101 protein-coding genes, 1 other RNA gene and 1 riboswitch (1 of these 103 running past the window's edge) are annotated in these 115,343 nt (G+C 67.4%); of the genes, 58 read left to right on the top strand and 44 right to left on the bottom strand.

Annotation, left to right across the window (positions count from 1 at the left end; all coding sequences use genetic code 11):
* The 3 genes from C1925_RS17135 to C1925_RS17125 all read left to right on the top strand — a co-directional run.
* Positions 1-652, top strand: partial view of a glycosyltransferase gene (locus C1925_RS17135; RefSeq protein WP_108769946.1) — the 3' portion only. It extends 464 nt beyond the left edge of the window; the window shows 652 of its 1,116 coding nt (coding positions 465-1,116); its start codon lies beyond the left edge, outside the window; its stop codon occupies positions 650-652.
* Entirely contained in the window at positions 633-1,964 is a 1,332-nt protein-coding gene (locus tag C1925_RS17130; RefSeq protein ID WP_108769945.1) for an O-antigen ligase family protein, read from the top strand. The genes C1925_RS17135 and C1925_RS17130 overlap by 20 nt, the downstream gene beginning before the upstream one ends.
* Before the next feature lie 166 nt (positions 1,965-2,130).
* Positions 2,131-2,580: a transposase gene (locus tag C1925_RS17125; protein WP_108769944.1), complete on the top strand. Its 450-nt coding sequence runs from the start codon at positions 2,131-2,133 to the stop codon at positions 2,578-2,580.
* A gap of 66 nt (positions 2,581-2,646) precedes the next feature.
* Here C1925_RS17125 and C1925_RS17120 read toward each other — a convergent pair whose 3' ends face one another.
* Positions 2,647-3,564 (bottom strand): LpxL/LpxP family Kdo(2)-lipid IV(A) lauroyl/palmitoleoyl acyltransferase, encoded by a 918-nt coding sequence (locus tag C1925_RS17120; RefSeq protein ID WP_108769943.1) that lies wholly within the window; start codon positions 3,562-3,564, stop codon positions 2,647-2,649.
* Positions 3,565-3,624: 60 nt separating this feature from the next.
* Here C1925_RS17120 and waaA point away from each other — a divergent pair, with 60 nt between their 5' ends.
* Positions 3,625-4,923, top strand: a complete 1,299-nt coding sequence (gene waaA, locus C1925_RS17115; protein WP_108769942.1) for a lipid IV(A) 3-deoxy-D-manno-octulosonic acid transferase — start codon at positions 3,625-3,627, stop codon at positions 4,921-4,923.
* A gap of 212 nt (positions 4,924-5,135) precedes the next feature.
* Positions 5,136-6,398, top strand: coding sequence for an amino acid transporter (locus C1925_RS17110; protein ID WP_108769941.1), 1,263 nt, complete (start codon positions 5,136-5,138; stop codon positions 6,396-6,398).
* 508 nt (positions 6,399-6,906) lie between these two features.
* On the opposite strand, the gene C1925_RS17105 is transcribed toward C1925_RS17110, so the two are convergent.
* The 3 genes from C1925_RS17105 to C1925_RS17095 all read right to left on the bottom strand — a co-directional run bounded on the left by C1925_RS17105 (position 6,907) and on the right by C1925_RS17095 (position 9,746).
* The gene (locus tag C1925_RS17105; RefSeq protein WP_108769940.1) at positions 6,907-8,265 is read right to left on the bottom strand and encodes a TolC family outer membrane protein; all 1,359 of its coding nucleotides are present in this window, start codon (positions 8,263-8,265) and stop codon (positions 6,907-6,909) included.
* Positions 8,266-8,281: 16 nt separating this feature from the next.
* The gene (locus tag C1925_RS17100; RefSeq protein ID WP_108769939.1) at positions 8,282-8,929 is read right to left on the bottom strand and encodes a protein-L-isoaspartate O-methyltransferase; all 648 of its coding nucleotides are present in this window, start codon (positions 8,927-8,929) and stop codon (positions 8,282-8,284) included.
* A 139-nt stretch (positions 8,930-9,068) separates the two neighbouring features.
* Entirely contained in the window at positions 9,069-9,746 is a 678-nt protein-coding gene (locus C1925_RS17095) for a TetR/AcrR family transcriptional regulator (protein WP_108769938.1), read from the bottom strand.
* Positions 9,747-9,867: 121 nt separating this feature from the next.
* Between C1925_RS17095 and C1925_RS17090 the strand changes: the two genes are divergently transcribed.
* Both C1925_RS17090 and C1925_RS17085 read left to right on the top strand, forming a co-directional pair.
* On the top strand, positions 9,868-10,998 hold the full coding sequence (locus C1925_RS17090; RefSeq protein ID WP_108769937.1) for an efflux RND transporter periplasmic adaptor subunit: 1,131 nt from the start codon (positions 9,868-9,870) through the stop codon (positions 10,996-10,998).
* 4 nt (positions 10,999-11,002) lie between these two features.
* Positions 11,003-14,155, top strand: coding sequence for an efflux RND transporter permease subunit (locus C1925_RS17085; RefSeq protein ID WP_108769936.1), 3,153 nt, complete (start codon positions 11,003-11,005; stop codon positions 14,153-14,155).
* Positions 14,156-14,273: 118 nt separating this feature from the next.
* Here C1925_RS17085 and C1925_RS17080 read toward each other — a convergent pair whose 3' ends face one another.
* From C1925_RS17080 to ilvC, 11 genes are all read right to left on the bottom strand, one after another.
* Positions 14,274-14,606 carry a hypothetical protein gene (locus C1925_RS17080; protein WP_159097552.1) on the bottom strand — a complete coding sequence of 111 codons (333 nt, stop codon included), beginning with the start codon at positions 14,604-14,606 and terminating at the stop codon, positions 14,274-14,276.
* Between the two features lie 213 nt (positions 14,607-14,819).
* On the bottom strand, positions 14,820-16,169 hold the full coding sequence (gene gdhA, locus C1925_RS17075; protein WP_108769934.1) for an NADP-specific glutamate dehydrogenase: 1,350 nt from the start codon (positions 16,167-16,169) through the stop codon (positions 14,820-14,822).
* A gap of 151 nt (positions 16,170-16,320) precedes the next feature.
* Entirely contained in the window at positions 16,321-17,382 is a 1,062-nt protein-coding gene (leuB, locus tag C1925_RS17070; RefSeq protein ID WP_108769933.1) for a 3-isopropylmalate dehydrogenase, read from the bottom strand.
* Positions 17,372-17,950, bottom strand: coding sequence for a 3-isopropylmalate dehydratase small subunit (gene leuD, locus C1925_RS17065; protein WP_108769932.1), 579 nt, complete (start codon positions 17,948-17,950; stop codon positions 17,372-17,374). Before leuD ends, leuB begins: the two co-directional genes overlap by 11 nt.
* Positions 17,950-19,368 carry a 3-isopropylmalate dehydratase large subunit gene (gene leuC, locus C1925_RS17060; protein WP_108769931.1) on the bottom strand — a complete coding sequence of 473 codons (1,419 nt, stop codon included), beginning with the start codon at positions 19,366-19,368 and terminating at the stop codon, positions 17,950-17,952. Before leuC ends, leuD begins: the two co-directional genes overlap by 1 nt.
* Positions 19,369-19,428: 60 nt before the next feature.
* Positions 19,429-20,202, bottom strand: coding sequence for a class I SAM-dependent methyltransferase (locus tag C1925_RS17055; RefSeq protein WP_108769930.1), 774 nt, complete (start codon positions 20,200-20,202; stop codon positions 19,429-19,431).
* A 10-nt stretch (positions 20,203-20,212) separates the two neighbouring features.
* Complete coding sequence (locus tag C1925_RS17050; protein ID WP_108769929.1) at positions 20,213-21,796, bottom strand: 2-isopropylmalate synthase; 1,584 nt, start codon at positions 21,794-21,796, stop codon at positions 20,213-20,215.
* A complete protein-coding gene (locus tag C1925_RS17045) occupies positions 21,793-22,896 on the bottom strand; it encodes a threonine dehydratase (RefSeq protein WP_108769928.1) in 1,104 nt (367 codons plus the stop codon). Before C1925_RS17045 ends, C1925_RS17050 begins: the two co-directional genes overlap by 4 nt.
* Before the next feature lie 99 nt (positions 22,897-22,995).
* The gene (locus C1925_RS17040; RefSeq protein ID WP_079223152.1) at positions 22,996-23,244 is read right to left on the bottom strand and encodes an ACT domain-containing protein; all 249 of its coding nucleotides are present in this window, start codon (positions 23,242-23,244) and stop codon (positions 22,996-22,998) included.
* Positions 23,228-24,964: an acetolactate synthase 2 catalytic subunit gene (gene ilvG, locus C1925_RS17035; RefSeq protein WP_108769927.1), complete on the bottom strand. Its 1,737-nt coding sequence runs from the start codon at positions 24,962-24,964 to the stop codon at positions 23,228-23,230. Before ilvG ends, C1925_RS17040 begins: the two co-directional genes overlap by 17 nt.
* A 38-nt stretch (positions 24,965-25,002) precedes the next feature.
* A complete protein-coding gene (gene ilvC, locus C1925_RS17030; RefSeq protein ID WP_108769926.1) occupies positions 25,003-25,977 on the bottom strand; it encodes a ketol-acid reductoisomerase in 975 nt (324 codons plus the stop codon).
* Positions 25,978-26,717: 740 nt separating this feature from the next.
* Here ilvC and ggt point away from each other — a divergent pair.
* The gene (ggt, locus tag C1925_RS17025) at positions 26,718-28,436 is read left to right on the top strand and encodes a gamma-glutamyltransferase (RefSeq protein WP_108769925.1); all 1,719 of its coding nucleotides are present in this window, start codon (positions 26,718-26,720) and stop codon (positions 28,434-28,436) included.
* Positions 28,437-28,997: 561 nt separating this feature from the next.
* Here ggt and C1925_RS17020 read toward each other — a convergent pair.
* A complete protein-coding gene (locus C1925_RS17020) occupies positions 28,998-30,575 on the bottom strand; it encodes a BCCT family transporter (protein WP_108769924.1) in 1,578 nt (525 codons plus the stop codon).
* Between the two features lie 182 nt (positions 30,576-30,757).
* A riboswitch (TPP riboswitch) is annotated at positions 30,758-30,859 on the top strand.
* 84 nt (positions 30,860-30,943) lie between these two features.
* On the opposite strand from C1925_RS17020, the gene thiC reads away from it, so the two are divergent.
* From thiC to C1925_RS16990, 6 genes are all read left to right on the top strand, one after another.
* Positions 30,944-32,740: a phosphomethylpyrimidine synthase ThiC gene (thiC, locus tag C1925_RS17015; protein ID WP_108769923.1), complete on the top strand. Its 1,797-nt coding sequence runs from the start codon at positions 30,944-30,946 to the stop codon at positions 32,738-32,740.
* Between the two features lie 70 nt (positions 32,741-32,810).
* Entirely contained in the window at positions 32,811-33,482 is a 672-nt protein-coding gene (locus tag C1925_RS17010; RefSeq protein WP_108769922.1) for an ion channel, read from the top strand.
* A 258-nt stretch (positions 33,483-33,740) separates the two neighbouring features.
* Positions 33,741-36,053 (top strand): winged helix-turn-helix domain-containing protein, encoded by a 2,313-nt coding sequence (locus tag C1925_RS17005; RefSeq protein ID WP_108769921.1) that lies wholly within the window; start codon positions 33,741-33,743, stop codon positions 36,051-36,053.
* A 115-nt stretch (positions 36,054-36,168) separates the two neighbouring features.
* On the top strand, positions 36,169-37,068 hold the full coding sequence (locus C1925_RS17000; RefSeq protein ID WP_108769920.1) for a helix-turn-helix transcriptional regulator: 900 nt from the start codon (positions 36,169-36,171) through the stop codon (positions 37,066-37,068).
* A gap of 49 nt (positions 37,069-37,117) precedes the next feature.
* Entirely contained in the window at positions 37,118-39,970 is a 2,853-nt protein-coding gene (locus C1925_RS16995; RefSeq protein ID WP_108769919.1) for a TonB-dependent receptor, read from the top strand.
* 209 nt (positions 39,971-40,179) lie between these two features.
* Positions 40,180-40,389, top strand: a complete 210-nt coding sequence (locus C1925_RS16990) for a hypothetical protein (protein WP_108770746.1) — start codon at positions 40,180-40,182, stop codon at positions 40,387-40,389.
* A 54-nt stretch (positions 40,390-40,443) separates the two neighbouring features.
* On the opposite strand, the gene C1925_RS16985 is transcribed toward C1925_RS16990, so the two are convergent.
* Positions 40,444-41,565 (bottom strand): HDOD domain-containing protein, encoded by a 1,122-nt coding sequence (locus tag C1925_RS16985; RefSeq protein ID WP_108769918.1) that lies wholly within the window; start codon positions 41,563-41,565, stop codon positions 40,444-40,446.
* A gap of 151 nt (positions 41,566-41,716) precedes the next feature.
* A complete protein-coding gene (ppa, locus tag C1925_RS16980; protein WP_005410935.1) occupies positions 41,717-42,253 on the bottom strand; it encodes an inorganic diphosphatase in 537 nt (178 codons plus the stop codon).
* Positions 42,254-42,439: 186 nt separating this feature from the next.
* On the opposite strand from ppa, the gene C1925_RS16975 reads away from it, so the two are divergent.
* From C1925_RS16975 to C1925_RS16955, 5 genes are all read left to right on the top strand, one after another.
* Entirely contained in the window at positions 42,440-42,937 is a 498-nt protein-coding gene (locus C1925_RS16975) for a hypothetical protein (protein ID WP_108769917.1), read from the top strand.
* A 20-nt stretch (positions 42,938-42,957) separates the two neighbouring features.
* A complete protein-coding gene (locus C1925_RS16970; RefSeq protein ID WP_254051341.1) occupies positions 42,958-43,413 on the top strand; it encodes a hypothetical protein in 456 nt (151 codons plus the stop codon).
* 82 nt (positions 43,414-43,495) lie between these two features.
* Positions 43,496-43,996, top strand: coding sequence for an RNA polymerase sigma factor (locus C1925_RS16965; protein ID WP_108769915.1), 501 nt, complete (start codon positions 43,496-43,498; stop codon positions 43,994-43,996).
* Between the two features lie 103 nt (positions 43,997-44,099).
* Complete coding sequence (locus C1925_RS16960) at positions 44,100-45,065, top strand: FecR domain-containing protein (protein WP_108769914.1); 966 nt, start codon at positions 44,100-44,102, stop codon at positions 45,063-45,065.
* A gap of 234 nt (positions 45,066-45,299) precedes the next feature.
* Positions 45,300-48,215, top strand: coding sequence for a TonB-dependent receptor (locus tag C1925_RS16955; RefSeq protein WP_108769913.1), 2,916 nt, complete (start codon positions 45,300-45,302; stop codon positions 48,213-48,215).
* A gap of 92 nt (positions 48,216-48,307) precedes the next feature.
* Here C1925_RS16955 and C1925_RS16950 read toward each other — a convergent pair whose 3' ends face one another.
* Positions 48,308-48,565, bottom strand: coding sequence for a DUF2789 domain-containing protein (locus C1925_RS16950; protein ID WP_108769912.1), 258 nt, complete (start codon positions 48,563-48,565; stop codon positions 48,308-48,310).
* Positions 48,566-48,675: 110 nt separating this feature from the next.
* On the opposite strand from C1925_RS16950, the gene C1925_RS16945 reads away from it, so the two are divergent.
* The 6 genes from C1925_RS16945 to C1925_RS16920 all read left to right on the top strand — a co-directional run bounded on the left by C1925_RS16945 (position 48,676) and on the right by C1925_RS16920 (position 52,018).
* Positions 48,676-49,266, top strand: coding sequence for a biliverdin-producing heme oxygenase (locus tag C1925_RS16945; RefSeq protein ID WP_108769911.1), 591 nt, complete (start codon positions 48,676-48,678; stop codon positions 49,264-49,266).
* Between the two features lie 13 nt (positions 49,267-49,279).
* On the top strand, positions 49,280-49,744 hold the full coding sequence (locus C1925_RS16940) for a YbaN family protein (RefSeq protein WP_108769910.1): 465 nt from the start codon (positions 49,280-49,282) through the stop codon (positions 49,742-49,744).
* Positions 49,731-50,459, top strand: a complete 729-nt coding sequence (gene exbB / locus C1925_RS16935) for a tonB-system energizer ExbB (protein ID WP_108769909.1) — start codon at positions 49,731-49,733, stop codon at positions 50,457-50,459. The genes C1925_RS16940 and exbB overlap by 14 nt, the downstream gene beginning before the upstream one ends.
* Positions 50,460-50,885, top strand: a complete 426-nt coding sequence (gene exbD, locus C1925_RS16930; protein ID WP_108769908.1) for a TonB system transport protein ExbD — start codon at positions 50,460-50,462, stop codon at positions 50,883-50,885.
* The gene (locus C1925_RS16925; protein ID WP_108769907.1) at positions 50,882-51,601 is read left to right on the top strand and encodes an energy transducer TonB; all 720 of its coding nucleotides are present in this window, start codon (positions 50,882-50,884) and stop codon (positions 51,599-51,601) included. The genes exbD and C1925_RS16925 overlap by 4 nt, the downstream gene beginning before the upstream one ends.
* 111 nt (positions 51,602-51,712) lie before the next feature.
* Positions 51,713-52,018, top strand: a complete 306-nt coding sequence (locus C1925_RS16920) for a hypothetical protein (RefSeq protein WP_108769906.1) — start codon at positions 51,713-51,715, stop codon at positions 52,016-52,018.
* A gap of 102 nt (positions 52,019-52,120) precedes the next feature.
* Here C1925_RS16920 and C1925_RS16915 read toward each other — a convergent pair whose 3' ends face one another.
* A complete protein-coding gene (locus C1925_RS16915; protein WP_108769905.1) occupies positions 52,121-54,148 on the bottom strand; it encodes a sodium-translocating pyrophosphatase in 2,028 nt (675 codons plus the stop codon).
* Between the two features lie 299 nt (positions 54,149-54,447).
* Between C1925_RS16915 and C1925_RS16910 the strand changes: the two genes are divergently transcribed.
* Positions 54,448-54,951 (top strand): hypothetical protein, encoded by a 504-nt coding sequence (locus C1925_RS16910; RefSeq protein ID WP_108769904.1) that lies wholly within the window; start codon positions 54,448-54,450, stop codon positions 54,949-54,951.
* Positions 54,952-55,113: 162 nt separating this feature from the next.
* Here C1925_RS16910 and C1925_RS16905 read toward each other — a convergent pair whose 3' ends face one another.
* Both C1925_RS16905 and C1925_RS16900 read right to left on the bottom strand, forming a co-directional pair.
* Positions 55,114-55,506 carry a DUF488 family protein gene (locus C1925_RS16905; protein WP_108769903.1) on the bottom strand — a complete coding sequence of 131 codons (393 nt, stop codon included), beginning with the start codon at positions 55,504-55,506 and terminating at the stop codon, positions 55,114-55,116.
* Between the two features lie 28 nt (positions 55,507-55,534).
* Positions 55,535-56,791 (bottom strand): 6-phosphofructokinase, encoded by a 1,257-nt coding sequence (locus C1925_RS16900; protein ID WP_108769902.1) that lies wholly within the window; start codon positions 56,789-56,791, stop codon positions 55,535-55,537.
* 136 nt (positions 56,792-56,927) lie between these two features.
* Between C1925_RS16900 and C1925_RS16895 the strand changes: the two genes are divergently transcribed.
* The 3 genes from C1925_RS16895 to C1925_RS16885 all read left to right on the top strand — a co-directional run bounded on the left by C1925_RS16895 (position 56,928) and on the right by C1925_RS16885 (position 59,761).
* Positions 56,928-57,491: an adenylate kinase gene (locus C1925_RS16895; protein WP_079223114.1), complete on the top strand. Its 564-nt coding sequence runs from the start codon at positions 56,928-56,930 to the stop codon at positions 57,489-57,491.
* A gap of 330 nt (positions 57,492-57,821) precedes the next feature.
* Positions 57,822-59,186: a UDP-N-acetylmuramate:L-alanyl-gamma-D-glutamyl-meso-diaminopimelate ligase gene (gene mpl, locus C1925_RS16890; protein WP_108769901.1), complete on the top strand. Its 1,365-nt coding sequence runs from the start codon at positions 57,822-57,824 to the stop codon at positions 59,184-59,186.
* Positions 59,183-59,761: an LON peptidase substrate-binding domain-containing protein gene (locus tag C1925_RS16885; RefSeq protein ID WP_108769900.1), complete on the top strand. Its 579-nt coding sequence runs from the start codon at positions 59,183-59,185 to the stop codon at positions 59,759-59,761. Before mpl ends, C1925_RS16885 begins: the two co-directional genes overlap by 4 nt.
* Before the next feature lie 96 nt (positions 59,762-59,857).
* Here the strand turns inward: C1925_RS16885 and C1925_RS16880 are convergent, their stop codons facing one another.
* The gene (locus C1925_RS16880; protein ID WP_108769899.1) at positions 59,858-61,852 is read right to left on the bottom strand and encodes a bifunctional DedA family/phosphatase PAP2 family protein; all 1,995 of its coding nucleotides are present in this window, start codon (positions 61,850-61,852) and stop codon (positions 59,858-59,860) included.
* 85 nt (positions 61,853-61,937) lie between these two features.
* Here C1925_RS16880 and C1925_RS16875 point away from each other — a divergent pair, with 85 nt between their 5' ends.
* Positions 61,938-62,600, top strand: a complete 663-nt coding sequence (locus tag C1925_RS16875) for a serine/threonine-protein kinase (protein WP_108769898.1) — start codon at positions 61,938-61,940, stop codon at positions 62,598-62,600.
* Entirely contained in the window at positions 62,597-63,103 is a 507-nt protein-coding gene (locus tag C1925_RS16870) for a DUF2867 domain-containing protein (protein ID WP_108769897.1), read from the top strand. Before C1925_RS16875 ends, C1925_RS16870 begins: the two co-directional genes overlap by 4 nt.
* Before the next feature lies 1 nt (position 63,104).
* On the opposite strand, the gene C1925_RS16865 is transcribed toward C1925_RS16870, so the two are convergent.
* The gene (locus C1925_RS16865) at positions 63,105-63,788 is read right to left on the bottom strand and encodes a hypothetical protein (protein WP_108769896.1); all 684 of its coding nucleotides are present in this window, start codon (positions 63,786-63,788) and stop codon (positions 63,105-63,107) included.
* A 108-nt stretch (positions 63,789-63,896) separates the two neighbouring features.
* Between C1925_RS16865 and C1925_RS16860 the strand changes: the two genes are divergently transcribed.
* From C1925_RS16860 to C1925_RS16850, 3 genes are all read left to right on the top strand, one after another.
* The gene (locus C1925_RS16860; protein WP_108769895.1) at positions 63,897-64,715 is read left to right on the top strand and encodes an NAD(P)-dependent oxidoreductase; all 819 of its coding nucleotides are present in this window, start codon (positions 63,897-63,899) and stop codon (positions 64,713-64,715) included.
* A 110-nt stretch (positions 64,716-64,825) separates the two neighbouring features.
* Positions 64,826-65,815: a YiiG family protein gene (locus C1925_RS16855; RefSeq protein ID WP_254051340.1), complete on the top strand. Its 990-nt coding sequence runs from the start codon at positions 64,826-64,828 to the stop codon at positions 65,813-65,815.
* A gap of 33 nt (positions 65,816-65,848) precedes the next feature.
* Complete coding sequence (locus tag C1925_RS16850) at positions 65,849-66,799, top strand: YiiG family protein (protein WP_108769893.1); 951 nt, start codon at positions 65,849-65,851, stop codon at positions 66,797-66,799.
* A 137-nt stretch (positions 66,800-66,936) separates the two neighbouring features.
* On the opposite strand, the gene C1925_RS16845 is transcribed toward C1925_RS16850, so the two are convergent.
* Positions 66,937-67,809: an ion transporter gene (locus tag C1925_RS16845; RefSeq protein WP_108769892.1), complete on the bottom strand. Its 873-nt coding sequence runs from the start codon at positions 67,807-67,809 to the stop codon at positions 66,937-66,939.
* A 63-nt stretch (positions 67,810-67,872) separates the two neighbouring features.
* Here C1925_RS16845 and C1925_RS16840 point away from each other — a divergent pair, with 63 nt between their 5' ends.
* Positions 67,873-69,099, top strand: coding sequence for an acetylornithine transaminase (locus C1925_RS16840; protein ID WP_108769891.1), 1,227 nt, complete (start codon positions 67,873-67,875; stop codon positions 69,097-69,099).
* A gap of 104 nt (positions 69,100-69,203) precedes the next feature.
* On the opposite strand, the gene C1925_RS16835 is transcribed toward C1925_RS16840, so the two are convergent.
* Positions 69,204-69,806, bottom strand: coding sequence for an HAD-IA family hydrolase (locus C1925_RS16835; protein ID WP_108769890.1), 603 nt, complete (start codon positions 69,804-69,806; stop codon positions 69,204-69,206).
* A 122-nt stretch (positions 69,807-69,928) separates the two neighbouring features.
* On the opposite strand from C1925_RS16835, the gene azu reads away from it, so the two are divergent.
* The gene (gene azu, locus C1925_RS16830) at positions 69,929-70,378 is read left to right on the top strand and encodes an azurin (RefSeq protein WP_108769889.1); all 450 of its coding nucleotides are present in this window, start codon (positions 69,929-69,931) and stop codon (positions 70,376-70,378) included.
* Between the two features lie 474 nt (positions 70,379-70,852).
* Here the strand turns inward: azu and hemL are convergent, their stop codons facing one another.
* Both hemL and thiE read right to left on the bottom strand, forming a co-directional pair.
* Entirely contained in the window at positions 70,853-72,142 is a 1,290-nt protein-coding gene (gene hemL, locus C1925_RS16825) for a glutamate-1-semialdehyde 2,1-aminomutase (protein WP_108769888.1), read from the bottom strand.
* A 16-nt stretch (positions 72,143-72,158) separates the two neighbouring features.
* Positions 72,159-72,785 (bottom strand): thiamine phosphate synthase, encoded by a 627-nt coding sequence (gene thiE / locus C1925_RS16820; protein WP_108769887.1) that lies wholly within the window; start codon positions 72,783-72,785, stop codon positions 72,159-72,161.
* Positions 72,786-72,819: 34 nt separating this feature from the next.
* Here thiE and C1925_RS16815 point away from each other — a divergent pair, with 34 nt between their 5' ends.
* Positions 72,820-73,044 (top strand): rubredoxin, encoded by a 225-nt coding sequence (locus tag C1925_RS16815; protein ID WP_108769886.1) that lies wholly within the window; start codon positions 72,820-72,822, stop codon positions 73,042-73,044.
* A 1-nt stretch (position 73,045) separates the two neighbouring features.
* Here C1925_RS16815 and C1925_RS16810 read toward each other — a convergent pair whose 3' ends face one another.
* The 8 genes from C1925_RS16810 to C1925_RS16775 form a co-directional block, all read right to left on the bottom strand.
* A complete protein-coding gene (locus C1925_RS16810; RefSeq protein ID WP_108769885.1) occupies positions 73,046-73,891 on the bottom strand; it encodes a SirB1 family protein in 846 nt (281 codons plus the stop codon).
* Between the two features lie 431 nt (positions 73,892-74,322).
* Positions 74,323-74,766, bottom strand: a complete 444-nt coding sequence (locus tag C1925_RS16805) for a DUF192 domain-containing protein (RefSeq protein WP_108769884.1) — start codon at positions 74,764-74,766, stop codon at positions 74,323-74,325.
* A 20-nt stretch (positions 74,767-74,786) separates the two neighbouring features.
* The gene (gene rpiA / locus C1925_RS16800) at positions 74,787-75,434 is read right to left on the bottom strand and encodes a ribose-5-phosphate isomerase RpiA (RefSeq protein ID WP_108769883.1); all 648 of its coding nucleotides are present in this window, start codon (positions 75,432-75,434) and stop codon (positions 74,787-74,789) included.
* Between the two features lie 22 nt (positions 75,435-75,456).
* Positions 75,457-75,936 (bottom strand): EVE domain-containing protein, encoded by a 480-nt coding sequence (locus C1925_RS16795; protein ID WP_108769882.1) that lies wholly within the window; start codon positions 75,934-75,936, stop codon positions 75,457-75,459.
* On the bottom strand, positions 75,933-76,526 hold the full coding sequence (locus C1925_RS16790; protein ID WP_108769881.1) for a 5-formyltetrahydrofolate cyclo-ligase: 594 nt from the start codon (positions 76,524-76,526) through the stop codon (positions 75,933-75,935). The genes C1925_RS16795 and C1925_RS16790 overlap by 4 nt, the downstream gene beginning before the upstream one ends.
* Before the next feature lie 84 nt (positions 76,527-76,610).
* Positions 76,611-76,796: non-coding RNA, 6S RNA (gene ssrS / locus C1925_RS16785), on the bottom strand.
* Between the two features lie 97 nt (positions 76,797-76,893).
* Positions 76,894-77,190, bottom strand: a complete 297-nt coding sequence (locus tag C1925_RS16780) for a cell division protein ZapA (RefSeq protein WP_108769880.1) — start codon at positions 77,188-77,190, stop codon at positions 76,894-76,896.
* Positions 77,187-77,408: a TIGR02449 family protein gene (locus C1925_RS16775; RefSeq protein ID WP_108769879.1), complete on the bottom strand. Its 222-nt coding sequence runs from the start codon at positions 77,406-77,408 to the stop codon at positions 77,187-77,189. Before C1925_RS16775 ends, C1925_RS16780 begins: the two co-directional genes overlap by 4 nt.
* A gap of 151 nt (positions 77,409-77,559) precedes the next feature.
* Between C1925_RS16775 and C1925_RS16770 the strand changes: the two genes are divergently transcribed.
* Positions 77,560-78,108, top strand: a complete 549-nt coding sequence (locus C1925_RS16770) for a UPF0149 family protein (protein ID WP_108769878.1) — start codon at positions 77,560-77,562, stop codon at positions 78,106-78,108.
* Positions 78,109-78,113: 5 nt separating this feature from the next.
* Positions 78,114-79,436 carry an aminopeptidase P N-terminal domain-containing protein gene (locus tag C1925_RS16765; RefSeq protein ID WP_108770745.1) on the top strand — a complete coding sequence of 441 codons (1,323 nt, stop codon included), beginning with the start codon at positions 78,114-78,116 and terminating at the stop codon, positions 79,434-79,436.
* Positions 79,437-80,343: 907 nt separating this feature from the next.
* On the opposite strand, the gene pepQ is transcribed toward C1925_RS16765, so the two are convergent.
* The 7 genes from pepQ to rph all read right to left on the bottom strand — a co-directional run bounded on the left by pepQ (position 80,344) and on the right by rph (position 87,554).
* Entirely contained in the window at positions 80,344-81,675 is a 1,332-nt protein-coding gene (gene pepQ / locus C1925_RS16760; protein ID WP_108769877.1) for a Xaa-Pro dipeptidase, read from the bottom strand.
* Between the two features lie 75 nt (positions 81,676-81,750).
* Positions 81,751-82,125, bottom strand: coding sequence for a PilZ domain-containing protein (locus C1925_RS16755; RefSeq protein WP_108769876.1), 375 nt, complete (start codon positions 82,123-82,125; stop codon positions 81,751-81,753).
* Positions 82,122-84,398 carry a DUF1631 family protein gene (locus tag C1925_RS16750; protein ID WP_108769875.1) on the bottom strand — a complete coding sequence of 759 codons (2,277 nt, stop codon included), beginning with the start codon at positions 84,396-84,398 and terminating at the stop codon, positions 82,122-82,124. Before C1925_RS16750 ends, C1925_RS16755 begins: the two co-directional genes overlap by 4 nt.
* 167 nt (positions 84,399-84,565) lie before the next feature.
* Positions 84,566-85,792, bottom strand: coding sequence for a radical SAM family heme chaperone HemW (gene hemW / locus C1925_RS16745; protein WP_108769874.1), 1,227 nt, complete (start codon positions 85,790-85,792; stop codon positions 84,566-84,568).
* A 57-nt stretch (positions 85,793-85,849) separates the two neighbouring features.
* Positions 85,850-86,446, bottom strand: coding sequence for an RdgB/HAM1 family non-canonical purine NTP pyrophosphatase (rdgB, locus tag C1925_RS16740; RefSeq protein ID WP_108769873.1), 597 nt, complete (start codon positions 86,444-86,446; stop codon positions 85,850-85,852).
* Positions 86,446-86,832 carry a VOC family protein gene (locus C1925_RS16735; protein WP_108769872.1) on the bottom strand — a complete coding sequence of 129 codons (387 nt, stop codon included), beginning with the start codon at positions 86,830-86,832 and terminating at the stop codon, positions 86,446-86,448. Before C1925_RS16735 ends, rdgB begins: the two co-directional genes overlap by 1 nt.
* Positions 86,829-87,554, bottom strand: coding sequence for a ribonuclease PH (gene rph / locus C1925_RS16730; RefSeq protein WP_005410889.1), 726 nt, complete (start codon positions 87,552-87,554; stop codon positions 86,829-86,831). Before rph ends, C1925_RS16735 begins: the two co-directional genes overlap by 4 nt.
* Positions 87,555-87,678: 124 nt before the next feature.
* On the opposite strand from rph, the gene C1925_RS16725 reads away from it, so the two are divergent.
* The 9 genes from C1925_RS16725 (at position 87,679) to recG (ending at position 96,946) form a co-directional block, all read left to right on the top strand.
* Positions 87,679-88,539 (top strand): YicC/YloC family endoribonuclease, encoded by an 861-nt coding sequence (locus C1925_RS16725; RefSeq protein WP_108769871.1) that lies wholly within the window; start codon positions 87,679-87,681, stop codon positions 88,537-88,539.
* 58 nt (positions 88,540-88,597) lie between these two features.
* Entirely contained in the window at positions 88,598-89,047 is a 450-nt protein-coding gene (locus C1925_RS16720; RefSeq protein ID WP_108769870.1) for a hypothetical protein, read from the top strand.
* Positions 89,048-89,139: 92 nt separating this feature from the next.
* Entirely contained in the window at positions 89,140-89,751 is a 612-nt protein-coding gene (locus C1925_RS16715) for an AbiEi antitoxin N-terminal domain-containing protein (protein ID WP_108769869.1), read from the top strand.
* Entirely contained in the window at positions 89,744-90,622 is an 879-nt protein-coding gene (locus C1925_RS16710) for a nucleotidyl transferase AbiEii/AbiGii toxin family protein (RefSeq protein WP_108769868.1), read from the top strand. Before C1925_RS16715 ends, C1925_RS16710 begins: the two co-directional genes overlap by 8 nt.
* Positions 90,623-90,836: 214 nt before the next feature.
* Positions 90,837-91,502, top strand: coding sequence for a guanylate kinase (gmk, locus tag C1925_RS16705; RefSeq protein ID WP_108769867.1), 666 nt, complete (start codon positions 90,837-90,839; stop codon positions 91,500-91,502).
* Between the two features lie 110 nt (positions 91,503-91,612).
* Positions 91,613-91,909: a DNA-directed RNA polymerase subunit omega gene (gene rpoZ / locus C1925_RS16700; protein ID WP_079223054.1), complete on the top strand. Its 297-nt coding sequence runs from the start codon at positions 91,613-91,615 to the stop codon at positions 91,907-91,909.
* Between the two features lie 105 nt (positions 91,910-92,014).
* Positions 92,015-94,177, top strand: coding sequence for a bifunctional (p)ppGpp synthetase/guanosine-3',5'-bis(diphosphate) 3'-pyrophosphohydrolase (locus C1925_RS16695; RefSeq protein WP_108769866.1), 2,163 nt, complete (start codon positions 92,015-92,017; stop codon positions 94,175-94,177).
* A 263-nt stretch (positions 94,178-94,440) separates the two neighbouring features.
* Positions 94,441-94,827, top strand: a complete 387-nt coding sequence (locus tag C1925_RS16690) for a RidA family protein (RefSeq protein WP_025874214.1) — start codon at positions 94,441-94,443, stop codon at positions 94,825-94,827.
* 7 nt (positions 94,828-94,834) lie between these two features.
* On the top strand, positions 94,835-96,946 hold the full coding sequence (gene recG / locus C1925_RS16685) for an ATP-dependent DNA helicase RecG (protein ID WP_108769865.1): 2,112 nt from the start codon (positions 94,835-94,837) through the stop codon (positions 96,944-96,946).
* 100 nt (positions 96,947-97,046) lie between these two features.
* Here recG and C1925_RS16680 read toward each other — a convergent pair whose 3' ends face one another.
* Positions 97,047-97,457, bottom strand: a complete 411-nt coding sequence (locus tag C1925_RS16680) for a hypothetical protein (protein WP_108769864.1) — start codon at positions 97,455-97,457, stop codon at positions 97,047-97,049.
* Positions 97,458-97,964: 507 nt separating this feature from the next.
* Between C1925_RS16680 and C1925_RS16675 the strand changes: the two genes are divergently transcribed.
* From C1925_RS16675 to C1925_RS16630, 10 genes are all read left to right on the top strand, one after another.
* The gene (locus C1925_RS16675) at positions 97,965-98,903 is read left to right on the top strand and encodes a nucleoside hydrolase (protein ID WP_108769863.1); all 939 of its coding nucleotides are present in this window, start codon (positions 97,965-97,967) and stop codon (positions 98,901-98,903) included.
* A gap of 88 nt (positions 98,904-98,991) precedes the next feature.
* The gene (locus tag C1925_RS16670) at positions 98,992-99,234 is read left to right on the top strand and encodes a type B 50S ribosomal protein L31 (RefSeq protein WP_079223041.1); all 243 of its coding nucleotides are present in this window, start codon (positions 98,992-98,994) and stop codon (positions 99,232-99,234) included.
* A gap of 296 nt (positions 99,235-99,530) precedes the next feature.
* Positions 99,531-100,808: a citrate synthase gene (locus C1925_RS16665; protein ID WP_108769862.1), complete on the top strand. Its 1,278-nt coding sequence runs from the start codon at positions 99,531-99,533 to the stop codon at positions 100,806-100,808.
* A 611-nt stretch (positions 100,809-101,419) separates the two neighbouring features.
* Positions 101,420-102,526, top strand: a complete 1,107-nt coding sequence (locus C1925_RS16660; protein ID WP_108769861.1) for a hypothetical protein — start codon at positions 101,420-101,422, stop codon at positions 102,524-102,526.
* Positions 102,527-103,047: 521 nt separating this feature from the next.
* Complete coding sequence (locus tag C1925_RS16655) at positions 103,048-103,551, top strand: CS1 type fimbrial major subunit (protein ID WP_108769860.1); 504 nt, start codon at positions 103,048-103,050, stop codon at positions 103,549-103,551.
* A 70-nt stretch (positions 103,552-103,621) separates the two neighbouring features.
* On the top strand, positions 103,622-106,342 hold the full coding sequence (locus tag C1925_RS16650; RefSeq protein WP_108769859.1) for a TcfC E-set like domain-containing protein: 2,721 nt from the start codon (positions 103,622-103,624) through the stop codon (positions 106,340-106,342).
* Positions 106,339-107,481 (top strand): CfaE/CblD family pilus tip adhesin, encoded by a 1,143-nt coding sequence (locus C1925_RS16645; protein WP_108769858.1) that lies wholly within the window; start codon positions 106,339-106,341, stop codon positions 107,479-107,481. Before C1925_RS16650 ends, C1925_RS16645 begins: the two co-directional genes overlap by 4 nt.
* Before the next feature lie 18 nt (positions 107,482-107,499).
* On the top strand, positions 107,500-108,195 hold the full coding sequence (locus C1925_RS16640; RefSeq protein ID WP_108769857.1) for a pilus assembly protein: 696 nt from the start codon (positions 107,500-107,502) through the stop codon (positions 108,193-108,195).
* A 70-nt stretch (positions 108,196-108,265) separates the two neighbouring features.
* Positions 108,266-114,085: an ESPR-type extended signal peptide-containing protein gene (locus tag C1925_RS16635; protein WP_159097551.1), complete on the top strand. Its 5,820-nt coding sequence runs from the start codon at positions 108,266-108,268 to the stop codon at positions 114,083-114,085.
* A 3-nt stretch (positions 114,086-114,088) separates the two neighbouring features.
* Positions 114,089-114,892, top strand: coding sequence for a hypothetical protein (locus C1925_RS16630; RefSeq protein WP_216821980.1), 804 nt, complete (start codon positions 114,089-114,091; stop codon positions 114,890-114,892).
* Positions 114,893-115,343 lie beyond the last annotated feature (451 nt).

The raw sequence follows: 115,343 nt of genomic DNA, 5'->3' as shown, positions 1-115,343 counted from the left end.
GGAACAGACCCTGCAGGTCATTCCGCGTGGCGTCGATGTCAGCCAGTTCCCCCGCGTGGCCCGTGCCGACCGCCGGCCGCGGCTGGCGCTGGCCGCCGATTACCCCTGGCTGGCCCAGGTCGACGGCCCGCTGCTGCTGCTGCCGGGCCGTGGCACCCGCCTGAAGGGTCATGCGCACGCACTGCAGCTGCTGGCCGACGTGCGCGCTGCCGGCGTGCCGGCACAGCTCTGGATGCTGGGCACCGACGAGCCCGGCCGCGAAAGCTACGTGGCCGAGCTGCGCCGCCAGGCGGCCGCGCTGGGCGTGGCCGAGGCGGTGCAGATCAGCACCCCGACCGCGCGTATCGCCCAGGCCTATGCGGCCAGCGACCTGGTCCTGCAGCTGTCGGACAAGCCCGAGGCGTTCGGCCGTACCGTGGTCGAGGCGCTGTCGGTCGGCCGCCCGGTGCTGGGCTGGGACCATGGTGGCGTGGGCGAACTGCTGCAGCAGCTGCAGCCGGCCGGCGCCGTGCCGCTGGGCGATGCACGGGCGCTGGGTGAACGTGCGCTGGCCCTGCTGGCGCAGCCGCCGTCCTTGCCGAGCCGTATCCCGTTTACCCTGCAGACCATGCAGCGCGACACCCTCCGCCTCTATGCCGACCTTGCAGGCTGACGCCGCACCCATCGCGGGTGACGAGCGCGCCGGGCGCTGGGCGCCATGGTGGGTGCTGGCCTACGTGGCCCTGTGGCCGTTGCCGGGTATCGCCGAAACCGTGCTCGGCCTCGGCGCGGTGTATGCCGCGGTGCGCATGATCATGCGCCGCCTGCAGCGCCGCCCACATCTGCTCACGCCCGCCGCGTGGGCGCTGACCTCGATCCTGTTCCTCGGTTACTGGTTGCCGCAGGCGTTCTCTGCCTTCGATGCGATCGACCCGGCGGCGTCGTGGACCAAGGCGGCCGCCGGCCTGCGCTACCTGCCCTTCATGTGGCTGGTGGCGATTGCCGTGGCCACCCCGCAGCGGCGCCGCCTGATCTACGGTGGCCTGGCGCTGATCACCGCCCTGTGGACGCTGGATGCGCTGGTGCAGGCGCTGGCGGGCACCAGCCCATGGTTCTGGTCGCTGCAGCAATTGAAACTCGCCGTCAGCGGCCATGCGCTGTGCCCGGCCGAGGAAATGGCCCTGGCCGACCGCCTCAGCGGTCCGCTGGGGCCGTGCAACCTCAAGTTCGGCCAGGTCCTGGCCAGCCTCTCGCCGTTCCTGCTGCTTCCTGCTGCACGCCGCTTCGGTACGCCGGGCTGGCTGCTCGCCGGTGCGGCGCTGGCCATCGTGCTGCTGCTGGCCGGTTCGCGCGCGTCGTGGATCACCTTCGCGGTGATCGTGGCCTACAGCGGCGTGCGCCAGCTTGGTTGGAAACGGCTGGGCCTGCTGGCGGTGGTCGGCCTGCTGGCCGCGGCGGCACTGACCGCCAGCGTGCCGCAGCTGCGCGAGCGCGTGGCGCGCACCGCGATGGCCTGGGACGGCGGCACCGAGGGCGTCGACCAGGCGCTGTCCGGACGCGGGCGCATCTGGAGTGCGGCCGGTTGCATGATTGCCGAACACCCGATCAACGGCGTGGGCGCACGCGGCTTCCGCGATGCGTACCCGCAGTGCGTCGGTGACGATGGGCCCGCGGTGTGGGGCGCCGAACCGGCGCTGCACGCCCACCAGATCGTGCTGGAAATCCTCGCCGAAACCGGCGTGCTGGGGCTGCTGCTGTGGCTGGCCGCCGTCGCCCAGGCGTGGCGCGCCTGGCGTTTCGCACCGGCTGCGGCCCGTGACCGCGCGCGCCCGGCGATGCTGGCGCTGGCCGCCACCGTGTTCCCGCTCAACACCCACCTGGCGTTCTATTCCGCGTTCTGGGGCGGGGTGACGGTGTTGTTGGCGGCGTTGTTCGTCGGCACGTTGCTGGCCCGCGAACCGGACGACGCACTGAAAACGGTGTGATCGCGCATCCACGCGTGGCGTGGATCTACGGGAATCATCCACGCGTGGCGTTGATCTGCCGTGGGCGTTGCAGTAGATCCACGCCAAGCGTGGATGGAGCTTTCCCGACACCAATACGGGCAACCGCCCAATACCGGCACTCGCGTACCTATCGCACGCTGGCGCCATGGCCAGCCCAAAACTCCGCTACGGTCGCCACTCCAGCACCGGCACCGTGTACTCCTTGACCACGACCACCATTGGCCGTGAAGCCTTCTTCGCCGATGCCGCCAACGTTGCGGTGCTGGTCGACGCCCTGCGCTTCGTCGAGCGTGCCGGCATCAGCCACAGCCTTGCCTGGGTGGTGATGCCCGATCACCTGCATTGGCTGATGGAACTGCGGAAGGGAACACTCGCCGAATGCATGTCCCCGCTCAAATCCCGCAGCAGCCGCCTGCTGAACCGGCAGCTGGGGCGATCCGGAGCACTCTGGCAGCACGGGTACCACGACCATGCGGTGCGCAGCGACGAGTCATTGCACGAGAAGGCGATGTACATCATGGCCAACCCGGTCCGCGCCGGGCTGGCCTGCGTGGTGGGGGAGTATCCCTATGCGTGGTGCCGGTGGCCGCTGTAGATCCACGCCATGCGTGGATGGCGTGGTAACGGGCGCGGCCGGCAATCATCCACGCATGGCGTGGATCTACTTGTAGAAATCGCTTCTGCCACCGGGCTGGCGCTTGAACCGCCGATGGATCCACAGGTACTGGTCCGGGGCCTCGCGCACCATCTGTTCGATGGCCTGGTTGACCCGCGCGGTATCGGCTTCCACGTCTTCGCTGGGGAAGTTCTCCAGCGGCGCGCCGATCTTCAGGAAGTACTTCCCGCCTTCGCGGCGGTGGAAATAGGGGATCACCGCGCAGCCGGTCATCCGCGCCAGCTGGTGGGTGGCGGTGATGGTGGCGGCGGTGTGGCCGAAGAACGGCACGAACACGGTGTCCTTGCCGCGCATGTCCTGGTCCGGCGCGTACCACAGGAAGCCGCCCTTCTTCAGGTGGCGCACGGTGGCACGGATGTCCTCGTTGGCGTACATCGCCTTGGCGTAGCGCAGCCGGCCGAACTTCACCGCCCACTCGTACACCGGGTTCTTGTGCCTGCGGTACATGCCCGACAGGTCGACGTGGTCGCACAGCAGGCGGCCGCACATCTCCAGGGTCATGAAGTGGCCCGACACCAGCAGCACGCCGCGGCCTTCGGCCTGCATCTGCTTGAGATGCTCCAGGCCCTCGATCTGCACCTGCGGGCGGATGCTGTCGATGCTGCCCCACCACGAACGCGCGCATTCAAAGATGCCCACGCCGAGGGCGTCGAAGCTGTCGCGCACCAGGCGGTTGCGCCAGGCCTCGTTCTTCTCGGGGAAGCACAGCTTCAGGTTCACCTCGGCGGCACGGCGGCGGCTGCCGAGCAGGCGCCAGGTGATCCAGCCGACGCCGCGGCCAAGCGCGCGCTGCAGCATCCACGGCAGGCGGGCGATGCCGAAGGCAGCGAACATGGCCGCGAACATCGGCCAGTTGCGGGGATCGGCCAGGGACGGGCGGACGGCGGTAGAGGCATCTGACATGCGGCCATTCTACCAACCCCGCCGCGTGTCTTTCCCGGGGGGCTCCCGTATCCTTGCCGCATGCGTAAAGACCCTGTCGAATGGATCCTGCGCGGCCTGTATTCGGTCGTGCTCTACATCCTGCTGCCAATCACCGTGTACCACCTGGTCTGGCGCGGTTTCCGGGTCCGTGAATACTTCCGGCGCTGGGATGAACGCTATGCGTCCTATCCGCAGCCGACCGGCCAGCCGCGGGTCTGGCTGCACGCCGTCTCGGTGGGCGAGGTCAACGCCGCCGCGCCACTGGTCAATGCCCTGCGCGAGCAGCGCCCGGACATCCGCTGGGTCATCACCACCATCACCCCGACCGGGTCGGAGCGGGTGCGCGCGCTGTGGGGCGATGCGCTGGACCACGTCTACCTGCCGTATGACGTGCCGGGCAGCGTCAACCGTTTCCTCGGCCATTTCCAGCCCAGCCTGGCGCTGATCCTGGAAACCGAGCTGTGGCCGAACATGCTGTTCGGCTGCCGCGACCGCCGCATCCCGGTCTACATCCTCAACGCCCGCCTGTCGGCCCGCTCGCTGCGCGGCTACCGGGTGCTGGCCGCGCTCATCCGCCGCGCGCTGCGCACCGTCACCTGCGTGGCCGCACAGTCGGAAGACGATGCGGCGCGCTTCGTGCAGCTCGGCGCGGCGCCGGAGCAGGTACAGGCGCTGGGCAACCTGAAGTTCGACATCACCACGCCGGACGTGCGGCCGTTCGTGGCCCAGTTCCATGCGCAGGTGCCGGCTTCGCGCCCGGTGTGGATCGCTGCCAGCACCCACGATGGCGAAGAGCAGGCGGTGATCGACCTGCACCGGCGCCTGCGCGAGCGCCATCCGGACCTGCTGCTGCTGTGGGCACCACGCCACCCCGAACGCTTCCCGAAGGTCGAAGCGCTGGCCCGCGAGCAGGGCTGGAGCGTGGCCACGCGCCGTGCGCAACAGTGGCCGGGTGCGGGCACCGAGGTGTTCGTCATCGATACGCTGGGTGAACTGATGCCGTTCTACGGCTGTGCGCAGGTCGCCTTCGTCGGCGGCAGCCTGCAGGCCATCGGCGGGCACAACCTGCTGGAACCGGCAGCGATGGGCACGGCTGCGGTGACCGGTCCGCACCTGCATAATTTCTCCGAGATCTCGCGGCGCATGCGCGAGGCCGGGGCGCTGCTGATCGGCGAGGACGTGCAGGCGGTGGGCGATCTGCTGCAGCACCTGCTGGACGACGCGCAGGCCCGCGAAGACATGGCGCGAGCCGGTTGTACGCTGGTGAGCAACGGCCGCGGGGCCCTGCAGCGCACGCTGGCGCTGGTCGCGCCGCACCTGCCGCCGCCGCGCGACTGAGGCCAGCGCACGCTGCCGTCCCGGCACTGTCGCGTTCGACAGATTCAAGCCCGCTTGACGCCCTCCGCGCTGTCGTAGTCGGACCGTTGGCCGTTGCCTGCTGTGTCTGCAATCACAGCGCGACACACATTCGGCCGATTCTGATTCCGTCCCTCGATCCAGGCTGCCAGCCTGATGTCCACCATGCTTGGACAGCATCAAGGGAGCTTGCGATGAAGGACGACAGCGATGCCGGTCTGCGCGGCGGGCGGGCGGCGTTCGACCGCTTGGGCAGGGACCACCTGCTGGTGCTCGCGCTGACCCTGCTGATCGGGGGCAGCGTGATCGCGCTGGTGGGGCAGAACACCGCGGCGCGCGCGGGGCCGGCCATCGTATTGAGCCTGTTGCTGGCGGCCGTGGGCACGGCGCCGCTGCTGTTCTGCCTGCGCGAGGTGATGCGCCGCACGCCGGATGCGGCAGGATTGCCTGTGTTGTTGCAGGGTGTGTGCGGGCGGCGGCTGGCGGCCATCCTGCTGGGCCTGCTGCTGCTCGATCTGCTGGCCACCCTGGCCGGTGCCGCGCAGTCGGGCGCCCGCCACCTGTACGCGGCCGCCGGCGCGCTCGGCGCAGCACCGCAGCGCTGGCTGCCGATGTCCATGGCGGCGGCGCTGGGCCTGCTGCCGGTTGGCCTGGCGGCGATGCTGCGGCCACGTCGTGCGCTGCTGGTCGCCTGCGGGCTGCTGACCGTGAAAGTGGGCCTGGGCCTGCTGCTGGTGCTGCTGGCCGCGCGCTACGTGCATTACGGCAACTGGGTGCCGTGGATGCCGTCCTCCACCGGGCCGCATCGTTTCGGCCTGGGCGGCGTGGTGGCCGCGGCCGTGCCCCTGCTGGGGGTGTTTGCCAGCGCGGGCCTGCTGCTGGGCGTGGCACCGCGGGTGCAGCGGCCGCACCGGCAGCTGACCCAGGTGGCCGGTGGAGCGGTCCTGGCGGCCATGCTGCTGCTGATGGGGCTGGCGGCGCTGCAGTCGGGCCTGGTGCAGTTCGCGGCGCTGGACAGCACGCGGCCGCTGTCAGTGGCGGTGCAGGCGGTGCCGCAGCTGCAGTGGGTGCTGCCGCTGGTTCCGGTGGCGGGCTGGGCCGGGTTGCTGGCGCTGCAGGTGGTGGTGCTGCTGCTGGCGGTGGAACTGCTGCCGGCGTTGTGGCGGCGGCCGGGTGCCGATGCCGCTGATCACGACGATCGCGACCCGGGGCGGGCGATGCTGGCTCTGGGTGCGGCTGCGCTGGCGATGCTGCTGGTGCCTTGGCTGCCTGAGCGCGCGGTGCTGCCACCAGGCCTGGCCGTGCTGCCGTTGCTGGCGGTGCTGTGTCTGGGCCTGCTGCGTCCACAGGGCCCGCTGCCGCGCCAGCGCACGGCGTTGATCTACCTGTTGGCGCCGTTGGCGGCCGTGTTGTGCCTGGTGCCGCTGGCCCGGCAGATCCAGCTCTGGCAGGGGTGACGTGGCCCGTGACCGCGCACGGCAGCCACGCATGGCGTGGCTCTACTGCCTCTGGATCCATGCCATGCGCAAAAAACACGCACCCGTAGATCCACGCCACGCGTGGATGCACGCGCACCCGGTAGATCCACGCCACGCGTGGATGCACCCGCATCCGGTAGATCCACGCCACGCGTGGATGCACACGCACCCGGTAGATCCACGCCACGCGTGGATGCACACGCACCCGGTAGATCCACGCCACGCGTGGATGCACGCGCACCCGGTAGATCCACGCCACGCGTGGATGCACCCGCACCCGGTAGATCCACGCCACGCGTGGATGCACACGCACCCGGTAGATCCACGCCACGCGTGGATGCACGCGCACCCGGTAGATCCACGCCACGCGTGGATGCACACGCATCCGGTAGATCCACGCCATGCGTGGATGCTCCCCCTCGCGACCCGCACCCACAAAAAAGCCACCCTTGCGGGTGGCTTCTTCGTTCTACCGGCAGGCGACGACTCAGTTCGTGGTCGTGGCCGGGTTGCCGGCATCCTGGGTCAGCAGGCGGTTGATGTCCTGCAGTTCGGCCACGTCCAGCGCACCCAGCGACTGGCTCAGCAGCAGGCGGTTCTGCAGGAAGGTGTAGCGGGCGTTGGCGTAGTCCAGCTGCGCCGAGAACAGGATGCGCTGGTTCTGGATCACGTCCAGCACCGTGCGGGTACCCACTTCCAGGCCGACCTGCGACGCGTCATACGCGCTCTGCGCCGAGACCACCGCCAGGCGGCGGGCTTCCACTTCGCTGATGCCCTGCACCAGGGTCTGGTAGGCATTGCGGGTGTTGCGGTCCAGGGCACGCTTCTGCTGCTCGTAGCCGTCCTGGGCGATGTCACGCTGGGCCAGCGCCTGGCGCACGCCGGACTGGGTGGCACCGCCGGAGAAGATCGGCACGCTCAGGGTCAGGCCGATGCTGTTGGTGCGCGCATCGGGGGACAGCGAACCGGAACCGACGCTGTCGCCCCAGGTCGCGCTCTTGCCCCAGCTGCCGCCCAGCGACAGGGTCGGGTAGTGGCCGCCACGTGCAGCCTGCACACCGGCTTCCGCCGCGCTGACCTTCAGTTCCTGCGCCTTCAGCGCCGGGTTCTGGCTGGTCGCTTGCTGCACCAGTTCGCTGATGTTGCCGCGGTTGGCCGGCACTTCCGGACGGAAGTCGGCCGGCAGGCCCTTCAGGTTCATCACCGGCTGGCCGGTCAGTTCGGTCAGGGCCTGGTAGTTATCGGCCAGGGTGTTCTGCGCAACGATGGTGTTGGCGCGTGCCTGGTCGTACTGGGCACGCGCTTCGTGCACGTCGGTGATCGGCGCCAGGCCCACTTCCAGGCGCTTGTCGGCGAAGTCGAACTGCTTCTTCGCGGCCGCTTCATTGGTCTGTGCGGCGTTCAGCGATTCGATCGCCACCAGCACGTTGAAGTAGGCCGCCGAGCTGCGCACGATCAGGCTGTCGTTGGCCGAATCGAGGGTGAAATCCGCCGCCTTGCTCAGCTCACGCTGCGAGCGCAGGTTGTTGATCTGCGTCCAGTTGAACAGCGTCTGGCTGCCGTCGATCGTGTAGTTGCGGCGCTTGCTGGTGACGGTGCCGGAGTTGGCATCGGCATCGGCTTCGGTGCGCGTGCGGTTCAACGAGGCGGTGCCGTTGATCTGCGGCAGCAGCGCGGCACGCGCCTGCACGGCGCCTTCCTTGTCGTACAGCCGGGTCGATTCGGCGGCCGACAGTTGCGGATCGCCATTGCGTGCCATTTCGTAGACCTGCAGCAGGTCGGCGGCATGGGCGGACAACGGCAGCAGGGCAGTGGCCAGCGCAACAGCGAGGGATCGGCGGATCATTGCGGCTTCCTTGGACTCAGAGGTGGAACTGGGGTGCCGGGGCGGCACCGCGCAGGTAATCGATATCGGTTTCGAACAGCGATTCGGTGCTGCCGTCGGCCTTGACCAGAAGGGCTTCCATCGCCGGCGAGCGGCCGTGGATCACGAACAGGCGACCACCCGGACGCAGCCACGAGGCGAACTGTGACGGCACCACGTCGACCGCGCCAGTGACACAGATCACGTCAAAACGGCGCTCGGTCTGCCAGGTCAGGGCATCGGCCACTTCGACGCGGACGTTGGTGCCCAGGCCCGAAGCATCCAGGCGGGCGCGTGCAGCAGCGGCCAGCTCCGGGTCGATTTCCAGGCTCAGCACGTCGCGCGCCAGCGCGCCGATGCAGGCTGCCAGGAAGCCGCTGCCGGTGCCGATTTCCAGCACTTCGTCACCCGGCTGCAGATCCAGCGCCTGCAGGGTACGGCCCTCGATGACCGGCTTCATCATCTTCTGGCCGTTACCGATCGGCAGTTCGACGTCGGCATAGGCCAGCGCCCGGTGCGCGTCAGCGACAAAGGCCTCGCGCGGCAGGCGGGCGAGCACGTCGAGCACCTTGATGTCCAGCACGTCCCAGGGACGGATCTGCTGTTCCACCATCAGTTCGCGGGCGTGGGCGTAATCAATCGTCATGAGGTTCAAATCCAGCGCAGTGGGCCGGCCATTTTACCGGTGCCGGAGGCCGGCGGCGCGCCCAGAGCATCAGCTTTCGGGCGGCCGGGGTCGCAGTGCCGGAAGTCATCGCGACCTCCGGTTCGTTCAGTTTGGTGCTTCAGGCGGTTCCAGACCCTCGCGGCGCATAGGCGCGCAGGAAGAAATCGACGCTGTCGGGCACGTGGCTGGAAGCATCGCACTGTCCCGGTGACAGCGGCATGCCGCACATCCGGTTCATATGCACCTCGCCCTTGATGAGGGTCAGGAACTGCTGGCCGGCCAGGCGGAAATCGCTGATCTCCAGCTCGCCGCGCGCGGTGCGCGAGCGCAGGAAATCGGCCAGCGCCTCGCAGGTGCGCTCCGGGCCGGCCTGCCAGAACAGTTCGCGCAGGCGTTCATCGGTCTCCGGGGCCATCATCACCCGCTGCACCGAGATCGCCGCATCGGAGGTGATCATCTCGAAGAAGGCCTGGCCGATGCCCAGCAGCTGGTCGCGCAGCGGGCCTTCGGCATCGGCCACGAACAGCGCGTCCGGCAGCATCTCCATGCACTTGGACTGCACAGCTTCGGTGAAAAGCGTTTCTTTATCGCCGAAATGGCTGTAAACGGTCAGCTTCGATACGCCCGCCTGGGCGGCGATGCTGTCCATGCTCACGCCGGTATAGCCCTGTTCGACGAACAGGGTCTTGGCCGCTTCGAGGATCGCCGCGCGCTTGCCGAGGTCCTTCGGACGCCCGGGACCGGCGGCCTTGGCAGCAGGCTTGGCCGATGCTTTGCGGGAAGTGGGAGAACTCATTCCCGTAATACTAGACCAACCGGTTCGATATTTATACTATACCGGCCAGTTTACTAAATTGGGGTTGGCCCTCGTGCCGGCTCCCCCGCGTTTGAACCCTGTGTTTTCAGGACGTTGACCGATGAAGAGCGTGCGCTGGCTGGGCAGTTGGGTGTGGGTGGTGGCGCTGGCCGCCTGTTCGGGGCCGGAGCAGGCGCCGCAGGCCGCGGTGCCGGTGCTGGTGGTGCATCCGGGCGAGCAGGCCGGGCAGGGTGCGGCGTCGTTCCCGGGCACCATCCGGGCCCGCCAGGAAAGTCCGCTGTCGTTCCGCGTGGGCGGCAACCTGGTCAAGCGCCACGTCGATGCCGGCCAGCGGGTGAAGAAGGGCGACGTGCTGGCCGAGCTGGACGTGGCCGACTTCGCCCTGCAGGCGCGCGCTTCGCAGGCACAGCTGGCGGCGGCCGAAGCCGACCTGGCGCGTACCCGCGATGATCTCAAGCGCTACCAGGTGCTGGCCGACCAGCAGCTGGTCAGCCGTTCGCAGCTGGACCAGCAGAGTGCCGCCTTCAAGGCCGCACAGGGCCAGGCCAACGCGGCCCGCGCCAACCTCGACGTGCTGCGCAACCAGGCGGGCTATGCCCAGCTGCGCGCGCCGGCCGATGGCGTGATCGCCAGCCGCGAGGCCGAGGCCGGGCAGGTGGTGTCGGCCGGCCAGACCATCTTCAACCTGGCCGCCGATGGCGCCCGCGAAGTGCTGATCGACCTGCCCGAAGCGACCTTCCGCGACTACACGGTGGGCCAGCCGGTGCAGGTGGAACTGTGGAACCGACCGGGCCAGCGCCTGCCGGGCACGATCCGCGAGATCGCGGCTGCGGCCGATCCGCAGGCGCGCACCTATGCCACCCGCGTCAGCCTGGCTGCCGAAGCACTGGCCGATGTCGAGCTGGGCCAGAGCGCGCGGGTGTTCAGCAGCGCCGGTCGCACCGGCACCCTGCAGCTGCCGCTGGCTGCGCTGCAGCGCGGTGCCAACGGGGCATCCAGTGTCTGGGTGGTGGATCCGGCCAACAGCACGCTGAAGGACGTGGCCGTCACCACCGGTGCCTATGGCAGCGACAGCGTGCCGGTGCTGTCCGGCGTCGCTGCCGGTGATTGGGTGGTGGCCGCGGGTGGCCACCTGCTGCGCGCCGGCCAGCCGGTGACCGCCGTGGACCGGCAGAACCGCCCGGTGCTGAAGCCGGCCACGCCGGCCGCCGCGCCGAAGGCCAAGGAGTAAGCCGGTGCGCCGCTTCAATCTTTCCGAGTGGGCGCTGGCCAATCGTCCGCTGGTGCTGTTCGCCATGCTCGCCTTCGCAGTGATCGGCGCGTGGTCGTACAAGCACCTCGGCCAGTCCGAGGATCCACCGTTCACCTTCAAGGCGATGGTGATCCGTACGCAGTGGCCCGGCGCCACCGCCGAGCAGGTCTCGCGGCAGGTGACAGAGCCGATCGAGAAGGCGCTGATGAACACCGGCGAATACGAGTTCATCCGCTCGTACTCGCGCCCGGGCGAATCGCAGGTGATCTTCATGGCCCGCGACAGCCTGCGTTCCAAGCAGATTCCGGACCTGTGGTACCAGGTGCGCAAGCGCGTGGGCGACATCCGCGCCACGTTGCCGCGCGAGATCGTCGGCCCGTTCTACAACGATGAGTTCGGCGATACCTACGGCAACATCTACGCGCTCACCGGCAAGGGCTTCGACTATGCGGTGATGCGTGACTACGCCGACCGCATCCAGCTGGAACTGCAGCGCGTGCCTGACGTCGGCAAGATCGACCTGGTCGGCCTGCAGGACGAGAAGGTATGGATCGAGCTGTCCAACACCCGCCTGGCCACGTTGGGCCTGTCGATGCAGCAGGTGCAGCAGGCATTGGCCGACCAGAACGCGATTGCCGGTACCAGTTTCTTTGAAACGCCGACCGACCGCGTGCAGCTGCGCGTGACCGGCCAGTTCGACAGCATCGAGGCGATCCGTCAGTTCCCGGTGCGTGCCGGTGAGCGCACCGTGCACCTGGGCGACATCGCCGAGGTCAAGCGCGGCTTCGCCGATCCGGCCTCGCCGAAGATGCGCTTCATGGGCGAAGAGGCCATCGGCCTGGCCGTGGCCATGAAGGACGGCGGCGACATCCTCAAGCTGGGTGCGAACCTGGATGCGGAGTTCGAGCGCCTGCAGAAGACCCTGCCGACCGGCATGCAGCTGCGCAAGGTCTCCGACCAGCCGCAGGCGGTGGATGAATCCGTCGGCGAGTTCGTGCAGGTGCTGACCGAAGCGGTAGTGATCGTGCTGCTGGTCAGCTTCTTCTCGCTGGGCCTGCGTACCGGCCTGGTGGTGGGCGTGACCATTCCGCTGGTGCTGGCGATGACCTTCTTCGTCATGCACTACTTCGGCATCGGCCTGCACAAGATTTCGCTGGGCGCGCTGGTGCTGGCGCTGGGACTGCTGGTGGACGATGCGATCATCGCGGTGGAGATGATGGCCACCAAGATGGAGCAGGGCTACGACCGCCTGCGCGCGGCCAGCTTCGCCTGGGAATCGACCGCGTTCCCGATGCTGACCGGTACGCTGATCACCGCGGCCGGCTTCCTGCCGATCGCCACCGCTGCGTCGAGCACCGGTGAGTACACCCGTTCGCTGTTCCAGGTGGTGACCATCGCGCTGGTGGTGTCGTGGATCGCGGCGGTGCTGTTCATCCCGTACCTGGGCGACAAGATGCTGCCGGACCTGTTCAATCCGCAGCCGCCGAAGCCGGGCAGCCTGTCCGCGCGCTGGCTGGCCCGGCGCCGGCAGTGGGCCGACCGCTTCCCGGCGCTGGCCAACCTGATCGCCCCGGCGCAGCACGGCCATGACCACGATCCCTACCAGCGGCCGTTCTACCGCCGCTTCCGTGGTTTCCTCGACGCCTGCCTGCGCCGCCGCTGGTGGGTGATCGCCGCGACCATCGGTCTGTTCGTGTTCTCGCTGATGATGTTCCGCTTCGTGCCGCAGCAGTTCTTCCCCGATTCGACCCGGCCGGAACTGATGGTCGACATCGAACTGGCCGAAGGTGCATCGCTGCGCTCGACCCAGGCCCAGGCCGAGAAGCTGGAAAAGCTGCTGCACGGCCGCGAGGGCATCGCCAACTACGTGTCCTACGTGGGCACCGGTTCGCCGCGCTTCTACCTGCCGCTGGACCAGCAGCTGCCGGCGACCAACTTCGCCCAGTTCGTGGTGCTGGCCAAGGACACCCACGCCCGCGAAACCGTGCGCAACTGGCTGATGAAGGACGTGATCCCGCAGTTCCCGGACGTGCAGATGCGCGTGACCCGCCTGGAAAACGGCCCGCCGGTGGGCTACCCGGTGCAGATGCGCGTGTCCGGCGAGCACATCGAGCAGGTGCAGGCCATCGCGCGCCAGGTCGAGGCCAAGGTGCGCGAGAACCCGCACGTCATCAACGTCAACCTGGACTGGAGCGAGCCGAGCAAGGTGGTGCGCCTGGTGATCGACCAGGAACGTGCGCGCGCGCTGGGCGTCAGCAGTGCGCAGGTCAGCCAGTTCCTGGCCAGTTCGCTGGCCGGGCAGTCGGTGAGCGTGTACCGCGAAGGCAACCGCCAGATCGAGATGCTGCTGCGCGGCCCGGCCGACGAGCGTGACCAGCTGGAGCTGCTGTCCAGCCTGGCCATGCCCACCGCCAACGGTGGCAGCATCACGCTGTCGCAGGTGGCGACGATGGAGTATGGCTTCGAGGACGGCATCATCTGGCACCGCAACCGCCTGCCGACGGTGACCGTGCGCGCCGATATCGGCGATGGCATGCAGCCGCTGGACGTGGTGCAGCAGATCCTGCCGACGCTGGACGGCATCCGTGCGCAGCTGCCCAGCGGCTACCTGCTGGAAACCGGCGGCACGGTGGAGGATTCGGCGCGTGGCCAGGATTCGATCAAGGCCGGCATGCCGCTGTTCCTGATCGTGGTGGCGACCCTGCTGATGCTGCAGCTGCGCAGCTTCTCGCGGGCGGCGATGGTGCTGGTGACCGCACCGCTGGGCATCATCGGTGCCACCCTGTTCCTGCTGCTGTTCCGCGCGCCGTTCGGCTTCGTGGCGCTGCTGGGCACCATCGCGCTGGCCGGCATGATCATGCGCAACTCGGTGATCCTGATCGACCAGATCCAGCAGGACATCGATGCCGGGCATGATCGCTGGCATTCGATCATCGACGCCACGGTGCGCCGTTTCCGCCCGATCGTGCTGACCGCGCTCGCCGCCGTGCTGGCGATGATCCCGCTGTCGCGCAGCGCGTTCTACGGCTCAATGGCGATCTCGATCATGGGTGGCCTGATCGTCGGCACCGTGCTGACCCTGGTGTTCCTGCCGGCACTTTACGCGGCCTGGTTCCGGGTCAAGCCGGGCGAGTAGAGTCGAGCTTGCTCGACTGCCGTTGCCGGGGTCGGATCCCTTTCCCGCAGGGAAAGGGCTCTGACCCTATCCACGTATGGCGTGGTTCGTCAGTAGAGCCACCCCATGGGTGGATGATTCAAGGCGCGGGTGAGTTCCGGTACGCGATACCCCGCACCGCCAGCAGGAAGAACACGGCGGCAGCCAGGGTCAGCAGCACGGGAATGATCTGGTCGATGGCCAGCCTCAGCGCATTTGCCCACGCCTGGGGCAGTGGGTTGCCGGCGTAATAGACAACCACCGCAAAGGCCGGTGAGGCAATGAATGGCCACACACACATCGCCCTGCTCAGCCAGGCGAATGCTGCGCTGCTGCGCGTACGCACCCGGCGGTGCAGCATCCAGGCGGCAATGGCGCAGAGCAGCAGGCCGACGCTTCCTGCAATGCCGGTCAACAGATCGGGAGTGAGCACGGCCGGGTTCCTTGGCAGCAGAGGGTGGATCCAGTTCCGGCATCATGCACCATCCACGCGTGGCGTGGATCTACTGGGGCACGGCGATGGCTGGGTCGGATCCCTTTTCCGCAGGGAAAGGGCTCTGACCCCATCTGTCCCGTCTGCACTCACCGGGGTCAGAGCCTTTCCTGCGGAAAGGATCCGACCCCATCCACGCACGGCGTGGATCTACTAGTACAACCCCTGCGCCAACATCGCGTCGGCCACCTTCACGAAGCCGGCGATGTTGGCACCATCCACGTAATTGACGCTGCCGTCGGCGCGCTTGCCATGGCGCACGCAGCTGGCGTGGATGTCCTTCATGATCGCGTGCAGGCGTTCGTCCACGTCGGCGTGGTGCCAGGACAGCCGCTGCGCGTTCTGGCTCATCTCCAGACCGGACGTCGCCACGCCACCGGCATTGCTGGCCTTGCCCGGTGCGTACAGCGTGCCGGCCTGCAGGAACACACCCACCGCTTCCAGCGTGGAGGGCATGTTGGCGCCCTCGGCCACGCACTGCACGCCGTTGTGCACCAGCGTGCGGGCGTCATCTTCATCCAGCTCGTTCTGGGTGGCGCAGGGCAGGGCGATGTCCGCCGGCACATGCCAGGGACGCTTGCCGGCGAGGAACTCGAAGCGGGTATCGCTTGCCAGTTCCTGCAGGCGGCCACGGCGCTCGTTCTTCAGTGCCATCAGTTCCTGCAGGGCCTGCTCGTCGAAGCCATCGCGCGCGTACAGCGTGCCGCCCGAATCGGAGAAGGTCAGCACCTTCGCGCCCAGCTCGATGGCCTTCTGCGCGGCGTACTGGGCGACGTTGCCGGAGCCCGACACCAGCACGCGTGCCCCGTGGGTTTCGCGGCGCGCGTGGTGCAGCATCTGCTCGACGAAATAGACCGTGCCGTAGCCGGTCGCCTCCGGGCGCATCAGGCTGCCGCCATAGGACAGGCCCTTGCCGGTAAACACGCAGGCAGCATCGTTGCTGAGCTTCTTCATCATGCCGGCCATGTAGCCGACCTCACGCGCACCGACGCCGATGTCACCGGCGGGCACGTCGGTGTCCGGACCCAGGTGGCGGTGCAGTTCCAGCATCAGCGCCTGGCAGAAGCGCATGACTTCGGCATCGCTGCGGCCCTTGGGGTCGAAGTCCGAACCGCCCTTGCCGCCGCCCATCGGCAGCGTGGTCAGTGCGTTCTTGAAGGTCTGCTCAAAGGCGAGGAATTTCAGGATCGACAGGTTCACCGACGGGTGGAAACGCATGCCGCCCTTGAACGGGCCGATGGCCGAGCTGTGCTGCACACGCCAGGCGCGGTTCACCTGGGCCTGGCCGGCGTCATCGCTCCAGGCCACGCGGAACTGGATCAGCCGCTCCGGCTCGACCAGGCGCTCCAGCAGGCCCTGCTGCAGGTAGCGCGGGTTGTCCTGCAGGAACGGCCACAGGCTGTGGACCACTTCCTTTACCGCCTGCAGGAACTCGGGCTGGTGCGGGTCACGGCGGGCGACGTCGGCGAGGAACTCGTCGGGGGAACGATGCTTCAAAGGCATTCCTTGGATTGAGGCCTGTGCGGGGCGGCGGCTGCGCGGTCGGCATGAAGGTGGGGTCCTGTAGCGTCGAGCCATGCTCGACGACGGTTGCATCAGCCGAGCATGGCTCGGCTCTACAGTAGAGCCACCCCATGGGTGGCTTCTCCTGACATCACTTCAGCTTGGCGAGCACCGCGTCGGTGGCGGCGGCGGTGCTGACCGCCTGCCCCTTGGCCGCGAGATCGGCGGTGAACACGCCGTCATCCAGTACCGCATGCACGGCGGCTTCCACCGCGGCGGCTTCGGCGTCCAGGCCCAGCGAATGGCGCAGCAGCATGGCGGCGCTGAAGATCGTCGCGTAGGGATTGGCGATGCCCTTGCCGGCGATGTCCGGCGCCGAACCATGGATCGGCTCGTAGATGCCCACCGCGCCCGGTTCGCCCAGCGAAGCCGAAGGCAGCAGGCCCAGCGAACCCGCCAGCATCGAGGCTTCATCGGTGAGGATGTCGCCGAACATGTTCTCGGTGACGATCACGTCGTACTCGCGCGGCTTGGCCAGCAGGTGCATGGCCATCGAATCGACCAGCTGGTGTTCCAGCGCCACGTCCGGGAATTCCTCGCGGCCGATGCGCGCGGCCACGTCGCGCCACAGGCGCGAGGTTTCCAGCACGTTGGCCTTGTCCACCGAGGTGACCTTGCCACGGCGCTGCTGGGCCAGGCGGAACGCGCTGCGCAGCACGCGCTCGATCTCGGCCACGGTGTAGCGGCACAGGTCGCTGGCACTGTCAGCGTCGCGGGTCTTGTCGCCGAAGTAGATGCCGCCGGTCAGTTCGCGCACCACCACGAAGTCCACGCCCTGCAGCAGCTCGGCCTTGATCGGCGAGGCGTGCAGCGCGGCTTCATGGGTGCGCACCGGGCGCAGGTTGGCGTACAGGCCCAGCGCCTTGCGGATCGCCAGCAGGCCCTGTTCCGGGCGCACCTTGGCGTTCGGATCGGACCACTTCGGGCCACCCACGGCGCCCAGCAGCACCGCGTTGGCGGCCTGGCAGGCGGTGAGGGTGGCGGCCGGCAGCGGCTCGCCATGGCGATCGATGGCGATGCCACCGATGTCGTGCTCGCTGAAGGTGAAGCTGTGGTTGAAGCGTTCGGCGACAGCCTTCAGGACGGCCACTGCAGCAGCGGCAACTTCCGGGCCGATGCCATCACCGGGCAGGACAACAATTTCAGCGTGCATGCTCACTCTCGTAACGTTCGATTTCTGGGACACGGCCCAACAGATACCCCAACTGGTCGACACCTTCCAGCAGGCAGGTCTGCGAGAAGCCATCCAGCGGGAAGGAATAGACGCGGCCGTCGGGGGTGCGCAGCTCGCGCGCGGCCACGTCGATGGTCAGCTCGTCGTCCGGGCGCTGCATCAGCGCCTGCACGTCGGATTCGTCCAGCACGATCGGCAGCAGGCCGTTCTTCAGCGAGTTGCCGCGGAAGATGTCGGCGATCTCGCTGCTGACGATGGCGCGCAGGCCCAGGTCGGTCAGCGCCCACGGCGCATGTTCGCGCGAGGAACCGCAGCCGAAGTTGCGGCCGGCCAGCAGGATGCTGCGGCCGGTGTTGTGCGGCTGGTTGAAGGCGAAGTCGGCCACCGGCGAGCCGTCGGCCTGCCAGCGCCAGTCATTGAACGCGTTGCGGCCCAGGCCGGCGCGTTCGGTGGTGGACAGGAACCGCGCCGGAATGATCTGGTCGGTGTCGATGTTGGTCTGCGCCAGCACGACGCTGGACGAGGTCAGGGTACGGAAACCGGCCATCACGCCACCTCCTGTGCGAACAGTTCGCGGGTGTCGGCCACCTGGCCCTTCACCGCGGCCCAGGCCGCGCTCATCGGCGAGGCCAGCAGGGTGCGCGAACCGGGACCCTGGCGGCCCTCGAAATTGCGGTTGCTGGTGCTCACCGCCAGCTGGCCGGGGGCGACCAGGTCACCGTTCATGGCGATGCACATCGAGCAGCCCGGCTCGCGCCACTCGGCACCGGCCGCGCGCACGATCTCGTGGATGCCTTCGGCCTCGGCCTGGCGCTTGACGATTTCCGAACCCGGCACCACCAGCATGCGCACGCCGTCGGCTACCCGGCGGCCACGCAGCACCTGCGCCACTTCGCGCATGTCGCTCAGGCGGCCGTTGGTGCACGAGCCGACGAACACCACGTCCACCGGCGTGCCCGCCAGCGCCTTGCCGGCCTGGAAGTGCATGTAATCCAGGCCCTTCTGTGCAGCGGCATCGTTGGCGGCCGGAATCGGCGTGTCCACGGCGATGGCGGTGCCCGGGTGCGTGCCCCAGGTCAGGGTCGGGCGGATGTCGGCGGCGTCGATGCGCACTTCGCTGTCGAAGCGTGCGCCGTCATCGCTGCGCAGCTGCTGCCAGCGCGCCACGGCGGCGTCGAAGTCGGCGCCCTTGGGGCCGCGCGGAGTGTTGGCCACGAAGTCGAAGGTGACCTGGTCGGGGGCGACCATGCCGGCACGCGCACCTGCTTCGATCGACATGTTGCACAGGGTCATGCGCTGTTCCATGTCCATCGCTTCGATGGTGCTGCCACGGAACTCGATGACGTGGCCGGTGCCACCGTTGACCCCGATCACGCCGATGATGTGCAGGACCACGTCCTTGGCACCGACGCCCGGCGCCAGCGGGCCGTCGACGGTGATGGCGAAGGTCCTGGCCTTGCGCTGCAGCAGGCACTGGGTGGCCAGCACGTGGCCGACTTCGCTGGTGCCGATGCCGAAGGCCAGCGAACCGAACGCGCCGTGGGTGGAGGTGTGGCTGTCGCCGCAGACGATGGTCATGCCGGGCTGGGTGAAACCCTGCTCCGGGGCGATGACATGGACGATGCCGCGGTTGTCCGAGGCCATGTCGAACAGCTCGATGCCGTACTCGGCGCAGTTGCGCGCCAGGGTGGCGACCTGCGCTTCGGAGGCGGCGCTGGCGTAGGGCAGCTTGCCGTCGGCACCGGCCGGCAGGGTCGGGGTGGAGTGGTCCATCGTCGCCTTGGTGCGATCCGGGCGGCGCGGCGCCACGCCGCGCGAACGCAGCTCGGTGAACGCCTGCGGCGAGGTGACCTCGTGGATCAGGTGCAGGTCGATGTACAGCACGGCGGGGGCGCTGTCGGATTCGGGAACCACCACGTGGGCGTCCCACAGTTTGTCGTACAGGGTGCGGGGTGCGGAAGTCATGCGTATGCCTGGCAGAGGTACGAGAGAGCGAACATCAATAAAGAAAGCGGAACGGTCAAGTCAGCGACGGCGGGCGAGCACGCGCAGGCGCACGTAGTCGGCCAGCGGCTGGCCGGCTGCGTCACGCGGCAGGTCCTCCAGCAGGACCACCGCGGCCTCGCGCACGGTGGCGCGGGCGGCTGCCGGCAGATCGTCCAGCAGCGGCGCGGCGAACACCCGCAGCCAGCCGGCCACGCCGGTCGGCAGCGCGGTCGGGCGCGGTGTGGTCTCGATCAGCTGCACCTGGAAGCCGTGCTGGCGCAGGCGGTCGGCGTAGGCATCGGCGGTCGGGAAATACCACTGGAACGCGCTGGCGCCATGGCCATGGGCCACGCGTGCGGCCTGCACCGCGGCGATGATGGTAGCCACGTTGCCATGGCCGCCGAACTCGGCGACGAAACGGCCGCCGGGACGCAGGGCACGACGCACGCCCTCCAGCACGCGGTCCGGGTTGCCCATCCAGTGAAGCGCGGCATTGCTGAACACCGCATCGAACTCGGCGTTGAAGGTCAGCGCGTGGCCATCCATCACCTGCGCGTCGACGCCGCGCGCGCGGGCGGCATTGACCAGTTCCGGCGAGGCGTCCACGCCGTGGATGCGTGCGCCGCTGAGGGCCAGTTCGGTGCTGAGTACGCCATCGCCACAGCCCAGGTCGAGGATGCGTTCACCGGTGCGCGGGTCGAGCAGGCGCGACACCGCACCGCCGAGCAGCGGCACGAAACCGGCGTCGATCGCATAGTCCTGGGCGTTCCACTGCTGGCCGGCGGCCGTGGTGGCGGTGTCGAAGGCGCTCATGTCAGTTTCCTCAGGCAGTGGCGGCGGTCGGGGTTTCGGTGTTGCTGGCGGCGGCCTGGCGCTGGCGCAGCAGGCGGTTGGCCACGTCCAGCCAGGCCAGCGCGGAGGCTTCGATGATGTCCTTGCTGGTGCCGGTGCCGTCGTACTCCACGCCTTCGTGGCGCACGCTCAGGTTGGCTTCGCCACGCGCATCGGCACCGATGCCGACGCTGTGCACCTGGTAGCTGTCCAGCTGCAGCTGCACGCCGGTGGCCGAGGACAGTGCGCCGAACAGGGCATCGACCGGGCCATCGCCCTGTGCGGTCTCGGCCACGCGGTTGCCTTCCGGGTCGGACAGTTCGACCAGCGCATTGGCGCGGCTGCCGACATCGCTGATGGTCATCGAGGCCAGGCGGTAGCCCTGGTTGTTGGCGCCGCCCTGCATCAAGGTCTGCAGGTCGGCGTCGGTGACCACGCGCTGCTGCTCGCACATCGCCTTGAACTGCTCGAAGACCAGCTTCAGTTCGTCTTCTTCCAGCCAGAAGCCCAGCGCACGCAGGCGCGATTCGACGGCGGCACGGCCACTGTGGCGGCCCAGCACCATCTGCGAATCCTCCCAGCCCACGTCTTCCGGACGCATGATTTCGTAGGTGCCGCGGTGGCGCAGCATGCCGTGCTGGTGGATGCCCGATTCATGGGCGAAGGCATTGGCGCCGACGATGGCCTTGTTGCGCTGGACCGGCATGCCGACCAGGCGCTGCAGCAGCTGCGAGGTGCCGACGATACGCGGGGTGTTGATCGCGGTGTCCTGCTCGTAGAAGGCCTGGCGCACCTTCAGCACCATGGCGATTTCTTCCAGCGAGCAGTTGCCGGCGCGTTCGCCGATGCCGTTGATGGTGCACTCGACCTGGCGCGCGCCACCTTCGACGGCGGCCAGCGAGTTGGCCACGGCCAGGCCCAAGTCGTTGTGGCAGTGCGCGCTGAAGATCACGTTGGCCGCGTTCGGCACGTCGGACACGCCGGCGATGACCTGCTGGAACATCGCGCGGATTTCTTCCGGCGTGGTGAAGCCGACGGTGTCGGGCAGGTTGACGGTGGTCGCGCCGGCGGCGATCGCCACGCGGGCCACTTCGATCAGGTAGTCCAGCTCGGTGCGGGTGGCATCCTCGGCCGAGAACTCCACGTCGTCGACGTAGGTGCGGGCCAGGGTGACGTGCTTGCGTACCGACTCCAGTACCTGCTCGCGGGTCATGCGCAGCTTGTGCTCGCGGTGCAGCGGGCTGGTCGACAGGAACAGGTGCAGGCGCGGGTTGGCCGCTGCTTCCAGGGCGCGTGCCGAGGTTTCGATGTCGGCCTGCAGGCAGCGCGACAGCACCGCCAGGGTCAGGCTCGGGCGGCGCAGCTCACGGCCGATCAGGGCCATCGCTTCGCGGTCGGACTGCGAGCTGGCCGGGAAGCCGGTCTCGATGATGTCCACGCCCAGTTCGTCCAGCGCACGCGCCATCACCAGCTTCTGCGGCGGGCTCATGCTGCAGCCGGGGGACTGCTCGCCGTCACGCAGGGTGGTGTCGAAGATGCGGATGCGCGGGGTGGTAATTCGTTCGATGGTGGTCACAGGGAAATCTCCTCGACAGCGGGCGCGACGGCTTGCAGGTGGGAAGGGGAAGAAGTGGGGGAGGCGGGGGCGCTGGCCTTGCTGGGCGAGCGTGGTGGTGTGCGGTTGGTGTCACTGCGGCGCCGGCGCGGTTTGCGCGGCGGCCGGGGGCGGATGTCGGTCAGCAGGCCGGCCAGCACGCCGGCATCGATGTTGCCGCCGGACACCACCGCACACTTGCGGCGGCCAGCCACGCGGCGGCCGGCGGCCAGGGCCAGCGCACCGGCGCCCTCGGCGATGATGTGTTCTTCCAGCGCCAGGCGGACCAGGGTCTCGCGCAGCTCGGCTTCGCGCACGATCACCACGTCGTCCAGCAGCGAGGCACACAGGCGGCGGGTCAGGTAGCCGGGCACCTTCACCCGCACGCCGTCGGCCAGCGACGGCACCGGTGCGATCTCGTTGACATCACCGTGGATCGCGCGGGCCATCGAATCGACGCCCTCGACCTGCGCACCGATGATGCGCACGCCCTGCGATTTCAGTGCCAGCGCCACGCCGGAGGCCAGGCCGCCGCCACCGATCGGCACGATCACCACGTCCGGTGCATGCGGTGCCAGTTCGATGCCGACCGTGCCCTGGCCGGCGATCACGTCGGCATCGTCGAAGGCGGACAGGAAGCGGTAGCCATGGCGCTGCGCCAGTTCGACGGCGAAGGCGAAGGCCTCGTCGTAGCTGTTGCCGTGCTGGCGTACGGTGGCGCCCCAGTGGGCGACACCGGCGATCTTGGTGGCCGGCGCGCCATGCGGCATCACGGTGATGGCCGGTACGTCCAGGCGGTAGGCGGCCCAGGCCACGCCCTGGGCGTGGTTGCCGGCCGACGCGCAGATCACCGGCCGGGTATCGCCGCGTTCGCGGCCGGCCAGCAGCGCGTTCAATGCGCCGCGCACCTTGTAGGAACCGGTGCGCTGCAGGTTTTCCAGCTTCAGCCAGGTGCCGAAGCGCTCGGCATGGTGCAGCGGGGTAGGCGGCAGGAAGCGGCGCAGGCGGGCCTGCGCAGCCAGTACGTCGGCGACGCTTACGTCACCGACATCGCTTTCCTTGCTGGCATCAGCGGCCGGCATGGGCCACCAGCGGGTTGCCGGACTGCGCCGGGTGCGGGCACGGGCGACGAAGAAGACGCCTCCGTGCCGGCACCGTGGTCGCTACGGTACGGGTGTTCATCATGCAGCTCCTTCCACGGGCGTCAGCTGTACCGACACACAGTCGTAGATCTTTTCCATCTGCCGGCACAGGGTTTCCGGCGGCCGCTGGCCATCGACCACCAGCTGCAGGTGCCAGCGTCCGTCATCGGCGGCCACCGGCGCGCCGCTGATCGCGCGCGGGGCGAAGCCGCGGCGTTCGGCCATGCCGATCACGCGCAGCAGCGCGCCTTCGGCCGGGTGCAGCACCAGGTCAAGCCGGTATTGCATTTGGGGTCTCCTGGCGGGCGTGGGCGGGGTTGCTTTCCAGCATGGTGCTGTTGGCGGTGTTGGGCGGCACCAGCGGCCACACGTTGGCGCGTGCATCGATGGCCACGTGCAGCAGGGCGGGGCCCGGTTCGGCCAGCAGCGCGGCCAGGCCGCCTTCCACGTCGTCGCGGTTGTCGATGCGGGTGGCAGCGATGCCGAACACCTTGGCCAGGGCCACGAAGTCCGGGTTGTCGGACAGGTCGATCTCGCTGTAGCGCTCGGAGAAGAACAGCTCCTGCCACTGCCGCACCATGCCCAGCGAACTGTTGTCCAGCAGCACGATCTTCACCGGCAGGCGGCAACGCGCGATGGTGGTCAGCTCCTGCACGTTCATCATGAAGCTGCCATCGCCGGACACCAGCACCACGGTGCGGTCGGGGCAGGCGAACTGCGCGCCCATCGCCGCCGGCAGGCCGAAGCCCATGGTGCCCAGCGCGCCACTGGTCAGGTGGTTGCGCGGGTGGTTGAAGCGGCAGTGCTGGGCCACCCACATCTGGTGCTGGCCGACATCGCAGGCGATGACCGTGTCGGCCGGCGCCACTTCGCTCAGCCGCTTCAGCAGCGCCGGGGCGTAGATGTGCTGGCCCGGTGCGTCGTAGCGGGCGGCGAAGCGGTCGCGGTGCTGGGCACAGCGCTTGCGCCATGCGTCCTGGTGGGCCTGGGGGGAGGGGAAGGCCGCACGCAGGGCGCGGATGGCATGGCTGACATTGCCCGGCACCGCGACATCGGCGCTGCGCAGCTTGGAGATCTCGTAGGCGTCGGCGTCGATGTGGACCACGCGGGCGAACGGAGCGAACTCGGCCAGCTTGCCGGTGGCACGGTCATCGAAGCGCGCACCCAGCACCAGCAGCAGGTCGCTTTCCTGCACCGCCATGTTGGCCGCGCGGGTGCCGTGCATGCCCAGCATGCCCAGCGACTGCGGGTGCTGCGGGGGCAGCGCGCCCAGGCCACGCAGGGTCATCACGGTGGGGATGGCGCTGGCCTCGGCGAAGTCGCGCAGGTCCTGCACGGCCTCGCCCAGGGCAATGCCACCGCCGGCGTAGATCACCGGCTTCTCGGCCGCTGCCAGTGCAGCGATGGCGTCGGCGATGGCCGCATCGGCGGCCGCGGCCGGCGGTTCCACGCTGGACGGCACATGCGCCGGCAGGTGGCTGGCATCGGCCAGCTGCACGTCCTTGGGCAGGTCGATCAGCACCGGCCCGGGGCGGCCCTCGCGGGCAATGCGGAAGGCGTCGGCCACCACGCGCGGCAGGTCATCGACGCTGCGCACCAGCCAGCTGTGCTTGACGATGGGCAGGGTCAGGCCGAACACATCCAGTTCCTGGAAGGCGTCGGTACCCAGCAGCGGCGTGGCGACCTGGCCGGTGATGCAGACCATCGGCACCGAATCCAGCATCGCATCGGCGATGCCGGTGACCAGGTTCGACGCGCCGGGGCCGGAGGTGGCCACGCAGACGCCGACCTGGCCGCTGGCGCGGGCAAAGCCATTGGCCGCCAGCGCCGCACCCTGCTCGTGGCGCACCAGGATGTGCTTCAGCGACGAATCCACCAGCGCGTCGTAGAACGGCATGATGGTGCCGCCGGGATAGCCGAACAGCGTACGGACGCCCTCGGCCTCCAGCGCCTGGGTCAGCCAGCGCGCGCCGTTGGGCGGCGCGCTGCGGTGTGTGGGAGAGTTCATGGGGGAACCTTGCAAAGCGGGTGGGGGTGGCCGCGTGGTTACGCGGCCTGTCCTTGCAACCAGACCATCTTGGCGCGCAGTTCCTTGCCCACCTTCTCGATCGGATGCTCCAGGTCGGCCTGCTTGTACTTCTTGTAGTTCGGCAGGCCCGCTTCGTACTCGGCCACCCAGTTCTTGGTGAAGGTGCCGTCCTGGATGTCCTTCAGGACTTCCTTCATGCGCTCCTTGGTGCTGGCGTCGATCACACGCGGGCCGCTGACGTAGTCGCCGTACTGGGCGGTCTCGGAGACGAATTCCAGCATGCGCGAGATGCCGCCTTCGTAGAACAGGTCGACGATCAGCTTCAGTTCGTGCAGCACTTCGTAGTAGGCGATTTCCGGCTGGTAACCGGCTTCCACCAGCGTTTCGAAGCCGGCCTGCACCAGCGCCGAGGCGCCGCCGCACAGCACTGCCTGCTCACCGAACAGATCGGTTTCGGTCTCTTCCTTGAAGGTGGTCTGGATCAGGTTGGCGCGGGCGCCGCCGAGGCCGGCCGCATAGGCCTTGGCATGCTGTTCGGCGTTGCCGGTGACATCCTGGTGGATGGCCCAGATGCACGGCACGCCGCGGCCGATTTCGTATTCGCGACGGACCAGCGCGCCCGGGCCCTTCGGCGCGACCAGCACCACGTCCAGGTCGGCGCGCGGCTCGATCATGCCGTAATGCACGTTCAGGCCGTGGGCGAACAGCAGGCAGGCGCCCTGTTTCATGTTCGGCGCCAGCACCTCGTTGTACAGCTCCTTCTGCACCATGTCCGGGGTCAGCACGGCGACCAGGTCGGCGTCCTTCACGGCGTCAGCCGGGGCCACCACGTTGAAGCCGTCGGCCTGGGCCTTGGCTTCGGTCGGGCCGCCCGGGCGCAGGCCTACCACCACGTCGAAACCGGATTCGCGCAGGTTCAGTGCGTGGGCGCGGCCCTGGCTGCCGTAGCCGATGACGGCGATCTTGGTCTGGGGCAGATCGTTGGTGCTCATGGGGGAGGTTCCTTGCGGTGGGAAGAAAAAGACGGGAAGAAAAAAGACGGCCGGCAGTCGAAGCGACGTACCGGCCGGTCAGGGGAAAACGGCGGGGGAGGCGCCACGCATCGCACGGGCACAGCCACCACGAGGCGTCGTGGTGTGGCAGGTCCGGGTTTTGCAGTTGGCGGTCTTCATGGTGGTTGCGTCTGAAACCAGGTCTTGAAATGAAAAAACCCGCACCGGGGCGGGTGCGGGTTTTTGTCGAGTTCCGGTGTGTCTGTTGCTTACACGCTGGCTCGTCCCGCACCTGTTGGCTGGGTAATAAGTACGAGCACGAGAATCGAACGCAGCGAGGCGGCGCCGGTGTCGGCGGCTTCAACGTGGGTTCGCAGTGGCGTGGTGTGGTGCAACATGTGATCGAGAGAAACATGTGCGATTCGGCAGTGTCAACCCTGGCAACGGATATTTTTTTGGTTTCCGCTGCATCCGGCGCAATCGCTTGCGGCACAAGGATGGTTGCGACTGAAATTGTTTCGGTGAACCGGAATTCACTCTTTTCAGCGGGTTTTTTGCGCGGGAATGAGGGGCTTTTACCGCTGCGCTCGCCGGGCACGGCCCGGCGCTACCGGGTCCCGTGCAGGTAGCGCCGGGCCATGCCCGGCGGATTGCCAGCGCCTTCCATGACCTCTGCCCGATACCGCGTGAAGGCCGCAGCGGCGAAGATCGGGGCACCACCCTTTCCCCGGAACCCGACCGTGTCCCGACGCCTTGCCCGTTCCCTGCTGGCCGCCGCCGTACTGGCCGCGATGCCCGCGCTGTCCTTCGCCGCCGACCGCATCACCGGCCACACCTTCGCCACCCGCTCGGAGGTGATCGCCCCACATGCCATGGCCGCCACCTCGCAGCCGCTGGCCACCCAGGTCGCGCTGGACGTGATGAAGGCCGGCGGTTCGGCGGTTGACGCTGCCATCGCCGCCAACGCCACCCTCGGCCTGATGGAGCCGACCGGCAACGGCGTGGGCGGCGACCTGTTCGCCATCGTCTGGGACCCCAAGACCCAGAAGCTGTACGGCTACAACGGCTCGGGCCGCTCGCCGAAGTCGCTGACCCTGGCCGAGTTCCAGCGCCGCGGCCTGAAGGACATCCCGGCCACCGGCCCCCTGCCGGTCTCGGTGCCCGGCGCGGTCGACGGCTGGTTCGCCCTGCACGAGCGCTTCGGCCGCAAGCCGATGGCCGACAACCTGGCCCCGGCCATCCGTTATGCCCGCGAGGGGCATCCGGTGGCTGAGGTCATCGCGTACTACTGGGACCGCTCGGTACCGAAGCTGTCCAAGTACCCCGGATTCAGCGAGCAGTTCACGATCAACGGCCACGCCCCGCGCAAGGGCGAGATGTGGAAGAACCCGAACCTGGCCAGCACCCTGCAGCAGATCGCCGACGGCGGCCGCGATGCCTTCTACAAGGGCGCCATCGCCCACACCATCGGCGACTACTTCAAGGCCAACGGCGGCTACCTGAGCTACCAGGACATGGCCGACCACCACGGCGAGTGGGTCGAGCCGGTCAGCAGCAACTACCGTGGCTATGACGTGTGGGAACTGCCGCCGAACAGCCAGGGCATCGCCGCGCTGCAGATCCTCAACGTGCTGGAAGGCTACGACTTCTCGAAGATCCCGTTCGGCTCGCCCGAGCACGTGCACCTGTTCGTCGAAGCCAAGAAGCTCGCCTTCGCCGACCGCGCGCGCTTCTACGCCGACATGGCCTTCCAGCCGGCACCGGTGCAGAAGCTGATTTCCAAGGACTACGCAGCGCAGCGCCGCGCGCTGATCTCGATGGACAAGGCACTGAAGGAAGTGCAGCCAGGCACGCCCAAGCAGCTGGAGGAGGGCGACACGATCTACATGACCGTGGCCGACGCCGACGGCATGATGGTGTCGCTGATCCAGTCCAACTACCGCGGCATGGGCAGCGGCATGGCACCGCCGGGGCTGGGCTTCATCCTGCAGGACCGCGGCGAGATGTTCGTGCTGCAGAAGAACCATCCCAATGGCTACGCACCGGGCAAGCGCCCGTTCCAGACCATCATCCCGGGCTTCATCACCAAGGACGGCAAGCCTTACGCCAGCTTCGGCGTGATGGGCGGTGCGATGCAGCCGCAGGGCCACGCGCAGATCGTGATGAACCTGGTGGACTTCGGCATGAACCTGCAGGAAGCCGGCGATGCACCGCGCATCCAGCACGAGGGCTCGACCGAACCGACCGGCCAGGCGACGGCGATGAGCGATGGCGGTGAAGTGAATCTGGAAATCGGCTTCCCGTATGAGACGGTGCGCGCGCTGATGCGCAAGGGGCATCGCATCGTGTTCGCCGACGGCCCGTATGGCGGCTACCAGGCGATCATGCGTGATCCGGAGAGCGGGGTTTACTACGGTGCTTCCGAGAGCCGCAAGGATGGGCAGGCGGCGGGGTACTGAGTTTCCCGGCCAACGGGCTGAGCCCCCTCTGCGGTGGTGGTGGTTTCAGTAATGCTGGGTTTGGCCGGGCGGGTGGGTTGTCTGGGGGACGCTGCAAGTACGTCCATGTAAGCTCGGTCGCCGCATCCATGCGGCTCACGCCCCCAGCCAACCCACCCGCCCGGCCACGGACGGTTTCCGTGGCCATCACCGCAGGAAAAGAAAAAAGAAGAGCAAGAGCAAGAGCAAAGGCGACAGCCACAGCCGCTCGCTTTGAGTTAAGGTCGGATCCGTTTTCCGCAGGAAAACGGATCCGACCCCTTCTTGTTTTCCGATACACCCCATCCACGCATGGCGTGGATCTACTGCCGTCACCGGGAAATTGTCGGAGGCGGGGAGGGGACAGTTGGCGGGACCGTCCACGGCATGGATGCCGTGGCCGAGCCTACAGGGACGTACTTGCGGCGTGTCCCGCCAGCTGTCCCCTCCCCGCCCAACCAGCAGCAACCCAGAGCCGCTCTGGCTTCGGCCGTTGCAGTTGCATTGAGCAGGTGCAGGGCTGCAAGCCCTGCAAAAACACACTTAATCCTGATCGTGCGCCCGCGCCGCCTCCGCCTGCGTCTCCTCCTGCGCCGCCATCTCCCGCGCAATCCACGCATCGATCATGTGCCGCTGCCGCAGCGCCTGCCGGCGCTCCCGCGTGTACTCCTCATCCAGTACCCGGTACAGCGACACCATCACCAGCACCATCAACAGCGCGAACGGCAATGCCGCGATCGTGATCATCCCCTGCAGCGCATCCAGGCCGCCGGCCAGCAGCAGCGCACCGGCTATCAGCGCGATGCCCACGCCCCAGGCCAGCTTGCGCTTCAGCGGCGGATCGCCCGCCTCGTCGGTCGACATGCTCGCCAGCACCAGCACCGCCGAATCGGCCGAGGTCACGAAGAAGATCATCAGCAGCACCAGCGCGATGCACGACAGCAGCAACGGCATCGGCATGCTGTCAAACAGGGTGAACAGCACCGTCTCGTAGCCATTGCCCAGCGCCTGCACCAGATCGGCGTGGCCGAAGATCTGCGACCAGATGGCCGTGCCGCCGAATACCGAGAACCAGAAGAAGCCCAGCAGCGTCGGTGCCAGCACCACGCCCACCACGAACTCGCGCACGCTGCGACCGCGCGAGATGCGGGCGATGAACGAACCGACGAAGGGCGCCCAGGAGATCCACCACGCCCAGTAGAAGATCGTCCAGTCGGCCACCCACGTGCTCGACGAGAACGGCGACATGCGCAGGCTCATCGTCACCAGCTGGTTGAGGTAGGAGCCCAGCGTGGTGGTGAAGGTATTGAAGATCGCACCGGTGGGGCCGAGCACCAGCACCAGGGCCAGCAGCAGCGCCGCCAGCGCCAGGTTGAAGTTGGACAGCCATTTGATGCCCTTGTCCACGCCACTGAGCGTGGACGCCATGTACAGCACGAAGGCCACCGCGATGATGGTCAGCTGCAGTGGCACGCCCGCATGCAGCCCGAAGATGCGCTGCACGCCGGCAGCGATCTGGATGGTGCCGAAGCCCAGCGTGGTGGCGACGCCAATGGCGGTGGCGACGACGGCGGCGACGTTCACCACCTTGCCGATCCAGCCGCGATGGTGGCGGCCGATGATCGGCTGCAGCATGTCACTGACCAGGCCACGTCCGTTGCGGTTGAACTGGAACCAGGCCATCGCCAGGCCGATCAGTGCGTAGATCGCCCACGGGTGCAGGCCCCAGTGGAAGAACGCGTACCGCATCGAAGCGCGCGCGGCGTCCATGCTCTGTGGGGCGATGCCTTCCGGTGGCTTGCTGAAATGCGAGATGGGTTCGGCCGCGCCCCAGAACACCAGGCCGATGCCCATGCCGGCGGCGAACAGCATCGACATCCAGCTGGCACGCGAGAATTCGGGTTCGGCATCTTCGCCGCCGATGCGCAGGTTGCCGAAGCGACCGAACGCCAGGTACATCAGGAAGACCAAGGCGAGGAACACGACCAGCAGGTAGAGCCACCCGATGCCGCGGATGAGTTCGCCGAGGATGCTCTGCACGACGCTGTTGAAGGGGCCAGGTGCGACACCGGCGAGCAGCACCAGCAGCAGGACCAGTGCGATGGAAACGCGAAACACCATGAAGGAGCTTCTCCGATCAAGGGATTGAGGGGAGCGAGCCAGAGCTTGCAGCGAGGGCCACGCATGCGGCACCGCATCACGTTACTGAACGGGATGTCATCGTTCCGTTAACGGTGGGTCGGATCCCGTTGCCCAGCAACGGGCTCTGACCCCTGTCCCCACACCTTCGTGCTCTAATGCGCAGCAAGAAGCGGGGGTACCGCGGCCTGGTGGTCGCGGTTGAGATAGTCCCTTGGAACCTGATCCGGCTCATACCGGCGTAGGGAAGCTTTGCAGTGCTGCCGTGCCCGGAGTCCGCCCAAGGACCGTCCGGGCGCGGTGCGCAGTGCGCCGCCGCTTCGTCCCTGACCTTTCCTGGACGATGCCCGATGAACGCACAGCTCTCCGCCCTGCAGCAGCAGGCCCAGCAACTCTCCGAATCGGTGATCCAGCCGATTGCCGGTTCGCGCAAGATCCATGTGCCGGGCTCGCGCCCCGATGTGCGCGTGCCCATGCGCGAAATCGTGCTGTCCCGCACGCCCGCGTTGTTTGGCGGCGGCGAGAACGCGCCGGTCACGGTGTATGACACCTCCGGTCCCTACACCGACCCCCAGGTGCAGATCGATCTCTCCGCAGGCCTGCCGGCGCTGCGCCGCGGTTGGGTCGAGGAGCGGGGCGACACCGAACAGCTCGATGGCCTGAGCTCGGCGTTCGGTCGCGACCGCGAACACGATGCGAAGCTCGACCCCGTGCGTTTCCCCGCGCGCAGCCTGCCACGGCGCGCGCGTGCCGGTGCCAACGTCACCCAGATGCATTACGCACGGCGCGGCATCATCACGCCGGAAATGGAATTCGTCGCCATCCGCGAGAACCAGCGGCTCGAGGCGATCCGCGATGCGGCGCTGCTGCAGCAGCATCCGGGGCAGTCGTTCGGCGCCGCCATCCAGAGCATCATCACCCCCGAATTCGTGCGCGATGAAATCGCCCGCGGGCGCGCGGTGCTGCCCAACAACATCAACCACCCGGAAAGCGAGCCGATGATCATCGGCCGCAACTTCCTCACCAAGATCAACGCCAACATCGGCAACAGCGCGGTGTCCTCGGGCATCGCCGAGGAAGTGGAGAAGCTGGTGTGGGCCATCCGCTGGGGCGGCGACACGGTGATGGACCTGTCCACTGGCAAGCACATCCATGAAACGCGCGAGTGGATCATCCGCAACTCGCCGGTGGCGATCGGCACCGTGCCGATCTACCAGGCGCTGGAGAAGGTCGACGGCCGCGCCGAAGCGCTGACCTGGGAAATCTTCCGCGACACGCTGATCGAACAGGCCGAGCAGGGCGTGGACTACTTCACCATCCATGCCGGCGTGCTGCTGCGCTATGTGCCGCTTACCGCCAAACGTGTCACCGGCATCGTCAGTCGCGGCGGCTCGATCATGGCCAAGTGGTGCCTGGCACACCGCAAGGAGAACTTCCTCTACACGCATTTCGAAGACATCTGCGAAATCATGAAGGCCTACGACGTGACCTTCTCGCTGGGCGATGGCCTGCGCCCGGGCTGCATCGCCGATGCCAACGACGCGGCGCAGTTCGGTGAACTGGAAACGCTGGGCGAACTGACGAAGATTGCCTGGAAGCATGATGTGCAGACCATGATCGAAGGCCCCGGCCATGTGCCGATGCAGCTAATCAAGGAGAACATGGACAAGCAGCTGCACGAATGTGGTGAAGCGCCGTTCTACACGCTGGGGCCGCTGACCACCGATATCGCACCGGGTTACGACCACATCACCAGTGCCATCGGCGCGGCGATGATCGGTTGGTTCGGCACGGCCATGCTCTGCTACGTCACGCCGAAGGAACACCTGGGCCTGCCCAACCGACAGGACGTTCGCGAGGGCATCATGGCCTACCGCATCGCCGCGCATGCGGCGGACCTGGCCAAGGGCCATCCGGGTGCACAGGTGCGCGACAACGCGTTGAGCAAGGCGCGCTTCGAGTTCCGCTGGGAAGACCAGTTCCACCTCGGGCTGGATCCGGAAAAAGCCAAGGCGTTCCATGACGAGACGCTGCCGAAGGATGCGCACAAGCAGGCGCACTTCTGTTCGATGTGCGGTCCGAACTTCTGTTCGATGAAAATCACCCAGGATGTGCGTGACCATACCGAAGCGGGGTGGCAGCGGTAGCGCCCGGCGCTACCACCACGCATCCACGCTGCACCGGCTATCCTCGCGCCACCACACAGGGAAGCACGCCATGCCCGTTGCCATCACCACCCGTTGGCTGGCCATCGCCCGCCGTCATCCGTCGGCCTGGCTGCTGGGGGCGCAGCTGATCGCGGTGATGTTGTATCCGGCACTGGATGACACCGCAGGCGGGCGCGCCGCGTTGGGTGTGTTCGGCATGGCGGTACTGGGGCTTGCGCTGTGGGTGGTGCAGCGCAGCCCGCTGGGAACGTGGCTGGCCCTGCTGCTGGCCATCCCGTCGGTGGTGTTCTCCATTGCCGCGGCACTGCTGGACCGACCCGCGCTGGGAACCACGGCGCAGCTGCTGGAAAGCCTGCTGTATTTCTATACGGCAGGCGCGTTGATCGCTTACATGCTGCAGGACCATAAGGTCACCCGCGATGAGCTGTTTGCCGTTGGTGCTACGTTCACGTTGCTCGCGTGGGGATTCGCGTTCGCATTTGCGGTCTGCCAGCAGTGGTATCCGGGCAGTTTCCAGGGCAGTGGAGAGGGGCCGCAGCGCACCTGGATGGAACTGCTTTATCTGAGCTTCAGCTTGCTGTCCGGGGTGGGGCTCAGCGACGTCGTCCCGCTGCATCCACAGGCACGCGCATTGGTCATGCTGGAGCAGTTTTCCGGTGTTATGTACGTCGCTCTGGTGGTTTCGCGACTGGTCGGATTGACCATGATCCGGCGTCTCTGAAAATGAACCCCAGATAAAAATTTCGCGCCCAAAGGGGCGCGAATGATGTTGCTGCTTATGTGAATGCGTCGGCGAGAGAGAGCCTGATGTCCACCACGCATAGGCGAGGTAACCTGCATAGGCTAATATTCGCGCGCTTCGTTTTTTTTGCGGTATGCGCCGATGCTTTTTGCGGAATCTGGCTTCTCGCTGTGCCTCGGACGGAATCGTGTCGATTGGCAGTTGCCTCCGTGGCCCGTTTCAGACCTTTAGCAGCACATGACCAGCGAAACCCAGCCGCCTGAAGCCGACCGCATACGGATCGGCGATTGCACCGTGACGTTGTCCTCGCGCGAGGTTGACGTCGTGGGTGCGCGTCGCCCGCGCCGGCTCACGCCGAAAGCGCTGGGCGTGCTGCGCGTGCTGCTGCGGCAACCGGGTCGCGTGGTCACCCGCGAAGAACTGTTCGCGGAAGTGTGGCCGGATACGCTGCCGACCAATGATGTGCTGACCCAGGCCGTGACGCAGCTGCGCAAGGCGTTCAGCACCGACCAGGACAACGGCCAGACCTACATCGAAACCATCGCCAAGACCGGCTATCGATTGCTGGTGCCGGTGCAGCTGCTGGCCGATGCCGTGCCTGAAGGTGCGGAGGACGCGGCATCGCCCGAAGCGCTGGCCGTTGATGAACCCATGGCGGTGCTGCAGCCGGCAGCGGATGCGGCGGCGCGCCGTCGCTGGCGCTACTGGCGTCGTCGCCTGCTGCTGGCGCTGGGCGTGGCGATGCTGCTCGCGTTGCTGGTGCTGACGGTGTTGCTGGTGCGGCGTCCGTCGCCGGTGAGCTCGCCGGTGGATGCGGCGGTGGAAGATGGCACCCGCGTGATCGGCAGCCCCGAACGCCCGTATCGCCTGATCACCGCGACCGCCGGATTCGAGACCTATCCCACGTTGTCGCCGGATGGTTCGCAGGTTGCCTATGAAGGCGCGAACGAGGACGGCAAGGGCGGGAACGCGATCAAGGTGCAGACCTCGGGCAACGCGCCGGCACGCCAGCTGCTGTCGCCGCCGGAAGGCGCCAATGATCGTTTCCCGACCTGGTCACCGGATGGCCGCGAGATTGCCTTTGCACGCTTTGGTGCCAACGGCAGCTGCCAGGTGCTGGTGGCCAGTGCCACCGGCGGCGCGCTGCGCCAGGCCACGCGCTGCGATGGCACCGAACTGCTGAGCTTCGACTGGACGCCGGACGGCCGTGGCCTGGTGTTCGGCAGCATGGTCGGCCGCTACGCCCATCGCGGCATCCGTGTGCTGGATCTGCCCACCGGGCAGTGGCGGGCGATCGACTACGCGGTGGACGAGGACGATTTCGACTATGCGCCGCGCTATTCGCCCGATGGCCGCTGGCTGGTGTTCGTGCGCAACCCGCAGTTGGGCGATCTGTGGCGCGTGCCGGCTACGGGCGGCACGCCCGAACAGCTGACCAATGAATCGGCCGAGCTGCGTGGCTGGGCCTGGCTAGGCGATGGCCGCACCATCGTGTTCGGCCGCCGCGTCGACAGCGAAGCCCGTCTGTACTACCTGGACGTGGCACGCCGCACCCTGCGTGATGCCGGCCTGGATGATGCGCAGTGGCCGGCGGTGTCGCGCCGCGGCGACATGCTCGCCTTCGTGCACCGGCGCGCCCAGTTCGGCGTGTTCAGGATGTCGGCGACCGGTGGCAGCGAGCGCCTGTTTGCCTCCAGCGGTCGTGACGCCCAGCCGATGCTGGCCCCCGATGGCCACCAGCTGGTCTTCAGTTCCGACCGCTCCGGCAGCTTCGCGCTGTGGTGGGCCGACCTGCAGCGACCCGATTCGTTGCGGCCGATCGAGGGGCTGCGCCCGGAGGCCCGGCAGGCCCCGGACTGGTCGGAGGACAGCCGCCAGGTGCTGGTGGTGGGCCGCGATGATCACGGCAACGCGGTGGTCTATGAGATCGCGCCCCGCGACGAGCGATTGCAGCTGCTTCCGGTGCCGGTCGAGCAACCCCTGCAGGTGCTGTACGGGGCGAACCCGGACCAGCTGCTGGTGCTCGAGCGCGACGCGGACCAGCACACCCGCCTGAGCCTGTTCGACCGCAGCAGCCAGCCGTGGCGGCGCCTGGCCAGCGTGGAAGGCGTCTCCCAGGCGCGTTTCGACCGCAGCGGCGGGCGGGTGGTGTTCACCCGGTTGGCGGCCAGCGGGCTGTGGTCGATCGATCCGGCCCTGGACCAGGCCAGTGTCCAGCAGATCAGCCAGGACCGGCCCAGCCGCTGGCGCTACCGGACCTGGACCGTGGCCGGGCAGGGCGGCGTGGATTACCTCGGTACCAGCAATGCCTGCGCCACCACCCTGGTGCGCCTGCGCGGCAATCACGAGGAGCCGGAGCGCTGCCTGGATGCGCAGCGGCTCAGTGCCGGTAACGGCCTGAGCGCCAGCGCCGATGGAAACGACCTGTATCTGGCCCTGGCGGTCACCGACGGGGCGGACATCGGCGTCATGCACCTGCCCAAGGCGGCGCCGTCGCTGTTCCCTGCCTTCAGCAAGTTATTGATCTTCAACGACAATGGGCCTTCGTAATTTCTTCGTGACGCTCTCGTCGCGAATTCGTGGCGATCTCGTCAGACTTTCCTGACGCGGAAGCACCTGATTGGGCAAAACGGAGGCCTGTACTTGGCAAATCCGTGGTGCCCACATGCGTCAACTTTCCCTGGCCGATCGCGGCCAAACCGTGTCCCTCGACAAGGCCGTCGACGATGTAGCCCCGACCTGCCTGGGCGTTGCCCGCCTGGGCAGCCTGCAGACCGCCGGCGTCAACTTCACCGTCTGGATGCAGGTGCGTGGCACCTCCTGGGTGGAAGCGAAGGAAGGCCGGTTCCGGCTGCGCCAGGGTGAGTGGATCGCGTTCGAGAAGGAATCGCGCCCGCTGGTGCAGGCCGGCCGCAATGGCCTGTGCGTGGGCCTGAGCCTGAATCCGGAGGCGCTGCGGGTGCTGGCCGAGCTGGCCGACTGCGGTCTGTACGCCGGCCGTGGCCGGATGAGCCGCAGCGACGCCCGCGTCGGCCTGCGCCTGTGGCGTGAGGCACTGGCCAATGGCCTGCCGGCGCCGTCGCTGCGTCCGCTGCTGCTGCACCTGGCCGGCCTGCAGCGCAGCCTGGCGGACAACGTGCAGCGCTGCCCGGGCCGTTCGCGCAGCCGCAAGCGCCAGGTGTTCGGTCGCATGCAGCGCGCCCGCCTGTACCTGGAAGGCAACAGTCACCGCGTGGTGCGCATCGGCGAACTGGCCGAGCTGACCAACTTCTCCAGCTGGTATCTCTCCAAGACCTTCCAGAGCCTGTACGAGGAAAGCCCGCAGTCGCTGTCGGCACGCCTGCGGCTGGAGCGTGCGGCGGATCTGCTGCGCGACACCGACATGATGGTCGGCGAAGTGGCTGCGGCCAGTGGCTTCGACAACTGCTGCAGCTTCGCCCGTGCCTTCCGTGCGCGCTATGGCACCTCCGCTTCGCGTTTTCGTGAAAACGGCGCGAAGCTTCCGCCACAATCGGCAAAGTCTCCGGGTGTGTCGCGCAAATTCAGCGCTGCAACGCAATCGTAACGTGCTGGGGTGTTTTAACACGCTGCTAACACGTACCTTGGAGAGATTGATGAACTTCCGTAATCCCGCAGTGCGGCTCGGCCTCCTGCCGGCCGGCATTGCGCTGGCGCTGACGCCGGCGTTTGCTTCCGCTCAGGAAGCGGCTTCTGGCACCACCGACCTCGATCGTATTTCGGTCACCGGTTCGCGCATCCGCGGCGCCGCCATGGAGACCCAGCAGCCGATCCTGACGATGACCCGTGAAAGCCTGGAAAAGCAGGGCTTCTCGAGCGTCGCTGACGTGCTGAACAACATGACTTCGGCTGGTTCGCCGGCCATTTCGCGTTCGGAGTCCCTGGCTTCGGGCGAGAACGTCGGCGGCTACTACGTCGACATCCGCAACCTGGGCGCACAGCGCACCCTGGTGCTGATGAACGGCAAGCGCCTGGGCGCCACCACTGCCGGTTACCAGGATCTGAGCCAGATCCCGATGTCGGCCGTTGAGCGCATCGAGATCCTGAAGGACGGCGCGTCCTCGATCTACGGTTCGGATGCCATCGCCGGCGTCGTGAACGTGATCACCCGCAAGAACTTCGACGGTGGCGAAGCCAACGTCTACGTCGGCCAGTACGGCAAGGGCGACGGCGGCACCGAGCAGTACTCGATGACCCTGGGCGCCCGTGGTGAGCGCGGCAGCCTGACCCTGTCGGCCGAGTACTCCAACGAAGATCCGGTGTGGGCGAAGGACCGCTGGTTCAGCCGCGACGGTTCGCGTGGTCCGAACTCGACTTCGGCCCAGTGGAGCCCGATCAGCCAGAACAGCACCTGGTGCAACCCGGTTGTCTACGACTGCGAGAACAGCCCGGTCTGGCAGACGCTCAATGCCGGTGGCAACCCGAACAACCCGGCCGATTACCACACCCTGACCCAGGATGAGTACTCGAACGCCAACCAGCAGATGACCCTGCTGACCGGCGTCAAGCGCAAGTCGGTCTACATCAACGGCACCTACGACTTCACCGATTCGATCAGCCTGAACACCGACCTGCTCTACAACGAGCGTCAGACGTTCCAGCAGATCGCGGGCTACCCGTACCAGTCCGCTTCGTCGGACATCAACACCCCGCTGTCGGCCGACAGTGCCTTCAATCCGGTCGGCGAAAGCGTCGATTTCCGTCGCCGCCTGTGGGAAGTGCCGCGTACCACCGAAAGCCAGCTGAAGACCCTGCGCTTTGCGCCGACCGTCAGCGGCTTCTTCGACGTCGCTGGCAAGACCTTCGACTGGGACGTCGGCGCCCTGTGGAACCGCAACGAGTCGATCAAGTCCAACCGCGGTGACATGAGCCTGATCGCTGCCCGCCAGGCCCTCGGCGCGTCCTTCATCAACGCTGATGGCGTGGCGCAGTGCGGTACCGCGGCCGATCCGATCGCGCTGGGTAACTGCCGTCCGTGGAACCCGCTGCTGCCGTACGGCGTTGATGGCCAGGGTACGCTGGCGAACCAGGAGCTGCAGGACTTCCTGTTCCCGACCTTCACTACCCGTGGCGTCACCAAGACCACCAGCTTCACCGCCAACCTTGCCGGTTCCATCGTGACCCTGCCGGCCGGTGATCTGGGCTTCGCCATGGGCGTCGAGCACCGCAAGGAAGAAGGCAGCTACGTGCCGGACGCCTTCGCGCAGTCGGGCCAGTCCACCGGCCTGGGCCAGAAGCCGACCCGCGGCGAATACGATCTGAACGAGGTCTACCTCGAACTGAACGTTCCGCTGCTGGCTGACGCTCCGTTTGCCAAGGAACTGACCCTGAACGTTGCCAGCCGTTATTCGGATTACAGCAACTTCGGCGGCACCACCAACAGCAAGTTCGGTCTGACCTGGCGTCCGATCGAAGGCCTGCTGGTCCGCGCGACCCGCGCTGAAGGCTTCCGCGCACCGACCATCGACAATCTGTACGGTGGCTTGAGCTCGAGCTTCGAGTCGTACGTCGATCCGTGCGGCGTTGGCGCCCCGGGCAGCGTCGCAGGCAACGCAGCCTGCCTCGCCGCGGGTGCACCGGCCAATTACGTGCAGCTGGGCCAGGGCAACGTCCCGTGCTCGACCCTGCCGTGCCAGTCGCCGGACCAGTTCATCTCGGGTGCCAACCCGAACCTGAAGCCGGAAACCTCGAAGAGCACCACCGCCGGTATCGTGTGGAGCCCGCAGTGGGTGCAGGGCCTGGACATCTCGCTGGATTGGTACAAGTACCAGATCAGCGACATGATCATCGCCGACAGCGTCGACCGCATCCTGCGCGACTGCTACGTGCTGGGTAACTCCTCGCGCTGCGACAGCGTCGTCCGCGGCAACGATGGCCACATCACCGCCATCACCTACGGCACCGCCAACCTCGGCAAGATGGAAACCGAAGGTTACGACCTGGGTGTGAAGTACCGTCTGCCGGAACTGGCCATCGGTCAGTTCTCGATCGACTGGCAGACCAGCTACACCGCCAAGTACGACGAAGAAGGCCAGAACAGCGCTGGTGACACCATCACCATCGGTCGCGTCAGCGAGCCGGGCCTGTTCCGCGTCCGTTCGAACCTCGGTGTCAACTGGCAGTACGGTGATTTCGGTGTCAACTGGACCGCGCGTTACTACTCGGGCATGAAGGAAAACTGCATCAGCCTGGCTGATGGCTGGTGCGATGCCCCGAACCACTACTCCAACGGCGAAACCGATCCGCTGCGTCACACCGGTTCGAACACCTTCCACGACCTGCAGGTCAGCTACAAGGCTCCGTGGGATGCCACCATCGCCCTGGGCGCCAACAACGTGTTCGATCACAAGGGTCCGCTGATGTACTCGGCCCCGAACTCTGCGTTCGCCTACTACGGTGGCTTCGACGTGGGTCGCTTCCTGTACATGAAGTACACCCAGCGCTTCTGATCCATCGAAGCGTCGCGACACGCAACACAGGAGGGCGGACCGCAAGGTCCGCCCTCTTTGTTTGTGGCTGCTGCCGACCCATGCCGGCGGTTCTCCGGATTCTCTGTAGGGAAACTCTGACGCAGGTCAAAGGTTGAATTCGATCACGGACTACGATTGACGCATCCAGCACAGTCCCGTCGTCCAATGACGGACGCTTGGAGACGGATATGAAAGCCACGCTCTTGCGAAAGCTGTCTGCCGCGGTGCTGATCTACGCCACGCTGGCGGGGTCGACATCTGCCCAGAACCTCATCGTCTGTGCCGGTGGCCGCTATTGCGAGGAGGTTCGCCAGGAATGCCTTGCCGAAGGCGGGTCTGCGGTGAAGTGCCAGCTGCTATGGCGCAACTGCGTGCTGGACGCCTGCCCGCAGCGCTGATCCGCCGATGGCGCGCCCAACCGGGCGCGCCATCGATCTGCCGCGAGGGCAGAATCAGGCTTCGGTGGGTACCAGCCCCATCAGGCTGTTGGCATGCTCGCGCCACTGCGGCAGCTTGTTCAGCACGCCGGCACGCTGCAGGTAGTCCTCGTCCACCGGGTCGCCGTTGACCAGCGCCAGCGCCACGTGCACCGCACCGGTCACCCAGAAGCTGCGCGTGTTGGCGCGCTGCGGCTGCAGGTGGAAGGCCACCGCTTCGATGATCGGCATCGGCAGGCCCCACAGGCCCAGCAGGTAGGCACCGGCTTCGGCATGGCCCGGGCGCGGATCGTCGGCCAGCGCCGGTTCACTGCGCTCATTGCGCACGCCCGGCAGCAGCAGGCCGATATCGGCGAGCAGGGCGGCGGTCGCACCCAGCTCCGCGCTGGATTCGGGCAGCAGGCGCGCGGCCAGGCGCGAGGCCATCAGCGCACGCTGCTGCAGCGAATTGCGCTCTGCAGCCGACAGCGTCGGCGCGGAAAAGACTTCGCTGGCCAGCACCAGGTCGCGCAGCGTGGCCAGGCCCAGGCGGGTCACCGCGGTGCGCAGGTCGGCAATCGTGCGGCCCTGGCTGAAGAACGCCGAATTGGACAGTTGCAGCACCTTGGCCGCGATTGCCGGATCGGCGGCCACCAGCTTGGCCACGTCGGCGCTGTCGGTGTCGTCATCGTGTTCCAGCGCCTGGGTCAGGCTCAGGTACAGGTGCGGCGGCGAGGGCAGCTTCTCGATACGGCCGATGGCATCGCGCAGGCGCGGGCTGTCGAGCACCTCGCGCAGCTCTTCCAGGCTGGTCAGCGCTTCCAGCAGCACTTCCGGCGCCAGCGGCAGCGGCAGGAAGCGGTGGGCCACGCCGATCAGGCGCGCCGGCGGCGGCCGGTTGCCGTGCTGGGCATCGACCAGTGCGATACGGATGGTTTCAGGCCGCAGCGTGCGGATCTGACCGAGCAACGTGGTTGCATTGAGGTCGGGCAGCTGCGGGCAGACGATCACCGCATCCACGCCCTGCGCTGCCACCGCGGACATCGCAGTGTGGCCATCGAAGGCGGTCAGCGGCTGCCATTCTTCCCCAAGATCGGCAATGAACTCGCTCAGCTCAGCCGGCAGGCTGGCTGAATCCCCAACTAGCAGAATACGCACGACACATTCCCCTGGCTGTCTCGACGGCGCGCGTCGATGACGTGTGAAGTGACGCAATTTACCTAATACGGCGCCAACAGTGATGGGCCGCAGTGTTGAAACGTGACCAGCATCGCTCCGGCGCGTGGCACCGGAGCGATCCTGTTCAGACTCAGGCCTTGCTGTCGAGGTGGCGCTGGTGCGCCTCGATCAGGATCTGCTTGGCCTCGGCCGCGCCACCCCAACCGTCCAGCTTGACCCACTTGCCCTTTTCCAGGTCCTTGTAGTGCTCGAAGAAGTGGCCGATGCGCTCCAGCCAGTGGCTGGACACCTGGGCGATGTCTTCGACGTGGGCGTAGCCGCTGAAGATCTTCGAGACCGGCACGGCCAGGATCTTCTCGTCGCTGCCAGCCTCATCGCTCATCTTCAGCACGCCGACCGGACGGCAGCGCACGACCGAACCCGGGACCAGCGGCAGCGGCAGCACCACCAGCACGTCGGCCGGGTCGCCATCGCCACACAGGGTGCTCGGCACGTAGCCGTAGTTGCACGGGTAGCGCATCGGGGTCGACAGGATGCGGTCGACGAAGATCGCGCCGGTTTCCTTGTCCACTTCGTACTTCACCGGCTCCGAGTCCTTCGGGATCTCGATGATGACGTTGATTTCTTCCGGCGGGTTCTTGCCGGGCGAGACGAGTTCCAGACCCATGGTGTGCTCCAGGTGGGGGATGTGGACGGATAGCCCACCATTTTATGCCTTTGACGGGCGCTGTGCAGGGTAGGGCGGGGCCGACCTTCGTCGTGGCCCCCGGCGGAGGGGCTGCCGCGGGGTTTCCCGATGGGGGCGGAGCGTGGGGCGGCGCAGGCTGGAGCTTCATTCCCGAGGAGCACCGCCATGACCTGGATACGCTGCTGTGGCCTTGCCGTACTGCTGTCCGTCGCCCCGCCGGCGGTGGCCGGCAGCCATGTCGACCTGGTCGATTTCCCCACCAGCGAAGCCAACTGGGACCGTTTCTACAACCTGGAAGCGGCCCTGATGCGGGGCTTCGACCACATCTGCGCCGACACGATCTGCGCGGGCGACTACAGCAATTACCGGGTCATGCAGGTGCGCTGCGCCGTGCAGCTGGCGGCGGCGGTGGTCACCCGCTGCGCCTGGGTGGTGGCGGCCAGCGAGCTGCGCGTGCAGCCCGCCACCGGCGAGGTGCAGGTGGACAACGGCCGCTGGGTCTGCCCGGTCGACCTGCTTCCGGGCGTGCCGGTGGAGCAGTTCCACGCGGTCCTGTCGGGGCCGGACGGCGTCGAGGCCCCGTTCCCTGGCCTGGGCCGGGGCCTGTTTGATGGCCTGCTGGGCTGCCTGCAGGGGCCGGGCAATGCTGGGAGGCAGGGATGATGGGCGCGCCACGAATGTTGATGGGGCTGCTGCTGTGCCTGGCCAGCGTGCCCGCCCTCGCTGCCGATCGCTACGTCGATGCGCGCCTCTACCCGGACCCGGCCAGCGGCTGGGAGCGTTTCCGCAGCGTCGAGCGCGCGCTGGTGGCCGGCTTCGATGACGTCTGCGGGGACACTTTCTGCGAGGGCGAGTACTACAACCTGCAGGCCATGCGCCTGCGCTGCGCGGTGGAGCGGGCCAGTGGCCAGGTGGCCGGTTGCACCTGGACCTTTGCCGGCAGCAACAGCTCGGTGCTGGACGACGGCAGTATCGATGTCGACCTGCGCAGCTATGCCTGCGCATTGCCGCTGGCCGCGGGCACGCCGCTGGAGAGCCTGCTGCAGGCGCTGGAAGCGGTGCCTCCGCGCGATGCCATCGATGTGCCGTTGCCCGGCACCTCGATCAGCGTCTACGACGGGCTGACTGACTGCCTCTGAGGCGACCCACCATACGCAAACGTGACTGATTCGCATTTACGGAGTAGCATGCGCGCCGCCCCCGTCCGTCCCGTCCTCGCGCATGCCTTCCAATGCCGCCACCCTCACCGAACTGCTGATCCGCGAACGGCCGGCGCTGCTGCGCCGGGTGCAGCGCATCCTGGGCGGCGACAGTGGTGCCGAGGACGTGATCCAGGCGGTCTGGTTCAAGGCCCGTGGCGTCGACAACCAGCAGAGCATCGACAACCCGCGGGCCTACCTGTACCGCCTGGCGATCAACCTGGCCACCGATCATGGCCGCGAGTCGACGCGGCGCAACCGCCTGCTGGCCGAGCACTACCTGTGGGAAGAGGAGGACGAGGTGTCCACCGAGGAACAGGTGATGGCCCAGGACGAGCTGCAGCGGGTGCTGGACGCGGCCGGTCACCTGCCCGAGCCGACCCGCAGCATCTTCCGCCTCAACCGGCTGCAGGGCCTGACCCAGGCCGAGATCGCGCGCCGGCTGGGTGTCTCGGTGACCACGGTTGAGAACCACGTACGCAGCGCCCTGGCGCGGTTGGCCTGGGCCCGCGAGGGCCGATGATCGATCGCCCTTGGGGGCCGCTGCGCTTCACACGTCTTGATCCATGGGTCGCACTGCGGTCCCGTCCTTTCCACCGCGCACGCCCGCGACCGCCTGCCAGCCGATGAGCCCGCATTCCCCTTCCAGCGCCCGCGCAGACGACCCCGTGGCCGAACAGGCCCGGGACTGGATCGTGTTCCTGGCCTCCGGCGAGCACAGCGATGCGCGCATGCGGGACTTCGAGGCATGGCTGGCACAGCCGGGGCATCGCCGTGCCTTTGAGCACGAGCGGCGCCTGTGGCGCAGCCTCGCGCCGGCACCGGTGGCATCGGTCGCCGCCACGCCGCATTCCCCGCTCCGCGCGCGTGCGCGTCCCCGCCAGCGTCGCCTGCACTGGGCGGCCGCCGCCGCGGCGGCTGTGGCGCTGCTGGTGACCGCACCCGATGCATGGCTGCGGCTGCAGGCCGACCATCGCAGCAACCACCAGGTGCAGGCGGTGCAGTTGCCCGATGGCAGCCGCGCGGTGCTTGATGCCGACAGCGCCATCGCCGTGCACTTCGATGCACACGCGCGCCGCATCGAGCTGCTGCAGGGGCGTGCCTGGTTCGAGGTGACGGCCGATGCGCAGCGACGCTTCAGTGTGGCCGCCGGCAACGGCGTGGTCGAAGACATCTCCACCGCGTTCACCGTGGCCCGCCTCGACGACTCGGTGGAAACCGAAGTGGGGCAGGGCCGTGTGCGCGTGGCCAATCCGGTGGATGGCGGCTGGACCTACCTGCAGGTGGGGCAGCGCGCGAGCTACGGCGCGCACAGCGGCGTGACCCGCCTGGCCAACGTGGCGGCCGATCGCGTCGGCGCCTGGCGCCAGGGTGAGCTGCTGCTGGACGAAACCGCCGTGGCAGAGGCCGTGCAGGAAGTGGGGCGCTATCGCCGTGGCCCGACGTTCGTGCGCGGTGACCTGTCGCGCCTGCCGGCGGTCAGCGCGGCGCTGCGCATCGACCAGCCGGAACAGGCACTCGATGCGCTGGCCGCGACCGCCGGCCTGCAGGTCACCCGCCTGCCGTTGGGCGTGGCCATCGTCCACCGGTAGATCCACGCCATGCGTGGATGAATCTGCCGGCAACCCCGCAGCCACGCATGGCGTGGCTCTACTGAATCACGCACCGGTAGATCCACGCCATGCGTGGATGAATTCACCTTGGGGTTCCAACCACCCCATTCGTCTTACCCCACGAACGTACCCGCCGCCGCCACGTACGTCGTTGTGTCCGCGCCTGCGCGGATGACGCCGCGCCCGCGGCTCCGTTCCCCTCACAGGTTTCCCATGTCCGACTTCCGTCGTCCGGGCCGCGCACTGCGCCCGTCCCGTCTGTGCATCGCCCTGCTTGCCGCTGGCCTGGCCGGCACCGCGCCGACCGTGCTGGCCCAGTCCAGCACCACCGCAGCCGCGGCCCTGCTGCGCTTCGACATTCCTGCCCAGCCGCTGGATGCCGCGCTGCGCGCCTACATGCGCCAGTCCGGCGTGCAGGTGGCCTACCCGGCCACGCTCGGCAACGGTGTCACCTCGCAGGCGGTCAGTGGCACGCTGTCGCCCAGTGATGCGCTGTCGCGCCTGCTACAGGGCAGTGGCCTGGTCGCACGCCGCGTCGGCAGCGATGCGGTCACCCTGGAAGCAGCGCCGGCCCAGGCCGGCAGCGGCGTCATCGTCACCGATACGCTCAGCGTGTCCGGTGAGCACATCGAAGGCGGCGCGGTCAGCGACGAAGCACGCCTGCTCGACACCTATCGCAGCGTCGGTTCGAGCACCACGATCAACCGCACCCAGCTGGAGCGTTTCCGCGGCACCTCCAACGGCGACATCGTCAAGGGCGTGGCCGGCGTCACCGCTGGCGACCCGCGCGTCGGCAACGGCTTCGACGTCAACATTCGTGGCATCCAGGGGCAGAGCCGCGTGCCGGTCATCATTGACGGCGGCCAGTCCAGCATGGACACCTACCGTGGCTACGCCGGCCAGTCGCAGCGCACCTACCTGGACCCGGACCTGATCTCGCGGCTGACCATCACCAAGGGCCCGAGCCTGCAGGCCAATGCGTCCGGCGGCATCGGCGGCGTGGTGGAAATGGAAACACTGAACGTCGATGACGTCCTGCGCGAGGGCCGCGACGTCGGCGTGCGCGTGCGCGGCGGCCTCGCCAACGGCAGTGCCAACAACCTGCCCGGTTACGACGCCGCACCGCGCAGCGACCGCAGCGCCACCGGCAGCCAGTTCTTCAACGTCGCCGCTGCCAAACACTGGGACAAATTCGACCTGGTCGCGGCCTACGCGTACCGCGACAACGGCAACTACTTCGCCGGCAAGCACGGCTACGACGACTTTCCGCAGACCCGTCGCACGCTGGCACCGCTGAACCCGCCGCGCACCGAAGTCTTCAACACCTCCTCGCGCTCGAAGTCGGCGCTGCTCAAGGGCACCTGGCGCATCGACGATGCACAGACCCTGGAACTGGGCTACCGCCGCTATGAAGGCACCGCCGGCGAGATCATGGCCTCGCAGATCATCCGCGTGGACCGCGACCGCGTGCCGCAGTGGGACCCGGGCCACGTCGACATGGACAGCTACAGCGCGCGCTACCGCTTCAACCCGGACAGCGACAAGATCGATCTGCGCGTCAACGCCTGGTACACCGACACCGACAGCGTGATGTACAACAGCCTGACCGGGATCACCCCGTGGTACTACGACCGCCGCACCGAGTGGTACGACGCGCCGAGCTTCAGCGGCAACCCCGGCTACAAGGACGCCTACCGTAACCCGCTGCGGCAGAAGCGTTTCGGCCTGGATGCCAGCAACACCTCGATCTTCGACACCGATGCCGGCCGCTTCACCCTGGATTACGGCCTGTCCTACAGCGATGAGGACATCGCGCCGGGCAGTTCCGCGCCGATCATGCACGACGATCTGGTCAACAACCGTTTCCTGCGCAACGCCGAGCGCAAGGAATACAGCGCCGTGGCGTCGTTGAAGTGGGCGCTGGACGAGCATTGGGAAGTGCAGGCCGGTGGCCGCTGGAACCGCGTGGACGTGCACGACCGCAACCGCCTGGCCACCCCGGACAAGTACGAGGTGCAGGGCCAGTACCGCTACACCGAACTGCTCAACGGCGACCCGAACCTGCCGTCGTGGCGGGCCAAGCGCATCGCGCTGCTGAACTGGTACCCGGACGCCAACGGCGACTTCACCCAGGCCTCGCTGCTGGCCTCGCCCTACGAGCGTGGCACGGTGGCCGACATCGGCGGCTGGAACTTCTACGACGCCGATGCTGCCGAAGACCTGGAAGTGCCGGTCAGCTGGACCTGGTCCAAGCCGATCCGCCGCCGCGACAGCGCGTTCTCGCCGACCGCCAGCGTTGCCTTCCGCTTCAGCGAAGACAGCATGGTCTACCTGAAGTACGCCGAAGGCACCAAGCTGCCGAGCCTGTTCGAGACCACCCTGGGCCTGTTCACCGCGGCCAAGCCGGTGTCCGAACTGAAGCCCGAGCGTGCGCGCAGCTGGGAACTGGGCGCCAGCACGATCCGCCACGACCTGTTCACTGCCGGTGATCGCCTGGCGCTGAAGCTGGCCTACTTCGATACCCGTATCGACGACCTGATCACCCGCGACTACCGCACGCTGTCGGCCGGCCTGATCCGCAACGTCGACCAGTTCAAGGTGTCGGGCATGGAGTTCCAGTCCAGCTATGACAGCGGCAAGCTGTTCGCCGATCTATCGGCGCACTACTACTTCAAGGCCAAGACCTGCGCGCCGGACATCGCCGCCGAGCGTCGTGCCTACGGCGTGCAGCGCAAGATCGAGGAGCTGGCCAATACGCCTGACTGCGTCGATGGTGGCTTCGAGGGTTCGTACTCGAACACGCAGAACCCGCCGCGCTACATGGTCAACCTGACCGTCGGCTCGCGCCTGTTCGACGAGCGGCTGACCTTCGGTACCCGCGTGGTCCACAACGCCGGCCCGATCAGCAAGCTGGACAAGGAATGGAACGTCGGCCTGTCGGCGATCCAGCAGCTGTACCGGCCGACCACCCTGGTGGACGTGTTCGCCAGCTGGAGCTTCAACGACCAGCTGTCGGTGGAAGCCAACGTCGACAACCTGACTGATCGCTACTACCTGGACCCGCTGGCCCTGGGCGTGATGCCGGCCCCGGGCCGTACCGCGCGCCTGGCCATCACCTGGAAGTACTGACAGACCGGGGTCGGATCCCTTTCCAGCGGAAAGGGCTCTGACCCCGGCACGTCGGTAGCGCCGGGCCATGCCCGGCGTTTCTTCCCGAGCGCTTACAGCCCGCGCGCCGCCTTCACGGCATCTTCGTGCAGCGCTTCGTTCAGCTCGTCCACCACGGTGGTCCAGGCCGCATCGGCCTGCAGCGATTCGGCCAGGAACTGGCGCTGCGCATCGCTCCAGAACGGGGCGTCGGCCACTTCCACTTCCGTGGCCAGCTGGTGCTGGGCGATGAACCCGGCGATGGCCTCGGCGCTGGCGTCCAGGCCCAGCTGCAGGAACAGGTTGGTCATGCTCGGTTCGGTGGTGATCATCGGAAACTGCCTGGCAGGGGAAAGGTAAGCTGCATTATCGACGCATGCCGTCTTGGGGGAACCCCCTCGTGGCACGTCTCATGATCGACGCTTCCCCCTGGCACTCCCCGATGACCGCGACAATTTCCCCCGACGACAGCCGCAGCGTGCGCCTGAAGGCCGCCACCCGTGACAGCCATGGCGCCCTCGACAAGCGCATCATGGCCGGCGACATCTTCGCCGACCGCGGCAACTTCGCCCGCTTCCTGCGCGTGCAGTACCGCTTCCACCGCAGCATCGACGCGCTCTACGCCAGCCCTGCACTGGACGCACTGCTGCCGGCCCTGCATGAACGCCGCCGCCTGCAGCAGGTGCGCAGCGACCTGCAGGACCTGGAACAGAGCCTGCCCGGCCAGGACATGGCGCCGCTGGCCACCGACCTGCCGCTGCCGGCCGCGCTGGGCTGGCTGTACGTGGCCGAAGGCTCCAACCTGGGCGGCACCGTGCTGTACAAGATGGCCGCCGCGCTGGGCCTGGACCGTGACTTCGGCGCCCGCCACCTGGCCGCGCACCCCGATGGTGCCGCCCGCCACTGGCGCGAGTTCACCGCGGCGCTGGACGCGGTGCCGCTGTCGGCCGAAGAGGAACAGCAGGTGATCGATGCGGCCGACGCCGCCTTCCGCAGCGTGCATGGCCACGTTGAAGTGGAATTCGGCGCATGAGCGGCCACCGCTGATGCGCTGGCTCTGGTTCGCGCTGGGCTGGCTGATGGTCGGCCTGGGCGTGATCGGTGCACTGCTGCCGGTGATGCCCACCACCATCTTCCTGATCCTGGCGGTGGGCTGCTTCGCCCGCAGTTCGCCGAAGTTCGAGCAGCGCCTGCTTGCCCATCCGCGCTATGGCCCCTCGCTGCGCCTGTGGCGCGAGCAGGGCGCGGTGTCGCGCAAGGGCAAGGCCTTTGCCAGCGCCGGCATGGCCGTGGGTTTCGTCCTGTTCTGCTGGGGTGCGCACCCCTCCTGGCGCCTGCTGCTGGGCGTGGGCCTGTTCTTCGCGGCCAGCGCCGGCTATGTGCTGAGCCGGCCGGCACCACGGCTTGATCCCACACCGCTGGTGGACGTGGGCGATGCCGAAACGCGTGCGGCCCGCCGCCGCGCGTCTACCCCCGATTCTGATGGAACCCCCGACGATGCTGCCTGCTGACCTTGCGCCCCTGGCCGCTCCCGCCCTCACTCCGTGGGGCATGTACCTGGCCGCCGACGTGGTGGTCAAAGCCGTGATGATCGCGCTGGCCGTCGCCTCGCTGGCCACCTGGACCGTGCTGCTGGCCAAGGGCTGGGAGTTGTCACGGCAGGCGCGCGCGCTGCGCGTGGCACGTGCGCGGCTGCTGGAGACGCCGAGCCTGCCCGCTGACGATGCGGATGCCGCGCTCGCCGAAGGCACCGCTGCAGCGATGCTGCACGCGGCCCGCAGCGAACTGCGCCTGTCGCAGGATCTGGACAGCCGCGACGGCATAAAGGAGCGCGTCGCCTCGCGCCTGGACCGGCTGGAACTGGAGACCGCCCGCGTGCAGCGGCGTGGCATCGGCGTGCTCGCCAGCATCGGGGCGGTGGCGCCGTTCGTGGGCCTGTTCGGCACCGTGTGGGGCATCATGAACAGCTTCATCGGCATCGCCCACAGCAACACCACCAACCTGGCCGTGGTCGCACCCGGTATCGCCGAGGCGCTGCTGGCCACGGCGCTGGGCCTGGTCGCGGCGATTCCGGCGGTGCTGGTCTACAACCATTTCAGCCGCGTGCTGGCCGGCCTGCGTGGCCTGCTCGGCGATCTCTCGGCGGCCGTGCAGCAGCTGGTCTCGCGCGACCTGGACCGTGCCGCCACGCGCGCACCGGCCAGCGCCCCGCGCGCGGTGCATTGAATGGCGATCAGGACTGCGTCCGACCGCGACGACACGCCCGAAGAAGCGCACGAGATCAATGTCACGCCCTTCATCGACGTGATGCTGGTGCTGCTGATCATCTTCATGGTGGCCGCACCGCTGGCCACCGTCTCGGTACCGGTGCAGCTGCCGGCCAGCAGCGCACAGGCCACGCCCAGCGAGCAGGTGCCGGTGTACGTGACCGTGCAGGCCGACCTGTCGCTGCGCGTGGGCGAACAGCCGGTGCCGCGCGACACGCTGGGTGCCGCATTGCAGGCGGCGACGCACGGTGACGCCGAGCAGCGCATCTACCTGCGTGCCGACCAGCGCGTGCCCTATGGCGAACTGATGGCGACCCTGGATGCACTGCGCGCTGCGGGCTACCTGAAGGTGGCCCTCGTCGGCCTGGAGCAGGGCGCGCGATGAACACACTGCGGCGCTGGGCGACCAGCCTGGCGATCGTGCTGCTGGTGCACGCCGTGCTGATTGGCGGGGTGTGGTGGTGGCAGGCGCGCGCGGCACCGGTCACCCCGGTGGCGCCGCCGGCCGCGTTGATGCTGGAGCTTGCGCCGACCGTGCAGGCGCCGCCGGCACCGCCGCGCGCGCTGCCGACCGGGCCGTTGCAGCAGGAACGGCAGAAGCGCGAGACCGTGCGCGAACACGCGCCCGCGCCGAAGGTGCCGCCGCAGCCGAAGGGCGACGTGGTGCCCAAGCCGCAGGCACCGGCCAGCACCACGCAGGACAGTGCCGACGCCAATGTCGAGCGGACGACGGCACCGCCGGAGGTTCCTGCTGAAGCCGCCACGCGCTATGCGGCGCAGCAGACCACGGCCGGTGAGCGCAGCCGCGCCAATGCCACCTGGCAGGGACTGTTGCTGGGCCATCTGCAGCAGCACCGGCGTTATCCGCGCCAGTCCGAACGGCTGCGCCAGCAGGGCGTGGTCTACGTACGGTTCGCCGTGTACCGCGATGGGCGCGTATCCGGCGCGCGCATCGAACGCGGCAGTGGCTTCGCGTTGCTGGACCAGGAAACGCTGGAGACCGTGCAGCGCGCCAGCCCGGTACCGGCGCCGCCGGCCGAAGTGGCCGGCGACCCGGTGGAAGTGATGGTGCCGGTCGCGTTCTACCTGCGCGGTCGTTGACCGGCAGCGGGGTCGGCAACGGGGTCGGATCCCTTTCCGCAGGAAAGGGCTCTGACCCCAGCGGCAACCGCTATCATCGACACGACCGTCAATGGATGACCGGAGGCTGCAGTGACAACACGGACCCTGCGGGTGCTTGCCTGGTGCAGCGTGGTCTTCGCCGCCTGCGTGGCCTTTGTCTCGCTGGCACCGTTCACGGCCGCTGTCATCTTTACCTGGCCGCTGCTGGTGTTTGCTGCGTTCTGCATCTGGCGTGGCGCGCGCCTGCCCGGCGTGCTCTGCGCGTGGCTGGCGTCGCTGGCCTTCATCTCCAGCCCGCACAGCACCTATGACGGGTGGGATACGCCCATCTACGTGTGCTGGGGAATTGCAGTGGTGGTGATTGTCGCCCTGCGGTTGCGGGGTTCCAGGCCGTAGAGTCGAGCTTGCTCGACTGCTCTTGCGGTGCAGGCCAAAAGCAGTCGAGCAAGCTCGACTCTACGGGGCGTGGCGACAACCCCATCCACGCATGGCGTGGATCTACAGCAGCGGCACCAGCAGCAGCGCCACGATGTTGATGATCTTGATCAGCGGATTGATCGCCGGGCCGGCGGTGTCCTTGTACGGGTCGCCCACCGTGTCGCCGGTCACCGCGGCCTTGTGCGCCTCGCTGCCCTTGCCGCCAAAGTGGCCATCCTCGATGTACTTCTTGGCGTTGTCCCAGGCACCGCCGCCGGTGGTCATCGAAATGGCCACGAACAGGCCGGTGACGATGGTGCCGATCAGCAGGCCGCCCAGCGCGCGTGGCCCCAGCAGCAGGCCCACCACCACCGGCACGGCCACCGGCAGCAGCGAAGGCACGATCATTTCGCGGATGGCCGAGCGGGTCAGCATGTCCACGGCCTTGTCGTACTGCGGCTTGCCGGTGCCCTGCATGATGCCGGGGATCTCGCGGAACTGGCGCCGCACTTCCTCCACCACCGCACCGGCCGCGCGGCCGACCGCTTCCATTGCCATCGCGCCAAACAGGTAGGGAATCAGGCCGCCGATCAGCAGGCCGATGATCACCGTGTGGTCACTGAGGTCGAAGCGGAACTCCTGGCCGGGGTTGGCCGCCTGCAGGTTGTGCGTGTAATCAGCGAACAACACCAGCGCGGCCAGTGCTGCCGAGCCGATTGCATAGCCCTTGGTCACCGCCTTGGTCGTGTTGCCCACGGCGTCCAGCGGATCGGTGATGTCGCGGATGTCCGAGGGCAGCTCGGCCATCTCGGCGATGCCACCGGCGTTGTCGGTGATCGGCCCGTACGCATCCAGGGCCACGATCATGCCGGCCATCGACAGCATCGCCGTGGCGGCGATGGCGATGCCGTACAGGCCGGCCAGCGCATACGCACCCCAGATCGCCGCACACACCGCCACCACCGGCAGCGCGGTGGACTTCATCGAGATGCCCAGGCCGGCGATGATGTTGGTGCCGTGGCCGGTGGTCGAGGCCTGCGCCACGTGCTGCACCGGCTTGTACTGGGTGCCGGTGTAGTACTCGGTGATCCACACGATCAGGCCGGTCAGCACCAGGCCGATCAGCGCGCAGCCGTACAGCGCCAGCGGGCCATGCACGTTGGCGCTCATCAGCCCGGTGGTGATGGGATAGAACGCGATGGCCGCCAGCACGCCGGAGACGATCACGCCCTTGTACAGCGCGCCCATGATCGAGCCGCCGGGCTTCACCTTCACGAACAGTGCGCCGATGATCGAGGCGATGATCGACACCCCGCCCAGCACCAGCGGGTACAGCACCGCATTGGCACCGGCCTCGCTCAGCATCAGGCTGCCCAGCAGCATCGTGGCGATGACGGTGACCGCGTAGGTCTCGAACAGGTCGGCGGCCATGCCGGCGCAGTCGCCCACGTTGTCACCGACGTTGTCGGCGATCACCGCCGGATTGCGCGGGTCGTCCTCGGGAATGCCGGCTTCCACCTTGCCCACCAGGTCGGCGCCGACGTCGGCGCCCTTGGTGAAGATGCCGCCGCCGAGGCGGGCGAAGATCGAGATCAGCGAGGAGCCGAAGGCCAGGCCGACCAGCGCGTGCAGCGCCTGTTCCATCGGCAGCCCCATGCGCAGCAGCAGTGCGTAGTAACCGGCTACGCCCAGCAGGCCGAGGCCGACCACCAGCATGCCGGTGATGGCGCCGCCGCGGAACGCGACGTCCATCGCCGCGCTGATGCCGTTGCGCGCGGCCTCGGCGGTGCGCACGTTGGCGCGTACCGAGACGTTCATGCCGATGTAGCCGGCCGCGCCGGACAGCACCGCGCCGACCGCGAAACCAATGGCCGTGTACCAGCTGAGGAACACGCCGACCAGCACGAACAGCACCACGCCGGCCACGCCGATGGTCAGGTACTGGCGGTTGAGGTAGGCGCGCGCGCCTTCCTGGATCGCGGTGGCGATCGCGATCATGCGTTCATTGCCGGTGGGTTGGCGCAGGATCCAGCGCGCCGAGATGATCCCGTAGAGGATCGCGAGAATGGCGCAGCCCAGCGCCAGTGACAGCCCGTGACGTTCCAGCATCAGACCCCTCCGCAGAATGGATGGTGAGCATCCAGTGGCGATGAACGGCACCACGAGGGGGACGACGGGTTGCAGCCTGGAACCAACCCGTGCCGACCGAAACGGTCGTCCGACGTATGGCGGTGTTCAGCATTCCCTGGTGCCCGCAGTATGCGTCCCGGCCCCCGTAGAGTCGAGCTTGCTCGACTGGCATGCCCCGGTGAGCGCAGCGGCAACTCGACCGGCTCCTTCGCGGCACCCTTTGCACCCCGTTAAGCCACCTTCTGCAAGCCTGCGCACAGTCCTGACGGAGATTCCCCATGCGCCTGTCCCTGCTGATGTTTGCCGCCCTGGTTCCGGCCCTGCCGGCCCTGGCTGCGGAAACCCCCGAACTGCAGCGGGCGGTCGGCGCCCCCCAGGCCGCAGGTGCGGTGCATACGCTGCGGCAGATTCCCGAGGCCTGTGCACGCCTGGAAGGCGTGTTCACCGGCCAGGCCGCCGAGCCGTACCGCTTCTCCGCCGTGCGCACCAGCGAGCAGTGCCAGCCGCGCGCCCGCTTCGTCGATTACGCCAAGGCACAGCCCAGTGCCGACAAGGGCTGGAAGCTCAACGACGTGATCCGCGTGCCGAATGCCGCCTGCCCGGCACAGCAGGCGGTGGTGCGGGTGTGGCGCCTGCCGGTCAACAGCACCCAGGCGCTGGATGGCCAGGGCCAGTCGCGCATCTATCTGGAAGAAGCGAAGAAGCAGGCGGCCGCCGGCAAGATCCCGCAGGTGACGATGTTCGCCGCGCAGCTGCAGGTGGAAGGCAAGGCCTGTAATTGATACGGGTGGGTGCCGACCTTGGGTCGGCACCGATGACGGAACCTGCCCGGTGGGTGCCGACCGTTGGTCGGCACCGATGCCGGAACCTGCCCGGTGGGTGCCGACCGTTGGTCGGCACCGATGTCGCATCCACGCATGGCGTGGATCTACCGCAGCGCGCCATCACCCCTCGGCCAGCTTCGCTCCGCGTGCCACCAGCAGCTCGCGCAGCGCCTTGCGATGGCAATGCGCCTCCTCTTCGCAGTAGCAGCCCACGGCGATGTCGCTGTGCTGCGACAGTGCCGCCAGCAGATCCAGCGCATGGGCGGCCTCGGGCGCTTTCATCTCGGCCTTGAAGTGGCGGAAGAAGGCGTTCCAGTCCGCCGCAGTCTTCGCCTCGTGCGCCAGCTTCACCAGCGCCGGGCTGGGCGACAGCGTCGGGAACCACACGTCATACCAATCCTGGCGGGCGAACTCGCTGCGCGGCACGCCCCGTGGCGGCCGCCGCACCGTGCCGATGCGCAGGCCCTCGCCGGGCGCGCGCGGGCTGCCGAGTCGAACAACGCGCAGTGCCATCGCCTTCCTCCCTCGCCCCGACCGTGGCTCAGCCCTCGAACGCGGGCAGCTTCTGCTTCACCGCCACGTTCTTCAGTGTCACGTACTTCGGCAGACCGTCAGCGCCGTAGGGCAGGGGGGCTTCGCCCTTGATCAGCGGCGACAGGTAGGCGCGTGCCTTGGCGGTGATGCCGAAACCATCGCGGCGGATGAAGCCGGCCGGCATCTTTTTCTCATGGTTGGCGATCTTCGCCAGCGGCGCGGCCTCGATCTTCCAGCGGTAGGGCGCATCGCTGCTGCGCACGATCACCGGCATCACCCCGTTCTGGCCCTTCAGCGCCAGCTGCACGGCGGCCTTGCCCACCGCCTGCGCCTGTTCCCAGTCGGTCTTGCTGGCCAGGTGCCGGGCCGAGCGCTGCAGGTAGTCGGGCAGGGCCCAGTGCACCTTCAGGCCCAGCTGGTCCTTGACCCGGCCGGCCAGATGCGCGGCGACGCCGCCCAGCTGCGAATGGCCGAAGGAATCCTTGCCACCACCGGCATCGGCGACGAAGCGGCCATCGGCGGTAGCGATGCCCTCGGAGGCCACGACCACGCAGTAGCCGACGCGCTCGACCACGGCCTTGACCTTGGCCAGGAAGGTCGCCTCGTCATAGGCACGCTCGGGCAGCAGGATGATGTGCGGAGCCTCGTCCTCGCCATTGCCGGCCAGGCCCGCGGCGGCGGCCAGCCAGCCGGCGTGGCGGCCCATCGCCTCGTAGATGAAGACGCGGGTGGAGGTCTCGGCCATCGCTGCCACGTCCAGCGCGGCCTCGCGCACCGAGACCGCGGTGTACTTGGCTGCCGAGCCGAAACCCGGGCAGGTGTCGGTCACGGCCAAATCGTTGTCGATGGTCTTGGGCACGCCGATGCAGGTCAGGTCGTAGCCGGACGCCTTGGCCAGCAGCGACACCTTCAGCGCGGTATCGGCCGAATCGTTGCCGCCGTTGTAGAGGAACCAGCGCACGTCGTGGGCGCGCAGCACCTCCAGCAGGCGGTCGTAACGGGCACGGTCGGCCTCCAGCGATTTCAGCTTGACCCGGCACGAGCCGAAGGCGCCGCCCGGGGTGTGGGCGAGGGCGCGGATGGCGGCGGCACTCTCCTTGCTGGTGTCGATCAGCTCCTCGCGCAGGGCGCCGAGGATGCCGTTGCGGGCAGCCAGGACCTTGATGCCCTTGGCCCGGGCCTGCTCGATGACCGCCGCCGCGGTGGCGTTGATGACCGCCGTGACGCCGCCGGACTGGGCGTAGAGGAGGGTGCCGTTGCGCATGCTTCTACCTGCTCGGTGAGGGGGACATTGCAGAGACATTACCCGGATGCGCTAAAGTGGCGCTATTGCGGTGCAGCGATACCGGTCCGTCCGGGGCGCGAACCTTCTTTGTTTTCAACACGTTGGAGTCAGGTCAATGCGATTGGTTCTGTTGGGACCGCCCGGTTCGGGCAAGGGGACGCAGGCGACGCGCCTGAAAGAAAAGCTGGGCATTGCCCATATTTCGACCGGTGACATGCTGCGCGCGGAAATCGCCGCGGGCTCGGAGCTGGGCAAGCAGGCCAAGGCGGTGATGGATGCCGGCAACCTGGTGTCCGATGACATCCTGCTGGGCATGCTGGAGTCGCGCCTGACCCAGGCCGATGTCGCCAAGGGTTTCATCCTGGACGGCTACCCGCGCAATGTGGCCCAGGCCAATGCGATGGACGGCCTGCTGGCCAAGATCGGCCAGCCGCTGGACGCCGTGGTGCAGCTGGACGTGGCCACCGAGCTGCTGGTCGAGCGCATCGCCGGCCGCGCGCAGGAACAGGGCCGCGCCGACGACAACCCGGAAGCGGTGCGCCAGCGCCTGCAGGTCTACAACGACCAGACCGCCCCGGTGGTCGACTTCTACGCCGGCCGTGGCACCCTGGCCCGCGTCGATGGCGTCGGTGACCTGGACGAGATCGAAGCCCGCATCCTGGCAGCGATCAAGGGCTGATGGCGGTTGGCCGGCCCTGCGCCGGCCACCCTGCAGCGACAACGAAACAGGCCTGATCCTCGCGGACCAGGCCTGTTTCGTTTCATAGGTGCCAGCGATGAGCTTGCTCAGGGCTCCGCAGCATGAGCTCCCTTGGGGATGGCCTCTTGGGGAGTAGGACCGGTTCGGGTACTACGGCTGGCTTCCTGAATTGTGTACGGGTTCACATACCTGCGCTATCAGGAATTCCCTGACAGACGGTTGGACTTTTCTCACAAGCGCTGTAGGAGTTGTCTGACCCCGCTGCTGACAATGGCCCTATACAGCCGTGATCGGTCACAATCCCCGGTCATGAGCAGCGTACATATCCTTGCAATCGCCGGCACCTTCATGGGTGGCGTGGCCGCCCTGGCGCGGGAACTGGGCCATACGGTCAGTGGCAGCGACCAGGCCATCTATCCGCCGATGTCCACCCAGCTTGAGCAGCTGGGCATCGTCCTGGACCAGGGCTACCGCGCCGACAGCGTGCCGCCGGGCACCGCCGAGGTGGTGATCGGCAACGCCCTGTCACGCGGCAACCCGGCCGTGGAAGCCGTGCTCGACGCCGGCCAGCGCTACATCTCCGGTGCCCAGTGGCTGTCCGAGCAGGTGCTGCCGGGCCGCGACACCCTGGCCGTGGCCGGCACCCACGGCAAGACCACCACCACCACCATCCTGACCTGGCTGCTGGAAAGCGCCGGGCGTTCGCCGGGCTTCCTGATCGGTGGCGTGGCCGAGGATTTCGGCGTCTCCGCCCGCCTGGGCCAGGGCCGCGAGTTCGTGGTCGAGGCCGATGAGTACGACACCGCCTTCTTCGACAAGCGCAGCAAGTTCGTGCACTACCGGCCGCTGGTGGCCATCCTCAACAACCTCGAATACGACCACGCCGACATCTTCCCGGACGTGGAGGCCATCGAGCGCCAGTTCCACCACCTGGTGCGCACCGTGCCCGCGCGCGGCCGCCTGATCGTCAATGGGGAGGACGCGCACCTGGCCAAAGTGCTGCAGATGGGCTGCTGGACCCCGGTCGAGCGCTTCGGTTTCGACCCGTCGCTGGAATGGCATGCCGAGCTGCTGGCCGCCGATGGCAGCGCCTTCCGCGTGCATCACCGTGGGCAGGCGCTGGGTGATGTGCACTGGTCGCTGCTGGGCCGCCACAACGTACTCAACGGCTTGGCCGCCCTGGCCGCCGTGCATGCGGTGGGCGTGGCCCCGGCCGAGGTGATCCCGGCGCTGGCCCGCTTCCGCAGCGTCAAGCGCCGCATGGAAGTGATCGGCAGCCATGACGGCATCACCGTCTACGATGATTTCGCCCACCACCCCACGGCGATCGCGACCACGCTGGACGGCCTGCGCGCCAAGGTCGGCGACGCGCGTATCGTGGTGGCGATGGAACCGCGCAGCAACTCGATGCGGCTGGGCGCACACGCCCAGGCGCTGGCACCGTCGCTGGCGCTGGCCGACGAAGTGGTGTTCCTGCATCGGCCGGAACTGGCCTGGGATGCCGCTTCGGTGATCGCCGCCGTGCGTGGCCAGGCCCATGCCGTGCCCGATACCGATGCGCTGCTGGCACAGCTGCAGTCCAGCGTGCGCAGCGGTGACCACGTGGTGTTCATGTCCAACGGTGGCTTCGACGGCGCGCCGCGCCGCTTTCTCGCCGCCCTGCAGGCCCGATGAGCACCGACGTTCCGCTGCCGCTGTTTCCGCTGCACACCACGCTGGTGCCCGGCGCGGCGGTTGGCCTGCGCGTGTTCGAGCGCCGCTACCTGGACCTGGTGCGCGACACCGGCCGCAGCGGCGAGGGCTTTGGTGTCTGCCTGATCCTGGAAGGGCAGGAAGTGGGGGAGCCGGCTACCCCGGCGGCCTACGGCGTGCAGGTCCGCATCGAGGACTTCGATGTCGGCGCCGATGGCGTGCTGCAGCTGCGCCTGCGCGGTACCCGGCGTTTCCATGTCGAGCGTACCCGCGTGCGCGACAACGGCCTGGTCGTGGCCGATGTGCGCTGGTGCGAAGAAGACCCCGATGACGAACTGAAGCCGCAGCATGCGCTGCTGGCCACGGTGCTCGGGCACATCATCGAGCAGGCGGGCGAGGCCTATGCGCCGGCGAATCCAGCGTTGCTGGACCAGGCCAGCTGGGTCGGCTGGCGGCTGGCCGAACTGCTGCCGCTCGGCGAACAGCAGCGGTTGCAGCTGCTGCAGATGGACGACCCGCACCAGCGCTTGCAGCAGTTGTTGGGGTGGATGCCGTAAGCGGCCATCCACGCATGGCGTGGATCTACGCCGCCGGGCATGGCCCGGCGCTACCCATCCACGTTCCGGTAGCGCCGGGCCATGCCCGGCGATCGATCACGGCTGCGTCTTCAACCGCAGCACCGGCAACCCGGTTTCGGCGTGTACGTCCTCGTGCTGCGGCATGCCCTGCACGGCGTCCTTCAGCGCATTGAACGCGGGGTCGATGCCGCGCACCGGGTGCCACATGCCGATCCACTCGAAGTGGCGCTCGTAGCGCAGGGTCTGCGCACTGCCCAGCCACAGCGGCACGTCGCCCGGCTGCAGCTGGCCCGGTGCCGGCCACAGGCGCAGCACGTAGCGCTCATCCGGCTTGGCCCCCTGGCGCACCATCAGCAGGGCTTCCACGCGCGTTTCCAGCGTGGCCGGCAGCACCGGCAGTTCGTCGGCGCCAGTGTTCTTGTCCAGCATCAGCAGGGCTTCTTCCCAGCCGGCCTGCGCCTGCACGGTCCAGCCGCGCGCTTCCAGCTGCGCCTGCAGCGGTGCCAGCGGGCCGGCCACCTGCACGTCCAGCGGCCAGCGCTGGTCATCGTCGAACTCGTTGCGGCGCGCCGGCAGCTTGGCCCAGTCGTGCTGCCACCAGGCCTGCATGTCCATCGCCACCGGTGCCGGCAGGGTTGGTTCGAAGCGCTCCAGCTTCACCGGGATGTTGCGCGGCGCGTACCACATCGCCGCCACCGCGAAGACGCCGTAGAACAGCCACGCCACCGGCTTCACCCAGAACGAGCGGTTGAAGCGGCGGCGGTAGGCGATGCCCAGCACCAGCAGCCAGAACGTGCCGAACAACATGCCGCCGATGACGTCGCTCAGCCAGTGCGCGCCCAGGTACAGGCGCGAGAAGCCGATCAGGCTGACCACGATGCCCGACACCAGGTACGGCCAGACGCGGGTGCGGCCGGGCATTTCGCGCGCGATCAGCACCGCGAAGAAGCCGAAGGTGATGGTGGCCATGGTCACCGACACCGAAGGGAAGCCGAAGCCACTGCTGGCATCGACCGGGCGCACCACGTCCACGGTGGTGCCCAGCAGCTTGGTCAGGGCCAGGCCGAAGGCCAGTGCGGCCAGCCAGTGCGCGGCGGCCATCCAGCGCCGGCGCCACACCAGGTAGCCCATCGCCGCCGCAGTGGCCGGCATCAGCACCTGCCACGCGCCCAGCGAGGCCAGTGCGGCCATCGGGTAGTCGGCCAACGGGTTGCGCAGGGCCAGCATGGCCTGGTGCACCAGCAGATCGATGGCCAGCGGTTCGCCATGGGCGACCACCACGGTCAGCAGCGCGAACCAGCCCCAGCCCAGCAACAGCAGCATCAGTGCCAGCATCGCCAGCGGCACCGATTCACGGCGCTTCGGGTCGAGCACGCCGACCGTGTAGCGGCCCAGCGTGGGGTGGCGGTTGGACCAGTCCAGCAGGCGCGCCAGCCAGTGGTCCATGCGCGCGGCCGACCAGCGGTAGCCGTACAGCACGATGGCCCAGACCAGGCCGAGGATGACCACCAGCAGGCCGACCACCACCACCAGGCGTCCGGCAACCGCGGCGACGGCGTCATAGGCTTCGCCGAGGATCCAGCCTGGCGCCAGGAACAGCACCGCCCACGACAGGCTTGCGATGCCGCTGGCCTGCACGTAGCGGCTGGCCGGCATCTTCAGCATGCCGGCGATGGCGGGCACGAACGGCCGGATGGCGCCGACATAGCGCGCGATCAGGATGCTCTTGAAGGCATTGCGGCGGAACAGGTTCTCGCCGCGGTCCAGCAGCTGCGGGTAGCGGCTGAACGGCCAGACCCCGCGCAGGCGGTCGCCCCAGCGGCGGCCGATCCAGTAACTGATGCCATCACCGGCAAACGCACCCAGCGCCGCCGCGGCCACGGCATACGGCCCGGAGATCTGCCCCAGGCCGATGAACACGCCCACCGCGAACAGCAGGGGCAGCGCCGGCACGATGGCGCCGAGAATGATGACCGCATCGCAGAAGGCGATCAGAAAAATAACCGCGCCCGCGAGTACGGGATGGGCGGCAATCCACGCGAGGGTGGCGTCGATCCATGAAGAGTCCATTGCCCGATTATAGAGGCGTGAAGGTGACTGGTTCCCAGCGGCTTGGTGACCGTTTGCAACCAGCGCCATCGCCTAGAATGGGCGCATGCCGCACTCGACCGACGCTCCAACGCATGCCCTGAAGGCCGACAGCTTCGGCCGCATCATGCTTGTGCAGGGGCCGCAGGGCCCCTTCGTACGCCGCGACCTGGGCGCAACGCCGCTGTGGCTGCGCGTGCCGGCGTGGTGGCTGGCACGCCGCGAAGCACGCGCGCTGCGGCATATCGAGGGCATGGCCGACGTGCCGCAGCTGCTGGACTGGGATGGCCGCCATCTCGACCGCAGCTTCATGGCCGGCGATGCCATGTACCAGCGTCCGCCGCGTGGCGACCTGGCCTGGTTCCGTGCCGCGCGGCGCCTGCTGCAGCAGCTGCACCGGCGCGGCGTGGCCCATAACGACCTGGCCAAGGAGGCCAACTGGCTGGTGACCGAAGACGGCCGCCCGGCGCTGATCGACTTCCAGCTGGCGGTGATCGGCAACCCGCGCTCGCGCTGGATGCGCCTGCTGGCCCGCGAAGACCTGCGTCACCTGCTCAAGCACAAGCGCATGTACTGCCGCGAGTCGCTCACCCCGGTGGAGAAGCGCGTGCTCAAGCGCACCTCCTGGGTGCGCGAGCTGTGGTTCGCCACCGGCAAGCCGGTCTACCGCTTCGTCACCCGCCGCATCCTGCATTGGGAAGACAACGAAGGGCAGGGGCCGAAGCCGTGACCGCCGCGCAGGTGGTGACCGCGCCGCCGAGTGCGGCCAGCGTGCTGCGCGCGCAGCTGCCCGGCGCCAGCTTCGTGCACGCCTGCCAGGTCCATACCCGTCGCGATGGCCGCAGCGCGTTGCAGGCATACCGCGATATGGCCGCGACCATCCCCGGCTGGTTCGATGGCCTGATGGCGCTGCGCAACCGCGGCATGCGCCTGCTCGGCATGAAGGACCTGGGCTCGTTGCGCGCGGTGCAGGACACCACCGCGCCGCGACCGGGCCAGCGGCTGGGCATCTTCACCCTGCAGTCGCTGGATGAGGATGCCATCGTGCTGGAGGACAACGACCGCCACCTGCGTGTGCAGCTGGCGCTGCAGTGGCAGGGTGACGTGCTGGAAGTGGCCACCGTCGTGCATACCCACAACGCGTTTGGGCGGTTCTACATGCTGCCGGTGGCGCCGGTGCATCGATGGATCGTGCCGCACCTTCTGAAGAAGCAGGTGCAGGCGTACGGTTGATTCAATGCCGCGCCGCCGGCACCACCTGCTGGCCGATGAAGTTGCGCTTGCCATCGAAGTCATAACCGATCTGCAACTGGCCGACATCCGGGCAGGCATGGCAGTCGCGCAGCGGCGTGCGGTACAGCAGGCGGATGCCGCCGCCATCGAGCGGTGCCGTGCCTGCTGCCTGTGCGGGCGCGAACGGCGTGGCCTGCGGATGCGCGGCCAGCACCGCCTGTACCCCCGGGTCGGCGCGCAGGGTGTCGTCCAGCTGCACCGCGTCGACATCGATGCGCTTGCCGCCGGCATCCACCAGGCGCGTGCCCTCGTTGGTGTTGGCGCGGAACGGATACTCCACCGTGGCCACGCCCAGGCCATCGTGTTCATGCCAGGCCGTCACGTAGGCCAACTCGCCGCCGGTGGACAGCTGGTCTGCAGCGGCCACGGCATCGGCGCTGGCGCCGGCGGACTTCATCGTCTCGGCCAGGCACTCGCGCGTTGCGCTGTTCTCACCCTGGCGGCAGGCGTTGAGGTCGCCATCCCAGACCACCGACTCGCTCCAGCGCAGTGAGCCATCGGCGGCCTTGTTGGCGGCGGGCGCATCACCCGTGGCAGGTTCGGTGCCGGGTTCCGGCGCACGGCCCTGGCAGGCGGTGAGCAGGGCCAGGCCCAGGGCAGGCAGCAGCAGGCGGGAACGGCGCATGGCGTGTACCTCGTGCGTGTGACCGGGGCGCCAGTATCGTCAACGCGCGGTGAACTCCGCGTCGGCGCGGCATACTAGCGGCTCATTGCATACGCTGGAGTGTGGAACGTGGGCAGTCTGCAGGGTAAAACCCTTTTCATCACCGGTGCCTCGCGTGGTATCGGCCTGGCCATCGCACTGCGCGCGGCGCGCGACGGCGCCAACGTGGCCATCGCCGCGAAGTCGTCGGTGCCCAACCCGAAGCTGCCGGGCACCATCCACAGCGCCGCCGAAGCCGTGACCGCGGCCGGCGGCCAGGGCCTCGCCCTGAAGTGCGACATCCGCGAAGAGGACCAGGTGAAGGCGGCCGTGGCCGCGACGGTGGATACCTTCGGTGGCATCGACATCCTCATCAACAACGCCAGCGCGATCTGGCTGCGCGGCGTGCTGGATACGCCGATGAAGCGGTTCGACCTGATGCAGCAGGTCAATTCGCGCGGCAGTTTCCTGTGCGCGCAGGCCTGCCTGCCGTACCTGCTGCAGGCGCCCAATCCGCACATCCTCACCCTGGCCCCGCCGCCCAGCCTGGAACCGAAGTGGTGGGGCCCGCATACCGGCTACACGCTGGCCAAGATGGGCATGAGCTTCGTCACCCTGGGCCTGGCTGCGGAGTTCGGCCCGCAGGGCGTGGCGGTCAATGCGCTGTGGCCGCGCACCGTCATCGCCACCGATGCGATCAACATGATCCCCGGCGTCGATGCGGCGGGCTGCCGTACGCCGCAGATCATGGCCGATGCCGCGCATGCGGTGCTGGTGCGCGAGGCCGCCGGTTTCCACGGCCGCTTCCTGATTGATGACGAGGTGCTGGGCGAAGCCGGGCTGACCGATCTGTCCGGGTATGCCGTGGACGCGTCGCGTCCGCTGCTGCCGGACCTGTTCCTGGATTGATCGGCGGCGCGTGCTTCTGAGGCAGTGGTCAAGGATGGCCACTGCCCGGGTTGGGTAGAATGGGTGGCTGGAATCGTTTTCATCAACTCTCTCAACAAGGAAGTTTCCCTATGCGACCGATGCTTCGTGCGGCCACCCTGGCTGCTTCGCTGTCCCTTGTCCTGGCCGGCTGTGGTGGCAAGCCTGCGGCCCCGGCCGATGCCGCCGACACTGCAGGCAAGGGCGAGACCGCCGCCGTCGACACCGACAGCGACCAGGCCCTGATGGGCAAGCTCAACGGCTACATCGAGTGCTACAACGATGTGGACCGCAAGATCCACGCGGGCATCGGCCCGTACACGGTGTGGATGAAGGACCCCAAGGCCGGCCCGACCGGTCGCGAGGAACGCCCGATTGGTCCGCCGGACCTGACCGCCAGCGACCTCAAAGGCTGCGACAAGACGCTGCCGGAAGCCATCGCCGCGCAGCCGTCGCTGCCGGAGCTGGACAAGGCCGCGCAGGGCTATCTCGATGCACTGCATGCACTGCAGCCGATCACCCACGAAGCGGCCGACTACTACCAGCGTGATGACTACGAAGACGATGGCTTCGCGCGCGGCAAGGCGCTGCATGCGCCGTTGATGTCTGCATTCGGTACCTTCGTCGAAGCCAGCAGCGTGTTCAGCGACGCGCTGGATGCCGAGAACGATCGCCTGCAGGATTCGCAGCTGGCCAAGGTGGAAGCGCAGGAAGGCCGCACCCGCAATTTCTACCGCCTGGCGATCATGCGCGATGCCAAGGCGCTGATGGACCTGATGGCTGAAGACAGCTTCGACGTGGCCGAAGCGCGCCGGCGCCTGGATGCGTTCAACGCGATCTCCGACGAGGCCCATGCCAAGGTGGCCGAGCAGGAGCCGGGCAAGCTGGACTGGAACAGCTTCGAGCGCACCGCCGAGAATTTCCGCCGTGAGAGCAAGGAGCGCCTGAAGCGCGTTGCGGAGAAGACACCGTACAGCGATATCGAGCGGCGCATGCTGGACACCACCATGGCACCGCATGGCTCGCCGGGCAAGCTGATGCAGGAATACAACTCACTGGTATTCCAGAGCAACCGCCAATAAGGCGGTGCTCTTTTTTTTCTGCAAGGAACTGAATTGAACGCTTCTGTACGTGTACTGCCGGTGCTGCTGCTGGGTGCCGTGGCCGGCCTGGTCGGCTGCAACAAATCCACCGGCCTGTCGCTGGCCGATCCCAGCCTGGCCAAGGTCAACGCCTACATCGAGTGCTACAACGGCGTCGAGCAGCCCATCCACGAGGGCTTCGAGACGTACACCGGCTGGATCAAGGATGTCGAAGCCGGCCCGACCGGCAAGGAAGCGCAGCCGCGTTCGCCGGGCAAGGTGCTGTCGCACCGCGTGGAGTACTGCGGCCAGCCGCTGACCGACGCGCTGGCGATGACGCCGGCGATCCCGATGGATGCGCCGGTGCGTGATTACCAGCAGGCCTTCCAGGCCCTGTACGCGAAGATCGAGCAGGCCGATGGCTACTTCAGCCGCGAGGAGTTCCGTCGCGATGGCGGCGAAGGCATGCGCAGCCAGCACGCACCGCTGATGCAGGCCTATGCGGCCTTCTTCAAGGCCAGCGACGCACTGGACGTGGCGCTGGAAAAGAACGAGGAAGAGCGCCGTGCCGCGCAGCTGAAGCAGATCGAAGAGAGTGAGGGCCGTTCGCCGGCTTACTACCACCTGCGCCTGGTCGGCGACGGCAAGCAGCTTGCGGTGGCCTTCCAGGATGAAAAGCCTGACGTCGCCGCGCTGCGCACGCGCGTGGCGGATTACGAGGCACTGGTGAAGGAAATGCAGGCCGCCGGCATCGGCAAGGACGACCCGATTTGGGGCCATGTGCAGCGCTCGGCCGACATGCTGATCCGCAAGGCCGGCCGTGGCATCGAACGCATCGAGCAGGGCAAGCCGATCAGCGCCGAAGGTCTGGCCGCCGAGCGCAAGGCATCGGGCAGCTGGCTCACTTCGGCCCCGGAAGGCGCGCAGTCGGACATCCTGGACGCGTACAACGACCTGGTGACCACCAGCAATCGCATGCGTTGACGAGTACCGACTCTGGTGGGTGCTCATCCACGCATGGCATGGATCTACTGACTCTGGTGGGTGCGGACCGTTGGTCCGCACTGTACAGTTGCTCATCCACGCATGGCGTGGATCTACTGGGTCTGGACGGCGTGGATCTACCTGTTGAAGGTATCCGGCAGGGCACTGCCGCACCGGCGGCAATGGCGCGCGTCGGGCTCGTGGCCTTCCAGCCCGCACTGCGGGCAACCACGCGCATCCCGGCGCGCGGCCATGTCGGCCTCGCGCATGGTGCTGGCCAGCTCGGCGGTGTAGATGCCGGTGGGCACGGCGATGATGCTGTAACCGATCAGGATCAGCACCGAGGTGACGAAGCGGCCGAGCACGGTCTGCGGCACGATGTCGCCGAAGCCGACCGTGGCCATGGTCACCACTGCCCAGTACATGCTGGCCGGGATGTTGCTGAACCCATGCGCAGGGCCCTCGATGATGTACATCAGGGTGCCGGCGATGATCGTGATGGTGATGACCGTGAACAGGAACAGCAGGATCTTGCGCCGGCTGCGCCACAGCGACTGCAGCAGCACGCCGCTTTCCTCGATGTAGCGGGTCAGCTTGAGGATGCGGAACACCCGCAGCATGCGCAGCGCGCGCACCACCAGCAGGCTCTGCGCGCCGGGGATGAACAGTGACAGGTAGGCCGGCAGGATCGACAGCAGGTCGATGATGCCCCAGATGCTGACCGCGTAGCGCAACGGCCGCTTCACCACCGCCAGGCGCAGCAGGTACTCGATCGTGAACAGGGCGGTGAAGCCCCACTCGATGACGTACAGCCAGTCCGACCATGCCACGTGCAGGTGCTGCACGCTGTCGATCATCACCACCAGGATGCTGGCGATGATCGCCACCACCAGGATCAGGTCGAAATTGCGGGACGGCCGGGTGTCGTGGCGGTAGATGATGTCGAACCAGGTCCGGCGCCAGCCGGAAGCGGTGGCGGGGTTCAGCTGGGGGGCGGAAAACGGGCGCATCCGCACATTGTGCCGCAGGGGCTGGGGGGCGAGAATGGGGGTTCCTGAACCCAATCCACTGCCATGACCGCCGCTACCGATCCGTTGATCTCCCTGTCGCACTACTACCTGCCGGTGTACAAGCCCCGCCAGGTGGTGTTGGAGCGAGGCCAGGGCGCCCGCGTGTGGGACAGCCAGGGCCGCGAGTTCATCGACCTGGCCGCCGGCATCGCCGTGTGCGGGCTGGGCCATAACGACCCGGACCTGGTGGCTGCGCTGGTCGAGCAGGCCGGCAAGCTGTGGCACACCAGCAACGTCTTCTACAGCGCGCCGCCGCTGCACCTGGCCGAGGAACTGGTGCAGGCCAGCCGCTTCGCCGAGCGCGTGTTCCTGTGCAATTCCGGCGCCGAAGCCAACGAAGTGGCGATCAAGATGGTCCGCAAGTGGGCCTCCAGCAAGGGTCGCCCGGCCGACAAGCGCGTCATCATCACCTTCCGCGGCAGCTTCCACGGCCGCACCATGGGCGCGGTCACCGCCACCGCCCAGCCGAAGTACCAGGAAGGCTACGAGCCGCTGCCCGGTGGTTTCCGCTACATCGACTTCAACGATGAAGTGCAGCTGGAAACCGCGATGGCCGCCGGCGACGTCGCTGCGGTCATGCTCGAGCCGGTGCAGGGCGAGGGCGGCGTGATGCCGGCCAAGTCCGGCTTCCTCAAGCGCGTGCGTGAGCTGTGCGACCAGCACGATGCCCTGCTGGTGCTGGACGAGATCCAGGCCGGCATGGGCCGCACCGGCACCCTGTTCGCGCACTGGCAGGATGACGTGGTGCCGGACATGGTGACCCTGGCCAAGGCCCTCGGCGGCGGCTTCCCGATCGGCGCGATGCTGGCCGGCCCGAAGGTGGCCGAAACCATGCAGTTCGGCGCCCACGGCACCACCTTCGGTGGCAACCCGCTGGCCGCGGCCGTCGCCCGCGTGGCCCTGCGCAAGCTGGCCTCGCCGGAGATCGCCGCCAACGTCAGCCGCCAGTCGAAGGCGCTGCGCGATGGCTTTGACCGCATCAGCGAAGAGTTCAGCGTGTTCAGTGGCGTGCGTGGCCGCGGCCTGATGCTGGGCGCGGTGCTGAGCCCGGCCTTTGCCGGCCAGGCCGGTGCGATCCTCGACCATGCCGCCGACCAGGGCCTGCTGACCCTGCAGGCCGGCCCGGACGTGCTGCGCTTCGTGCCGTCGCTGAACATCACCGACGAAGAAGTGGCCGAAGGCCTCAAGCGCCTGCGCGCGGCCGTTGCCGCGTTCGTCGCCGCGCGCTGATGCTGACGCTGGGGTCAGAGCCCTCTCCGTGGGAGAGGGATCTGACCCCGATCATGACGCAGGGGTCGGATCCCTCTCCTGCGGAGAGGGCTCTGACCCCCGGATCATCGTACCGCGTAGCGCTTCAACACCTTCCCCAGCCCACGCCCGTCACGCACCGTTTCCGCGTGCAGGCCGGCCGCGCGTGCGCCGCGCACGTTGGCGAACAGGTCATCGACGAACAACGTGTGCGCAGGCGCAACCTGCAGCACGTCGAGCACGCGCTGGAACACCGCCGGCTGCGGTTTGCGCAGGCCGAAATCGGCACTGCAGAACACCCGCCCGTGCAACGCAGGAAACAGGCCCGGCAGCAGCTGGGGCAGTGCCTGCACCATCAGCGCGCCATTGTTGGTCAGTACCGCCAGCGGCGCCTGCAGGTGCTCCAGGCGCTGCAGCACCGCGTCCTGCGGATGGCTGGCGGCCTGGCGTGCGGCGATCCAGGTCTGCGCATCCACGCTGCGGCCCAGCAGTCGGCCAAGGCGTGCCAGATAGGTCGCGCCATCCAGCGCGCCGCTGTCGTGTGCCGCTTCCAGCCCACTGTCATACAGCGCCGCCTGCACGGCATCGGCGCTCACGTCCAGCGCCTGCGCCAGATGCAGCACGCGCTGCGCGCGCTGGTACTGCACCAGCACGCCATCCACATCGAGCAGCAACAGGTCGATCCGCATGGCCTGAGCATGCCATTGCCATAGAAGCGCGAACACCCCGGCGTGCGCATGCGACAGACGGTCGCAGCCGGTGGCGCATGGCCCTGCCTAGAATGGTCGGTGAACCCGCAGGAGACGCAACGATGAAGGCTTGGATGGTGGCAGTGGGACTGGGTGCGCTGATGCTGGCGCCGTCGGCGATGGCACGCGTGTGTGCGGTGAGCATCGACAGCACGGACCAGATGAGCTTCAGCACGCGCCAGATCAAGGTGGCTGCCGACTGCAGCGAAGTGGACCTGACCCTGCGCCACACCGGCAAGCTGGCGGCTACGGCGATGGGCCACAACTGGGTGCTGACCCGCACGGCCGACTACCAGCCGGTGGCGATGGCCGGCATGCGCATGACCCTGGCCGACAGTTACCTGCCCAAGGCCGACAAGCGCGTGCTGGCGCACACCAAGGTGATCGGCGGCGGCGAAACCGCGCGCGTGCGTTTCTCGACCAAGGGGCTGCAGAAGGGCGGCGATTACACCTTCTTCTGCTCGTTCCCCGGCCACTTCGCGATGATGAAGGGCAGCTTCGTTTTCGGTTGATTGCAGCCACGCATGGCGTGGCTCTACTGGTGGAACGGTGCGCGCAGCCTGGTAGATCCACGCCACGCGTGGATACGGTGCCCCGGCAATGCGTGGTAGATCCACGCCATGCGTGGATACGGTGCCCCGGCAATGCATGGTAGATCCACGCCATGCGTGGATACGGTGCCCCGGCAATGCGTGGTAGATCCACGCCATGCGTGGATGCCGTACCCCGGCAATGCATGGTAGATCCACGCCATGCGTGGATGCCGTACCCCGGCAATGCATGGTAGATCCACGCCATGCGTGGATGCCGTACCCCGGCAATGCATGGTAGATCCACGCCATGCGTGGATACGGTGCCCCGGCAATGCGTGGTAGATCCACGCCATGCGTGGATACGGTGCCCCGGCAATGCGTGGTAGATCCACGCCATGCGTGGATACGGTGCAAGGCGGTGCCAACCAGGGTTGGCACCAACCGGGCGTGGGCTCAGCCCTTGGCGGCCTTGAACGCGATGCGGGCAGCGGCCAGGGTGGCTTCGATCACGGCATCGTCGTGCGCGCTGGACATGAAGCCAGCCTCGTACGCCGACGGCGCCAGGAACACGCCCTGGTCCAGCATCGCGTGGAAGAAGCGGTTGAACGCCGGGATGTCACAGGCGGTGGCCTGCGCATAGGTCTCCACCTTTTCGCTGGTGAAGAACAGGCCGAACATCGCACCCACGCGGGTGGTGGTCACCGCCACGCCGGCTTCGGCGGCGGCCGCTTCCAGGCCCTCGCACAGGCGCGCGGTGCGTGCGGCCAGCTCGTCGTGGAAGCCCGGCTGCGAGACCAGTTCCAGCATCGCCAGGCCGGCGGCCATCGCCACCGGGTTGCCGCTCAGCGTGCCGGCCTGGTAGATCGGGCCGGCCGGGGCGATCTGCTGCATCAGCTCGCGGCGGCCGCCGTAGGCGCCCACCGGCATGCCGCCGCCGATGATCTTGCCGAAGGTGCTCAGGTCCGGGGTGATGCCGTAGTGCGCCTGCGCGCCGCCCAGGGCCACGCGGAAGCCGGTCATCACTTCATCGAAGATCAGCAGGGCGCCGTACTGCGTGCACAGCGCGCGCAGGTGCTGCAGGTAGCCGTCGCGCGGCGGGATGCAGTTGGCGTTGCCCACCACCGGTTCGATGATCAGGCCGGCGATCTCGCTGCCCTGTGCTTCGAACAGCGCGGTGGCGGCGTCGAAGTCGTTGTAGGGCAGGGTCAGGGTCAGCTCGCTCAGGCCGGCCGGCACGCCCGGCGAGGTCGGCACGCCCAGGGTCAACATGCCGCTGCCGGCCTTGACCAGGAACGAATCGCCGTGGCCGTGGTAGCAGCCTTCGAACTTGACGATGCGGTTGCGGCCGGTGGCGCCACGGGCCAGGCGGATGGCCGACAGCGTGGCCTCGGTGCCCGAGTTGACCATGCGCACCATCTCGCAGGACGGCACCAGGCGGGTGATGGTCTCGGCCATGGTCACTTCGGCCGCACACGGCGCGCCGAAGGACAGGCCGTTGTCGATGGCCTTCTTCACCGCCTGGCGCACGGCCGGGTGGTTGTGGCCGACGATCATCGGGCCCCAGGAACCGACGTAGTCGATGTAGCGGTTGCCGTCGACGTCGTACAGGTAGGCGCCATCGGCGCGCTCGACGAAGAACGGCTCGCCGCCGACGGACTTGAACGCGCGCACCGGCGAATTGACGCCACCCGGCAGCAGCTGCTGGGCGCGGGAGAACAGGGCGTGGGACTGGTCGTGGTTCATGGGGCTTTCCTGGGTGTTACGCGAACTGGGCGAGGAAGGCGCGCTGGGTCGCGACCGGGTCCTGCGCGGCATAGATGCCACTGACCACGGCCACCAGGTCGGCGCCGGCATCGATGATGGGACCGACATTGTCCGGCGTCAGGCCGCCGATCGCCACCCGCGGCACACCCAGTGCGGCGCTTTGCCGCAGCAGGTCGGTGTGGGCGCGGCTGCTGGTGACCTTGGTGGTGGTGGGGTAGAAGGCGCCGAAGGCCACGTAGCTGGCGCCAGCGGCCACGGCCTTTTCGGCGTTGGCCAGCTGGTCGTAGCAGGACGCGCCGATGATGGCGTCCGGGCCGAGCAGGGCGCGCGCGCTGGGGATGTCGCCGTCGGTGCCGCCCAGGTGCACGCCGGCCGCGCCCACGGCCTGGGCCAGTGCCGGGTCGTCGTTGATGATGAGCGGCACGCCGTGGACGGCGCACAGCGCCTGCAGGGCGACGGCCTGTTCCTGGCGCAGCGCGTCGCTGGCGGTCTTGTTGCGGTACTGCAGCCAGGTAGCACCGGCGGCCAGCAGCGGCGCCGTGCGCGCCAGCAGGCGTGCGGTATCGGGTTCATCCGGGGTGATCAGGTAGACGCCGCGGGGCGCCGGGGAAGCAGAAGTCATCGATGGCTACCGGTGAGTGGGCCGCGATGGGACAATGGCGGCCCGTGAATCCAGCCCTGATTATCCGATGAGCGACGCCACCCCCACCACCTTGCGTACCTGGATGTGCGTGGTCTGCGGCTTCATCTACCGCGAAGCGGACGGCCTGCCCGAAGAGGGCATCGCCCCGGGCACGCGCTGGGAGGACATTCCCGAGACCTGGACCTGCCCCGACTGCGGGGTGACCAAGGACGATTTCGAGATGGTCGAGATCGATTGACTCAATGCAGCCGGGGCATCGGCCCACCCAGGTCGATCAGCTTTTCGCGCAGCCACTGCGCATCGTTGGCCTCGGGGTTGCGGCGCAGGTACTGGCCCAGGTCGTGGCGGGCGCCGGCCACGTAATCCAGCTGCAGGTAGGCCAGGCCCCGGTCGCGCAGGGCATCGTCCTGTTCCGGGGCCAGCTTCAGCAGGCGGTCGGCACTGCGCGCGGCACGGTCCCACTCGCTGGCTTCGGCATACACGCCGTGCAGGTTGCGCAGCATGCGGATCAGGATCGCGCGGGTCGGCGCCGGGTCGAGGATCTGCGCCAGCACCTGGTCGTCCGGGGCCTGCCCGCCGAGGTGTGACTTGGCGCGCTCGCGCAGTTCGTCCACGTCCAGCGGGCGACCGCCGTTGAAAGGGTCCATCACCAGCACGCCGTCGTCCACCGGCAGGCGCACCAGGAAATGGCCGGGGAAGGACACGCCATCCAGCGGAATGCCCAGGCGCCGGGCGACTTCCATCTGCACCAGGGCCAGCGAGATGGGGTTGCCCAGCCGGCGCTCGAACACCTGGTTGAGGTAGCTGTTGCGCGGGTCGTAGTACTCCTGGTGGTCGCCGCTGTAGCCCAGTTCGTCGAACAGGTGGCGGTTGACCGCGGCCATCTTCAGCGGCCAGCGCTCGATGGTGTCCACTTCCGCGCGCAGGTGGTCGACATGGCTCTGCACCAGCGCGTCGTACACGCCGGGCTGCAGGTCGGGGTATTCATCGCGCGCGATCAGCAACGCGGTCGGCAACAGTGGCAGCGCCTCGTCATCGACGTCGGCCAGTGCATCCCAGTCGGGGAGTGTGATCCGGTCCTGCATGGCCACAGACTGGAGGCAATCGCAGGCGGTTTCAAGCGGTGTGGCGTGAAAAGAACCGCGCCATGAAGAAACGGGGTCAGAGCCCTTTCGCGCGCGAAAGGGATCTGACCCCGAGAGATTGCAGCCAACTGTCAGAGGCGGGGCGGTGTGGGCTTGCAGGACCGCAGGCGCCATGGATGGCGCCTACGAGCCCCCATGGGTGAGGGCGCTTTGCTTGCGAAGCACTGCTTCGCAAGCGCCCGAACGCCCAGCCGCCAGCGGCTGGGCCGGACCCCGGAGGGGGGTTTACGGCGTGTCCTGCAAGCCCACACCGTCACGCCATCCCACGGAATGCACGATTTTGCCGTTGCCGTTGCCGTTGCCGTTGCCGTTGCCGTTGCCGGCCAGCGGCCGGCACTACCCGCGGGTGCCGGGCGCAGCCCGGCCAACCCTTATTTCTCGATGCCCGGGCCGAAGGTCAGCGGCGTGCCGTCCTTCAGCTTCAGCTTCTCGGCCTGGCCGGCGTTGAGCTCCAGCACGTAACGCGCCGGGCCACCGCTCGGGTAGGGCGGGCACATGTCGCCGGCCGAGCACGGCGGCACGTCGCGCTGCTGGCTGACCAGCTTGCGCTCGCTGTCGAAGTACAGGATGTCCAGCGCGATCTTGGTGTTCTTCATCCAGTACGCCTGCATTTCCTCGCGGTCGTGGATGAAGAGCATGCCGTTGTCGGCCGGCATCTGGTCGCGGAACATCAGCCCGCGGGCGCGGGTTTCATCATTGGTGGCCAGCTCCACCTGGTAACGGGCGCCGTCCAGCTCCACCCAGTGGCGGGCGGCATCGGTGGCGCAGCCGGTCAGGGCCAGCAGGGGGAGGATCAGCAGCGAGCGCAGCGACATGTCAGCGTCCTTCGGGAAATTCAGAGCACGACCGGCGGTTCGCCGCCGACGATCACCACATCGGCGCGACGGCGCGCGAACAGGCCGACGCAGACCACGCCCGGCAGCTGGTTGAGCTCGCGCTCCAGCTTTTCCGGATCGGTGATCTCCAGGTTGTGGATGTCCAGGATCTGGTTGCCGTTGTCGGTCACCACGCCCTCGCGCCAGCTCGGCTGGCCGCCGGTCATGTCGCGGATCTGGCGGGCCACCAGGCTGCGCGCCATCGGGATCACTTCCACCGGCAGCGGGAACCTGCCCAGCACCGGCACCTGCTTGCTCGGGTCGACGATGCAGACGAAGCGCTCGCTGGCCTCGGCGATGATCTTCTCGCGGGTCAGCGCGGCGCCACCGCCCTTGATCAGGCACTTGTTGGCATCGCACTCATCGGCGCCGTCCACGTACAGCGACAGGCTGCCGGCGTGGTTCAGTTCGATCACCTCGATGCCGTGCTGCTTCAGGCGGGCGGTGCTCTGTTCGGAACTGGACACCGCGCCCTTGATGCGGTGCTGGATGCGGGCCAGGGCATCGATGAAGTAGGCAACGGTGGAACCGGTGCCGACGCCGACGATCATGCCGTCCTGGACGTATTCGATGGCTTTCTCGGCGGCAAGGCGCTTGGCTTCGGACATGGGAGGACTCTCAGGCAGGGAATCAGGATTTCTTTTCGAGCGACAGCAGCAGCTTCCACTGCGCGGCCGTCACCGGGAACACCGACAGGCGGTTGCCCCTGGCAACCAGCGGGAAGCCCTCGCCGAGTTCGTCGGCGTGCAGCTTGATCTCGTCCAGCGCGATCACCTGCTTCAGCTTGCGCTCGAAGCCCACGTCCACCAGCATCCAGCGCGGGTTTTCGCGCGTGCTCTTGGGGTCGTGGTAATCGGACGTCGGGTCGAACTGGGTGTCGTCCGGGTAGGCCGCGCTGGCCACCGTGGCCAGGCCGACGATGCCCGGCACCTTTGTATTGGAGTGGTAGAACAGGATGCCGTCGCCGACCTGCATGCCATCGCGCATGAAGTTGCGCGCCTGGTAGTTGCGCACCCCGTTCCAGGGCTCGACCTTCACCTTGGCCAGGTCATCGATGGAAAAAGCGTCCGGTTCGGACTTCATCAGCCAATAGCGCTTGCGGGCGGTCATGCGTTCACGGGGGCAGCGGAGGGGAACAGGGTGCCGTCTTCGGTGCAGATCGCATCCACCGGCACGTCCCACGACGCCACCGGCAAGGACTCGACCTGCTGCACCGCGAACGCAGCACCGACCAGCCAGGGCGGCGCCGGCCGGTCGTGGCGGAAGGCGAAGCTGCGATCATACCAGCCGCCCCCCATGCCCAGCCGTCGGCACTGGCTGTCGAAGCCGACCAGCGGGGTCACCACCAGCGCCATCTGCGCCGGTTCCAGGGTGTCTTCCAGGGCCACGTCCGGTTCGGGAATGCCGTAGCGGTTGCTGGTCAGCGGCTGGCCGGGCCGCCACGGCGCGAAGCTCAGCACCTCGCCGGCCAGCACCGGCAGGCAGTAGGTCAGGCCTTCGGGCAGCTGCAGCTGCCAGCGGTGCAGGGCGATCTCGCCATCCAAGGCCCAGTAGCCGGCCACCGGGCCGGTGCGCGGGGCGAAGGGCAGGGCAAGCAGGGCATCGGCCAGCGATTCGGCGGCGGCGATGCGCGCGGGCGCGGAAAGATCGCGGCGGCGTTGCCGCAGGTCGTGGCGCAGGGCCTGGCGCGGGTCGGTCATGGCAGCGTGCGGCGGGGGAACAGCCGTCATTGTGCCGGAAAGAACAAGGGCGACGCCCGAAGACGCCGCCCTTGCTGGAATATTGCATTCTCCGCAATGTCGATGCATGCGAAACGACCTTGAACCCGGGGGCTCAAGTGGGAACGCTGGAGAACCATCGGGCTTCCCGCTACAAGGCGGACTTGCACTCCCGGCGCTGTCGCGCTCCCGGTGTCGTTCTTAAGGGACAAGGCGAATGTTTGCACATGCCGTCGAGTACCGCAGAGAACGCGTCGCCATTATAGCCAGCGCGCAGGATCTGGATAGGCCGTTCGTCGGCAACAGTACGTGCCAATTCAGTTATGAAAAGACGCGATGCGCGCGCTCCTCACGTGCTGCTGTCGATCGCGCGGTCCAGCCGCCGGTTCAGATCGGCCAGCGTCTGCTGCAGGGCCACCGCCTGGCGGGCGTTCTCGTCGCGCAGCAGCTGCAGCTCGTGGGCCAGGTTGAGCGCGGCCAGCACGGCCACGCGGTCGACGGCGGCCATCCGGTTGCTGCCGCGGATCTCGCGCATGCGCGCATCGAGCAGGCGCGCGGCGGCCATCAGGCTGTCGCGTTCATCGCCACCGACGCCCACCGTGTATTCACGATCGAGGATGCGGACACTGACCGGTTCGGCGCTCATGTGTGCTGCTCCAGGGATTTGAGCCGGCTGATCATCGCTTCCACCCGCGAGCGGGCCTGCTCGTTCTTGGCCAGCAGCGTCGAACGCTCGGTCACGAGCTGTTCCTGCTGGTGGCGCAGGCTGCGGTTCTCCTCGGCCAGGCGCTGGTTGCGTTCAAGCAACGCTTCCACGCGGGCGGCAAAGGCCTGCAACTGGGCAAGGGGGTCGGCGGGTTCCATGCCGCACGATAGGCAAGCCGGGCAAGGGCGGTCAAGCGTTGCCGCAGCAGGGCCGGGCTGCCACGGGGAGGACCCGGTTGGGTTGCTACACTACCGGGCTCACGGGCGCGCGCGTGCGCACCCCGGGTTTCCCTTACGAACGAGCCGCACGATGACCGAACTTCCCTCCGTCGACGACGTTTCCCGCGCCAGCCAGGAACTGGGCCTGGGCGCCACCGCTGCCGAGCTGCACGGCGGCCTGTGCGGCTGGCTGGCCGCCGGCGGCGCCCCCGGCAATGACTGGCCGGCACGCGTGCTGGCCGACGACAACCTGGCCCCGGTGCCTGACGGCAGTGCGCTGGCGCAGCTGCTGGAAGCCACCATCAAGCAGCTGGAAGACCGCGACTTCGCCTTCGAACTGCTGCTGACCGACAACGACGACGTGGCCGCGCAGGCCGACGCGATGTTCGCCTGGACCCGCAGCTTCCTCGGTGGCTTCGGCCTGGGCAGCGGCGGCCGCCGCCCGACCCTGTCGGAAGAGGGCGAGGAAGCGCTGACCGACATGGCGAGCCTGGCCCGTGCCTCCAGCGAGGATTTCGAGGCCGGTGGCGAGGACGACGACGAAGCCCTGTCCGAGATCGAGGAGTTCATCCGCGTGGCGGTCCTGCTGCTGCACGGTGACGTTGTGCTGGCCGCGCGCCACCGCCAGCGCCTGAACTGATGGATATCAAGCAGCGCACCGGCATCGCGGCCGGCGAGTACAAGCGTCGCCGCCGCCAGCTGATGGACATGGCCGGCGACGACGCGATCCTGGTGCTGCCGGCCGCATCGGAGAAGGTGCGCAGCCTGGATACCCATTACCCGTACCGGCAGGACTCGGACTTCCAGTACCTGAGCGGCTTCCCGGAACCGGAAGCGGTGCTGGTGCTGATTCCCGGCCGCCGCCATGGCGAGGCCATCCTGTTCTGCCGCGAGCGCGATGCCGAGCGCGAAGCCTGGGACGGCGGTCGCGCCGGCCAGGACGGGGCGGTGGCGCAGTACGGCATGGATGATGCCTACCCGATCGATGACCTGGACGACATCCTGCCGGGCCTGCTGGAAGGGCGTTCGCGCGTCTATTACCACTTCGGCCGCGATGCGGACTTCGACCTGAAGCTGATCGGCTGGGTCAACCGCGTGCGTTCGCAGGTGCGCCACGGCGCGCAGCCGCCGCATGAGTTCCTGGAGCTGGGCCACCTGCTGCATGAGCAGCGCCTGTTCAAATCCGGTGCGGAAGTGGCGCTGATGCACCACGCCGCGCAGATCAGCGTGCGTGCGCACCTGGCCGCGATGCGTGCGGCGAAGGCGGGAATCCATGAGTACGAGCTGCAGGCCGAACTGGAGCGCGTGTTCCGCGCCAGCGATGCGGTGCCGGCCTACAGCAGCATCGTCGGTGCCGGCCGCAACGGCTGCATCCTGCATTACCGCGACAACAACGCGCGTTCGCGCGATGGCGAGCTGGTGCTGATCGATGCCGGTGCCGAGTACCGCGGCTACGCCAGCGACATCACCCGCACGTTCCCGGTGAATGGTCGCTTCAGTGCCGAGCAGCGCGCGCTGCACGACCTGGTGGGCGAGGCGCAGGCGGCAGCGCTTGCGCAGGCGAAGCCGGGCGTGGCCTACGAGACCGGTCACCTGGCGGCAGTGCAGACGCTTACCGAAGGCCTGCTGCGGCTGGGCCTGCTGAAGGGCACGCTGGAAAAGAACCTGGCCGAGGGCCTGTACCAGCGCTTCTACCGGCACAAGACCGGTCACTGGATCGGCCTGGACGTGCACGACGTGGGCGATTACCGCCTGGCCGGCGATTCGCGCCTGCTGGAGCCGGGGATGGCCTTCACCATCGAGCCGGGTCTGTACATCGGCGCGGATGACACGACGGTGGAACCGCGCTGGCGCGGGATCGGCATCCGTACCGAGGATGACGTGCTGATCACCGATGACGGCCATCGCGTGCTGACCGAAGGGCTGGCGCGGAGTGCGGACGAGATTGAAGCGGTGATGGCGGGTTGAGGGTTTCTGGGTAGCAGGGCTTGCAGCCCTGCACCTGCTGGTAGTGCCGGCCGCTGGCCGGCAACCTCAAGATCAAGAGCCGAAGCGGCATTCCGTGGGATGGCGGGGCACTGTGGGTTTGCGGGGACGCCGTAAACCCCCCTCCGGGGTCCGGCCCAGCCGCTGGCGGCTGTGCGTTCGGGCGCTTGCGAAGCAGTGCTTCGCAAGCAAAGCGCCCTCACCCATGGGGGCTTGGTCGCCGCTTGCTCGTGTGCGCTGTCCTGCGCACACGGCAAGACCGGGGTTGGGCGTCCTGCCCAACCCGCCCGAGGCATGCCTCGGGCCCATGCGGCTCACACCCCGCAAACCCACAGTGCCCCGCCTTCGACAGGTTCACGCGGCTGTGGGCAACTGCTGCTTTTGGTGGGTGCCGACCGTTGGTCGGCACATCTGTCGGACATCGAATGAATCATCCACGCGTGGCGTGGATCTACCGGCGCGCGCGGCTGTTGGTGGGTGCCGACCTTGGTCGACACGATTTTTCTGTCAGATATCGCATGAATCATCCACGCATGGCGTGGATCTACTGGTACGAGCGGTTGTTGGTGGGTGCCGACCGTTGGTCGGCACATCGGTGGGATATCGAATGAATCATCCACGCATGGCGTGGATCTACTGGTAGGTGTCGACCTTGGTCGACACAGAGCGAGCGCAGCGAGCGATCCGCTTTTGGTTTTCTTTTTCTTTTCCGTGGCTGGCCGCACACGGAAATTGTCCGTGGCCGGGCGGATGGGTTGCGCAGGGGCGTGAGCCGCATGGATGCGGCGACCGAGCTTACATGGACGTACTTGCAGCGTCCCCTGCGCAGCCCATCCGCCCGGCCAGGCGTCAGTAATCCCGCCGCACCCTGCGCCCAGCCACGAGGGGCTCAGCCGTTGGCTGCCGCAAACTCCGGACGCGTCAGGTTGTCCGCTTCGCCCTCGGTGCACAGCACTTCGTCTTCGATGCGGATGCCACCATACGGACGGAAGAAGTCCACGCGGTCCCAGTTGACCGCATCGCCATGGCCGGCAGCCTTCACTTCGTCCAGCAGCATGTCGATGAAGTACAGGCCCGGTTCGATGGTCACCACCATGCCCGGTTCCAGTACGCGGGTCAGGCGCAGGTAGAGATGGCCGGCCGGGCGCTCGATGCGGCCGCCTTCCTCGCTGGCCGCGAAACCGGCCACGTCGTGCACCTGCAGGCCGATCAGGTGGCCGATGCCGTGCGGGAAGAACGCGGCGCTGACGCCGGTTTCCAGCGCGGTCTGCGGCGAGACCTTGATGACGCCGAAGTCCTTCAGCACGCCCATCAGCGAAAGATGCGCATCCACGTGCAGCTGCTTGTAGTCGAAGCCGGCACGCACCGCCGCGCACATCTGCTGCTGGGCCGCGTCCACGGCCTCGATCATCGCGGCGAATTCGTCGTGGCCCTTGGCCGCGTAGGTACGGGTGATGTCGCTGGCGTAGCCGTGCGCGCTGGCGCCGGCATCGATCAGGAAGCTGCGCAGCGGCTGCGGTGCAGTGCGGCCCAGTTCGGTGTAATGCAGCACCGCGGCGTGTTCGTTCAGCGCAACGATGTTGCCGTACGGCAGCTCGTTGGCATCCTGGCCCACGGCCTGGCAGTAGGCCATGTGGATGTTGAACTCATCGGCGCCATTGCGGAACGCCGCCTCGGCAGCACGATGGCCGCGCACGCCCAGCACCTGCGCCTGACGCATCAGTGCGACCTCGTACGGCGTCTTGTAGGCGCGGTGCCATTCCAGATGGTTCACCACCGGCGCCGGGTTGTTCGGCACGTAGGCACCCAGCGCGCTCTGCGGCTCGCCGACGATCGCGCAGCGCGACGGATCAGCCGGCAGCAGCGCCAGCGCCTCTTCCGGCTTGCGGATGACGTGGATGTCGAAGTGCTCCACCCACCAGCCGCTGGGGGCGTCGGGCACCACGTGCCAGTAATCGAACGGCTGGTGGAAGATCACCGCCGGACGCTTGCCCGGGGTGAACACCACCCAGCTGTTGGGCACGCGGGTGAGCGGCAGCCACGCCTTGAACTGCGGGTTCACTGCGTACGGGTAATCGCGATCGTCGAACATCTGGTAGTGCAGGGTGCCGCTGGGCACCACCAGGTGGTCGAAGCCGCCGCGGGCCAGCGCCTGTTCGGCGCGTCGGCACAGCACGGCCAGGTGGTCGGAATACAGGGCGCCAGGGTCTTGCTGGATCATTGCGGTGGCTCGACACGGAAAACGGCCCTAGATTCTGCCGCATACCGCAAAAAACCGCTGTGCAGGAACCGGCACTCAGCCTGTCGAAACCGGCGCCTCGTCGCTGTCCTCGCCGATCCAGGCACGCAGCAGCTGCCGATGTTCGCGCGACAGGGTGAGGAAACGGAAGCCGGCCCAGCTCTGCCCCGGGGCATGCGCCGGCTCGCTCCACAGCAGGTGCACGCCCACATCGATGGCCGCGCTGCGGCCGTCGCCCAGCGGCAGCGGGAAGCGCAGCTGGTACAGCGCGTCATCGCGCAGCGGTTGGCTGGCCAGCATCAGCATGCCGGTTTCGGAAACATTGCCCAGCCGGCCCACCACGCTGTCGCGCATCTGGTCGGTGACCGGGACCAGGTCGGACACCTGGCGGCGGGGCGCGCGGCGGGTGTCCTGCGGCGGTAGCTGGCTCATGCGTCAGGCTCCTGGCGGCGACGACCGGCCAACGCGCGCAGGGCAGACAGGCTGGCCTGCCACGCACGGTCGACCAGGCGGCCTTTTTCTTCGGTGACCAGCTGCGCCCGGCCTGCGGCCATCTGCCGGGCCAGCGTATCCAGGTCGGTCTCGCTGCTCTTCTGCCCGCGCGGATTGACGAACAGCACGTGGCCGGTCAGCAGGCTGTACCAGGACAGGCGCTGGCGGCGCACGCTGCCGTCCTCGTCGGCGAGATCGAACCAGCTGCCGAAGGGCAGGTTGGTCAGCTGTTCATGGCAGGCCTGCTCGGCCGCGCTGCGCGGTGCGGCGTCGTGGGTGCTGGTGCTGCCCGCCGCATGCTCGCCCAGCCGCGCGCGCGCCTTCAGGCGTGCGCTGAGTTCGGTGCGCGAGGTGTGCTCGTCCTCGCCGCCGGGCGTGGCCAGGCGGCGGGCGACTGCCGAGGCTTCCTCGGGGTGGTAGCCGACCTGCAGCAGGGCCGCTTCCACTTCCGCGGCCAGCGGCGCGTCGGGCACGCTGTCGGCCCCGGCGGGCGCGGCGGTGACCGCGGCAATGCGTTCGGTCTGCTGCAGGCGTTCCTGCCACTGCGCCGAGTCATCGCCATGGCGCAGCCGGGTCAGGGTCAGGGCGTCGGCCCAGGCCTCGCGCAGCAGGGTCTGCACGAAGCGCGGCGGCTCCTGTGCCTGGCATTGCTGGTCGATCTGCGCGCTGGCTTCGCGGCGGGCCAGGGCCAACCGCTCCTTGCCGCGCGCTGCTTCCACATGGCGGCGTTCGGCCAGCTCGGCGCGATGCGCGGCGGCGCGCTGGTGCTGCTGGATTTCTTCATTGGCCGCAGCGAACGCTTCGGGCGTGCGCGCGTCCTGGCCCAGCAGTCCCTGCACGCTCTGCGCCAGGCGCTGCATCAGCTGCGGGTCCACGTCATCGTCGCCCAGCCAGTTGGCACCGGCTTCGGCGATGGTGTTGAGCAGTTCGCGCGCGGGGTGTTCGTCGCGCACGAAGAAGGCGGGGTCGGCCATCGCCGCGCGCGCCAGCGGCACCTGCAGGCGGGCCAGCAGGGCGGCCGGCACGGGGTCGGGGCGCTGCTGCTGCTGGACCTGCTGCAGCAGCAGGCGCAGCAGGTCGAGGTGGTCGCGATCGTGGCTGGCCAGCTGGGCCTGCGCGCCGTGCTCGCTGCGCAGCTGCGCGGTCACGGCAGTCTGCAGGTCGGTGATGCTGGTGGCGGCGCCGGCCTGGGCCTGCAGGCGCGCCAGCACCGCATCCACCAGGCCACTGGGCACCGAGGGCGGTTCGATGGCCATCGGCGCGGCGTGCCGGGCCTGCTGCAGCAGGTCGTGCAGCAGGTTGGCCGGGGGCGTGGTCAGTTCCGGGTTGGCTGCACCCGGCGGGACGGTGTCGGCGAAGGCGTTCTGCATCAGCGCCGACCACGAGCCCGCGCGGCCGGTGCTGCCCCAGCCGGTCAACGGCTCGGCCGAACGCGGTGCAGGCTGCGTCGCGCGGCCACCGCCGACGGACTGGGTGATGATGCGGCGGGTGCTGGACGAGCGCGCCAGGTACGGGGTGTAGACCAGGCCCGGCAGCACGCCGTGCTGGGCCAGCAGGTTGTTGGAGCGCTCCAGGACATCGCCGAGGCGTTCCAGCAGCTGGCGTTCGAAGCTGCGATAGAGCGCCAGCTGCAGTTCCGCGCTCAGCCCATCCTGTTCGGCCAGGCGCCGCACCAGGGTGCACAGCGCCTGCGGCGCCAGCGGCAGGGTGTCGTTGTCGAACGCCGGGGCGGCGGCCAGCACCGCAAGGCGCTGGCCGAGCAGGTTCAGGGAATTGCCCGAACGCTGGTTTTCCCGGCGCACCATTTCGGTCAGCACCAGGTTGCGGTCCACTTCGTGGTCATCCACCAGCGACAGGCCCAGCAGGCCCGGCGGGCGAGCGGGCGCGCTCGGCGGCGCGGTGTCCTGCGGCGCACGCAGCTGCACCAGGCTGTCGGCCAGCGCATCGAGCATGCGGTCGCAGAAGGTGCCGGCAAACGCGTGCAGCTGGCCACGCTGTGCCAGCAGCTCCGCCTGCATCTGCGGATTGCGTGCATGGTCGGCATCGTGCAGCAACGCCTGTTCGGCCGCTTCCACGGTAAGGATGAGCGGCGCGGTCAGCACATGGCGGCACAGCACCAGCAGTTCACCCAGCAGCTCGCGCACGCGGGGGGGCAGGTCTGCCGCGGCCAGGCGCGCGCTGTCAGGGGTGGCAAAGGGGAAAGCGGCAGACATCGGGTGCAGTTCCGGGATTCCCGCGAATCGACATGGGAATCTACCGTGTCGGCAGCCGCGGGCGCTACTTGAGGAATTTCTGCGGTGGGCACCCGTTCAAACGCAGCGAAGGGCGGCCAGCGGCCGCATCCGCCAGGCGCAACGCATCCGCCGGGCATGGCCCGGCGCTACAGGAACAGGCTCACCACATCGTTGGTGAAGCGGCGGCCCAGTTCGGTCGGCTGCACGTGGTCGCCGCTCACCTCCAGCCAGCCGCGCTGCACGGCTTCGGCCAGCGGTGCGTCCAGCACGCTGCGCGACAGGCCGGTGCGCGATTCGAAATCGCGCAGGCCGAAGCCCTCGTGCAGGCGCAGCAGGTTCAGCATGTACTCGAAGGGCAGGCGGTCGGCGGCGATCACTTCGTCGCCCCCGAACGAGGCCGGACTGCCGGCGCTGTCCATGTAGGCCTGCGGGTGCTTGAGCTTCCAGCGCCGCAGCACGTGTTCCGCGGCACCGGAGCTGATCTTGCCGTGCGCGCCGGCGCCGATGCCCAGGTAATCGCCGAAGCGCCAGTAGTTCAGGTTGTGTGCGCTCTGCCGGCCGGGGCGGGCATAGGCACTCACTTCGTACTGGCCGAAACCGGCCTGCGCCAGCAGCGCCTGGCAGTGCTCCTGCATGTCCCAGGCGTTGTCCTCGTCGGGGATGCCCTGCGGCGGCCGCGCGAAGAACACGGTGTTCGGTTCCAGGGTCAGCTGGTAGTGCGAGATGTGTGCCGGCTGCAGCGCGAAGGCGCGTTCCAGGTCGGCCTCGGCACCGGCCAGGGTCTGTTCCGGCAGCGCGTACATCAGGTCGATGTTGAAATTGTCGTAGCCCGCGTCCTGCGCCATCTTCACCGCGCGCTCGGCTTCGCCACTGTCGTGGATGCGGCCCAGGCGCTTCAGTGCGGCATCGTCGAAGCTCTGGATGCCGAAGCTGAGGCGGTTCACGCCGGCGGCGCGGTAGCGGTCGAAGCGACCGTGCTCGGCGGTGCCCGGGTTGGTTTCCAGGGTGATCTCGGCATTGGGCGCAAAGCGCAGGCGCGCGCTGGCCTGCTGCAGGAAGCGGTCGATCGCTTCCGGCGGGAACAGGCTGGGCGTACCACCACCGAAGAACACGCTGTGCACCACCCGGCCCCAGACCAGCGGCAGGTCCTGGTCGAGGTCGCGCAGCAGGGCGTCGATGTAGGCCTCGAACGGCAGCTCGCCCTTGGCCTGGTGCGAGTTGAAATCGCAGTACGGGCATTTGCGCACGCACCACGGCAGGTGCACGTACAGCGACAGCGGCGGCGGCACCAGGCGCGGCGCGGTGTCGTGTGCGTGGTCGGCGGAGCAGGCTTCGCCGGGCAGGTGGTTGCAGTGGTCGTGGTCGTGCGGCATGGGTTTCATCGGTAGTGCCGGCCGCTGGCCGGCTTCCCTGGGCTAATCAGAGGGGCGTCAGAGCCAGCGGGCCAGCTGCTGCTTGAGCTGCTGCAGGGCGGTGGCGCGGTGGCTGATGGCGTTCTTCAGCGCCGGCTCCATCTCCGCAGCGGTCAGACCGTGGGTGGTATCGAGGAACACCGGGTTGTAGCCGAAGCCGTTCGTGCCGCGCAGTTCGCGGATGATCTGGCCTTCCCAGCGACCTTCGCAGATCAGCGGCTGCGGGTCGGTGGCGTGGCGCAGCAGCACGATGACCGCATAGAAGCGGGCGGTGCGCTGGCCATCGGCAATGTCGGCCATCGCCTCCAGCAGCTTGGCGTTGTTGGCCGCGGCATTGGTCGGGTGGCCGGCGTAGCGCGCGCTGTACAGGCCGGGCGCGCCGCCGAGGGCATCGACGATCAGGCCCGAATCATCGGCCAGTGCCGGCAGGCCGGTCGCTTCGCAGGCCGCGCGTGCCTTCAGCAGCGCGTTCTCGACGAAGGTCAGGCCGGTCTCCTCCACGTCACCCAGGCCCAGTTCGGCGGCCGAGGTGATCTGCAGCGGCAGGTCGGCGAGGATCTCCTGCATTTCCACCAGTTTGCCGGCGTTGTGGCTGGCAAGCACGAGCGTCTTCATCAGCGGGGCTCCAACAGGTCCCAGGTGTTGCCGTACAGATCGCGGAACACCGCGACGGTGGCATAGGCTTCTTCGCGCGGCGCTTCCAGGAATTCGACGCCGGCGGCGACCATCGCCGCGTGGTCGCGGTGGAAGTCATCGGTGTTGAGGAAGAAGCCGACGCGGCCACCGGTCTGGTTGCCGATGCGGCTGCGCTGTTCCTCGTTGCTGGCGCGGGCCAGCAGCAGGGCGGCCGCGCTGCCGTCGGTCGGCCCGACCACCACCCAGCGCTTGCTGCCCTGGTCGATGTCGTCCAACAGGGCGAAGCCGAGCTTGCCGGTGTACCAGGCAATGGCTTCGTCGTAGTCGGCCACCACCAGGGTGGTCAGGGCGATGCGGCGGTTCATGCCGACAGCGCCGCCTGCTGCGCGGCCAGCAGCTCGCCCACGCCCTTTTCGGCCAGGCCCAGCAGCGCGTCCAGTTCATCGCGGCGGAAGGCATGGCCTTCGGCGGTGCCCTGCAGCTCGATGAAGCCGCCACCGTCGTTCATCACCACGTTCATGTCGGTGTCGCAGTCGCTGTCTTCGGCGTAGTCCAGGTCCAGCACCGGGGTGCCGCGGTACACGCCCACCGAAACGGCCGCCACGGCGCCGAGGATCGGGTTGCGCTTGATGTCGCCACGCTTCATCAGCACGTTCACCGCATCGACCAGGGCCACGTAGGCGCCGGTGATGGCGGCGGTGCGGGTGCCGCCGTCGGCCTGCAGCACGTCGCAGTCCAGGGTGATGGTGCGTTCGCCCAGCGCGTTGCGGTCGACGCAGGCGCGCAGGCTGCGGCCGATCAGGCGCTGGATTTCCAGGGTGCGGCCGCCCTGCTTGCCACGCGCCGCTTCACGGTCGCTGCGGGTGTGGGTGGCGCGCGGCAGCATGCCGTATTCGGCGGTCACCCAGCCTTCGCCCTTGCCACGCAGGAAGCCCGGCACGCGGTTCTCCACGCTGGCGGTGCACAGCACGCGGGTTTCACCGAAGCACACCAGCACCGAACCCTCGGCATGGCGGGTGAAGCCGCGTTGGATGACGACCGGGCGGAGCTGGTCGGGCTGGCGGCCACTGGGGCGGGAATCGGACATGGTGCGGGTTCCGTAAGGGCATGGGAGTACGCCGCCATGCCCGCGACCTTGACGGGGCGGGCAGGGGGGCTCAGGTGAGGGCGCTAGGGTACCATTCCCCCTTTGCACGCACCGGACACATTCCATGATTCGAAGCATGACCGCCTATGCCGGCGGCGAGCGCGTCACCCCGTGGGGCACGCTGGGCTGCGAGCTGCGCTCGGTCAACCACCGGTTCCTGGAAGTGGGCACCCGCCTGCCCGAGGAACTGCGTGCGCTTGAACCGCAGCTGCGCGAGCGCATCGCCGCCCGCCTGAGCCGCGGCAAGCTGGACCTGGTCATGCGCCTGCGCGCGCCGGAAGGTGCCGCCAGCCTGCAGGTGAACGAAGCGCTGCTGGGCCAACTGGGCCAGCTCGCGCACCGCCTGACCTCCGATTTCCCCAACCTGCAGGTCAGCTTCACCGAGCTGCTGCAGCTGCCGGGCGTGACCCAGGGCGAGGCCACCGACGCGGCGGCCCTGCAGGCCGAGGCGCTGTCGCTGCTGGACCAGGCGCTGGACGGCTTCGTCGCCGCCCGTGAGCGCGAAGGCGACAAGCTGGCCGCCGCCATTGCCGAGCGCGTGGACGGCATCGAGCGCATCGCCAATGACGTCCGCACGCTGATTCCGGCCATTCGCGACGGACAGCGCGCCAAGCTGGCCGCCCGCCTGGCCGACCTGCCGCACCCGGTCGACCCCGGCCGTGCCGAGCAGGAACTGGTGATGTGGCTGCAGAAGCTGGACGTGGACGAGGAGCTGGACCGCCTGGGCAGCCACATCGTCGAGATCCGCCGCGTGCTCAAGCAGCGCGAGCCGGTGGGCCGCCGCCTGGACTTCCTGCTGCAGGAGTTCAACCGCGAAGCCAACACGCTGGGCTCGAAGTCGGTGGACAGCCGCACGTCCAATGCCGCGGTGGAGCTGAAGGTGCTGATCGACCAGATCCGCGAGCAGGTGCAGAACATCGAGTGATGTGCAGCGGGGCCCTTCGGGCGCCCTTCTTCATTGGGTTTCCTGAAGGCGGGTACGCATGGACGACGCGAACGATCCTCATCTGGCGATGCGCGCCACCGTGGACCTGCTGGATGAGGTTCTGGACGTCGCCGGGCTGGAAAGCGACGCACGCGCCACGGCGGCGCTGGCCATTGCCTTCTGCGACCGGCTGGGGGACCGCCTGGATGCCGACCAACGCGCGGCGGTCGACGCGGCGCGCTGCTATTGGAGTCAGCAGGACAGGACAGGGCGACACCGGTGGCACGCGGTCTATGCGTCCCGGCTCGTTCAGCAGCGGCACGTCCTCAGCCCTGTTGACCGGCTGGTCTGGGGCAGCCTGGTCGACAACACCGGGCTCACCGGGTATGTGGGTGAGTTCCTGGTGCTGGAGGCGCTTGATGCCGGCCTGGGGCTGGATGACGTCGAAGCGGTGTTGTGCGGCTCGGTTCCGGGCTTTGCGGCGGCGAGGGTGCAAAAGCCCTGCTGAGGGTGGGCGCATTGTCGGGACGGAACGAACGCAGTTGTGACAAAACCTATGATAGATTCCAGTTCTGTTTGAGGATTTGTCACATTCTGACGATGCAGACCTCTCAAAATGCCAAGCTCAACCGCCTGCTCGGCACGCGCAGCATGATGCGCGCCCATGAGCTGCGTGATGCCGGTATCAGTGCACAGACGATTGCCCGCGCCGTTCAGAGTGGTGAAGTCGAACGTATCTCGCGTGGTCTCTATCAGAAGCGTGATTCAGAAGTCGAAGAGAATCAGATGCTTGCCGAAGCCAGTATGCGCGTCCCCAAGGGAGTGATCGCCATGGTGTCGGCGCTCGCCTTCCACGGGCTGACCGATCAGATGCCACGACGCATCTGGATGGCCATCGGCAAGAGCGACTGGGCGCCCGTGCAGTCCTACCCCCCGCTGCGCATCGTCCGTTTCACGGAGCCGTATCTGCGAACGGGAGTCGAGCAGCATGCGATCGCGGGGCTCGATGTTCCGGTCTATTCGATCCCGAAGACGCTGGCCGACCTCTTCCGGAATCCCAGGCTGATTGACCGATCCGTCGCCGTAGAGGGGCTGCGCGCTGCACTCCAGCAACGGCGGGCAACGCCATCCGCAATCGCCGAGGCCGCGAAGGCTGGGGGGGCCTGGAAGGTCATGCAACCCTATATTGAGGCGCTCACCTCCAATGGATAGAAGACCGTCCAACCTGGCGAAGTCGGTCAAGGATCGGCTGCTTGCCATCGCTCGCAGAGAGGGGCGCATCTTCGATGTTGTCCTGGTGAATTTCGCGCTTGAACGGCTGCTCTACAGGTTGTCGATCTCGGCGCACAAGGACCGCTTTGTCCTGAAAGGCGGCATGCTGGTCACTGTCTGGGTGGCCGACGGAAACCGGGTGACCCGAGATGCCGATTTCCTCGGTCACGGGGATTCCGATCCAGCCCGTTTGATTGCTGATTTCGCAGAAATCATGGCGGTCGAGGGTGAAGATGGTCTCGCCTACGATACTGGCGCGCTTACCGCGACGGTTATCAGGGAAGAGATGGAATATGGCGGTGTTCGCCTCAAGACCTTCGCCTGTCTTGAAAAGACGCGCATCCCCGTAACCATCGACATCGGTTTCGGCGACGCAATGGCGGATCCGACCTGGCGCATTGACTATCCAACCTTGCTGGATCTTCCCGCTCCCCACATCCGTTCCTATCCGCCTGCCACAGTCGTGGCTGAAAAATTCCAGGCGATGGTGGCGCTGGGTGTCCTGAACGGCCGCATGAAGGACTACTACGATCTGTGGGCAGTGCCACAGGCCATCGAGATATCCGCTGAAGATCTCGACGCGGCTATTGCCGCAACGTTCGAGCGACGGCAGACGGCTGTCCCGAAAGATCGCCCCCCGGGTCTCTCGGCCGAGATGTTCGGCGACGAAGGGAAGCAGCGGCAATGGCGCGCCTACGCGGCATCGCTCGACCTGGAGGGCGTTTCACTGGAAGTGATCATCGGAAGGGTGTGGGAGCTGGTCGGCCCCTCATGCGCGCGGATCACAGCCAGGAAGGGGCAGGGAGGGTGATGGCCGTCTGGACTGGGTTGCGGCCACGCGCTGCGCCCCAGGCAGCCATCCCGGCCCGCTCTGTTAAAGTTGCGTGCCCGCACCCCGGGGAGCCATCTGCCGGGCCTGGTTCCAGGATGTTCCGCGCAGCTCCCGCCGTGCTGGCGCGATCCTCCGCGCCGGTTCTGGAACATCGAGGATAAATTTTGCGAAATCAACAACTTGGGTTCCGCGCATGAGCGCTCCGTCCACCCCGTCGGCCGCCGTTGCGCGCGGCACGCTGTACATCGTTGCCGCCCCCTCGGGCGCCGGCAAGAGCAGCATCGTCAACGCCACCCTGGCGCGAGACCCGCAGATCGCCCTGTCCATTTCCTTCACCTCGCGCGCCATGCGCCCGGGTGAGGTGAACGGCGAGCACTACCACTTCGTCAGCGCCGAGACGTTCGAGGAAATGATCGCCGACGGCGATTTCTTCGAGCATGCCTGGGTGCATGGCGACTGGAAGGGCACCGCCCGCCAGTCGGTGGAACCGCAGCTGGCCGCCGGCCAGGACGTGCTGCTGGAAATCGACTGGCAGGGTGCGCAGCAGGTGCGCCAGCTGGTGCCGGGCACGGTGACGGTGTTCATCCTGCCGCCGTCCAAGCAGGCCCTGCAGGACCGCATGCGCAAGCGCGGCCAGGACAGCGAGGCGGTCATCGCCCAGCGCTTGGGCGCCGCCCGCGATGAAATGCTGCACTTCAACGAGTTCGACTACGTCATCGTCAACGAGGTGTTCGACACCGCCGTGGACGAGCTGTGCGCCATCTTCACCGCCAGCCGCCTGCGCCGGGAGGCCCAGAAGGTCCGCCACGCCGGCCTTATCCAGGCCCTGCTGACCCCCGATGCGGGCGCAACTGACTGATTCCAAAAGAATCGGGTGGGGGTTGGCTTGATTTTGTCCAGCCCCTGCCAGTACACTCCGTCCCCTTTCCCTCATTCGACTGAGCGGCCGACCGGTCGCCGGGAGCCCGTATGGCCCGCATCACCGTAGAAGATTGCCTGGAAGTCGTTAACAACCGTTTCGAGCTGGTCATGATGGCCTCCAAGCGTGCCCGTCAGCTCGCCAACGGCGTGCAGGCCACCCTGGACAACGACACCGAAGACAAGCCGACCGTGCTGGCACTGCGCGAAATCGCCGCCCGCAAGATCGACAACGCGCTGATCGACGAAGTCGAGAAGGCCGAGCGCGAGCGTGCCGAGCGTGAAGCGCTGGAGTGGGCCGCCGCTGAAGTGGTCGCCGACGAAGACATGTCCAAGAACGACGATTGATCGCATCGATCAATGCCGTTGCTTGACCGCTGAACAGCCCGCCCCGTGCGGGCTGTTTCGCATTCAGGGTTTGCCGTAATCGGCGCGCTGGCATAGGCTTCTGGCATGAACCCAGGCCCCACTGCCAAGGTAGCCGCGCCCACCGCCGCGGTCGTACCTGATTACGTCCTCCAGCTCGAACGCGCCGCCCATTACCTGCCGCCGGAACAGCTGCCGCTGCTGCGCCGTGCCTGGGAAGTCGGTGCGTCGGCGCATGCTGGGCAGACGCGCAAGTCGGGCGAGCCCTACATCACCCATCCGGTGGCCGTGGCCCAGGTGCTGGCCGAGCTCGGCCTGGACGTGGAAGCGCTGATCGCCGCGATCCTGCACGACACCATCGAAGACACCCCGCTGACCCGCGAAGAGCTGGCCTCGGAGTTCGGCGAAGCCGTGGCCGAGCTGGTCGATGGCGTGACCAAGCTGGACAAGCTGAAGTTCCGCGACCGCCAGGAAGCGGCCGCCGAGAGCTTCCGCAAGATGCTGCTGGCCATGTCGCGCGACCTGCGCGTGATCATGATCAAGCTGGCCGACCGCCTGCACAACATGCGTACGCTGGGCGCGCAGAGCCGCGAAGCGCGCGGCCGCATCGCCCGCGAAACGCTGGAGATCTACGCGCCCATCGCCCAGCGCCTGGGCATGAGCCTGGTCAAGAGCGAGCTGCAGAACCTTGGCTTCAAGGCGCTGTACCCGTGGCGCCACGCCATCATCGAAAAACACATCCGCAGCCAGCCGGTGGTACGCCGCGAGGCGATGGCGCAGGTGGAAGTGCAGCTGTCGCAGCGGCTGGCGAAGGAAGGCATCGAGCACCGCCTGGTCAGCCGCATCAAGACCCCGTGGAGCATCTACAACAAGATGCGCGACGAGAACAAATCCTTCGACCAGGTGATGGATGTGTTCGGTTTCCGCCTGGTCGTGCGCAGCGTGCCCAGCTGCTACCACGCGCTGGGTTCGGTGCACGCCACCTTCAAACCGCTGGATGGCCGCTTCCGCGATTTCATCGCGATTCCCAAGGCCAACGGTTACCAGTCGCTGCACACCGTGCTGTTCGGGCCCTACGGTTCGCCCATCGAGGTGCAGATCCGCACCGAGGAAATGGACCTGATCGCCGAACGCGGCGTGGCCGCGCACTGGACCTACAAGTTTGGTGGCGATTCGCCCAACAGCGCGCAGAGCCGAGCCCATGCCTGGATCGTCGAACTGATCGATTCGCAGCGCGCCGCCGGTTCCTCGCTGGAATTCCTCGACAACGTGAAGGTCGACCTGTTCCCGGACGAAGTCTACCTGTTCACGCCGAAGGGCAAGATCCTGGCCCTGCCGCGCAACTCGACCGCGCTCGATTTCGCCTACGCGGTGCATACCGACGTCGGCAACATGGCCGTGGCTTCGCGCGTGGACAAGAAACTGGTGCCGCTGCGTACCAAGCTGGTGTCCGGGCAGTCGGTGGAAATCATCACCGCGCGTTCGGCCACGCCCAAGCCGCAGTGGCTGGAATTCGTGGTCACCAGCAAGGCGCGCACCGCCATCCGCCACCAGCTCAAGCAGCTGGAGCACGAAGACGCCGTGCAGCTGGGCCACCGCATGCTGGACCGCGCGCTGGAAGCGATGGATTCCTCGCTGGAGCGCCTGCCCAAGGGCCGCCTCGATGCGTTCCTGGCCGAACACCGTTTCCCGCGCCTGGAGGCCCTGCTGGCCGAAGTGGCGCTGGGCAACTGGATGCCGACCCAGGCCGCGCAGGCGCTGATGGCCTATGCCGAGCTGCGCGGCGGCCCGCATTCGCGCCACCACTCGCAGGAAAAGATCCTCATCAACGGCAGTGAGCGTGGCGTGGTCACCTTCGCCGGCTGCTGCCAGCCGATCCCCGGCGACGAGATCATGGGTTACCACACCGCCGGCAAGGGCATCGTGGTGCACCGCGTGGATTGCCCGAACCTGGCCGAACTGCGCAAGTCGCCCGAGCGCTGGGTGCCGATCGGCTGGGACACCACCGTGTCCGGTGATTACAACACCGCGCTGGTGGTGGAAGTGGAGAACGGCACCGGCGTGCTGGCGCAGCTGGCCGCGGCCATCGCGCAGAGCCACTCCAACATCGAGCGCGTGGATTACCTGGACCGCGACTTCAACGCCGCCGTGCTGGCGTTCAACATCCAGGTGCGCGACCGCAACCACCTGGCCGAAGTCATGCGCCGCCTGCGCCGCCTGTCGGTGGTGCAGTCGGTACGCCGCCAATAGATCCACGCCATGCGTGGATGGTTTTTGTAGAGCCGAGCCCATGCTCGGCTGCTCTTGCCTGAAGCAGCCGAGCATGGGCTCGGCTCTACAGACGGCGCATCGGGCGAGTCCAGTAGATCCACGCCGTGCGTGGATGGTGTTCCGTGAACGTGACGCATGGGGTCAGAGCCGTTTCCCGCCGGGAAACGGATCCGACCCCAGCCGACATCGCGCCCACCCGGTACAATCACCGCTCTGTTTTCCCCCAACGCACCGGAGCGACCATGTCCCGCCAGATCATCAACACCGAAAAGGCGCCTGCCGCCATCGGCCCGTACTCGCAGGCCGTGCGCGCCGGCAACACCGTGTACTTCTCCGGCCAGATTCCGCTGGACCCGGCCACCGGCGACATCGTCGGCGTGGGTGACGTGGAAGCGCAGGCCCGCCGCGCCTTCGACAATCTCAAGGCCGTGGCCGAAGCTGCCGGTGGTTCGCTGGACAAGGTCGTGCGCCTGGGTCTGTACCTGACCGACCTGGCCGAATTCGCCAAGGTCAACGCCGTCATGCAGGACTACTTCCAGGCCCCGTTCCCGGCCCGTTCCACCATCGAAGTCTCCGGCCTGCCGAAGGGCGCCAACTTCGAGGTCGACGCGGTGATGGTCATCGACTGACCCACCCGTGGCACGCAAGGCGGCGGTCACCCCGGCACTGTCACCGTCCGGCGAAGCATCCCTGGCGATGCTGGCCGGCGTGGGCCCGGCCGTGGCCGCCAAACTGCAGGCGCGTGGCCTGGCCACCCTGCAGGATCTGTGGCTGCACCTGCCGCTGCGCTATGAAGACCGCACCCGCCTGACCCGCATCGAAGACCTGCGCCCGGGCGTGCCCGCGCAGGTGGAAGTGCGGGTCACCGCGGTCGAACGCGGCATGCGTTACCGGCCCATGCTGAAGGTGGCGGTGGAAGACGAAGGGCGGGGCACCCTGGTGCTGCGCTTCTTCCACTTCCGCCAGCAGCAGGTCGGCCAGTTCGCGGTGGGCAACCGGCTGCGCTGCTTCGGCACGCCCAAGCCCGGCCACCTCGGCCTGGAAATCGTCCACCCCAGCTACCAGGTGCTGGGCCGCAACGACGACCCCGAACTCGGCGACCGCCTCGACCCGGTGTATCCCACCGTGGAAGGCGTCGGCCCGATGACCATGCGCAAGCTGATCGGCCAGGCCCTGGACCGCCTGCCCGAGGAAAGCACGCTGGAGCTGCTGCCCACCGGCTGGCTCGACGGCCTGGGCCTGCCGTCGCTGCGCAGCGCGCTGCTGACCGTGCACCAGCCGCCGCCGGATGCCGATCTGGCCGCGCTGGCCGCGGGCACCCACCCGGCGCAGCGACGTCTGGCGATGGAAGAACTGCTGGCCCACCACCTCAGCCTGCGCCGCCAGCGCATTGCCCTGCAGGCGCACCACGCGCCGCCGCTGGCCGGCCCGGGCAAGCTGGCCAAGGCCCTGCTGAAGCAGTTGCCGTTCGCGCTGACCGGCGCGCAGGCGCGCGTGTTCAAGCAGATCCGCGAAGACCTCGCGCGCCCCAGCCCGATGCTGCGGCTGGTGCAGGGTGACGTCGGTTCCGGCAAGACCGTGGTGGCCGCGCTGGCCGCCATGCTGTCGGTGGAGCAGGGCAAGCAGGTCGCCCTGGCCGCACCCACCGAGCTGCTGGCCGAACAGCACCTCAACAATCTTCGCGGCTGGCTGGAACCGCTGGGCGTGCGCGTCTGCTGGCTGGCCGGCAAGGTCACCGGCAAGGCGCGCGCCAAGGTGATCGAGCAGGTCGCCAATGGCGAAGCGCAGGTCGTGGTCGGCACCCATGCGCTGATGCAGGAAGCGGTGGTGTTCCAGGACCTGGCCTTGGCCATCGTCGACGAGCAGCACCGCTTCGGCGTGCACCAGCGGCTGGCCCTGCGCGACAAGGGGGCAGGCGCACACAGCGTGCCGCACCAGCTGGTGATGACCGCCACGCCCATTCCGCGCACGCTGGCGATGTCCGAATACGCGGATCTGGATGTATCGGCCATCGACGAACTGCCACCCGGCCGCACCCCGGTGCAGACCGTGGCGCTGAACAACGACCGTCGTCCCGAACTGATCGAACGCATCGCGCTGGCCTGCCAGGAAGGGCGCCAGGTGTACTGGGTCTGCACGCTCATCGAAGAAAGCGAAGAGCTGGATGCCACGCCCGCCCAGGCCACGTACGAATCGCTGCAGGCGCTGCTGCCTGGCGTGCGCGTGGGCCTGGTGCATGGCCGCCTGAAGGCGGCGGAAAAGCTGGCCACAATGGTCGCGTTCAAGGCCGGCGAGATCGATCTGCTGGTGGCCACCACCGTGATCGAAGTGGGCGTGGACGTACCCAATGCCTCGCTGATGGTGATCGAGAACGCCGAGCGTCTCGGCCTGGCCCAGCTGCACCAGCTGCGCGGTCGGGTGGGGCGTGGATCGGCGGTATCGCGCTGCGTGCTGCTGTACCAGGCGCCGCTTTCGCAGATGGCGCGCGAGCGCCTGCAGACGATGCGCGAAACCAACGATGGCTTCGTCATCGCCGAGAAGGATCTGGAGCTGCGCGGTCCTGGCGAACTGCTGGGCACCCGCCAGACCGGCCTGGCCGGTTTCCGCATTGCCGATCTGGCCCGCGACGCCGGCCTGCTGCCCGGCGTGCACGACCTGGCCGAACGCCTGCTGGCCCAGCAACCCGCGCTGGCCGACCGCGTGGTCAACCGCTGGATCGGCACCGCCGTGCGCTACGCCTCGGCGTAGCCGCCGAAGGGGTCAGATCCCTTTGCACAGCAAAGGGCTCTGACCCCATCCACGACGCGACCGATCATCCACGCATGGCGTGGATCTACTGGGCAACGGGCTACGCCGCAGGCAACTGCGTGCCCACGTATTCGGACAACCCACGGCAGGCCAGCAGCAGGCCCTCGCGCACGTCATCGCCGACGTTCTGCGCCTCTTCACCATCCACGCGCAGGCGCTCACTGGCGTGCAGCATTTCCAACAGCAACGTCAGGCCCGCCGCCGCGCGGTCGATGCGGGCGAGCGCCATGCATTGCCCGGGGGAATGCCGCTCGCTCCGCCACGGTTGGCCATCGGCACCTTCGCCGTGGCGGATGCGGCGCAGGCAGTCCAGCAGGCTGGGGCCTTCACCGGTGTTGGCGGCCTGGGTGGCAGACAGCGTGGTTTCCAGCGTGCGTGCCAAAGCATCGGGGATGCTGGCGGCGGCGTCGCCCAAGGTGGCGAACAGCAGGGGATAGTGGGAAGCAGTCATGTCGGCAATCCTCGTGCACAAGGCAGGAAGCCACCGTCGCGAAGGCGAGGGTGGCGGGCGGTGAGTGGTTCCAATACCGGTGACCAATGCTGATAAGCCGGCGGGCACGAAGCCCCCACGCACCGCCCGCCATAGGAGGCGCGGACGGATCGCCTGCCGGACGCCGCGCAGCAACACGCACGCAACGCCGGCAGGCAAGCGTAAACATCATTGGTCAAACGGGATTGGAAGCCCGTGCCATCCGTTGTCGATGGCACCGCATCATTTCCATGCGGTCCTTGTGGTCTCAATGAGGATTGTTTGAAACCTCGAAATACGTGCAATTGGAGGGTGGGTGCGTGTTTTGGGTTGATTGCGTCAGTCCTTGGGAGGGGATGGGGTCAGAGCCCTTGCCCTCTGGGCAAGGGATCCGACCCTGTCCCCGTCGCATCTGCCCTCGGGGCAGGGTGGTCTTGCAACGGTCATCAACCCGGTCCACACTTCGTTGCCGATCTGAAGACGGCAACGATGACCCACAAGATCCCGCTGTTGATCGACACCGACCCCGGTGTGGACGACGCCCTGGCCCTGCTGATGGCCTTCGCCGATGAACGGCACGACGTGGTCGCCCTGACCATCGCCGCCGGCAATGTCGGCCTCGACTACACCGTCCGCAACGCCCTCAAGCTCTGCGACATCGTCGGCCGCACCGACGTGCCGGTGTTCGCTGGCAGCCCCGATCCGCTGATCCACCCCTCGATGGACGCTGCCCACGTGCACGGCCGCGACGGCTATGGCGATGTCGACCTGCCGCCGCCGAGCCGCCAGGCCGAGGCCGAGCACGCCGCGCTGGCCATCCTGCGCCTGTCGCACCAGTACGCCGGCGAGCTGATGCTGGTGATGCTCGGCCCGCTGACCAACCTGGCGCTGGCGCTGAAACTGGACCCGACCCTGCCGCAGCGCATCAAGCGCATCGTGGTGATGGGCGGCGCCGTCACCTGCCACGGCAACATCACCCCGGCCGCCGAATTCAACATCGCCTTCGACCCCGAAGCCGCGCATGTGGTGTTCACCTCGTTCAAGCACCTGCTGGTGTCCGACTGGGAGGCTACTGTCGCCCACGGCCTGCCGCTGGAGCAGGCGGAGCAGTGGCTGCAGGCCGATTCCGACCGCGCACGCTTCTATGAGCTGATCTCGCGCAAGACCCGCGCGCTGTCCGAAGACGCCAAGGGTGGCCGCTGGTACACCGCCGATGCGGTGGCCATGGCCTGGGCGCTGAACCCGGAAGGCCAGCTGCAGGTGGAATCGCGTCCGCTGAACGTGGAACTGAACGGAACGTTCAGCCGCGGCGCCACCATCGTCGACTGGAACCGCCAGACCGGCCAGCCGGACAACTGCGACCTGCTGATGGCCTACGACCAGGCCCGTTTCGAGGCCCTGGTCCGGCAGGCGCTGGGCGCCAATTGATCCCGATGTGCAAACACCGGTTGCCCCACGCGGCAACCGGTGTTTATAATGCCGCTCTTGACCACCAGCCCATTTACGGTGTGAGCCCATGAAGGCCGATATCCATCCGAACTACCGCGACGTCGTCTTCGAAGACGTCACTTCCGATTTCAAGATCCTGACCCGCTCCACCATGGCGACCAAGGAAACCACCACCTGGACCGACGGTAACGAATACCCGCTGGTCAAGGTCGAAATTTCCTCGGCTTCGCACCCGTTCTACACGGGCAAGCACAAGGTGATCGACACCTCGGGCCGTATCGACAAGTTCCAGAAGCGCTACGCGCGCTGATCCGTCGATCCAGCTTCGAACCGACGGCCGCGCTTTGCGCGGCCGTTTGTTTTTGTCCGGCGCCCACCCAACGGGCGTTTGGAATGGCGGAACAGACCGTTCAGGGGATGGCGTCTTTGCCCATCAAGGCCGCTTGCCGGCAGGGTTGCTGCTGCCCGTCGTCTACGACTTCCGTCTAGCACCCGACAAATGCTGCTGTGCGATAATGACCTGATCCCCGGCACAGGCCGAGGACGTCATTCACGTGCCTGACCAATGCGCTTGGGCAGGCGCCTTCCCATGAAGGAGCGCACACAGTGTCCGATCTTGATCAGGTCACGCTCAACGCCGGCGACAAGTCGGTCGTTCTGCCCGTCATCAAACCCACCCTTGGCAACGACTGCGTCGACATTGCGAAGCTGACCAAGGAAACGGGGTATTTCACCTACGATTCCGGCTTCACCGCCACGGCCAGCTGCAAGTCCGCCATCACCTACATCGATGGCGACAAGGGCGTGCTGCTGTACCGCGGCTACCCGATCGAACAGCTGTCGGAAAAGTCGAGCTACGTCGAAGTGGCCTACCTGCTGATCAACGGCGAGCGCCCGAGCGCCGAGCAGCTGAAGGCCTTCACCGATGAGCTGACCGCCGAAGCCAACGTCGATGAGTCGATCAACACCCTGATCGGCAGCTTCGCCAAGGATGCCCACCCGATGGCCATCCTGACCGCCGCCATCGCGCAGCTGTCGGGCATCTACCACGCCTCGCTGGACCTGTCCGACGCCGAACAGCGCCGCCAGGCCGCCGTGCGCCTGATCGCCAAGGTGCCGACCCTGTCGGCCCTGATCTACCGCCACGGCAAGGGCCTGCCGGCCAACAAGCCGGACACCTCGCTGGATTACGTCAGCCGCTTCCTGAAGCAGACCTTCGAGTCGGCGGATGGCCAGTACGATCTGAACCCGGACGTGGTCAAGGCACTGGACCTGCTGTTCATCCTGCACGCCGACCACGAGCAGAACGCCTCGACCTCGACCGTGCGCCTGGTCGGTTCGACCGGTGCCAACCCGTACGCGTCGGTCGCCGCTGGCGTCACCGCGCTGTGGGGTCCGGCCCACGGCGGTGCCAACGAAGCCGTGCTGAAGATGCTGGAAGAGATCGGCACTGCCGACAACGTCGAGTCCGCCGTGGTCAAGGCCAAGGACAAGACCTCCGGCTTCCGCCTGATGGGCTTCGGCCACCGCGTGTACAAGAACTTCGACCCGCGCGCCAAGGTCATCGGTGAGATGACCGGCAAGGTGCTCAAGCAGCTGGGCGTGCAGGATCCGCTGCTGGACGTGGCCGTGAAGCTGGAACAGGCCGCGCTGCAGGACGAGTACTTCGTCGCTCGCAAGCTGTACCCGAACGTCGATTTCTACAGCGGCATCATCTACAAGGCGCTGCAGATCCCGACCGAAATGTTCACCGTCATGTTCGCCCTGGGCCGTACCTCCGGCTGGGTGTCGCATTGGCTGGAACAGCAGGTCGATCCGGAAATGAAGATCGGCCGTCCGCGCCAGGTCTACACCGGCGCCGACGTGCGCGACTACCAGGGCTGATCGCCTGCGATAGGTTGTGTTGAGAGCGCCCCGCATCCGCGGGGCGTTTTTTTGCGTCGGATGGGCCTGCCGGGCTCTGGTAGCGCCGGGCCATGCCCGGCGGCTCCTGCCTTTGCGCGTCCGCGCAAAACCATCCACGCATGGCGTGGATCTACTGACACCCGGCACCGTACCCCGGTAGCGCCGGGCCATGCCCCGGCGGCTCCTGCCCTGGTGGGTGCGGACCGTTGGTCCGCACGATGTCGACGCACGCGCAAAACCATCCACGCATGGCGTGGGAACTACCGACACTTGGCACCGTACCCGGTAGCGCCGGGCCGTGCCCGGCGGCTCCTGCCTTGGTATGCGCGTCCGCGCAAAAACCATCCACGCATGGCGTGGATCTACTGACGTGTTCTCCGATCCATGCCCGGCGGCTCCTGCCTTTGCGCGTCCGCGCAAAACCATCCACGCATGGCGTGGATCTACTGATGTGCTCATCGATGCACGCGTGGCGTCGATCTACCCGCGCCAAGACCGCGTGATTTACAGGTCTCACCAGCTTCACAAGCGCTCGCGCAGCCTCGTCATGGCCAGCTGCAGCCGCAGCATTGTTACGGAGCCTTCATTCCATGAGTACCCGATTCGATCCACCCGAGCGCGGCCCGCTCGGCCCTGACGTCGCCACCGTCGTCACCGCGCCCATCGTCGCGCCGCCCAGCGAAAGCGCCGTGTCCTGGGGCGCGATATTCGCGGGCGCCGCCGCGGCTGCCGCGCTCTCCCTCGTCCTGTTGATCCTCGGCGTCGGCCTGGGCCTGTCCTCGGTCTCGCCGTGGTCGTTCGAAGGCGTCAGCAAAGAAACCTTCGGCTGGTCCAGCGTCGCCTGGCTCACCTTCACCGCACTGGCCGCCTCCGGCCTGGGTGGTTATCTGGCCGGTCGCCTGCGCACCAAGTGGACGCAGATCCACGGCGATGAAACCTACTTTCGCGATACCGCGCACGGCTTCGTGTCGTGGGCCGTCGCCACGCTGCTCACCGCCGGTCTGCTGACCTCGGCCATTGGCGGTGTGCTGGGTGCCGGTGCCAAGGTTGCGGGCGCCACCGCAGGTGCTGCAGCGTCCACTGCAGGCGTTGCCGCAGCCGGTGCCGGTGCGGCGGCTGCGGGTGCGCCGGAAGGCGACCTCAACTATTGGGTGGATTCGCTGTTCCGTAATGCAACCACTCCGGTCCCGGGCCCGGACGCCGCCGCTGCGCCGCCGGCCCCGCCTGCACCGGGTGCCGCCCCGGGCAGCAATGCCCCGATGGATCCCGCTGCACCGCCGCCGCCGCCGGTCGCTGCAACTGCCGGCCCGCGTGATGCCCGCACGGCCCCGCCGCCGCGCCCGATGCCGGGCCATGGCCCGATGGGCGACCGTCGTGAGGTGCGTGCCGAAGTGAACCGCATCATCGTCAACAGCCTGCAGGGTGATGGCCTCGACCCGGCCGACACGCAGTATCTATCGCAGCTGATCGCTCGCGAAACCGGCATGAGCCAAGCCGAAGCCCAGGCCCGCGTGACCGACGTGCAGACGCGCATGCGTGCTGCGCTGGAAAAGGCCAAGAACACGGCCAAGCAGGCGGCTGACGACGCCCGCAAGGCCACGGCCTATGCCGCACTGTGGCTGTTCATCACCCTGCTGATCGGTGCGTTCTTCGCCAGCCTCAGCGCCACCTGGGGCGGCCGCCGCCGCGATCTGTAACCCGCAATCCATGCAAGGAGACCTGCCATGAAAATGATTCTGCTCTGGCTGTTGGGCGTGCCGATTCCGCTGTTGATCCTGTACGCGATCTTCTTCTGACAGCACACGTTTGAATGATCTGACCATCAGGCCGCCGAAAGGCGGCCTGATGCGTTTGGGGTAGCGCAGGGCCATGCACGGCGGCGTTCGTTCCATCCACGCATGGCGTGGATCTACTGCTACGCGTTTGCTCCGTGAATCCACAGTAGAGCCACGCCATGCGTGGATGCTTTCCACGTGTTCAATGAGGTTAGTTGCAAAAGCAATGGCGAAAAGTTGCATCTCTCTCAAACCTTGACCGCCATCCCCAAAACTCCTTAACAACCAGATATTTAGGAATCGTTGAATGGTCAACGGGGGGTAGGGGTTCCTACCATTCTCTCCGTCGCCACTCCCTACCTCCGGCGTGGTGACGCTCCCCTCCCACCCTCCTTCCTCCGGGAGGGGAGCTTCTTCCCTTCATTGTCCGAGAGAGACAACCGATGAAAACCATTCTGAAGAAGGTCGCGCTGGCTGCAGCGCTGGCCACCGCTTCGCTGTCCGCACACGCCGCCGAAGTCGATATTGCCGTCTGGGCTGACGTCGACCCGACCCTGGCCATGCTGAAGGCCGACGGTACCGCCCTTGATGACTCGGTCAAGCTGTCGCATGACCCGGCCACCGGCCTGCTGCTGGCATGGACCCAGCGTGTACGCATCCACAGCAACGACATCGACAAGGACATCACTGTGCGCCTCGGCGCCAGCCCGTCACTCATGCCGGAAGGCAGTGCCGGCGGCACCGCCGTACCGCTGGCCGTGAGCCTCAACGGTGAAGCGCTGTCCACGACGGCGAAAGACTTCGAAGCCAGCAAGATCTTCGATGGCGCGCTGCCGGGCCGTTCCATTCCGATGGACCTGACCATCGGCCAGGGCAACACCACCGCCATCGCCACTGCTGGCAAGTACTCGGGCATTGTCACGCTGGCCTTCATCCAGAAGCCGTAACCGGCCGTTCCAGCCGTAACACCCCCGCGCCGGCCCGACCACCGGGCCGGCCGCACCAGGCACCCCATCCATGAAAGCTCCCGCACCCGCCGTCACCCGGCTGGCGGTCGCGCTCGCCTTGTCGTTGGCCACGCCGCTGGTCGCGGCACGCGGCGTTCCCGTCGGTTTCGAGGATCTGGTCGAAGGCCAGGTCGAACAGCTCGACATCCGCCTGTTCGGCCGCAGCGCCGGGCTGTCGCCGGTGCGCGTCACCCTGGAACACGTGCAGCTGGAAGATCCCGCACGCGTGCTGCAGGCGCTTGACCTGTCGGCCGATGCCCAGGCCGCGCTGCTGCCCGCACTCTCGCAGCCGATGGCGCGCAACAGCCACCTGGCCTGCCGCTTCGGCGGCGCCGAAGCCGGTTGCGGCTACCTCGATCCGCCGGAAGACCCCAGCACCGTGCGCGCGCTGTACGACGAAGGCGAGGGCGCCGTGCGCCTGTTCGTTGCCAAGCAATGGATCACCGCCGAGCCCGCCGCCGACCGCTTCCACCAGATCAGCAGCAATGCGGAGAATGCCTTCCTGCACCAGCAGACCATCAACCTCAGCGGCGGCCGTGGCTACCAGGCCATCACCGCCCAAGGCGCGGGCGCGCTGGGAATGTTCGAGCGCGGCCACATCGCCGTGGACTGGAACCTCAACAGCCAGCAGTACCGCGGTGGCCGCCGCCGCCACGATTTCCAGTTCGACAACGCGTATTACCGCCATGACCTGGGCCCGCAGCACTACCTGCAGGCCGGGCGCATGGACCGCCGCAACCTGTCCAGCCCGCAGGGCGGCACCTTCAGTTTCAGCATGCTGCCGATGGACCGCTTCGCCGGCCTGCGCATCGGCACCACCCAGGCCTATGTGGATACCGAAGCGGCCGTGCAATCCACGCCGCTGACCGTGCTGCTGGCCCGCGATGCACGCGTGGACGCCTTCGATGGCGAGCGCCTGCTGCAGAGCTTCTACCTGCAGGCCGGCATCAACGACCTGGACACGCGCCGGTTCCCGTTCGGCAACTACACCATCACCCTGCGCATCTACGAAGACGGCGTGCTGGTGCGCAGCGAAGAAGCACCGTTTGACAAGGGCGGCGACTGGGCCAACAGCAGCGTTCAGTGGTTCATGCAGGGCGGCCGCCGCAACGAGCGCCGCAGCGATCGCTTCGATGGCGAGATGGCCGCCATGGTCGGCCTGCGCGTGCCCATGGGCCGCGATGCCGCCATCACCGCCGGTGCCGCCGATCTCGGTGGCTTCAGCTACGGCGAGCTACGCGTGGACCTGCGCCACCTGTTCACCACCCAGGACGTGCGCGCCAGCTTCAGCGGCATGCGTGGCAGTGATGGCAGCCGCGGCCAGCAGCACCAGCTGTCGTACCGCCGCAAGGCGTCCTGGAACGTCTACCAGCAGCGCCTGCGTGGGCGCGCCTGCCAGTTCGAAACCGATACCCGCGACCGCCTGGCCTGCGCCGATTCGCTCAGCGCTTCGATGTCGCTGCCAGTGGCCGGTGGCAACGCCTACGTCGCCTACACCCGCCGACAGACCTGGAGCCGCGGCACCGTGCTCAACACCGACCCCGATGACCCGATGGCCGCGCTCGACCCGCTGCTGCCGTGGGAGCCGCGCTACAGCCGCGATCCCAACCTCACCCGCACCTGGCAGGCCAGTTACAGCCGCGTGCAGCGCTGGCAGGAGTTCAGCGTATCCACCCGCGTGGGCGTGTGGCAGCAGGGCACCCAGCGCAGCGTGGGCGACAGCCGCGACCGCGGCATCTTCATCAACCTCAGCCTGACCCGTCTGCAGCGCCGCGACATCGGCAGCTCGCAGCGCCGCTATGCCGTGGATGTGCGCCAGCCGCAGCACGCGCGCCCCGATGTGAACTACAGCGCCGGCCAGACCCTGCGCCAGGAAGTGGATGCGCAGTACCGCGAGGCCACCGTGGACCTGCGCGGCAACAACAACGACCGCTACAGCGCATCGCTGAGCGGGCAGACCCAGAACAAATACGGCCACACCGGCGCCAGCGTGGCGCACTACCAGCAGCGCGGCGGCAACGAGGTGACCTACAGCGCCACCCACAGCTCCGGGCTGGCGCTGGGCCGCCGTGGTTTCTACTGGGGCGGTGGCCTGGGCGCCGAAGCCGGCCTGGCCGTGCAGGTCGATGGCACCGACGATCTGGAACTGACCGGCGTGGCTGCCGAGCTGCAGGTGGGCGGACAGCGCAAGCAGCGTCTGGCGCTGGGCGAACGCCGGCTGATGCCGCTGCCGGCCTATCAATCGCACCGCGCCGAAGTGCAGGACGCCAGCGCACTGAACAGCGACGCCGCCATCCGTGTGACCGGCGTGGGCGGCGCACGCCCGCTGTTCCTCGCGCCCGGACGCCTGGTGCGCATGCCGGTGCCGATTGAAGTGACCTACACCTTCATCGGCAACGCCCGCGACGTGGCCGGCGTGCCGCTGGGCGGCGCCCGCATCCTCAACGCCCCCGTGCCCGGCACCGGCAGCAACGGCGGCTTCGTGGCCGACTTCCCGCGCCGCGAACGCACCCTGTACCTGCTGCAGGACGACCGCCTTCTGCATTGCCCGCTGCAGGTTCGCGAGCGCCGCAGCGTGGTGATGCTGGTGGGCGCAGTGCACTGCGAGCCGCTGGCCGTGGCCCAGCTGCCAGCCGAGATCCGCCAGCAGGCGCGGGTGACGCGGCTGCTGCAGGAACAGGCACTGATTGCAGGCACGCAGCGGACCGCTGCGGCAGGAGGTACGCCATGAAGCGCGCGCTGCGTGGATTGATGTGGGTGATGTTGAGTACGGCGCTGGTGCTGATGGTGCCGCGGGCGTTTGCGCAGCGGCCGCCGGAGACGCATCCGGTGAGCGAGCACCGGGACATTGTGATGAGTTGGGATCGCTCGGCGTTGCCTGGGGATGTGGAGCTTTGGGCGCCTAGGACGTTACTTGGGTTCAGTAGCGATGCCAGCCTGGACTATGGGCAGCTCCATCTCACTTGTCGCTCAAACACTGACCCAAGTACTGGGGCCTGCGCTTCTGAAGGGATGATGGACCTCAGTACGCTTGCGACGAGCATTCGCATTCAAGCGACGGAGATGCGTTCGGGTTTGATGACCGAGCTTCGGGCGCGCGCATGGGTTGAGCGCGCAATCAGTGGGGGACGTTGCCTAGGTGACTACTGGGTGCGCGCCCAGCGGCCGATCAACACCGCAAGAGGGGAAGATTGCGCGGGGTACTGGTCAACGGGTACTGGAGCAGCGCTGATCATCCCAGAAGATGAGATGGCACGACTAGTGGCTGGGCACTGGCAAGCAACCCTGAATTTGTCTATGCACAGTGCTCTTGGTGGAGCAGTCACTGCCAACTACAGCTTCAGCTTTGACTTCACCATCACCGACCGCGACGCAGTAGCCATCTACTTCCCGCACTTCGACGAAATCTCGCCGCACGTCGGCATGAACCTTCGCTACGACCCCATCGCCCAGACCGTGGGTGGCGGCACGACCGTGGATATGTGCCTGTACGACGGCCTCGGCTCGCAGGCGCCATATCTCGGCGTGACCGTTCGTGATTCCGGTGGTCGAACACCTGGCCCCAGCGGCTTCTCCGCCTGGCACCGCGACAGTGGTGGCACTGGCGACAACGCGCGCCTCGATTACGGCGTCACGCTCGACTACAACGGCGCGCCATTGTCCATGCGCAATGGCGTGGAAGAACAGCTCACCGGCATCGACACCGCAAAGCTGACGCTGGTGGTGCTGCCCGGCATGAGCCAGCCCGTGTTCTGCGTGGATACGCCGCTGCGCCTGAACATGCCGCGCGTTCCCATCGCCGAGAAACAACCCGGCTACTACCGCGGCGACCTGAAGGTCGAGCTCCGCGTGCCCACCGGCGTGCCTTGATCCCCACCAGGAAGTTCCATGAAACGTCTCTCACTCTGTCTGCTCCCGTTCTGCCTGCTGCTGGCACTGCCCGCACAGGCCAACCTGACCGTGCACCCCATGCGCACCTCGGTGGATGCCAAGCGCGGCACCCAGATCCGCGTCTATTCACAGTCCACCCAGCCGCAGTACATCCAGGCATCGCTGCGTCGCATCGTCGATCCAGCAGGTGCGGAAGAGACCGAGGTCGAGGTGGAGCCCGGTGACGCCGCCATCGCGGTAACGCCCGGCAAGTTCGCGCTGTCCGGTGGCGGCAACCGCCTTATCCGTGTCATTCCGCTGCAGCCGGTCGAACGCGAAACCGCCTACCGCGTGTACTTCGAAGGCGTCGCTGGCCCGGAGGCAGCGTCGGCCGAAACGAAGGAACAGGCCGAGGCAAAAGTTGGCGTGAACCTGGTCTGGGGCGCGCTGGTGAATGTGCTGCCGCATGACGGCACGGTACTGCCGCGCGTGCAGGGCAACCGCCTGCGCAACGACGGCACGCTGCGCCTTGGCATCACCAGCATTGCCGACTGCGTGGGCAGCCGCTGCACGGCCTATGACGTCTCAAAGAGCCTATACCCGGGCAGCGCGCTGGAGCTGCCCTTCGCTGTCGAACCCGGGCACACCGTGCAACTGCGCTACCGGCTGACCCGCGATGGCTACCGCGAGCACGTACAGACCCTCACGCCCTGAATCCCCACACCCCGCCACGCGCAGGGCGCGGGCGGGTTCCTCTCTGTCCCTGTTGTTAAGGAGAAAAACCATGAACAAGATCTATCGTCGCCTATGGTCCACCGCCCGGCAGTGCTGGGTCGTGGCGAGTGAATTGGCCGCGCCGCGCGGAAAGGCCGCATCCACGGTCCTCAAGAGCATGTCGTTCTGCCTTCTGCTGATGCCGGGTGCGCTGATGGCGCAGGAGCTGGAAAGTGAAGTTGGCGCAGAGGAGGAGCTGGACGCTTCGCTGTCTGACGGCTCGTTGCCGCACGCACTCCGGCTGATTGCGCAGTCAAACAGAGATGCGCAGCTCTACGCCGCCGCGTTCGCAGGGCAGGATTCGCTTCAGTTGGGGGTGGGCGCTAATGCCGCAGGAAGCTACAACGCAGCCGTTGGCCCGGGGGCACGCTCCAGCGGTTACGCATCATCCGCATTCGGGCACTTGGCCGTTGCGATCGGGCAGAGCAGTACCGCCATTGGCGCAGGGTCAAACGCAACAGGTGGCTTCGCACTCGCGCTTGGCCACAAAGCGAATGCAAGTGGTATGGGTTCGATAGCACTGGGCTATGACTCGGTTGCAAGTGAGGACTATTCCGTTTCTGTGGGGAGTAGCAGCCGGAAGCGAAAGATTGTGAACGTGGACGATGGGGCTCTCAACAGCAACAGCTTTGAAGTGGTCAACGGCCGCCAGCTGCAGAGGGTAATCGACAGCACGCGGGTACCGACGCTGTTGATGGATGCGGGTACCGAAATTCGAGAGGCGGATCGCGCAATTGCAAGTGGATTCGGTTCACTGGCTATTGGGCAGATCGCTCGCGCTGCGGGTGAGGGCGCGGTATCGCTGGGGCACGATGCTATTGCTGACTCAAACAACGCCGTTGCAATGGGTAGTGGGTCCTATGTCTCCGCTGAGTTTGGCGTTGCTCTGGGAGGGAACGCGCGGGCAACCCACAAAAACTCGGTGGCCTTGGGAGAGAAGTCGGTGACCACCGGCGAGAAACAGGTTTCCGTAGGCAGCGCTGCGTTCAAACGCAAGATTGTCAATCTGGATGATGGCGCGATCAACGCAAGTAGTAGCGAGGCTGTAACAGGCCGGCAGCTGTTCCAAGAGAGTCAGCGTGTGGGCGGTCTGGTAAAGCAGGCCAGTGTCGGTGGCACCATGTATATCGGTGCGGATAACACCGGCAACGTCCTCACCGTCAGCAACAAGAATGGCGGCAAACGCTACGTCAACGGCGTGCAGAATGCCACGTTGAGCGCGTCCAGCAGCGATGCCGTTACTGGCCAGCAATTGTTCGCAACCAACAATCAGCTGGCTGCCGCTGTCGCACGCCTCGAAGCGGAGGCGCCAGCGCTTGGCAGGGCCGCCGCAGCAGAGGGCGCTGGCGCAAATTCGGGCACTGCCGTGGGCAACGCCAGTAAGGCCTACAACAACCGCAGTGTAGCGCTGGGCAATGACGCCCGGGCTGGCGTGGATGCCGCGGGTAATAAGCTGGCAGACGCCCATGGCGCAGTGTCCTTGGGCGGCGGCACGCGCAGCGGGGAGTCTTCCACTGCCGCAGGCAACGGAGCGCAGGCCGTCGGTAAGCAGGCCGTAGCGGTGGGCGCACAGGCGAAGGCCACCGGACAGCTCTCTACCGCGATGGGTTACAACGCCCAGGCGACAACCGGGCAGGCAACTGCCATCGGTCGCGAGACCGTTGCGTCTGGCACCTATTCAACCGCGCTGGGCAATCTTTCCAAGGCGACTGCTGAAAGCGCCGTCGCACTCGGCGACCGAGCCGAGGCCAGCCACTATCGCTCCGTCGCGCTGGGACGCCAATCGGTGACCACCGCAAATGACCAAGTCTCCGTGGGCAATGCGAGCATCAATCTCAAGCGCAGGATCGTCAATGTGCAAGACGGGGCGCTCAGTGCAGGCAGCAGCGAGGCCGTAACCGGTAATCAGCTTTTTGCCACCAACACTACGCTGGGTACTGTCCAGGCTACTGCAAACCAGGCGAAGGCGACTGCCGATCTCGGGCTGAGCAAGGCAGACTGGCTGGGCCGACTGATCAGTGGTGGGCCGACCGGCGGCGTGCAGATTGGGGCCGAGAATGCCGGGAGCCTGCTTTCGGTTCGCAACCAGACCGGCGGCAGGCGCGTCATCACCGGCCTGCATAATGCCGATCTGAGCACCGCCAGTACTGAAGCCGTGACCGGTCAGCAGTTGTTTGCAACCAACAACAACGTCGCCACTGCGCAGGCCGCAGCCGATGCGGCGTCGGGCAAGGCCGATGCGTTGGGTGGTCTGGTCAGCCAGGTCACGCCCAATGGGAGTCTGCGCCTTGGCGGCGAGAACACGGGTGGCGCATTGGACGTGCGCAACAAGGCGGGTACTGGCCGCGTTGTTGATGGCGTGGCCGCAGGTCGTATTGCAACGGACAGCGACGAGGCCATTTCGGGCAAGCAGCTGTACGCCACCGAGGCGCGCATCAATGCGGTGATCAAGACTGCCGTTGATGCGCAGACCGTCGCGAACCGTGCAGAAGGCAAGGCCGACGTGCTTGGCGGTCTGGTAAAGCAGGAGTCAGCCAGCGGCAGCATGCGCTTGGGTGGCGAGAACACGGGAGGCGTGCTGGACGTACGCAACAAGTCTGGCGCTGGTCGTAGCCTGACCGGCCTCGCCGACGGTGCAATCAGCGCGACCAGTACCGAAGCCGTGACCGGCAAGCAGCTGCAGGCCACCCATGATCGTCTGGCAACGGCTCAGTCGCGTGCAGACGCCGCACACGCAGGGGCGACTGCGGCGCAGGCAACAGCCGATCAGGCCAAGGCCAAGGCCGATGCCACGGGCAATGCCGTGGCCACGGCAGGGGCCATCGACTACGACAAGCGCGCCACCGCCAGTGGCAATCTGGCCATGGCCATGGGGCAGGCCGCCAAGGCCAATGGCACTGCGGCGTTTGCCATGGGTCATAGCGCGATTGCGGCCGGTGACAATGCCGTTTCCGTGGGTAGCGCATCGTCTGCCTCCGCCCGGGCCGCCGTGGCACTGGGTGGCAATGCAAAAGCAAAGCACGAGAACTCCGTTGCACTGGGTGAGCGCTCGGAGACCGGTGGTACCAACGAGGTATCGGTGGGTAACGCTGTGACCGGCCTCAAGCGCCGCGTCGTGAACGTTGACGATGCACGTCTGACCGATAGCAGCACCGATGCAGTAACTGGTAAGCAGTTGTTCGCCACCAATGAGAAGGTGCAGGCGAACGAGGCTGTGCTGGCAGGTCACGGCACCGATCTGGCGGCGCAGTCTGGCCGCATTGCTGACAATCGACGCGATCTGGATGCGTTGCGCTCGGAGTTTGAGGACTTCGATCCGGATTTGGACGGCGTGGTGAAGTTTGCTGCCGATGGAAGCGTGGATATCGCTGGCGGGAAGCTGCGTGGCGTGGCAGCGGGTGATATCAGCTCGGCGACGAGTACTGATGCGGTGACTGGTGGGCAGCTCTTTGATACCAATCGGCGTGTTGAGGCTATGGAGTTGGTAGGACGATTTTTGAAGATCGCGACCAACGAGTTCAGTGAAGATGCTTCGGCTGGCAATTTCTCAGTAGCAATCGGCGACTCCGCGGAGGCCGGCTCCTCCTCGGCAGTCGCAGCAACAGCTGTTGGATCATTCGCAAGAGCACTTGGTACAGGTAGCGTCGCGATTGGCAGCTCTGCATTCGTGGAGCAGAGTTCTGAGAACGGGTTCGCATTGGGCGGTGGCGCCAGCGTCTACAGCAGCAATGGCTCGGCTATCGGAGGATCGGCAAAGGTAGATGCAGGAGCTGAGTATTCCGTCGCCTTGGGTTCGGGTTCTGTGGCCAGCGAACAGTACGTGGTTTCAGTTGGCAATGCGGGACTGAAGCGCCGAGTTACAAACGTTGAACGAGGCCATGGTGAGCATGATGCAAGTACGATCGGACAGCTCGCAGACTCCTTGTCGGTCCTCGGCGGTGGCGCGGGCATGAATTCTAACGGCGACATCATCGCTCCAACCTACAACGTCCAAGGCGGCACTCAAAACAACGTCGGTGACGCCCTGGCCGCACTGGACAGCGCTGTGGTCACTGCGGACAGCCGCGTAGATAGCCTGGAAGGCAAGCTGCGCTCCGCATTCCAGGATGGCCCGTCCGTTCGCGCCGATGGCCTGAATCAGCTGGTGCTGGCCGGCGCCAACGGCTCGGTGCTGACCAACCTGGCCGACGGTCGGATTGCCGCCGGCAGTCGTGATGCTGTGAATGGTAGCCAGCTGTTTGAGGCGAAGCAGGAGATCGCCCGCAACCGCAATGATCTGAATGATCTGCGCGGTGAGCGTGATGGCCTGCTGTCGCGTGGGCTGATGGCAGCGGAGCAGGGTAACGTGATCGACTTCGGCGGCGCTCGTTTGACGGGTGTTGCTGATGGGGTGGTCTCTGCGGAGAGCCGAGATGTGGTCAGCGGTCGGCAGCTATTTGCCACACATAGAGCAATGGAGAAGATCCAGGATCGTACTCGCCATATTGCACTAGGAGACGCTGGCGATGGAGAAGTGGCCACAATCGCAGGGGGCTACGGTGTTGCGATTGGTGCCGGAGCGACGGCGTCTGTTGGTAGTGAGGGCGGGACTGCCATCGGCGCGTACTCGGCAGCGGATGGAAGAAATTCTGTTGCATTGGGTCGTGGGTCATACGTCCACGCAAGAGCCGAGGATGGCTTTGCTGTTGGCGTTCGCTCGTATGTGGGGGCGAGCGGAGGTCTTGCGATAGGTGCGAGTAGCCAGGTTCAATCGTCAGCATCGAATGCGGTCGCACTTGGCACGTTCTCCGTCGCAACAGACAGAAATACCGTATCGGTTGGCGCCGATTGGCTCCAACGCCGCATCGTAAACGTAGCCAGCGGCCGCAACGCTACCGATGTAGCCACCGTCGGCCAGCTCCGCGGTGCCCTCGCCACCCTCGGCGGTGATGTCGACGCCAACGGCAACATCATCAATCCCAACTTCAATGTGCAGGGCAGCCATCAGTCCACCCTCAACGAAGCCCTGTCCACGCTGGACTCCGCCGTCGTCACCAACACCACCCGCACCGACCGCGTGGAATCCCAGCTGCGCTCGGTCTTCCAGGACAGCCCCAGCGTCCGCAACGACGGCCTGAACCAGCTCACCTTCGCCGGTGCCAACGGCATGGTGCTGTCCAACGTCGCCAACGGTGCCATCGCCGCGGGCAGCCGCGATGCGGTCAACGGCGGCCAGCTGCATTCCATGCAGCAGCAGCTCAACGGCCGCATGGACGGGCTGGAGCAGCGTATCGACGGCCAGCCGCAGGCCCTGCAGTCGCGCGCCCTCACCTTGGCGGCTGTGGACAGCGCCGCATCGTCCACCACGGCAGCCACGCCGGCCGCCGACGAGCCGGCTGCACCGCCGCCGTCCAGCGGTGACAACAAGGTCGTAGCCGATGCCGGCAACGCACCGAAGTCCTCACCGCAGCCGCAGGCCGACGCGCCCAAGCCGGAATCGCCCAAGCCGCAGGTGGATACCGCCGAGCTGGAGAAGATGCTGGCCCGTGCCAACGAGTACAGCGATGGCATCTCCCGCGAGGTGGATGCGCGCCTGGACAAGATGGACAAGCGCTTCAACCGCATGGCGGCGATGAGCAGTGCGCAGAGTGCGATGGCCATGAACACCGCCGGCCTGAACACCTACAACCGCCTGGGGGCGGGCGTGGGTTACAGCGATGGCGAATCGGCCATGGCCGTGGGCTACCAGCGCGTGTTGAACGACAAGGGCTCGGCCACCTTCAGCCTCAATGGTGCCTTCACCAACAGTGGTGAACGCAGCATGGGCGTGGGTGTGGGCATCGGCTGGTAAGCCGTGCAGCCCCGGCGTGGCGCGCAGAAGGATGCCCGTTGCGCCGGGGCACTTCAAAGGGAGATGGCGATGTACAAACGGTTCAGCCGTTTCATGACCTACCGGCGCTTCTATGTGTGGCGCGCGCGGTACAACTATGTAGTGCGCAGCATCAATGGATGGACGCTTGTCTACGCGCTGCTGGTGCTGGGCCTGGTGTATTCCTGCTGGATCATCTGGAAGATCAGCAACCCGCCGGTACCGCGTGTGCATCCGGAGGCGGCCAGGGTGCAGGTGCGGTTGATCCGTGAGCAGTCGATGCATCGCGTGGCCGTCGCACTCCACGGCGGCGGCAAGCCCGGGCAGGATTACACCACGGCCGACGAGGTACGTGCGGCGACGTTGCGCGCGATGCGGGCGCGTGAGCTCTACCTGGGTGAGGAGTCCAAGCAGCTGCAGGCCGACATGCTGGCGGATATCTCCGACTACATCCGGGCGACGGGTGTATGTGCGCCTTTCATCTGCTGGCATGTGAAAGAGAGCGTCGCGCAGCTGCAAAGGGCAGGGCAGCGCACGGCTGCCCTGGATGAAGCGCTGCGGCCGATGTTGAATCTGCCCGGCGGGGCGCTGCCGCCACTGGAAGGAGAACTGGACCGGTTGCAGAACTCGTGGTCCGACCCGTTCCAGGATGTGGTCTTCCACGGCTGGATGCTCAGCGACATGCAGGTGCTGCACGAGCGCATGATGAAGGAGTACCCCCAGCGCGAGCCGATGCCGTGGTTGTCGCGGTTGATGGACAAGCCGTTGGACCCGCGTTACGCCATGTGATGCGTTGGGGGATGTAACGCCGCTGCGCTCGCCGGGCATGGCCCGGCGCTACCGTGGCGGTGCCATCTGGTAGCAGCCGAGCGTGGGCTCGGCTCTTGTGTCTTGGAATGGCGCCCTGATCAGGCACAATTCCCCCGGTGACCCCGGGAGGCTCCGATGACGCTGCCTCGGCTCTTAAGCCTTCGAGCTTGCAAAGTAGATTCAGCGCGTCGGCGGCCTGACACCGCCTTGGAACTTGAACGGTATCTTAGGCCCACCTTCGGGTGAGAGCCTGCACTCACAAGGGCAAGTCTGGCGGCTTCCGATCACGATCGTAAGTTCAAGCTGGAGCAAGATCATGCAAGTAATCGGCAATGACATGGCCAAGGCGACCTTTGATGTTGCCCTGCCACTGTCCGACGGCAAGTACCGCACTAAAGCCAAATTTCCCAATACGACCAAGGGTTATACG

The sequence above is a fragment of the Stenotrophomonas sp. SAU14A_NAIMI4_5 genome (assembly GCF_003086795.1).
Lineage (GTDB): Bacteria > Pseudomonadota > Gammaproteobacteria > Xanthomonadales > Xanthomonadaceae > Stenotrophomonas.
This window is presented reverse-complemented; position numbering and strand designations above follow the sequence as displayed.

Coding starts and splice junctions, on each gene's coding strand:
- C1925_RS16845 (WP_108769892.1), bottom strand. CDS start 67,809: ATGCGCCCGTTTTCCGCCCCCCAGCTGAACCCCGCCACCGCTTCCGGC.
- C1925_RS16955 (WP_108769913.1), top strand. CDS start 45,300: ATGTCCGACTTCCGTCGTCCGGGCCGCGCACTGCGCCCGTCCCGTCTG.
- C1925_RS17100 (WP_108769939.1), bottom strand. CDS start 8,929: ATGACGATTGATTACGCCCACGCCCGCGAACTGATGGTGGAACAGCAG.
- C1925_RS16660 (WP_108769861.1), top strand. CDS start 101,420: ATGAGTACCCGATTCGATCCACCCGAGCGCGGCCCGCTCGGCCCTGAC.
- C1925_RS16770 (WP_108769878.1), top strand. CDS start 77,560: ATGACCGAACTTCCCTCCGTCGACGACGTTTCCCGCGCCAGCCAGGAA.
- C1925_RS17095 (WP_108769938.1), bottom strand. CDS start 9,746: ATGAGTTCTCCCACTTCCCGCAAAGCATCGGCCAAGCCTGCTGCCAAG.
- azu (WP_108769889.1), top strand. CDS start 69,929: ATGAAGGCTTGGATGGTGGCAGTGGGACTGGGTGCGCTGATGCTGGCG.
- C1925_RS16895 (WP_079223114.1), top strand. CDS start 56,928: ATGCGATTGGTTCTGTTGGGACCGCCCGGTTCGGGCAAGGGGACGCAG.
- C1925_RS16815 (WP_108769886.1), top strand. CDS start 72,820: ATGGCGGCCCGTGAATCCAGCCCTGATTATCCGATGAGCGACGCCACC.
- hemL (WP_108769888.1), bottom strand. CDS start 72,142: ATGAACCACGACCAGTCCCACGCCCTGTTCTCCCGCGCCCAGCAGCTG.
- C1925_RS16965 (WP_108769915.1), top strand. CDS start 43,496: ATGCCTTCCAATGCCGCCACCCTCACCGAACTGCTGATCCGCGAACGG.
- C1925_RS17045 (WP_108769928.1), bottom strand. CDS start 22,896: ATGCCGGCCGCTGATGCCAGCAAGGAAAGCGATGTCGGTGACGTAAGC.
- C1925_RS16915 (WP_108769905.1), bottom strand. CDS start 54,148: ATGCTGGAACGTCACGGGCTGTCACTGGCGCTGGGCTGCGCCATTCTC.
- C1925_RS16655 (WP_108769860.1), top strand. CDS start 103,048: ATGAAAACCATTCTGAAGAAGGTCGCGCTGGCTGCAGCGCTGGCCACC.
- thiE (WP_108769887.1), bottom strand. CDS start 72,785: ATGACTTCTGCTTCCCCGGCGCCCCGCGGCGTCTACCTGATCACCCCG.
- C1925_RS16790 (WP_108769881.1), bottom strand. CDS start 76,526: ATGACCGACCCGCGCCAGGCCCTGCGCCACGACCTGCGGCAACGCCGC.
- C1925_RS16990 (WP_108770746.1), top strand. CDS start 40,180: ATGAAAGCCACGCTCTTGCGAAAGCTGTCTGCCGCGGTGCTGATCTAC.
- C1925_RS16945 (WP_108769911.1), top strand. CDS start 48,676: ATGACCGCGACAATTTCCCCCGACGACAGCCGCAGCGTGCGCCTGAAG.
- C1925_RS16735 (WP_108769872.1), bottom strand. CDS start 86,832: ATGAACCGCCGCATCGCCCTGACCACCCTGGTGGTGGCCGACTACGAC.
- C1925_RS17005 (WP_108769921.1), top strand. CDS start 33,741: ATGACCAGCGAAACCCAGCCGCCTGAAGCCGACCGCATACGGATCGGC.
- thiC (WP_108769923.1), top strand. CDS start 30,944: ATGAACGCACAGCTCTCCGCCCTGCAGCAGCAGGCCCAGCAACTCTCC.
- C1925_RS16775 (WP_108769879.1), bottom strand. CDS start 77,408: ATGGAACCCGCCGACCCCCTTGCCCAGTTGCAGGCCTTTGCCGCCCGC.
- C1925_RS16755 (WP_108769876.1), bottom strand. CDS start 82,125: ATGAGCCAGCTACCGCCGCAGGACACCCGCCGCGCGCCCCGCCGCCAG.
- C1925_RS16960 (WP_108769914.1), top strand. CDS start 44,100: ATGAGCCCGCATTCCCCTTCCAGCGCCCGCGCAGACGACCCCGTGGCC.
- C1925_RS16865 (WP_108769896.1), bottom strand. CDS start 63,788: ATGCGCCGTTCCCGCCTGCTGCTGCCTGCCCTGGGCCTGGCCCTGCTC.
- C1925_RS16835 (WP_108769890.1), bottom strand. CDS start 69,806: ATGCGGATCGACCTGTTGCTGCTCGATGTGGATGGCGTGCTGGTGCAG.
- C1925_RS17040 (WP_079223152.1), bottom strand. CDS start 23,244: ATGCAATACCGGCTTGACCTGGTGCTGCACCCGGCCGAAGGCGCGCTG.
- C1925_RS17010 (WP_108769922.1), top strand. CDS start 32,811: ATGCCCGTTGCCATCACCACCCGTTGGCTGGCCATCGCCCGCCGTCAT.
- C1925_RS16880 (WP_108769899.1), bottom strand. CDS start 61,852: ATGGACTCTTCATGGATCGACGCCACCCTCGCGTGGATTGCCGCCCAT.
- C1925_RS16905 (WP_108769903.1), bottom strand. CDS start 55,506: ATGGCACTGCGCGTTGTTCGACTCGGCAGCCCGCGCGCGCCCGGCGAG.
- mpl (WP_108769901.1), top strand. CDS start 57,822: ATGAGCAGCGTACATATCCTTGCAATCGCCGGCACCTTCATGGGTGGC.
- C1925_RS16725 (WP_108769871.1), top strand. CDS start 87,679: ATGATTCGAAGCATGACCGCCTATGCCGGCGGCGAGCGCGTCACCCCG.
- rpoZ (WP_079223054.1), top strand. CDS start 91,613: ATGGCCCGCATCACCGTAGAAGATTGCCTGGAAGTCGTTAACAACCGT.
- C1925_RS17000 (WP_108769920.1), top strand. CDS start 36,169: ATGCGTCAACTTTCCCTGGCCGATCGCGGCCAAACCGTGTCCCTCGAC.
- C1925_RS17110 (WP_108769941.1), top strand. CDS start 5,136: ATGAAGGACGACAGCGATGCCGGTCTGCGCGGCGGGCGGGCGGCGTTC.
- C1925_RS16810 (WP_108769885.1), bottom strand. CDS start 73,891: ATGCAGGACCGGATCACACTCCCCGACTGGGATGCACTGGCCGACGTC.
- C1925_RS16780 (WP_108769880.1), bottom strand. CDS start 77,190: ATGAGCGCCGAACCGGTCAGTGTCCGCATCCTCGATCGTGAATACACG.
- C1925_RS16795 (WP_108769882.1), bottom strand. CDS start 75,936: ATGACCGCCCGCAAGCGCTATTGGCTGATGAAGTCCGAACCGGACGCT.
- leuC (WP_108769931.1), bottom strand. CDS start 19,368: ATGACTTCCGCACCCCGCACCCTGTACGACAAACTGTGGGACGCCCAC.
- C1925_RS16690 (WP_025874214.1), top strand. CDS start 94,441: ATGTCCCGCCAGATCATCAACACCGAAAAGGCGCCTGCCGCCATCGGC.
- C1925_RS17090 (WP_108769937.1), top strand. CDS start 9,868: ATGAAGAGCGTGCGCTGGCTGGGCAGTTGGGTGTGGGTGGTGGCGCTG.
- C1925_RS16675 (WP_108769863.1), top strand. CDS start 97,965: ATGACCCACAAGATCCCGCTGTTGATCGACACCGACCCCGGTGTGGAC.
- C1925_RS16900 (WP_108769902.1), bottom strand. CDS start 56,791: ATGCGCAACGGCACCCTCCTCTACGCCCAGTCCGGCGGCGTCACGGCG.
- C1925_RS17130 (WP_108769945.1), top strand. CDS start 633: ATGCCGACCTTGCAGGCTGACGCCGCACCCATCGCGGGTGACGAGCGC.
- gdhA (WP_108769934.1), bottom strand. CDS start 16,169: ATGCCTTTGAAGCATCGTTCCCCCGACGAGTTCCTCGCCGACGTCGCC.
- ilvG (WP_108769927.1), bottom strand. CDS start 24,964: ATGAACTCTCCCACACACCGCAGCGCGCCGCCCAACGGCGCGCGCTGG.
- C1925_RS16975 (WP_108769917.1), top strand. CDS start 42,440: ATGACCTGGATACGCTGCTGTGGCCTTGCCGTACTGCTGTCCGTCGCC.
- C1925_RS16750 (WP_108769875.1), bottom strand. CDS start 84,398: ATGTCTGCCGCTTTCCCCTTTGCCACCCCTGACAGCGCGCGCCTGGCC.
- C1925_RS16885 (WP_108769900.1), top strand. CDS start 59,183: ATGAGCACCGACGTTCCGCTGCCGCTGTTTCCGCTGCACACCACGCTG.
- rpiA (WP_108769883.1), bottom strand. CDS start 75,434: ATGTCCGAAGCCAAGCGCCTTGCCGCCGAGAAAGCCATCGAATACGTC.
- C1925_RS16710 (WP_108769868.1), top strand. CDS start 89,744: ATGGATAGAAGACCGTCCAACCTGGCGAAGTCGGTCAAGGATCGGCTG.
- C1925_RS16670 (WP_079223041.1), top strand. CDS start 98,992: ATGAAGGCCGATATCCATCCGAACTACCGCGACGTCGTCTTCGAAGAC.
- ilvC (WP_108769926.1), bottom strand. CDS start 25,977: ATGAGCACCAACGATCTGCCCCAGACCAAGATCGCCGTCATCGGCTAC.
- C1925_RS17020 (WP_108769924.1), bottom strand. CDS start 30,575: ATGGTGTTTCGCGTTTCCATCGCACTGGTCCTGCTGCTGGTGCTGCTC.
- leuD (WP_108769932.1), bottom strand. CDS start 17,950: ATGGCCGGTTTCCGTACCCTGACCTCGTCCAGCGTCGTGCTGGCGCAG.
- gmk (WP_108769867.1), top strand. CDS start 90,837: ATGAGCGCTCCGTCCACCCCGTCGGCCGCCGTTGCGCGCGGCACGCTG.
- rph (WP_005410889.1), bottom strand. CDS start 87,554: ATGTCCGATTCCCGCCCCAGTGGCCGCCAGCCCGACCAGCTCCGCCCG.
- C1925_RS17125 (WP_108769944.1), top strand. CDS start 2,131: ATGGCCAGCCCAAAACTCCGCTACGGTCGCCACTCCAGCACCGGCACC.
- exbB (WP_108769909.1), top strand. CDS start 49,731: ATGCTGCCTGCTGACCTTGCGCCCCTGGCCGCTCCCGCCCTCACTCCG.
- C1925_RS16635 (WP_159097551.1), top strand. CDS start 108,266: ATGAACAAGATCTATCGTCGCCTATGGTCCACCGCCCGGCAGTGCTGG.
- C1925_RS16950 (WP_108769912.1), bottom strand. CDS start 48,565: ATGATCACCACCGAACCGAGCATGACCAACCTGTTCCTGCAGCTGGGC.
- C1925_RS16995 (WP_108769919.1), top strand. CDS start 37,118: ATGAACTTCCGTAATCCCGCAGTGCGGCTCGGCCTCCTGCCGGCCGGC.
- C1925_RS17105 (WP_108769940.1), bottom strand. CDS start 8,265: ATGATCCGCCGATCCCTCGCTGTTGCGCTGGCCACTGCCCTGCTGCCG.
- waaA (WP_108769942.1), top strand. CDS start 3,625: ATGCGTAAAGACCCTGTCGAATGGATCCTGCGCGGCCTGTATTCGGTC.
- C1925_RS16805 (WP_108769884.1), bottom strand. CDS start 74,766: ATGTCGCTGCGCTCGCTGCTGATCCTCCCCCTGCTGGCCCTGACCGGC.
- C1925_RS16855 (WP_254051340.1), top strand. CDS start 64,826: ATGCGACCGATGCTTCGTGCGGCCACCCTGGCTGCTTCGCTGTCCCTT.
- rdgB (WP_108769873.1), bottom strand. CDS start 86,446: ATGAAGACGCTCGTGCTTGCCAGCCACAACGCCGGCAAACTGGTGGAA.
- hemW (WP_108769874.1), bottom strand. CDS start 85,792: ATGCCGCACGACCACGACCACTGCAACCACCTGCCCGGCGAAGCCTGC.
- C1925_RS16680 (WP_108769864.1), bottom strand. CDS start 97,457: ATGACTGCTTCCCACTATCCCCTGCTGTTCGCCACCTTGGGCGACGCC.
- C1925_RS16715 (WP_108769869.1), top strand. CDS start 89,140: ATGCAGACCTCTCAAAATGCCAAGCTCAACCGCCTGCTCGGCACGCGC.
- C1925_RS17120 (WP_108769943.1), bottom strand. CDS start 3,564: ATGTCAGATGCCTCTACCGCCGTCCGCCCGTCCCTGGCCGATCCCCGC.
- C1925_RS17055 (WP_108769930.1), bottom strand. CDS start 20,202: ATGAGCGCCTTCGACACCGCCACCACGGCCGCCGGCCAGCAGTGGAAC.
- pepQ (WP_108769877.1), bottom strand. CDS start 81,675: ATGATCCAGCAAGACCCTGGCGCCCTGTATTCCGACCACCTGGCCGTG.
- leuB (WP_108769933.1), bottom strand. CDS start 17,382: ATGCACGCTGAAATTGTTGTCCTGCCCGGTGATGGCATCGGCCCGGAA.
- C1925_RS16640 (WP_108769857.1), top strand. CDS start 107,500: ATGAAACGTCTCTCACTCTGTCTGCTCCCGTTCTGCCTGCTGCTGGCA.
- C1925_RS16925 (WP_108769907.1), top strand. CDS start 50,882: ATGAACACACTGCGGCGCTGGGCGACCAGCCTGGCGATCGTGCTGCTG.
- C1925_RS16970 (WP_254051341.1), top strand. CDS start 42,958: ATGGGGCTGCTGCTGTGCCTGGCCAGCGTGCCCGCCCTCGCTGCCGAT.
- C1925_RS16940 (WP_108769910.1), top strand. CDS start 49,280: ATGCGCTGGCTCTGGTTCGCGCTGGGCTGGCTGATGGTCGGCCTGGGC.
- C1925_RS16840 (WP_108769891.1), top strand. CDS start 67,873: ATGACCGCCGCTACCGATCCGTTGATCTCCCTGTCGCACTACTACCTG.
- C1925_RS16650 (WP_108769859.1), top strand. CDS start 103,622: ATGAAAGCTCCCGCACCCGCCGTCACCCGGCTGGCGGTCGCGCTCGCC.
- exbD (WP_108769908.1), top strand. CDS start 50,460: ATGGCGATCAGGACTGCGTCCGACCGCGACGACACGCCCGAAGAAGCG.
- C1925_RS16645 (WP_108769858.1), top strand. CDS start 106,339: ATGAAGCGCGCGCTGCGTGGATTGATGTGGGTGATGTTGAGTACGGCG.
- ppa (WP_005410935.1), bottom strand. CDS start 42,253: ATGGGTCTGGAACTCGTCTCGCCCGGCAAGAACCCGCCGGAAGAAATC.
- C1925_RS16875 (WP_108769898.1), top strand. CDS start 61,938: ATGCCGCACTCGACCGACGCTCCAACGCATGCCCTGAAGGCCGACAGC.
- C1925_RS16720 (WP_108769870.1), top strand. CDS start 88,598: ATGGACGACGCGAACGATCCTCATCTGGCGATGCGCGCCACCGTGGAC.
- C1925_RS16910 (WP_108769904.1), top strand. CDS start 54,448: ATGCGCCTGTCCCTGCTGATGTTTGCCGCCCTGGTTCCGGCCCTGCCG.
- C1925_RS16695 (WP_108769866.1), top strand. CDS start 92,015: ATGAACCCAGGCCCCACTGCCAAGGTAGCCGCGCCCACCGCCGCGGTC.